Raw genomic sequence first — 111,543 nt, 5'->3', positions numbered from 1 at the left:
TTTGGTATGAAAAGCCAGGGCTGACCTGCCTTCGCTTCGGCGACGGATATTTGATGATCGAGACCGGCGGACGCGCCGAAGTCACGCGGAAAGACATTTCTCAGAACCCGGTTGCGTTGCGCTTCAACGTCTCAGACGTGAAGGCTGCAGCCAGCCTGCTGGAGGCTCAAGGCGTGCCAGTCGAAGTCAAAATGCACGACTGGGGCACGACCGGCGCGTTCATCGATCCGGACGGCAACGTGTGCAGCCTGAAGAACGCCGACGATCCCTTCTTTACCGACGAGCAAGGGTAATGATGTGCAGCCTTCCCAAGATAAAGTGGCAGCCGTCAAACGTTCTCTCTCGGACGCGCAGGGTATCTGTGGAAGGTGAAGCAACTGCACAGGCGCGAAAATACGGCCACGTAGCTTCAGCAGCTCGGCGTGCTTGACGGGCACCGCAGAGCTGGGTGGCCACTTCGGCCCAAAGCGGTCCTTGCGTTTCCAGCGAGTTAGCATCCGCTTCGGACGTCAAACGGACACTCATCCTAACACTCGCAGCCCCTCTGCGGAGGTCGCTTCAACAGTCGCCCGGGAGACACGCGGCAAGCGGAAGCGTCAGTCGAACACGAGTTCCGCGGTCGCAGGGGGCTAGTCTCACCTCCCCTTTGTGGCGGTGCAAAATCTGTTCGACGATCGCGAGACCAAGACCGGTGCCTTGCCCGTTCCTAAGCTGGGAGAAGCGCCTAAATGCGGTCTCTTCTTGATCGAGCGGGATGCCGACTCCGTCGTCTTGCACTGTGATTATGGCTTCCCCCCGGATTGTTCCGTTCTCACCGCGATACGGGTCATTGTCGGGCCGCCGTGGTGAAGGGCGTTCTCCAGCAAGTTCCGCACCGCCTCACCGATCAGAACAGGGTCGCCGCTCACGGGAAGGGGCACGGGGGACGTTTCGAGTTCGAATTCGATGTCACGCGAAAGCGCCGCGGAGCCAAAGCTGCGGCAGGCCTCTTCCACGACCGTATTCAGGTCGAACGCCTCAATGGTGTCCCCGCCTTCGTAGCGAAGCCGCTCGAGGGAGAGGAGTTGGTCCGCCAGTCGGGCGGAGTTGCGCGCCGCCTCGATTAGATCCTGCTGGCGCGCCTCGCGTTCGGCTGGATCGCGCACGCCCGGCAGAGTCTCGGCCAGTGCGAGGAGGGCGGAAGCAGGATTGCGAAGCTGATGGGCCGCATCGGAAATGAAGGCTTGATGGGTTTCTATACTTCGACGCATCTGCAGCAGCAGCCTGTTGAGAGTCGTAACGATTCCCATGACTTCTTTAGGCACTGGGCGTTTGATGCGGGCGAGATCATCGGGCGAGCGTTTCTCGATCGCGGCCTGAAGATCGTTGAGAGGCCGGAGACCGATCTGGACACCGAACCAGATCAGCAGACTCAGCGCGACCATCAGAACGACGATGACGGCTGCCGCCCGTTGGGCCAACTGGCGAGCGAAGGCACGGCGATCGCTCGCGCGTTGCCAGACCGTGACGACGGTTTCTCCGGTCATGTTGCCAATCGTTCGACGTTCATGCATCCGCATGACGCGCACCAGTTCGCCGCGATATTCCGCCATATAGTAATAGGGCTTCTCCTGCGGCACGTCGGTTTCGGGGCGCGGCGGATAGGCGTAGCCGGTCACGTATATCCCGCCCGGTCCGGTCACGTGGTAAAAGACTTCGCCGCCGCCTGCGTCCGAAATGATATCCCGGGTGCTCGGCGAAAGCGCATCGCCCTCAGAGATCGCGACATCGCGCGAAATTGCCAGTGCCGCGGCGAGGAGACTACGATCAAAGAGCTCTTCCGAGGTTCGTTGTCCCACAGAGAAGCGCCACCACCCTAACAGGATCGAGACCAGCAAGAGCGGCGGGAGGATGACGAGGAACAGCCTCATCCGCAAGGACATGGCCTTGGGCTGCGAGATCATGAAGCTTCCACCTCGAGCATGTAGCCCAGGCCTCGAGCCGTCTTGATCTTGATTCCGTATGGCTCAAGTCGTTTGCGCAGTCGCGAGACATGCGGTTCGATCGCGCTTTCCTCGGCATCCGAGCCGGTGCCGTAGACATGCGTGATCAATGCCGATTTGGAGACGATCCGTCCGCGCCGTTCGAGGAGACATTCCAGCGTGGCGATCTCCTTGCGCGGAATTTCGAGCGGAGTTTCGTCATGCATCAACTGACGGCTGGTGCGGTCGAAGACGAGCGGACCGAACGTGTCGCGCTCCATGAATTCGAGGTTCTTGCGTCGTGCCATCGCCCGCAACCGGGCTTCCAGTTCATCCATCTCGAAGGGTTTGGTGAGGTAGTCATCCGCCCCTGCATCCAGCCCGGCAACCCGCTCGGCCGTTTCAGAGCGCGCGGTCAGCAGGATCACCGGCGCCCCGTCGCCGCGCCTGCGCAGCGCCCGCAACACCTCGATCCCGTCCATCCCCGGTAAATTCAGATCCAGAACGATCAGATCCGCGCCTTCCTGCGCGAGGAAACGGTCGGCCTCGAGCCCGTCATGCAGAAGGTCCACGGCATGGCCGCGATCCCGCAGGCGGAAGGCGATGGCGCGGGACAGAGCCTCGTTATCTTCGATGACGGCGATGCGCATGGTTACTTCTTTGTCATGTTGCGCAAGTTTCGCGCAAGGTTAGGACGACATGTTGCCGGTGTAGGAGGAGGGATTCGTCCCTTGAGGAGAATAACTACATACCGGCCGGCTTCGAGCCCGCCCGGTTCGAAAGGTCTAAGGGAGGACACTAATGACCATCAAGCAATTCGTATATTCTGCGGCGGCGCTCGCCTTCATGTCGGCACCGGCCCTCGCGGATGTCGACTTCAGCGGCAAGACCATCGAATGGGTCATTCCGTTCTCGGAGACGGGGGGCTCTGCGAAATGGGCCAACTTCTTTGCGCCGCTGCTGGCGCAGGAGCTGCCGGGCAAGCCTACCGTGATCGTGAAGTTCATGCCGGGCGCAGGCTCGACCAAGGGCGCGAACTGGTTCCAGGAGCAGCGCTACGAGGACGGCACGCTGCTGTTCGGTACCTCCGGCTCGACGCAGTTCCCCTATCTGCTGGGGGATCCTCGGGTGCGCTACGAGTATTCCGACTGGATCCCGGTCATGGCATCGGGCACGGGCGGCGTGGCTTATCTCAATCCCGAGGCCGGCAAGAAATTCGACGGGTCTGCGAATAACCTCAAGGATCTCAACTTCATCTACGGTTCGCAGGGTGCGACCCGTCTCGACCTCGTGCCGCTTCTCGCATGGCGGATGCTGGGCATGAACGTGGAGCCGGTCTTCGGCATCAAGGGGCGCGGCGACGGTCGCCTGATGTTCGAACGCGGCGAGGCGACGATCGACTACCAGACGACGACCGGCTATCTCGGCGGCTCGCTCTCGATGGTCGAGGATGGCAAGGCCGTTCCGATGATGACTTGGGGCGCGCTCGACGAGAATAACAACATCGTCCGCGATCCGACCTTCCCCGATCTGCCGACCTTCAAGGAAGTTTGCGAAGCCACCGATGGCTGCGAAACCTCCGGCGAAGCCTGGGATTCGTGGAAAGCGTTCTTCATCGCGGGCTTCCCGGTTCAGAAGATCGCGTTCCTGCCGCAGGGCACGCCCGATGACGTGGTCGAAGCCTATACCGAAGCCTTCGACGCCGTGCGCAACCGTCCGGACTTCAAGAAAATCGCGGCACAGCAGGTTGGTAAATACGACGTCTTCGTCGGCAAGGGCGCCGAGCAGGCGACCAAGGAAGGCACGACCGTATCTCCCGAAGCCAAAGCCTATGTGACCGACTGGCTTCAAGAAGCCTACGGCGTTTCGCTGAACTAAGCGAAACCCTCGAGCGGTCCCTTCCTGCGGGACGCGGACCGCTCACTTTCTCATAATCCTAAAATTCGAGGTGGGCGAGATGGATGTCTTCGCAACCGCCGTGCCTGCGCTTGGCGAGGCATGGGCTCTGATTCTGCAACCTGTTGTTCTGGGATACCTGGTGCTCGGGGTCGTCATGGGCTTGGCCGTGGGGGTCTTCCCCGGTCTCGGCGGCATCGCCGGCCTCTCACTCCTGCTGCCATTCATGTTCGGCATGGACCCGGTGCTGGGGCTGGCCCTGATGGTGGGCATGGTCGCGGTCGTGCCGACCTCGGACACCTTCGCCTCCGTACTGATGGGGATCCCCGGGTCCTCGGCGAGCCAGGCGACGGTTCTCGACGGCTTCCCGCTTGCCAAGAAAGGGCAGGCGGCGCGGGCGCTCTCGGCCGCCTTCACTTCGTCCCTCTTCGGCGGTCTCGTCGGTGCGCTGTTCCTGACCATGTTCATCATGGTCGCCCGGCCGCTGGTGCTGGCCTTCGGCCTGCCCGAGATGCTGATGATCTCGATCCTCGGCCTCTCGATGGTCGCTGTGCTCGCGGGGCGCGTTGCGCTCAAGGGCCTCGCCGCCGCGGGGCTTGGCATGCTGATCGGCACGATCGGCGAAGCCGACGCCGGCGGCAGCCTGCGCATGGCGACCTATGACATTCCCTATCTCACGGACGGGCTGCAGCTGGTGATCGTCGGTCTCGGCATCTTCGCCTTGCCCGAAATCGTCTCGCTGCTTCGTCAGGACAGCTCGATCGCCAAGGACGCGACGCTCGGCGCCGGCTGGAGCCAAGGCGTGCGCGACTGGGTCGCCAACAAATGGCTGTCCGTCCGCTGCTCGCTGATCGGCGTGATCGTCGGCGTGATCCCCGGGCTCGGCGGGTCGGTCGTCGACTGGATCGCCTACGGCCACGCCGTTCAGACCACAAAGGACAAGTCGAATTTCGGCAAGGGCGAAATCCGCGGCGTGATCGGGCCGGAGAGTTCGAACAACGCCAAGGAAGGCGGCGGCCTCGTCCCCACGCTGCTCTTCGGTATCCCGGGCTCGGGTTCGATGGCGATCTTCATCGGCGCGCTCGCCCTGCTGGGGTCTGGCGATATCGAGGTCGGTCCCAACATGCTGCGGGACAATCTCGATATCACCTATTCGATCGTCTGGCTGCTGGCGCTGGCAAATGTCGTGGGCACGGTGCTCTGCATCGCGGCCTCGGGCGGGATCGCGAAGCTGACCACGATCCGCTTCACCTATCTCGCGCCGTTCCTGTTCATGCTGATTTCCTTCGCGGCCTTCCAGTCAGGGCAGAATTTCGAGGACATCCTAGCCCTGTTCGCGATCGGCCTGATCGGGATCTTCCTGCGCCGGTTCGACTGGTCGCGCCCGGCGTTCCTGATCGGCTTCGTGCTGTCGAACCCTGTCGAAAAATTCTCCAACCAGGCCTTCCAGATCGCATCCTTCCGGTTCCGCAATTCCTTCTCGGCGGGCGTCGATTACCTGTTCTCGCCCATCGTGATCGTCTTGCTCATCGTGACGGTGGTGTCGGTCTTCCTCGGGCTGCGGCAGGCTAAGTCGATCATGGCCGAGGGTGATGTCCAGTCGGGCTCCAAACGCGCGCCGCTGATCTTCCTGCTGGTGGTCATGGGCTACGTGATTGCTGCGCTCGTCAACGCGAGCCTGATCCCGAACTACAACATGACCGACAAGATCGTGCCGCTCGTGGTTGGGGGCATCACGCTGACAGCGCTGGTGATCCTGCTGGTGCAGATGATCCTGCGCGCCGAGCGCGATGTGATCTTCGCGGACAAGGAAGTCTCGGGAGAGGACGCGGACGCGCCCTATGGCCTGTGGGGGACGCTCGCGTGGTTCGCGGGGCTGATCGCGGCGACTTACGTCGTCGGTTTCATCCTCGCACTGGCCGGGTTCCTCGTCACCTTCCTGCGCATCCGCGCCCAGGCCAGCTGGCCCAAGACGCTGATCCTCGCCGCCAGCGGCATCGCCCTGATGTGCGTCATGGCCGGCGCGCTGAACCGCGATTTCCCGCCCGGCCTGCTGCAGCACGCAGCCAATCTTCCTTGGCCCCTGAAATGATCCGACGGAGCGAATGAGATGGAACAGACAGCCATTCCCTATGTATTCATGCGTGGCGGCACCTCGCGAGGCCCCTATTTCAACCGCGCCGATCTGCCTGCCGATCGCGAGACTCTGGCCGAGGTTCTGATCGCGGTGCTCGGTTCGGGGCATGCGAACAATATCGACGGGCTCGGCGGGGGCGTCGCGGTGACGACCAAGGTCGCGATGCTCTCGCCCTCGGACGATGACTGGGCGGAGGTCGATTATTTCTTCGCGCAGGTCTCGGTCGAGGATCGGCTCGTCGACTTCAAACCGACCTGCGGCAACATCCTCTCGGGGGTGGGGCCGGCCGCGATCGAGCTGGGTCTCGTGCGCCCCACGGGAGACGAGACCGAGGTGAAGATCCGCGCGGTCAATACCGGGGCGAAAGTCCTCGCGCGCGTTCAGACGCCGGGCGGGGCGATGCGCTACGACGGCGACGCGGAAATTGCCGGCGTGCCCGGCACGGCCGCGCCGATCGCGCTCAATTTCATGGGGGTCGTCGGCTCCTCGACCGGGGCGTTTCTTCCGACCGGGCATCTGCACGATGAGTTCGACGGTATCGAGGTGACCTGCATGGATGTCGCGATGCCGATGGTGATCGCGCGGGCGCAGGACTTCGGCCTTACCGGCTATGAAAGCGCGGCAGAGCTCGACGCGAATACCGAGTTCTTCGCCCGCATGGAGGCCGTGCGCCTCAAGGCGGGCGCGGCGATGGGGATGGGCGACGTCTCGAAATCGGTGACGCCGAAATTCGGCCTGCTTGCGCCAGCCAAGGCGGGTGGAACCATCGCGACGCGCTATTTCATGCCGTGGAACACGCATCCGTCGATGGCGGTCACCGGCGCGCAATGTCTTGCCTCCTGCGCGCTCACGCCCGGCACTGTGGCCGACGGTCTGCTGGAGCGACCGACCACCAGCCCGGCGAGCGTGGTGCTGGAGCATGCGTCCGGCACGATCGAGGTCCTCGTCGACTTCGAAATGAACAACCACTTCACGCTGAACTCCGCAGGTTTGCTGCGCACCGCGCGCAAGTTGGCCGACGGCCGAGTCTATGTTCCCGCTTCGGTTTGGAAAGGACGCTGACATGCCGATGATGAATCTTCTGGTCGCCTTCAATGGATCGAGCGGGTCGGTCGCCGCCCTGCGCTATGCCGCCTCCATGGCGGCGCAGCGTGGCGCTCATGTGACGGCGATAATGGCCCATGCGGCGCACGAGGTGATCGACCGCCGCTCGCGCTGGATCCCGAAGGAGGCGCGTGCGCTTCTTGAAGCGGCCAATGGCGACATCCTGCGCGAGATCGAGGCGCGGTTCGAGGAAGAGCGCCGTGCCCTGGGGCTTGGCAGTGATCTCGAGTTGAAAGTCGTGGCTGGACGCGTGGACAATGTTCTGTCCGAAGCGGCGCGCTATTACGACATGCTGATCGTGGGCACGCAGGCTGACGATGGCGATGCCCATGTGGTCCTGCATCCCGATCGTATCGCGCTGATGTCGGGCCGTCCGGTGATCGTGGTTCCCGAGGGCTATGATGCGGGCGCAAAGCACAGCCATGCGGCGCTCGCATGGGATGGAGGGCGGGCCGCCGCGCGCGCGCTCTCCGACAGTCTGCGACTGCTCGAGGATGACGGACGGGTCAGCGTTCTGACCGTTGGGCCGCATGACGACCGCGCTATCAACGACCTTCTAACCCATCTCTCGCGGCACGGCGTGGCGGCCATTCACGAGGATTGGCCGACGCCGCGACCGGTGGCGGACACGCTCCTCGGCTGGTGCGGGCGCAATGATCCGTCGCTTCTCGTGCTCGGAGCCTTCGAGCATTCCAAGTTTCGCGAAGATTTCCTTGGAGGCGTGACCTCGGAAGTGCTTGCGCGCACGAAAATTCCCGTATTGTTGTCGCATTGAGGAGGCCATGACCCATTTCGAGAAGCTGAGCCGCGTCCGTCAGGACCTCGAGGACATTCGCAAGGAGATCGTCGCGAAGATCGCCCGCGACGAGGGCAAATCCCCCGATCACGTGCTCCTGCACGACCGGGTCAGTCGCGCGATCAAGGCGCTGTCCGGTCAAGGCTAACCATGGGATAGGCAATGAAGGTCCATATTCTCGACGACTGGTTCGACACGCTCCGCAGCTTGCCCTGTTTTCGCATGCTGGATGGGCACGAGGTGACGGTCTGGACGGATCACGAGCCCGATGAGGAGGCGCTTGCGCGCCGCCTCGCGGAGGCCGAATGCGTGGTTCTCTTTCGGGAACGCACGAAGATCACGCGCGGCTTGCTCGAGCGGCTTCCCAACCTGCGCCTGATTTCGCAGCGGGGCACGTGGCCGCATGTTGATGTGGAGGCCTGCACCGACCAAGGCGTTCTGCTGTGTTCGAATACGGGCGGGGATGGCGCGAACTATGCGGCAGCAGAGCTGACCTTCGCGTTGATGCTCGCCGCGATGCGCCAGCTTCCGCAGCAGATGGCCAGCGTCAAAGCCGGCAACTGGCAGATGGGCGTGGGGCGCAGCCTGCGCGGACGGGTGCTGGGCCTTTACGGATACGGGCGTTTGGGGCGGGTCGTCGCGGAGTATGCCCGGGTCTTCGGGATGCAGGTCGTCTGGTGGGCCTCCGAGGCGGGGCGCGCGCGTGTCTTGGCCGACGGGGAGACCGTTGCCGAGAGCCGTGCCGCCTTCTTCGCGCAAAGCGACATCGTCTCCCTGCATCTGCGATTGACGCCAGAGACCCGCGGGATCGTCACCGCCGAGGATCTCGCGCAGATGTCCCCGCGCTCGGTGCTGGTGAACACGTCTCGCGCAGGGCTGATTGCGCCGGGTGCCTTGCTGGCGGCGCTTGAGGCCGGACATCCCGGGCAGGCGGCGGTGGATGTCTTCGACCGCGAGCCAGAGACCGACGCGACAGATCCGCTGCTCGCGCATCCGAACCTCATCGCCACGCCCCATACCGGCTACGTGACCGAGGACGAGTTCGACAAGCAGTTCTCCGACATCTTCGCGCAGGTGAATGCCTATGCGGAGGGCAGCCCGATCCACATGGTCAACCCGTCCGCCTTCGGGTGAGGATCCTCGCCACCACGGGCGCGCCGACGATCACGAGCACGATGCGCGTCAGGTGATGGGTGATGACGAAGCCGAGATCCGCCCCGGTCACGATCGCGAGGACCGTCATCTCCGCCTGACCGCCGGGCGCGAAGGCCAGAAAGGCTGGCACCCGCTCGCCCAGACCCAACACGGTCACAAGACCGGAAAACCCCGCGGCCAGCACGGCCAGCACGAGCACGTAGGCGATGCCTGCCGACACGATGCGGGTGAGTTCCTTCCAGGTCACGCCGAGGAAATGAACGCCGATCCCGCAGCCAATGAAGAATTGGGCCGCGAGGATTGCCTCGGCAGGCGGGCGGAAATGGATGATCCCGGAGAGCGACAGGGTCGCCGTGACGATCATCGGGCCGAGAATCGAGGCGCCGAACAGCCCGAGCCTCTCGCCGCCTTTCCAGCCGAGCACCGCGGCGACGGCCATGATCGCCAGCTCATACCACGGCAGATCCGCGACCGGCGCGCCGATCGGGTTGCTGAGTTCGGCGCCGTAGAAATGGCTCAGGAAAAACGGCGCCACGGTCACGATGATCAGAACCCGTGTCGCGTGCACCAACGAAAGCGCGCGGGGATTGCCGCCCGCTTCCGTGCCGAAGATCACCATGTCCTGAAGCCCGCCTGGCATTGCGGCGTAATAGGCGGTGGGCGCATCGAAGCCCCAGAACTTCCGGAAGAAGGGCACGCCGATCAGCGCGATCACCGCGATGAAGACAGGGACGAGAGAGACCGAGAGCGCCATGCGCGGCAATTGCGCGATAACCTCGGGCGTGATTGAGGCGCCGACCGCCACGCCGAGGATCGTGCGCGCGCCGACAGAGATCTGGCCGAAGCCCTGAAGCGGTAAATGCGCGAGCGCGCCGGCGAGGCAAAATGCCATCGGGCCGAAGAGGAAGGGAAGCGGCAGATCCAGCGCCCAGAAGAGCGCGGTGCCACAGGCTGCAAGGAGAAATGTAAGGCCGCGCCGCCGCATGGCACCCGCGAAAATATGTTTGCGCAAACTGGCCTCCTGTTCGTCTTGACGTAATTTGTATACGAATGTATCCAACTGGACACAAGATGAGCGCGGAGGGCGAAATGGCAAATGAGGACGGCAGCACACCGCAGGGAAACGCTGCTTACGACCGCCTGCTGACCGAATTGCGCGAAGGGCGGCTCAACCCGGGCGACCGCTTGCGGGAAACCGAATTGGCGGAGCGCTTGGGCATGTCGCGAACCCCTGTCCGGGAAGCGATCCGTAAGCTCGAAGCGGATAACATCGTCAGTCACATTGCGCGGCAGGGCGCCTGCATTCGGCGGCTCGACTATGCCGAAGTCATGGAGCTCTACGAGATGCGCGCGGTGCTCGAAGGCACAGCGGCACGGCTTGCGGCCCGGGCGGCTTCGGATATCGAGATCGACGAACTCTACGAGATGAACCGGCAGCTGGGCGAGATCGGCAATGTCCCTGAGGCATTCACGCTTAACCGGCAGTTCCACGCCGCCTTGCTCGACGCAGCGAAGAACCGGTTCCTCACCCGCTCGATCCGCTCGCTGCAAAAGGCGCTGATGATCCTCGGACCCACGACGCTGACCGAGCCGGACCGGGCTGTGAAGGCGGTAGAAGAACATTTCGCCGTGCTCGAGGCCGTCAAGGCGCGCGACGGCGCGCTCGCCGAGAGCGCGATGCGCGCACATATCGAGGCGGCCCAGAGAGTACGCGTGCGCGCCCTGCGCTCCGAGCCCGGCCAGACCCCCAGCTATGACGGAGATCTGCTGTGACCCTTGCTTCACCCCAACCCGACATTGCCGTCATCGGCGGCGGTAACGCGGCCCTCTGTGCCGCGATCACCGCGGCAGAGGCCGGGGCGCGCGTGTTGATTCTCGAAGCCGCGCCGAAACCCTATCGGGGCGGAAATTCTCGCCATACGCGCAACTTCCGCTGCATGCATCGCGGGCCGCTTGGTCCGCTCACCGACAGCTATACCGAGGAAGAATACCTTGCCGATTTGATGAAGGTCACCGGCGGCAAGACCGATGAAGGTCTGGCGCGGCTCGCCATTCGAAGCTCCGAGGAATGCCTGCCCTGGATGGAGGCGCATGGCGTTCGCTTTCAGCCCTCGCTGTCGGGCACGCTTTCGCTGGCGCGGACAAACGCATTCTTCCTCGGTGGCGGCAAGGGCCTCGTGAATGCCTATTACCGCACCGCGGAAGCGCTCGGGGTTCAGGTCGAATACGAAGCGGCTGTCACCCATCTGGAGATCCACGACGATCGCGTGACGCATATCGACTATACGCAGAATGGTGAGACGCGGCGCATCAGCCCGAAATCGGTCGTGGTCGCGTCGGGCGGTTTTCAGGCCGATACCGATTGGCTTGCCCGCGCCTGGGGGCCGGCCGCGAAGAACTTTCTGATCCGGGGCACGCCCTACAATCGCGGCGTCGTGCTCGCGGACCTTCTCGAGCAGAAGGTCGAACAGGTCGGCGATCCGACGCAATGCCACGCGGTCGCGATTGACGGGCGCGCGCCGAAATTCGATGGCGGGATCGTCACGCGGCTCGATTGCGTGCCGTTCTCGATCGTCGTGAACAAGAATGGCGAGCGGTTTTACGACGAGGGGGAGGACGTATGGCCGAAGCGCTATGCGATCTGGGGCCGTCTCGTCGCGGCGCAGCCCGATCAGGTGGGCTATGTCATCATCGACGCGAAGTCGCTCGAACTGTTCATGCCTTCGGTCTTTCCGCCGATCAAGGCCGATACGCTCGAAGATCTGGCGACCAAGATGGGACTGCCGCCTGCAGTCTTGGCCGAGACCGTGGCCGAGTTCAACGCAGCCTGCGGCGACACATCCGGATTTCACCCGACAGAACTGGATGGGGTGTCCACCACCGGAATCACCCCGCCGAAGACCAACTGGGCGCGTCCGATCACCGAGCCGCCCTTTTACGGATACTCGCTGCGCACAGGGGTGACCTTCACCTATCTCGGGTTGAAGGTCGACGAGCGCGCACAATGCTCGATCGGAAACCGCCCCGTTTCGAACCTCTGGGCTGCCGGCGAAACCATGGCCGGTTCAATTCTCGGGCAGGGGTATCTCGCCGGTTTCGGCATGACGATCGGCACCGTTTTCGGACGTATTGCAGGCAAGGAGGCCGCCGCCCATGCAAACTGAGTTTCTCGAAGAGGCGCGCCGTCAGGCCGAGATCTGCAACGCCTGCCGGTATTGCGAAGGATATTGCTCGGTCTTTCCAGCGCTCCATGCCGAGCGCGCCTTCAGCGACGGCGATCTGACGCAGCTCGCCAATCTCTGTCACAATTGCCGCGGGTGCTATTACGCCTGCCAATACACGGCACCGCACGAGTTTGCCCTCAACCTGCCGCAGGCGCTGGCGAATGTTCGGCAGGATAGCTGGGAAGAATTCGCGTTTCCCCGCGCGGCGGGTCAGGCCTTCCAGAAAAGCGGGCTGCGCATCGCGCTCGCGACGGTGCTGGGCTTTGCGCTCCTGATCTGGGCCATGCTCTCGCTCGCAAGCGCAGGGGGCGAGGGTTTTTACGCGGTCCTGGCGCATAACACGATGGTCGCGATCTTCCTGCCAGCCTTCCTGTTCCCGCTGCTCAGCCTCGCGATCAGCCTGCGGCGGTATTGGCGCGCGGTCGGGGCCGGTCCGCTTCGCTTCTCCGATCTTCGGGGAGGCTTTGCCGCCGCCGCGAACATGCGCAACCTCAACGGCGGGCATGGAGATGGCTGCAATTTCGAGGACGAGGACCGTTTTTCCCAAGGCCGCCGGTTCGCGCATCAAGCCGTTATGTATGGCTTTCTTCTGTGTTTCGCCGCCACGAGTGTGGCGACGTTGATGCATTACCTGCTGGATCTGCGCGCGCCTTACCCGCTCTGGTCCCTGCCGAAGCTTCTCGGCCTGTCGGGTGGCTTGCTGCTGACCCTGGGTTGCATCGAGATGATCCGTCTGAAGCTGCGGGCGGATCCCGAACTCGGTGCCTCGGGCGCGACGAGCGGCGAATTCGGCTTTGTCGCTCTCTTGGGCTTTGTCGGTTTGAGCGGATTGGCGCTTTATGGGCTCGGTCAAACCCCGCTGATGCCGGCCATGTTGGCCTTGCATCTTGGGGCCGTGCTCGCATTCTTCCTGCTGACACCGTTTTCCAAGATGGCACACGGCTTCTATCGCCTCGCCGCGCTGACTGCCGATGCGCAAAAGAAAAGGGAGGTGGCTCGGTAAGAGGCAGTGGCCGGGCGCGCAAAGCTGTCGTCCGAACGAGAGATGGACCAATGCGCGCTGGTTGTTGAGGATCGCGGCTTCGGGCGCTTAGCAGGCATTGGGCCCGAGCGCAGCTAGTAACCGCTTTCCACTCAATTCGGAATTCGTCGCTCTGCGAGAATTTCTTTAAGCAGTTTATGAACCCGGGCGGCCGTGCGTGACGGAAGCGTTATCCAATTCTCAAAGACGGAATTTCCATAAACCGAAGCCTGAAGTGCCCGGGATGGCTTCGGTTTATAGGATCGAGCGTTATGCCGAGGTTGCCGCAGCGCCCTGCACGAGTACCGGCTCGAAATAGGTCTTCGAGCGCCCGCCGATCGTGATCGGGTCGATCATCGAGACGCATTTCTGGTAATGCGCGGTCTTTCGGTGATCTTCCAACGCATCATCGCTTTGAAAAATTTCATAGACGAAGAAGTTGTTCTCGTCCTCGGGGTCGTGCAGCAGGTCGAAGCGCAGGTTGCCCGGTTCTTCGCGCGTGCCGTCGCAGTTGATCTTGAAGGCTTCGAGGAAAGTCTCGCGCGTGCCCGGCTGCACCTTGATATTCACCAGTTGAATCAGCATTCAGAAGTCCTTTCTTGCAGGTCTCACGTGCCCGGGGCACGCCACATGGATTGGGTGACGCCCTCGGCCACCAGCGCGCGCTGCGCGGCATAGGCGCGTTGCCAGCGGTCGCTTGCCTCGTCGTAGAGGTCGCGCAGCGCGCGGTTCGGTTGGTATTCATCTTCGATGCAGGACCATGCCGCGCCTGCGTCCTTCAGCGAGCCGAACTGGCCGGACCCGGTCGCGGCCGCTGCCGCACAGCCAAGCGCGGTGGCTTCCTTCACCTTCGAAGTGGCGACCGGCAGGCCGGTAACATCCGCAAGGATTTGCGCCCAATGCTGGGATTTCGATGCGCCTCCGGCAAAGACGATGCGCGCGGGGCGCTCGCCGGTCAGGGCGAAGACCGCCTCGAGATTGCGATGCGCGACGATGGCGGCATTCTCCTGCAAGGCGCGAAAGATCGCGGCGGGCCCGGATTTCTCGGGATCGAGCGAAAGGTTGAGCAGCGACGGGGCCGCGTGGATCCATTCGTGGTAGCGCATCACGTCGGACAGGATCGGGATGATCCCATGCGCACCGGGCGGCACCTCCTTCGAGGCGGCTTCCAGCTCGGAATACCCCTTGCCCTGCCCGAAGGCGTCGCGGAACCAACGCATCGCTGCCCCGGTGAAGAAGCTGATCGCTTCGGCCTGATTGAGATGCGAGACCACATGCGGGTTGATCCGGAGTTTCATGCTCGGGTCGGTCAGGGTCAGCGGGACATTGACCACCTGCTGCCAGAACGTGCCGCCGAGCACCGCGCAATCGCCATTCCCGACAATCCCGAGCCCTAGTCCCCCGGTTTGGCAATCGCCGCCACCCGCCACGACCAGCGTACCAGGCGCGAGCCCGGTCTCCTCTGCCGCCGCGCCTGTTACCGTGCCCACGCATTCTCCGGTCACGACGCCGCGCGGGAAGATGTCGCTGCGCAGCCCCAGTTTCTCCATCGCGTCGCCAAGCACCTTGCGATCTGCGAGGCCGATCAGCCCGGTCGTCCCGGCATTTGACGGCTCGGAAGTGAGTTCTCCCGAAAGCCGATAGAGCACCCAATCCGACAGCATCGTCAGGGCCCGGGCCCGGTCGAGCACCTCGGGCATGTGCCGGCGCAGCCAGATCAGCCGGGGGAGGGCTCCAAGCGCGTAGGTTTGCCCCGAGCGCGCATAGATGTCTTCCTCCAGCCCCGGATAGTCCCGCTTGAGTTCGCGGACCTCGGCATCGGCGCGCGCATCGACATTCGCACAGGCCCAGATTTCCGCACCGCTCTCGTCATGCAGAACGAAGGCCTCGCGCATCGCCGTGGCGCTGACCGAGACGATATCCTTTGGATCGACACCGGACTTCGCGATCACCTCGCGGCAGCAGCGGGCCAGCGCTGCCCAGTTGCCTTCCGTGTCGAAATCCATCGAGCCAGGATAGCGCGGGTCGCTGGCGTGCCACCATTCCTGCCCGGCGGTCGCGATCTCGGCGCCGGTCTCGTCGAACAGGACGGCCCGCCCGCTGCCGGTGCCAGCGTCGAAGGCGAGAAAATAGCGCATGTCAGTCCTCCGCGGCGTCGAGGAGCGACAGCGCGGTCGCCTCATCGGTCACCAGAATGTCGAGAATTTGGCCGCGCAGCGCGGCGAGGATCGGGGTCACCTTGTTTGGGCCCCCGGCGGCGCCGATTACCTGCTCGCAGTCGCGGAGCTGGACCAGATCGACGCCGATCACGCGCTCATGCAGCGGCAGCTCCATGTCCTGCCCGGTCCGGTCGTAGAACCGACAGAGCACATCGCCACGTGCACCGCTGCGGCGCAGTGGCTCGATTTCGCCTGCGGTAATATAGCCTTGCGCAACCACGGTCGCCTGTTCCGAGATGCCGCCTATCCCGACCAGCTTGTAATCGGCCGCGATCGCCTGGTTGAGCAAGGACGAGATCGCAGGCTCTCGCAGCAGGGCGGCGGCCAGTTCCGGCGTCGAGACGACGAGCGGCGCGGGGATGATGTTCGGCGTGCGGTCCCAATGTGCCTCGCGCATCCCCTGCACATAGGTCTGCACGCCGCCCGTCAGCGAAAACAGCTCGATCCGGCGCTCCTGCACCACATGGCCGAGCACCCGGATGGCGTTCGACACGGTGGCGCCCCAGCCGACCGCAAGACTGTCGCCGGGCGCGAGTTTCTGCATGAGGTAATTCGCCGCCGCCTGTCCGATCCGCGCGTCGACATCTGATCCGGCGCTGTCGGGGATCACGCGGCAATCCTTGAGGCGGAATCGCTCCTGCAGACGGGTCTCGATGTCGAGGCAGCCTTGCTGGCGCGAATTTATCCGCACTTCGATCAGCCCGGAGGCGCGTCCGGCATCGAGCAACCGCGATACCTTGATGCGCGAGAGGTTGAGCTGATGCCCGACTTCGCTCTGCGTGAGCCCGTCATTGTAATAGAGCCAAGCGACCCGCGCGAGCAGGGCTTCGTCCGTTTCGTTCGGCGCTAGCTCTTCCATGACGATCGGTCCTCCGAAGTGGTGGGGCAATGTTCAAATAACTCGTTACAAAAACATATGAACAAGTCAATAACTCAAAAACGCCGCATCGCAGCATAAAAAATAAGCTAAAAATTGTTGACAGCGAGTATATCGGATGAACAGATGTCATCACGACAAACAGATGAACATTCGAGGAGACGGGATGTTGATCGAGGGAGGCGCTATGACATCTGTGCTCGCCGAGCTTGGCCGGGTTTCTAAAAGCTACGGCGGCGTGCCCGTGCTTAAGGGCGTGGATTTCGCGGTGCGTGCCGGGGAAATCCATGCGCTTCTGGGCGGCAATGGTGCGGGTAAGTCCACCTTGATGAAAATCCTCGCAGGTCTGGTCGCGCCGACGGCAGGGCGGGTCTCCATTGGTGGAGCGCCACTGCATCCCGCGACGCCCGCGCAGGCGCAGGCGATGGGGCTGTATCTGGTGCCGCAAGAGGCGCATATCTTCCCCAATCAAAGCGTTCTGGAGAATATCTGCATTGGCCTGCCGCGCCGGGCAGAGGCTTATCGCGCGCGCATTGGCGAGCTGATCGCGGATCTTGGCGTCGCGCTGTCGCCCGATGCCAAGGCCGCGACCCTCGAGATCGCAGACCGACAGATCGTGGAAATCCTGCGGGGCCTCGTGCGCGAGGCGAAGGTGCTGATCCTTGACGAGCCGACCTCGGCGCTTACTCCGCATGAGGTGGACACGCTCTTCGATCGAATGCGGGCGCTTCGCGCGACAGGTCACGGGCTCGTCTTCATTTCGCACAAGCTGCACGAGTTGCGCGCGGTCAGCGACCGGATCACGGTGCTGCGCGACGGCTATGTCGTGCACAGCGCGAAGATGGCCGAAAGCAACGATGCGGAGATTCTCGCCGCGATGAGTCCCGGTGTCGCGGCCCTGCGCGACCGCCGCGCCGACAGGACCCGCGCCGAGCGCAAGACGCTCGAAGTCGCGGGGCTACGGGGCGAAGGCTTTGTCGATATCTCTTTCGATGTGCATCACGGAGAAGTTCTCGGTCTGACCGGGGTCGTCGGGGCAGGGCGCACCGAACTGGCTGAAACCCTCGTCGGACTGCGGCCGCGTGCTGGCGGTAAGGTCGCACTCGAGGGCCGCGCTTTCGTCGCCCGGACACCGCGCGACGCGGTGCGTGAGAATGTCGTGCTGCTGTCCGAAGACCGGCAGCAATACGGGCTCTTTCTCGATGCGCCACTTTACTGGAATACCTCTTCGCTCGTGCATTATCTGCTGCCCTTCCTGCTGCGGCCTGGCACAGAGCGCGCGCGCTTCGAAGGTTATCGCAAGACGCTTGGGATCAAATGCGAGACGGCGGAGCAACCGGTGCGCAGCCTTTCGGGTGGAAACCAGCAAAAGGTTCTGCTGTCGAAATGCCTCGCCGCAATGCCGCGGGTTCTGATCCTCGACGAGCCGACGCGCGGCGTCGATGTGGGCGCGCGCAACGATATTTACGAACTGATCGAACAGCTGGCCGACGCAGGCACGGCGGTGTTGCTGATCTCTTCTGATTTCGACGAGGTCGTGCGCCTGTCGGACCGGATCGCGGTAATGGCGGGCGGGCACCTCGCCGGCGAGCTTCCGGGCGGAAGCAGCACCGACGAGATCGCCGAACTGGCCTTCGAATCCAAGGAGGCCGTCCATGCTTGAACGGATCGCCCGCGAACGTGTCGCGACCTTGTTCCTCGTCACGCTGATCGTGCTGTTGCTTGTCGGTGCGGCGGCGCCTGGGTTCCTCTCGGCGCGCACCGCTTCGATCATCTGGTCGAACGGCCTGGTGCTGATGCTCGTGGCGCTGGGGATTTTTCCAGTGATCCTGACGCGCAATATCGACGTCTCGGGCGGCTCGGTGCTCGGGCTCTCGGCGGTGACGCTGGGCCTGACGGTGAACGCAGGGGCGTCGCTCCCGGTGGCGATCGCGGCCGCGCTTGGCGCGGGCGTGGCAGCGGGCGCGCTCAATGGAGGGCTCGTGGCGCTGCTTGGCGTGCCCTCCATCGTGGCCACGCTTGGCACGCTTGGCCTGTTCCGCGGCGTGATGCTGATCGCCACCGGCGGCGAGTGGATCGAGGAGCTGCCGCAAGGCGTCAAGGACCTCTCCGGCAAAGGTTTCCTAGGGCTGTCGGCGGTGGGTGTCGTAGCGCTCGCGCTGATCGCGGCGGTCTGGTTGGTGCTGCGCACCCGGCGCGGACGCTGGATCTTCGCGGTAGGTGACAACCGCGAGGCAGCGCGCCATCTGGGCCTGCCGGTGCGCCGGATCGAGTTTCTCGCCTTTGTCTGGGCGGGCGCGATGTATGCCATCGCGGGTATCGCCTTTGCGGCGCAGATCGGCTTCGTGCCCAATCAGGCTGGCTCGGGGATGGAACTGCGCGCGATCGCGGCGCTCGTGCTGGGCGGGATCAGCCTGCTGGGCGGCGTCGGATCGGTTGCCGGGGTTGTGATCGGCGTGATCTTCTTCACCTCGATCAACACCGCGCTCGTCTTCCTCAAGATCCCGGCCTACTGGAACGACCTCATCGGCGGAGCGATGCTGCTCGCCGTGCTGCTGATCGACGGTCGACTGCGGATCGCGCTGGAAGCGCGCGACCGCGCGGCGCGTTACCGCCGAGGCGAAACGCCCCCACCCAAAACCCGTGATCTGGAGGAAGCGGCATGAAGCGTCTCGTGATGCGCTGGGAGGTCCTGTTGCTCGGGCTTCTGGTCCTTGAGCTCGTGGTGTTCGGCGCCATCAATCCGCGCTTCCTCAAGTTGAGTTCGCTGCTCTATGGCACCTCGGATTTCGTGCATGTCGGGATCGTCGCGGTGCCGCTGACGCTCGTCATCATCGCTGGCGGGATCGACGTGAGCTTCGCCTCCACCGTCGGGCTCTGTGCGATCACTTTCGGGATTGCCAATTTCTTCGGGATGCCGCTTCCGGTTTCGCTTGCGGTGGGCTTCGCGACGGGTGCGCTCGCGGGGCTGCTGAACGCGACGATCATCCGGCTCACGCGGCTGCAACCGCTCGTGGTGACGCTTGGCGCGCTCTATATGTTCTCGGGCGCGGCCACGGTGCTCTCCGGCGTCGTCGGCGCGAACGGCTATGACGGCATCGGCGGCTTCCCGGCGGCCTTCACCGGGCTTGGCTACCAGATGATCCTCGGCCTGCCGATGCCGCTTTTCGTGTTCCTCGCCTTCTCGCTGGTGATGCTGGTTCTGCTGCATGTCACGCGCTTCGGGCGTCTGGTGTTCCAGATCGGCCAGAACGAATCCGCCGCGCGCCACGCGGGCATGCCCGTCGCTCGGGTGCAGCTGCTGACCTATGTCATTACCGGGCTTGCCGCCGCGCTCGCGGGGCTGCTGCTGTCGGCCTATTTCGGCTCGGCGCGGGTCGATCTGGGCAAGGCAACGCTGCTGCCCGCGATCACCGCCGCCGTTCTCGGAGGCGCCTCGATCTATGGCGGTCAGGGCTCGGTCATCGGCACCATCATCGCCACTTTCATCATCGGTTACCTGCAGCAGGGCCTGCAGATGAGCGGTGTTCCCAGTCAGGTTTCCAGCGCGTTGTCCGGAGCGCTGCTGGTTGTCGTCGTCGCAATGCGCCACGGGGCGTCCTTGCTGCGCGAGTTCATTCCGGTGCGGCCGCGTCCGTCAGAATGACGCGTCCAGAGAGTTCAGAGGAGGAGAACTGAAATGCGTAAATCGACCAAATGGGTGATGGGCACCCTTGCGGTAGGGATGCTGATGGCCAATTCGGCCGCGGCCGAGGACATCGCCTTCATTCCGAAGCTTGTCGGGGTGGGCTACTTCACGTCGGGCGGCAAGGGCGCTGTCGACATGGGCAAGAAGCTTGGCGACAACGTCACTTATGACGGGCCGACCGAACCCAGCGTGTCAGGGCAGGTTCAGTTCGTGAACAACTTCGTCAATCAGGGCTACAAGGCGGTGATCCTCGCCTCGGTCTCGCCCGATGGCCTTTGCCCGGCGCTCAAGCAAGCGATGGCGCGCGACGTGCTGGTGATGACCTGGGACTCGGATGTGAACCCGGATTGCCGCTCCTACTACATCAACCAGGGCACGCCCGCGCAGTTGGGCGGCATGCTGGTGGACATGGCATCCGACGGGCTGAACGGCAAGGACAAGGCCAAGGTCGCCTTCTTCTATTCCTCGCCGACCGTGACCGACCAGAACGCCTGGGTCGCGGCCGCGAAGGAGAAGATCGCGAAGGAGCATCCCGGCTGGGAAATCGTGACCACGCAGTACGGCTATAACGACGCGCAGAAATCGCTTCAGACCGCAGAGGGCATCCTCAGCGCCTATCCCGATCTCGACGCGATCATCGCGCCCGATGCCAACGCGCTTCCCGCCGCAGCCCAAGCTGCCGAAAATCTGGACAAGGCTGGCAAAGTGACGATCGTGGGCTTCTCGACACCCAACGTGATGCGCCCCTATGTGAAGCGCGGAACGGTTGCGCGCTTCGGCCTGTGGGACGTGACCCAGCAGGGTGCGATCTCGGTGGCGGTCGCCGATCACGTGCTCAAGAACGGGCCGCTTCAGGTCGGTGACACGATGGATGTGCCCGGCATCGGCGAAGTGAAGGTCTCGCCCAACTCGGTGCAAGGCTACGATTATGAAGCCAAGGATAACGGCATCGTTTTGCTGCCCGAACGCACCGTGTTCACCAAGGATAATATCGACAACTTTGATTTCTGATCCCCAGTGATCGCACCTAGCGGGGGCGCGGCGACGCGCCCTCGCAAACACGTTGAAAAAGGAGCCTCCCATGCAATCGCGCTGGAACGACGCCGACGCCCATTCATTCGCTGAGGCTGCTGAAGCGGCAGGCCAACCCGCGGCACTGGGGCTGCGCGTCTATAGCTCGCGTCTGATCGGACAGAACCCTGAACTGGTGCTGCATGGCGGTGGTAATACATCGGTCAAGATTCCCGATGCGCCGGGCGGCGCGATCATTCATGTGAAGGGGTCGGGGTGGGACCTCGGCGATATCGAAGCGCCGGGCCTCCCGGCGATGCGATTGGAGCCGCTGCTGGAGACGCGGTCCATCCCGTATATGTCGGACGAAGAGATGGTGGCGTTCCTGCGCAGCCAGCTGCTCGACCCGACCGCGCCGAATCCTTCGGTAGAGGCGCTGCTGCACGCCTATATGCCGCAGGCATTCGTCGATCATTGCCATGCAACGGCGATCCTCGCGCTGGCCGATCAAGAGAACATGGAGACGGTGGTGCGCGATCTCTATGACGGTCGGGTCGGCTTCGTGCCCTACGTCATGCCCGGCTACGCGCTCAGCCATGCGTGCAAGGATGCGCTTGCTCGCGACCCGCATATGGAAGGCCTCTGGCTCGAGAAGCACGGGCTGTTCACCTTCGCCGAGACCGCGCGCGAGAGCTATGAGCTGACGATCGAGTTCGTTAGCGCCGCCGAAGCGTTTCTCGCGTCGCAAGGGATCACTGTGGAGGGTCCGCAGTCCAATGACGCGCCGGTCCCCGATGATCTGGTCTCTGCGCTGACCCGGGCCCTCGCCGCGCAGGGAGCGCTTGGCGCCGAGCCCGTGGTAGACTTCCGCACGACACCTGCGATCCGGCGCTATCTCTCGCGCGAGGATTTGTCGGAGCTGGCAATGCGTGGCACAGCGACCCCGGACCACGTGATACGTATCAAACCCTTCCCGCTGATCGTGGAGGTCGGGGACGATGTCGCGGCGATCGAGCGCAAGCTCGCGGGTTACGCCGATCGCTATCAGGCCTATTTCGAGCGCAACGCGCCCCATGCTTCCGAGCCGAAGACCATGCTCGATCCTGCGCCGCGCGCGGTGCTTGTGCCAGGCGAGGGGCTTTTTGCAGTCGGTGCGAACGAGAAAGCGGCGCGCATCGCAGGCGATCTGCTGGAGCAGACGGCGCGTATCGTGAACGCGGCGGAAGAGTTCGGGCGCTTCGCCCCGATTTCCGAGCGCGAGCTGTTCGACATGGAATACTGGTCCCTCGAACAGGCGAAGCTGAAGAAGTGAGGGAAAGCGTGAGCGCTTAGACAAACGGCATTATTGGATAGTGCGACAAGCTTCGGTTGAGTGCTTGCCATGGACTTCGTGGCGAGTATCGACCTGAGATGAGCACCGTCAATGCAGCGAATGTCTGCTCTCGCCCAAAAACGACCGAGCCCTTGGCGCGGGCAACAGAAGTGAGAGCCCTCACGTTCGGCTCGTGTCGTTGGGGGCTGCGGGCGTCATGCCCGATTGCTGCCGGGAAATTTGGGCGGGTGAGGTTCTGCGCTCTGCTTGATCGCCCGTCCCTTGCGGCCGCATCCATAGGGCGTGCCCTCAGGGCGTCGCTCTTTTCGTTAGAGGAGAAGTCTAATGAACGACCGAGTAACGTTGGATGGCCTGAGGCGCATGCTGCGCTCTTTCTACATGATCGAGTCCATCTTCCGATTTTCCTGCGCGCTGAGCGAGAGATGGCGGAGATGGAGGCCGAGCTTGCGGCTATAGAGCGGGCGAAAGCGATCCTTCGACTCGACGAGGATGAATGCCCTGATAGTCCGGGAACGTGATCCGCAAAGTGTTACCTTTGCGAATCTGATCCGGTCCGCAATTAGCTGGTTTAGCTATAAAAAAAGGAGAGTGGCTGGGGCGGTAGGATTCGAACCTACGGTGCGCGGTACCAAAAACCGGTGCCTTACCACTTGGCTACGCCCCAACTTGGGGGCTATCTAGCCAAGCTCGCGCGGGGCTTCAAGAGGAAAATCCGACAAATTTCGATTGCGCGTCATGCGCCGCTACGGCAAGCGAGGCGGCATGGAAAAATGCGATGTTGTGATACTCGGCGCGGGCGCTGCCGGGCTGATGGCCGGGATCGAGGCGGCGCGGCGCGGGCGGTCGGTGCGCGTGCTCGACCACGCACGGCGCCCGGGCGAGAAGATTCGAATCTCCGGCGGCGGGCGGTGCAACTTCACCAACCGGCTACTGACCCGGCAGAATGCGACCGAACGCTTCCTGTCGCGCAATCCCCGCTTCGCTCTCTCGGCGCTGTCGCGCTATACGCCTGCGGATTTCATCGCGCGGTTGGATGCGGCAGGGATCGCGTGGCACGAGAAACATCTCGGCCAGCTGTTCTGCGACGGGAAGGCTACGCAGATCATCGACCTGCTGCTGCGCGATCTGCGTGCGGCAGGGGGCGAGCTGTCGCTCGAGACCTCGATCGACCGGGTGGAGCGCGAGGGCGAAGGTTTCCTGGTGACGACCTCGCAAGGCCCGATCCGCGCGGCTTCGGTGATTGTGGCGACGGGCGGCAAGTCGATCCCGAAGATGGGGGCGTCGAGCCTCGGCTACGAGATCGCGCAGCGCTTCGGCCTCGAGATCGTCGAGACGCGCCCCGCTCTGGTGCCCCTGACCTTCGCCGAGCAGGATCTCGCGCGCACCGCGCCGCTGTCCGGCCTCGCGCGGCCCGTCGATCTGCGGCTCGGCAAGACGCATTTCGCCGAGGATCTGCTGTTCACCCATCGCGGGCTGTCCGGCCCTGCAATCCTGCAGATATCCAGCTATTGGCGCGAGGGCGACACGCTCAGGGTCGATCTCGCGCCAGGCGATGACATCGCGGGGGCGCTGGCTGAGCAGCGCGACGCGGCGGGCCGGCAGGCGCTGCACAATGCGCTTGCGCGGCATCTGCCGGAGAAGCTCGCGCAATTTGTGGTGGCGGAGGCAAAGCTCAAGGGGCGGCTGGCCGAGCAATCGAACAAGGATCTGGCCAAGCTCGACGATCAGATTCATCGCTGGCAGGTGCGGCCCGTGGGCTCGGAAGGTTATCGCACGGCGGAGGTCACGCTGGGCGGCGTGTCCACCGATGCGCTCGACGCGAAGACGATGGAAGCCAAGCAGGTGCCAGGGCTCTATTTCATCGGCGAGGTGGTCGATGTCACCGGCTGGCTCGGTGGCTACAACTTCCAGTGGGCCTGGGCGTCCGGCTGGGCGGCGGGGCAGGTGGCCTAAGCGGCCTCCCCTTCCTCTTGGGGGAAATATCCCGGGGGGCCGAAGGGCGGGGGCAGAGCCCCCTCCCCGGGCCGATCCCGGCGCGGCCGCTTCCTTACCGCCCGACCGCAACGTAATCCGCGAAGCCCGCCTTCCTGACGTCCTTCTCGGAGTAGATGTTGCGCAGGTCGGCCATGCGCGCGGTCTCCATCGTCGTCGCGATCTTCTGCAGATCGAGCGCGCGGAACTCGTTCCACTCGGTCAGGATCACCACGCAATCGGCCTTCTCGGCTGCCGCATAGGCGTCATCCATCCAGGACACGCCCGGCAGCAGCGCTTCGCCCTCGCGCTTGCCCTGCGGGTCGACCACACGGACCTTCGCGCCGCCGCCCACCAGTGCGGGCACGATGGTCAGGGCAGGGGCCTCGCGCATGTCGTCGGTGTTCGGCTTGAAGGTCACGCCATAGACCGCGATCGTCTTGCCATTGACCGAGCCGCCGCAGAGATCGACGACCTTCTCGATCATCCGCCGCTTGATGTCGTCATTCACCTTGATGACGGTTTCGACGATCTCCATCGGGCAGGAGTAGTCCTGACCGATCCGCGCGAGCGCCGCCGTGTCCTTCGGGAAACACGAACCGCCGTAGCCCGGGCCCGCATGCAGGAACTTGTTGCCGATCCGGCCGTCGAGCCCCATGCCGCGCGAGACCTGCTTGATATCCGCGCCGGTCTTCTCGCAGAGCCGCGCGATCTCGTTGATGAAGGTGATCTTCGTCGCGAGAAATGCGTTCGCCGCGTATTTGATCATCTCGGCGGTTTCCAGATCGGTGTAGAGGATCGGGAATTCGCGCAGGAAGAGCGGGCGGTAGATCTCACCCATCACAGCCTCGGCCTTCTCGGAGGTGGTGCCGACGACGACCCGGTCGGGCCGCATGAAATCGTCGATCGCCGCGCCCTCGCGCAGGAATTCGGGGTTGGAGGCCACGTCGAACTCGATGTCGGGACGGGTCTTGCGCACGACCTCCGCGACCTGACGGTTGGTGCCCACCGGCACGGTCGATTTCGTCACGATCACCGCATAGCCGGTCATCGCGTTGGCGATCTCCTCGGCGGCGGCCATCACATAGGTCAGGTCCGCATGGCCATCGCCGCGCCGCGTCGGCGTGCCCACCGCGATGAAGACCGCATCGGCGCCTGCAACGGCTTTCTTCAGGTCGGTGGTGAAGGAAAGACGCCCGCCTTCGACGTTCTTCACCATCAAATCGTCGAGGCCCGGCTCGTAGATCGGCACGCGGCCGCCCTCGAGCATTTCGATCTTCGCGGGGTTCTTGTCGACGCAAACGACCTCATGGCCGAAATCGGAGAAACACACCCCCGAAACCAGGCCAACATAGCCCGTGCCGATCATCGCGATTTTCATATTCTCGTCCTTGCCTGTGCTATGTCGATGCCTTGATTCCCGGGCGGCGAAGATGCAAGCCATTTCCCGGCAAGTTCTGGTAATTCTTCTCAGAATCCGCGCCGCTCAAGAAGCGCAGAATGGTGCCATGTGCCGCGTTAGACACGAATTGTGGGCATTTCATGCAATAAACGTGCCAAAGTGCAACAGTCTTCGCCTCTGCGTGAATGGGCCGTGTAATTCACTCTTTGCAATCCCGGGAAGCTGTGTAAGTCTCGCCGGGAAGCTGCCAGAAAACCCGGCGGCTCCCTACGGTAATGACGGAGATTACTATGAAAAAGATCGCTACCATCGCCCTGGCCCTCGGCCTCACCGGTTCGACCGCTTTCGCCGGTGGCTACACCGCTCCGGTCGTCGAGCCCGAGCCCGTCGTGGTTGAGCAGTCGTCGTCCTCGAACGCCGGCATCATCATCCCGGTTCTGCTGCTGATCGGCGTTGCTGTCGCAGCCTCGAACAACTAATTTCGGTTAACACCGAATTGGAAGAGGCCGGACGTTAGCGTTCCGGCCTCTTTCATTTCCGGAGATACGGGGTAGGGCCTGACGCTCCGGGGACAGGAAAAGCCCGCGCTTGGCGCGGGTTTTTCTTTTGCGGAAAGAGGAGGGATCCGCCCGAGCGGGGCACCGGATCGCGCGCCGCATGACAGATCCCGTCCTCTCGGGAAAAGCAAAACTGGACGTCGGGGCATCCGCCGGGTAAATCCGCTCTGGACTGCGTGAGAGGGAGCCCCGCATGAGCCAGAGATTCACCCGCCGTGAGAGTTTCGCCCTTGCCGCAGGCGCCGCCGCTCTGGCCGCGCCGCCCGTGTTGGCCGACGAGCCGGAGGTCACTCTGCGACTCCACCAGTTCCTGCCGCTGACCAGCTTCGTGCCCGCCCATATCCTCACACCGTGGATCAAGGCGGTCGAGGAGGCGACGCAGGGCCGGGTTCGCATCCAGCACTACCCCTCCATGCAGTTGGGCGGGAAACCGACCGATCTCGTCGATCAGGTCACCGATGGGGTGGTCGACATTGTCTGGACACTGCCGGGCTACACGCCGGGACGGTTCCCGCGCACCGAGGTGATGGAGCTGCCCTTCATGGTCGCCGAGGCCGAGGCGGCCTCCGCAGCGCTGTGGGAATTGGCGCAAGCGAAGATGATCGACACGGATTTTCGCGACTTCCATCTTCTGGGCACCTGGGTGCACGGGCCGGGCGTGATCCACGCGAACAAGGCGGTGCGGAACATTCCCGATTTCGAGGGGCTGAAACTGCGCGGGCCTTCGCGGGTGACGACGAAGCTGCTGGAGCATTTCGGCGCGACGGCAGTCGGGATGCCGGTGCCTTCTGTGCCCGAGGCGCTTTCCCGCGGGACGATCGATGGGGCGCTTTTGCCTTGGGAGGTGTCCGCCTCGCTGCATATCGGCGAGCTGGTCCACCATCACACGCAATTCGCCGGGCCGTCGATCTACACCGCGAGCTTCATCCTCGCGATGAACAAGGAGCGCTACGCCGCGCTCGATCCCGAACTGCAAGCCGCGATCGACAGCGTCTCCGGCGCCGACTTCTCGGCGCAGGCGGGCCGTTTGCAGCAGGCCGAGGATATCCCCTCGCGTCAGGCCGCGATGGATCTGGGCAACGAGATCATCACGATCCCGGCCGAGGATACACCTATGTGGAGAGACGCCTCGCAGCCCGTGATCGACGCATGGGTCGCCGAGATGAAAGAGAACGGCGTGCCGGGCGATGAGCTACTGGAAACCGCGCGCGCCCTGATCGAGAAACACCTGTTCTGAGCATGGCTCGCGGCGCGATCGAGAGGGCGGCGCAGGGGCTCGCGCTGCTCGGCGGGCTGGTGCTATTGGCGCTGGTCGTGATGACCTGTCTCTCCAGCCTCGGCGCGCTCGGCTTGAAGGGCGCGCAAGGCGGTTGGCTCCCCGGGGGCGTTGGGATAGGCCCGTTCAAGGCAGGTTTCGAGATCGTCGAACTGAGCCTGCCTGCCATCGTCTACGCTATGATCCCCTTGGTGCAACTGCGCCACGCCCATGCGCGGGTCGAGATCCTGCGTGGCCGTTCGGCGCGCTGGCTTGACCTGTTCTGGCAGTTGGTGGCGGCGGTGTTGTTCGCTGTGATCGCGTGGCGGATCGGATTGGGTATGGGGGCGAAGATGCGCTCGGGCACCACGACCTTCCTGCTGGGGCTGCCGCTCTGGTGGGGCTATGCGGCCTGCTTGCCCGGCGCATGGGGCTCAGCCGTGGTGGCCACGTGGAACGGCTGGCGGCTTGCGGCTGGCGGGGGATACCATGAGTGATTTCGCCCTCGCATTGACCTCTTTTCCACTATTGCTGCTGATGATCGCGCTGCGCGCGCCGATCGGGCTGGCCATGCTGATCTTGGGCGCAGGCGGGCTCTGGGCGCTGACCGGAAGCCCGCAGATCTGGCTCGCCAAGATGAAGAACGAGGGGTTTTCGACCTTCGCCCATTACGAGCTGTCTGTGATCCCGATGTTCCTGCTGATGGGGCAATTCGCGACCCAGGGGGGGATGAGTCGCGCGCTGTTTCGCGCCGCGGACGCGCTGATCGGGCACCGGCGGGGCGGGCTGGCGATGTCAGCGATCGCAGCCTGCGCGGGCTTTGGTGCGATCTGCGGCTCCTCGCTCGCGACGGCGGCGACGATGGGGCGTGTGGCACTGCCCGAGATGCGGGCGGCGGGCTATTCGAGCGCGCTCGCCACCGCGACGCTCGCGGCGGGCGGCACGCTCGGCATCCTGATCCCGCCCTCGATCGTACTGGTGATCTTCGCGATCCTCACCGAGCAGAACATCGCGACGCTCTTCGCCGCCGCCGTGCTGCCGGGGTTGCTGGCCGTTCTGGGCTACGTGATCGCGACGCGCGCCTACCTGATCCGGCATCCTGACGCCGCCGGCGCTCCGCGCGCTGCGCTCAATTGGGCCCAACGTGTGCGGGCGCTGATTGGAATCTGGCCAGTGATCGCGATCTTCGCGCTCGTCGTGGGTGGCATCTATGGCGGCATCGTCTCGCCCACCGAAGGTGCGGCCATCGGCGCGGCGCTGACTGGGATCGCCGCCTGGGCCTCGGGGGGCTTGCGCGGAGGCGGGCTGGTGCGCGCCCTTTTGGAGACCGCGCAGACGACCGGGATGGTGTTCTTCATCATCCTTGGCGCGGCGGTCTATAACGGGTTCCTCGGCTTCGCGCGCTTCCCGCAGGAACTCGCGCAGATGATCACCGGCGCGGGGGTGTCTCCGTGGGCTGTGCTGATCGCGATGCTGGTTCTTTATCTCGTCCTCGGTTGCTTCATGGACAGCCTCTCGATGATCCTGCTGACTGTGCCGACCTTCTGGCCGATCGTCGCGGGGCTCGATTTCGGCCTCGACCCGCAGGCACTCGCGATCTGGTTCGGGGTGCTGGTGCTGATCGTGGTCGAGGTCGGGCTGATCACGCCGCCCGTGGGCATGAACCTCTTCGTCATTTCCGCCATCGAAGGGCAGGGGCCGGGCCGCGCGAGCTGGGGCGCGGTCAGCTGGTTCGTCTGCGCCGATCTGATCCGGATCGCGCTGATCGTAGCGATCCCGGCGCTAGCGCTTCTGCCGCTCTGATACGGGAGAACAAAAGAGCGGTGATTTCTGCGCGCTTCTGTGCGAGCATAACCCGGAGGAGGACCGCCCATGACCGAGATTACCAGCGATTTCAAAGGGCAGACCGTGATCTGCACCTTCGAGATGACGCCCGCCACAGCCGACGAATTGATGGAGAAGCTGCAAGCCGCCTATGCCGAGGTGATCTCGAAAGCGCCCGGTTTCATCGGCGCGGGGCTGCATATGAACGACGCGCGCACGCGGATCGCGACCTATTCCAAATGGCACGAGCGCGGCGACTATCAGGCGATGCTGCGCAGCCCCGAGATGATCGAGCGCAACCGGGTCATCTACACGCTCTGCCGCAATTTCGAGCCGGTGATGTACGAAGTTTCCGCCGATTTCTGACTGGCGCGCAGGGGGCGCTGCGCTGCCGAAATAGGCGCGCGAAGAGGGAACTTCAGAACGCGCCTCGCGTTGATGTGAAAAGACATATCGGAGTGAAATCATGGAAAGCGTTCTGCAAGCAATCGGCACGGTCGGCCTGATCCTTCTCGTGCTCGCAGGTCTTCTGGCGGGCTGGATCGCGAGCGTCGTCTCGGGCGGACGTCACAAAGCCGCCTATCTGGCGATCGGCGTCGTCGGCGCCCTCATCACCCCGTTCATCGTGGCCCTTCTGGGCGGAGCGGTGCTTGCGGCGGGCGGCCTGCTTGCGATAATCGCCATCGCGCTTGTCGGGGCGGTGATCGTGCTGATCATCGGCAAGATGATCCTCGACTGACGCATGCGGCGCGGGTCAGGGCAAGGGCCCGCCCCGCGCCATCCACCATCCCAGCTTCAGGTAGGCGAAGCCTTCGCGGGCGCGGGCCTTCGCGCTTGCGCGGTGCGTGGGGCAATCCGCGCGTGCCCGCAGCCCCATCCGGCGCGCGATCATCACCGCGCGCGGTGCGTGGTAGGGATCGGTGACGATGGTTACCTCGTCGCCATCCAGATGCGCCTGCGCGAAGCCGATATTCTCGTAAGTGCTGGTCGAGCGATCTTCGAGAAGGATCGCCTCAGAATCCACACCTTCCGCGCGCAATATCCGGGCCATCACTTCCGCCTCGCTCGGTGGATACCGCCCGACACCCCCGCAGCAGATCACCCGCTCCGCCGCGCCCGCGTGCCATAGCGTAGCCGCGTGCCGCGTGCGCCGTAGCAAGGTGGGGGACGGGGCGCCCTCCGCCCAGACCGCCGCGCCGAGGATCAAAATCGCTCTCATTTCGTTGAGCTAAAGATCCGCACGTCCGGCGACAAGGCCGGGAGTTATGTTAAGATCACGAAAAAGGGAGGTTATCATGCGTTTCATGTTTCTTGCCGCGCTGCTTGTTGCCGCGCCTGTTCTGACCGCGCCCGCTTTCGCCGAGCCGGTGAATATTCGCCCGGACGTTATGTCCGTGACCGTGGAGACTGCCAAGGGGCCGGTCGAGATCAAGCGGATTCAGGATAACGAGAACAAGCTGGAAGGCGAGTGGGCAAAGACCTCGCGCCCCTGTCCGAATTTCTGCATCCAGCCGATGATCCCGGCGCCGGGTGTGACCCCGGTGGGTGAACTGGAGATGATGGAGTTTCTCAAGGATCCCAACGTGGTGGTCGTCGACGGACGTGTGACCCGCGATTTTGAGGGCGGTGCGATCCCGGGCGCGATCAACATTCCCTACATGGAAGCACCCGACCGTCTGGGCGAGCTTGGCTGCCAGCCGGATTTCGAGGGCTTCATCTGCGATGGTCCGGACGTGAAATCGGTCGCGCTTTACTGCAACGGTCCGTGGTGCGGCCAGTCGCCGACAGCCGCGCGCCGGATGATCGAAGCCGGTTTCCCGGCGGAAAAGATCTATTACTACCGCGGCGGGATGCAGCAATGGCGGCTGCTGGGCTTGACGGTCAGCGGCGGCTGACCCTCATCCTCCGGATTCTGCGCAAGGGTAGGCTTCGCCATCGGGAAGCCGACAAAGCGCGTTGAAGAAGCCGCTGGAAAGTCGATCATAGCTGAGCATTCTGTGGTCCCGGTCGCGGGACTCGAGATAATCGCTGCACGACGCGAGGTAGTATAGCTCGCGTCGTTCGTCTTTCGCGTACCATTGGGTGAACGCGGCGCTGGCCGCACTAATGAGATCGCCCGAGCGGCCCATTTCGGCCTCGAACGCGGTCGCGATATCGGCCTGCATTGGCCAGGTCGCCAGCGCGTTCCAGGTGTCGGGCATCCCGGCTTTGCGCAAATCCCAGGCGACAGCGAGACTGTAGGTGGTGGCATCGGCCTCCATCGCGAAGATCGCGCGGGCGTTTTCCTTCATCGACAGGTTCGGCTCGGGGCAGGAGCCGTGGAATTTCTGCTCCAGATGGCGCAATTCGTGAATCAGAACTGCCTTTTGCAAGGCGGGTGCCATATCGGTGGCGATCACGAGCCGGGAGGAGCGCGGCTCGAAATATCCCCGCGCATCGTGCAGCGTGTCGGCAACACACAGCTCTCTAGCGTCTCGAAAGAGCGCAACATGAAGGCTCGGCCAGCGGTCGAGAGCGGGACGCAGCTGATCGACGATGGTTGCGACCTCGGGGGGATCGTCGAATGGCGGTGCGGCGCAGGTTAGGGTCTGGGCCTGCGCGGGCAGGGCGAGCGCACCGAGCCAGAGGCTCAGCAAGAGGCGCCGGACAAGCCTCACCGCCCCTTCCGCCGCTTCACACCCCCGCGCTGGCCCGGGCGACCCGCAGTAGACCGGCCCGTCGCCTTGACCGCGGCCTCGCTTGCTGCTTCCACTGCGGACTGTCGTGCGAGCGGGTCGTCGTGGACGGCGAGGTCCACCGCTTCGAGACGTTTCACCTCGTCGCGCAGGCGGGCGGCTTCCTCGAATTCCAGATCTTCGGCGGCCTTGCGCATCTTCGCGCGCATGTCGTCCAGATGAGCCTGAAGGTTGGCCCCCGGCTTCACCGCATCGACCTTGGCGGTCACGCGCGACATGTCGGTGTCGCCCTGATAGAGGCCCGCCAGAACGTCATCGACATTCTTCTTGATCGTCTCGGGCGTGATGCCGTGTTCCTCGTTATAGGCGATCTGCTTGGCGCGGCGGCGGTCGGTCTCGTCCATCGCGCGCTGCATCGAGCCGGTGATCCTGTCGGCATACATGATGACCCGCCCCTCGGAGTTCCGCGCGGCGCGGCCGATGGTCTGGATCAGCGAGGTTTCCGAGCGCAGGAAGCCCTCCTTGTCGGCATCGAGGATCGCGACCAGCCCGCATTCGGGAATGTCCAGACCCTCGCGCAGCAGGTTGATCCCGATCAGCACGTCGAACGCGCCCAGGCGAAGGTCGCGCAAGATCTCGATCCGCTCGATCGTGTCGATGTCGGAGTGCATGTAGCGCACGCGAACGCCCTGCTCGTGCAGGTATTCGGTCAGATCCTCGGCCATGCGTTTGGTCAGCGTGGTGACCAGCGTGCGATAGCCGCGCGCCGCGACGGTGCGGATTTCATCGAGCACGTCGTCTACCTGCGTCTCGACCGGGCGGATCTCCACGACCGGGTCGAGGAGGCCCGTGGGGCGAATGACCTGTTCGGTGAAGACGCCGCCTGTCTGTTCCAGCTCCCATGCGGCGGGCGTCGCCGAGACGAAAACCGACTGCGGGCGCATCGCATCCCATTCCTCGAACTTGAGGGGGCGGTTATCCATGCAAGACGGCAGGCGGAAGCCGTGTTCTGCCAGCGTGAACTTGCGCCGATAGTCCCCGCGATACATGCCGCCGATCTGGGGCACGGTGACGTGGCTCTCGTCGGCGAAGACGATCGCGTTGTCGGGGATGAATTCGAACAGGGTGGGCGGCGGCTCACCGGGTGCGCGACCCGTGAGATAGCGCGAATAGTTCTCGATCCCGTTGCAGACGCCGGTCGCCTCCAGCATCTCCAGGTCGAAATTCGTGCGCTGTTCGAGGCGCTGCGCCTCCAGCAGCTTGCCTTCCTCTTCCAGCTGCTTCAGCCGGAGCGCCAGCTCCTTGCGGATGCCCTTGGCCGCTTGCTGCAGGGTCGGGCGTGGTGTGACGTAGTGGCTGTTCGCGTAGATGCGGATCTGGTCGAAACTGTCGGTCTTCGCGCCCGTTAGCGGGTCGAACTCCGTGATCGCCTCCAGCTCTTCGCCGAAGAAGGAGAACCGCCAGGCGCGGTCCTCCAAGTGGGCGGGCCACAGATCGACCGTGTCGCCCTTCACCCGGAACGCGCCGCGCTGGAAGGCCGCGTCGAGGCGTTTGTACTGTTGCGCCACCAGCTCGTTGATGAACTTGCGCTGCTCGATCAGGTCGCCGGTCTTGAGATCCTGCGTCATCGCCGAATAGGTCTCGACTGAGCCGATGCCGTAGATGCACGAGACCGAGGCCACGATGATCACGTCGTCACGTTCCAGAAGCGCCCGGGTGGCCGAGTGGCGCATCCGGTCGATCTGCTCGTTGATCTGTGATTCCTTCTCGATATAGGTGTCCGAGCGCGGCACGTAGGCTTCGGGCTGGTAGTAGTCGTAATATGAGACGAAATATTCCACCGAGTTTTCGGGGAAGAAGCTCTTGAACTCGCCGTAGAGCTGCGCGGCCAGGGTCTTGTTGGGCGCGAGGATGATCGCGGGGCGCTGAGTCTCCTCGATCACCTTTGCCATGGTGAAGGTCTTGCCGGTCCCGGTCGCCCCGAGCAGCACCTGATCGCGCTCCATCGCCTCGACCCCGGAAGACAGCTCTGCAATCGCGGTGGGCTGGTCGCCGGCCGGAGCGTACTGAGTGTGCATCACGAACCGCTTGCCGCCTTCCAGCTTGGGGCGGGTAAGCACATCGGGGCGTTCGGTGGGCAGATTGGTATTGTTGTGGGGCATCGGGCAGACCTTTTGCTTGCTCCCCAGATTTGTCCTCTTTTCGTTCGCATTCAAGGGTTTGCGAGGGAGGTTGAGAAAAGCTTAATGCGCGCTGTCGGATTGTCCATATTTAACAGAGGCTTGTGGCGGAGTTCGGCCTGGGGTCGCGACGGTCCGGCGGAGCGTCTTTTGCCTCTTGGGGCGTGTCCGACCGCCGAGCGGCGCGTCACCCTGAGCTTGCCCTCCGGTCGGTCCGCAGGTCCGCCACCTTCTTTGTGCAAAGCCGATGCCCGGGCAACAGCGGCGGGCGGTCTTCCTTCCTTCCCGCTGCACCCTGCATAATCGCCGCGCATCCGTTGCCATTGCGCTCCGGGGCTTGCGATTTGTTGCAGATGCACTAAGAAAAGCCAGAGGTATCGCAGAGGAGTTTGCCCATGCGCGCGCGCATCTACCAACCCGCCCGCAACGCCATGCAATCGGGCAACGCGAAGACGCGGTTCTGGTATCTCGACTACGTCGCTGCCGACGCTCGCGAAATCGACCCGCTGATGGGCTGGACCAGCTCGAACGACACGCAGGCGCAGGTACGGCTGCGCTTCGAGACACGCGAAGCGGCGGAAGCCTATGCCAAGGAAAAGGGCATCGATTACGTCGTGACCGAGCCGCATAAGCGCGCCCCGAATGTGCGCGCTCGCGGCTACGGCGAGAACTTCGCCACCGACCGCCGCGCGAACTGGACGCATTGAGGGGCCAGGTCATCACCAACGAATGACGAGAACGGCGTTGCGGTGGCAGCGCCGTTTTGCGTTTCAGGGGCCACCCGGCCACCGCCTCTACTGGTAATGAAGCGCATCGATCGGGTCGAGCCGCGCCGCGCGTCGCGCCGGGAAGTAGCCGAAGACCATTCCCACTACCGCCGAGAAGCCGAAGGCGAGAAGAATGATATCCGGGCGTGGCGAGAAGGGGATCGCCATGATCCGCGACGCGACATAGGCGAGGCCGAGGCCGAAGAGGATGCCGATGATCCCGCCCAGAACCGAGAGCACCACCGCCTCGACCAGAAACTGCATCAGCACCTGATGCGCCTGCGCGCCGACCGAGAGGCGGATGCCGATCTCGCGGGTACGCTCGGTCACCGAGACGAGCATGATGTTCATGATGCCGATGCCGCCCACCAGCAGGCTGACCGCCGCGACGGAGGAGAGCAGGCCGGTGAGCACCGAGTTGACCGAATTGAGCATCGAACTCAGCTCGGCCATGTCGAAGACCGAGAAATCGTCCTCTTCGCCGATGGCGATGCGACGCCGCTCGCGCATCAGGGTCTCAATGTCGGAGGTCGCCCGGGCCGTCGACACGTTCGGCGCGACCTGAACCGAGATCGTGGAAACGTCCTGACTGCCCATCAGCCGTCTTTGCACCGTTCGGATGGGCATGATGACGAGATCGTCCTGATCCTGCCCGAACGAGCCTGCGCCTTTCGCCTTCAGCAAGCCGATCACCTCGCAGGAAATCGACTTGATGCGGACCTTATCGCCGGTCGGATCGGTCGCGCCGAACAGGGTCGTCCGCACGGTCTCGCCGATGATGCAAAGATTGGCGCCGCTGCGATCCTCGGCCGGGGTGAAGCTGCGCCCGAGTGCGAGAGACCAGCCACCGATATCGAGATAGGCGGAGGTCGTCCCGGTGATCGAAGTCATGCGGTTGTTATTGCCGAACACGGCCGTGGCCGCGGTCGAGACGACCGGCGCGACGGCGGAGAGGCTGCTCAGGTCTTTCAGCGCCTCGGCGTCCGACAGCTTGAAGGGCGGGGCGGCCTCGCGCGATCCGGGCCCCATCATCCGCGCACCGGATCGCAGGACGAGAACATTGGTGCCGAGCGCGGCGACATTCGCCGAGACCTGTTCCGAGGAACCTTGCCCGACGGTCATCATCGCGATGACGGCCGCCACCCCGATCACGACGCCCAGCACGGTGAGAAAGGAGCGAAGCGCGTTTCGGGTGATCGCGGTGAGTGCGAGCCGGATGGTTTCCCAGAGCATCACAGGGCCCCCTCGCGCATCTTCTCGTCGCGCACGACCCGGCCGTCGGTGAAGACGACGAGGCGCGAAGCGTAGGCGGCCATATCCTCCTCATGCGTGACCATGACGATGGTCAGGCCGGACTCGCGGTTGAGATCCTGCATCAGGTCCATGATCTCGACGCTGCGTTTGGTGTCGAGATTGCCCGTGGGCTCGTCGGCGAGCATAACCATCGGTTCTCCCGCAAGCGCCCGCGCGATCGCGACCCGTTGCTGCTGACCGCCCGAGAGCTGCGACGGCGTGTGATCCTCGCGCCCCTCAAGCCCGACCCGTGCCAGAGCCAGCTGGGCGCGCGCCACGCGTTCGGCCTTCCGCATCCCTTTATAGATCAGCGGAAGTTCGACGTTCTCCAGCGCGGTGGTGCGGGGCAGAAGGTTGTAGCCCTGAAAGACGAAGCCGAGGTAATGCCTGCGCAGCAGGGCCCGTTGATCGCGGTTCAGGGTCGCGACCTCGACGCCGTTGAACAGGTAATTCCCCGCAGTCGGCCGGTCGAGACAGCCGATGATGTTCATCGCGGTCGATTTTCCCGACCCCGAGGGCCCCATGATCGCAAGGAATTCCCCCGGTTCGACGCGAAGGTCGACGCCATCGAGGGCGCGCACGAGGGTTTCGTCATGGCCATAGTGGCGCTCGATCCCGCGTAACTCGAGGAGTGGCTCACTCATCGCGACGTATCCCGCTGATCGGTGATGACCTGATCGCCGACGGCCAGATCGCCCGCGGTGACGATCGTGAACTTGCCATTCGTCGCGCCCGGCGTGACCGCCACTTCGACGGGGGTGCCATCGCGAAGGACCCAGACGGATTTCCCGCTCGCGGTACCGCTCTCCGAACCCGGTCGGCTCGGTATCACGAGGCCGATGAGCCCGCTCGCGCCATTGCCTGCGTCTTCGACCTCTTGCGGGGGCGCATAGCGCAGCGCCGCATTCGGGATCAGGAGCGCGTCCTTGGCCTCGTCCACGGTGATCGTCGCCGTCGCGGTCATGCCGGGGCGCAACAGCAGGTCGGCATTGTCGACCGCCAGCACACCCTTGTAGGTCACGACATCGTCGGTTGTCTCGGGGGCGTAGCGCACCTGCGTGATCGTCGCCGGGAAAGAGCGACCGGAATAGGCGTCGACGGTGAATGTCGCGTCATTGCCGACCGCGACCTGACCGATATCCGCCTCGTCGATATCGACGAGTAACTGCATGCGGCGTAGGTCTTCGGCGAGCGTGAACAAGGTGGGCGCGGATAGCGAGGCGGCCACGATCTGACCGGCCGAGACATTGCGGTCCAGAACGACGCCGTTGATCGGGGACCGGATGACCGATTTCTCCAGATCGTCCTTCTCCAAAGCAAGGTTCGCCTCGGCCAAAGTCAGCGACGCTTTCGCGGCCTGAACGGCCGCCACCGCGCGATCGCGCTGCGCGATATAGGTGACGAAGGTGCTATGGGTCGAGACGCCACGCCGGTCCAGTTCCGCCTGTGTCTCATAGAGTGCCGTCGCTTCCTTCTGGGTGGCTTCGGCCTGTGCGAGCTGCGCCTTGGCGGCCGCGAGCGCGGCCTCGGCATTGGCGACCTGCGCCTTGAATTTCGTATCGTCGAGCCGCGCGAGCACCTCACCCACCGTGACCTCGTCGTTATAGTCGACGTCGATGCTTGCCAGCGTACCCGACAGCTCCGAGGAGACCTCGACTTCCGTCGTGGGCTGCACCGTGCCGGTCGCGGTGACCGTGACGGTCAAATCGCCGCGCGTGACGGCTTGCGTGATGTAGCTCGTGCCGGTGCTGTCGCGGGACGGCGCCAACCAGACCCAAGCGCCGACCGCGATCACGAGGGCCCCCGCGCCGAGGGCCCAGAGCCGCCAAGGTCGGCGGCTTTTCGCGCTGGACAATACGTGTTCGATCTCGTCGCGGCTCTGACTCGGCATGATGAATCCGTTCCGGTTTCTCGTCCCGCAGGGAGGGCAGGTGTGATACGTCGCAAAGGATGAACCCCGTCGCCCGCTATGGCTTTGCTCTAGAACAAGAAGGGAAGAAGAAACGCGCGTGGGGTCGGCGAGTTGATCAATTCGCGATCTGTCGTCGGCCGCTGCGGGCAATGCTTGCACATCACCGCATCAAAGGACCGTGCGCGTGAGGGTCTTGATCGCCATCTGCGAATATCCGTCCTCCTCCACGGTGCTCAGCTCCAGATCGAAGCGGCTGCGGCTTCCGTCGGGGGCGAGGACCGTGAGATCGTCTGTATCGGCCGCGGTTTCCATCTGGTGGCGCGCATATTTCGCGCCGCGCAGGTTCGGCGGAAGCTTCGCGTTGATGAACCCCGCGATCTCGTCCGCGCCGGTCAGCACGCCGAAGGGAGAGGCGGTCGACCAGACCCCGTCGGGATGAAACAGCTTTGCAGCCGCTGCACCGTCGCGCCGGTCCACGCAATCCAGAAAGCGCATCAGCAGCGAACGCTTGGAATGTCTGGCGGCGTAATGGGTGTGGAGCAGATGGTGCGCGGTCGGGGAGTTCGGCGCGCCCAGTTCCGAGGCATAGAGCGCCTGCACATCCGCATTCTCATAGGAACGGCGGCGCGGTGCCTTTGCATCGACGCTGTAGATCGCCTTGGCCCGTTTTTGCAGAATTTGCGGGTCCATGGATTTCGGCTCGCCGCCGCCGCCGAGGCAGCCACCGACGCAGGCCATGACCTCGATCGCGACATAGTCCTCGCGCCACGTCTCATCCTCCAGCATGCGCTGGGCGGACGCGATCCCGTTGCACACGGCCACCGTGCCGACGCCGGGAATGGTCGCGGTCTTCACGCCCTCGCGCACACCGCGCAGTGCCTCCCATTCCAGCGGCAGATCGTGCTCGACCCCTTTGAAATGCGCAGCCGTGCGGACCATCGCCTCCATGACGCCGCCCGAGGCGCCGAATATCTGGGCGGCCCCGGTGCTCTCGCCCAGCGGGCTGTCGAATTGCCCGTCCTCGGAGAGCGCCCCGAACGGGATCCCGCGCGACCGGATCATCCGCGCCAGCTCTCGGGTGGTGAGCACATGATCCACGTCGCCCGAGACGCCGGGCCGCTGAGCCTCGTCCTTCTTGGCGGTGCAGGGCATCACGCTCACCACGTAGGGTTCGGCCTTGCCGTCTGCGAAATCAGGGCCCAGAGACCGCGCGAAGCGACCCCGTTTGGCGATCGCGCCATGCATCTGCTGTGGCGATTTGGTCGTGCTCAGATGCGGCAGAAGATCGGGCCGGTTCAACTCGACCCAGTTCACCCAGCCCGGACAGCAGGAGGTGAACAGCGGCAGCTCCGTGCCCGCCTCGAGGCGCGACAGCAATTCAGTGCCTTCCTCCATGATCGTGAGATCGGCAGCGAAATTCGTGTCGAACACATAATCGAACCCCAAGAGCCGCAGCGCATTGATCAGGCGCCCTGTGCTGACAGTTCCCGACTCCAGACCGAATTCCTCGCTGATGGCGATGCGGGTCGCCGGGGCGACCTGAACCACGGAGACCCGCCGATGGGCATCGAGCGTGCGCAGCACCTCGTGCCAATGCGGGGCCTCGATCAGCGCGCCAACCGGGCAGACAAGTGTGCACTGGCCGCAGGAAATGCAGTTGGTCTGCGACAGCGGCACGTCGAAGACGGTGACGGGGCGCCGGTCGAAGCCCCGATTGGCGAAGCCGATCACGTTCTGGTTCTGCACGCTGTCGCCGCAGACCTCCGCGCAAAGCCCGCATTCGATACACTTCGACAAGTCCCGCCAGATGCTGGGGGAGGTGTGATCGCAGGAGAGTTCTTCCGACGCGGTGACGGCCCCGGCCGGCGTCTTCGGCCAACGCTCTTCCCACTGGTTCTCATGGACGAGACGCTGGAGCTGGCACGCCCCGTTCACTTCGCAGCGCATGCAGTCGTTCGGATGCCGCGCGAGCAGCCATTCCGCATCGGCTTTCCGAAAGGCAGTCAGCGCTTCGCTGTCCGTCGTCACCACGTCCCCATCCTTCGCCAGAGTGCGACAGGCCGGTTGCGGGTTCTGCGTGCCCTCGATCTCCACGAGGCACATGCGGCACACGGCATGGGCGGGCAGGCCGGGATAATGGCACAAGGTCGGGATGTGGATGCCGGCTGTCTTCGCCGCCTCCAGCAAGCTGGTGCCGTCCTCGACGTCGATATGTCGCCCATTGATCGTCAGCGTGATCATGCGAAGAAACCTCCCTATCCGAAAAGTATAACAGAGGCTCCCGTCGTCGCAGAAGGTCCACCTTCGGACTGCCTCGCAGCCCGGTCGGCGAGGCGGATTCCCGGTTTTCGGCTCGGTCGTGCTACACTGACGCTTGATAGTGTTCGAAAGGACGGCGTGAATGGCCCGAGCCACCCGGACATCGCAACCAGCCCCGCTCTGGGGCATCGGCGCATATTGGCGCGGCGCGTACCCGCCGTGGATCGCGCTTATAGTCGTGCTGATCGGCGGGCGGTTCGCCGTGGCTCGGCTTTGGCAGGTCGTGTCGCCGCCGGTGCCAATGCCACTCTTCTCAATGCTCATCCTCGCGGACATCGCGCTGGCGGTATGGCAGGTGGTGGGGGCGTGGCGCAGCGTCTCACATTGGGTCGATGCGCGGGCACGGGGCGATGTGCTGTTCGCCGCGCGTGTGGCGATCGGGGCCGTCGCGGTGGTGAGCGCGACGCATGCGCTCGACCAATCGGCACGGCAAACAATGGCCTTGGCGCCGATCGCTCATGCCGGGCCGATGCCGCTGGAGGTGCGAAACGGCATCGCCTATCTCACCGGCGATATCAGCTACGATCTTCTGGCTCGGTTCGAGGCGACCCCGACGCAGGGCGTCTCGGCGATCGATCTCGACAGCGCCGGTGGGCACGTCTTTGCCGCCCGCGCGCTGGCGCAGCGCGTGATGAGGCGGGGGCTGAAGACGCGGGTGACGAAGCGATGCTACTCGGCCTGCACGCTGATTTTCATGGCAGGCGCGCATCGCGATCTTGGCCCCGAAGGGAAGCTGGGTTTTCACGGCTACAGCCTGGAAGCTTACCCGTTGCCGATCGACATCGGAAAAGAGGAGGAGATCGACCGCGCTTTCCTGCGCGAGCGTGGCGTGACGGCGCGCTTCGCCGCGCGGGTCTTCGCGACACCGCATACCGATATCTGGCGGCCTGACCGCCACGCGCTGACCGCCGCCGGGGTGCTGCGCGACTAGGGCTGCGCGACTGGGGCTGAGCGACCGCTGCTTGAAGCCAGCCCATTCGTCCATGCAGCCGCACGATGTCTGGTGACTTCGTCCTTGAACTCGCGCTGGCCCCACGCCGGGAATCCCGGTAATTTTCCGCAATGCGAGCCGTCCTTTCCGCCCTGATCCTCTGTGCCCTCGCGGGGACGCCGAACGCGCAGCCGGCGCGGGCGATGATCGGTCCGCCCGCGCCCGATCTGCGCTGCACCGCGGACGGGCGGCGATGTATCGGACTGACGGATTATTTCGCCGACACCTGCAGGCTCATTCAAAGCGCGGCCGACGAGGCTGGGCTCGATCCGGGCTACTTCGCGCGGCTTTTGTGGCGCGAAAGCCGGTTCGATCCGGCGGCGATCAGCCCGGCGGGCGCGCAGGGTATCGCGCAATTCATGCCGGGCACGGCGCGGCTGCGCGCGCTTGCCGACCCGTTCAACCCGGCGGAAGCGATCGAGGCCTCGGCGCGTTACCTCGGCGAGATGGCCAGACGCTTCGGCAATCCCGGCCTCGCAGCGATCGGCTATAACGGCGGCGAGGATCGCGCGGCGGGCTTCATTGCGAAGACCGGCGGCCTCGCGGGAGAAACCCGGGCCTATGTCCGCGCGATCACCGGCCACTCGGCAGAAGACTGGCGCGACACGCCGCCAGATAGGGTGGATTACAGGCTCGATGGCGATACGCCTTTCCTCGTCGCCTGCACCACATTGGCGGAGGGTCAGGCGATCCGCGACTTCCGCGATCCGGCCCCGCCCTGGGGCGTCATCGTGGCCGCCGGGCGCACCCAGAGATCGGCCGAGACTTTCGGGAAAAAGGCTGCCGCGCGCCACTCCGGGGTTATCGGCGACGCCAAGCTGCGCTTCGTACGTGCGGTCATGCCGGGCTTCGGACGACGCGCGCAATACACCGCGCAGGTCCCGGCGGGTTCGCGCAAGGAGGCGCTGGCGACCTGCGAGAAAATCCGCGGTGGGGGCGGCTTCTGCAAAGTCATTCGCAACTGATGCGTTTTCGCGCTGGAGGCCGGCGCGCGCCATGCCTAATCTGCCGCCGACACGAATGAGGACGCCCAATGCAAGACACGATCGAAATCGCGCGCGAGACCCCGCTGGGGGGCGATCTCGCAGAGCTTCACGCCCGCCACGCGGCGGCGATGCACGCCGATACGCCGCCGGAGTCGATCCACATGCTGCCGCCCGATGCGCTCGCCGCTCCCGGCATCTCGTTTTTCGTTATGCGGCAGGCGGGACGCCCGGTCGGCATGGGGGCGCTGAAGCGCATCGCGCCCGATGAGGGCGAGATCAAGTCGATGCACATCCTTTCCGAAATGCGCGGGCAGGGGCTGGCGCAGCGGATGCTCGAGCAGTTGGTCGAAGCCGCCCGCGCCGAGGGCATGGCGCGCCTCTATCTCGAGACCGGATCGCAGGACTCCTTCGCCCCGGCGCGCCAGCTTTACCTGCGCGCGGGCTTTACGGAATGCGGGCCCTATGTCGGCTACCAGCCCGATCCGAATTCCGTCTTCCTGATGCGCGCGATCTGAACTTGCGCCGCGCGCCCCGATCGCGCATTTAGGGGCCACGCGGTCCCTTAGCTCAACTGGATAGAGCAGCTGACTTCTAATCAGCAGGTTGAGGGTTCGAGTCCTTCAGGGATCGCCAGCACTAAAATTTTGCCAAGCAATTCATGCTGTTGATTGGCATAAAGTTGGACATTTTGATTCAAGTTGGACACTTAAGCCCCCTTCACCACGCGCTTGAGGTCTGCCGACTTGTCGTAATGCTCGGCCTCGGCTGCTGTCTCGTGGCCCAGAATAGCCATCCGCTGATCTTTCGTCGCCCCATTTTCGCGGAATATTGCTGCCCGCAGCTTGCGCAGCCCGTGGGCGCTCTTGCGCGGTTCCATGCCTGCCTCAGTGCAGGCTTTCGAGAACCACTGCTACACGGTCTTGTGCGAGCGCGGCTGTCCGCGTGCGGTCACGATGAAAGACAGGTGCGCGGGCGCGGCGCTCAGGCACTGCTCCAGATAACCGGTCCATTCGAACCACACGGGCGCCACATTCGATGTCCACGGCACAGTCGCCATGCTGCGCGACTTCGACCTGGTGTAGACCAGCCCTCCATCCTTGATATTGCCCCGCGTCATGGCGCGGGCGTCGACCACGGCGGCGCAGGAGCGATACAGCAGCTCCATGAGGCGCTGCGGCGTGTCGTGTGGCCAGTGACCTGCCCCCCGCGGGATCCCTCAACGTAGTGTAGAGTCTGCGCCAACTCTGAAGGAGCAGACGAATGCGAAAAAGCCGTTTCACCGAGGCGCAGATTATTGGGATGATCAAGGAGCAGGAGGCAGGCATGCCGACAGCTGATGTGTGCCGCAGGCATGGCCTCAGCCCGGCGACCTTTTACAAGTTCAAGGCCAAGTATGGTGGCATGGAGCTCTCCGAGGCAGCCAGGCTGAAGGCGCTCGAAGACGAAAACGCCAAGCTCAAACGTCTGTTGGCCGACACCATGCTCGACAACGTGGTTCTGAAGGATCTGCTGGGAAAGAACTGACGACATTGACCAGGCGGCGAGAGGCGGCGCTCAGGGCGATGCGGGATCATGACATCTCGCAGCGTCGGGCCTGCCAGCTTGTCGGTGTCGACCCCAAGACGGTCCGGCGCACACGCCCGCCGGACTGCCCCGAGATCCGCGAGGAGATGAAGGAGATCGCCGGGAAGCGGCGCCGGTTTGGCTATCGCCGGATCGGCATCCTGCTTGAGCGCAAGGGCATGACCATGAACCACAAGAAGCTGTATCGGCTCTATCGCGAGGAAGGGCTATCGGTGAAGCGACGGCGTGGACGCAAGCGGGCTCGCGGGTCACGCACGCCGATGCCTGCGGCGGCGCATCCCAATGCGCGCTGGTCGCTCGACTTCCTGGCGGACAGCTTCGGCGCCTCGCGCAAGTTCCGTATTTTGGCCGTGATCGACGATTGTTGCAGAGAGAACCTGTGCCTGGTCGCCGATACCAGTATATCGGGCAAGCGTGTTGCCCGTGAACTCGATGCGCTGGTGCGGATCTACGGAAAGCCTGCTTGCATTGTCAGCGACAACGGGACGGAGTTCACCAGCCGGGCCATCCTGAGATGGGCCGACCAGAACGCCATTCCCTGGCACTACATCGACCCCGGCAAGCCGCAGCAGAACGCGTTCATCGAGTCCTTCAACGGAAGCCTGCGCGACGAATTATTAAACGAGGAGATCTTCGACACACTGGACGATGCCCGGCGCAAGTTGGCGCTCTGGCGCTACGACTACAACGCCGTCAGACCGCACTCGTCTCTGGGAAACCAGACGCCGCTCGAAGCGCGCCGGACGCTTGAGCAATTTGAGGGCTCCGCGCCCGGCGCGCTTGCCCACAACAACCGATCCGACTACCAATCTCAAACCTGCAGACTCTCGTTATGAACGAGGGCCCCAAGGGGGGCAGGTCGGGTGGAGGAAAAATCCCGTGGCAGGTCACAATAGCCGAAAATATCGAAGTCTCGCTTGTAGCGTCTCGCGACTATTTCTCTGGTTTCGTCATCATAATATCGGCTGAAATGCTCGTGATCCGTCGCGTTAAGGTGCGGTAAATGCAGATCAAGGCCAATCTTCTCTGAAGCGGCTTGAAAGTCCTTCGCCAAGCGTTCAAAGCGTCCTACAAAAGACACAATGACCTCTCCATTGTCATCGGTGATGTAATCCGCCTGTGCTTTCGCAGAGCAAGTATGCACGAAGTCGCGAAAGCTGACGTCTGTCTTTCGGCGCTTCAAGCTGAAATGATAGAGCGAAACCATCCAGTCAAAGGGGTTCCTGACTATCGCGAAAGAGAAATACCGCTCAAAGCCTCTCCCCAAAACATCGGCATAATCTTGAGCCGACGCATGGACCTGCGTGTCAATCCCGTTGAGCCTGTATGGGATGTGTAGGCTGTTCAAGGTTTTGTTGAGTCGCCTAGACGCAATGCTGCGAAGGTCGCGATGTGGCTTTAGTGACCTCACAATACTCGATCCACCAGTCTTCGGGATATGAACAAAGACCAGCTTATGTTTTCGGATCAACATTCCGCATTCCTGTTGCTGTATTGGGCCGTTAAATTTTTGCCTGATAGCATCGGTGCAAAGTTGCGTCTAGGCGGTGATTGCGGCTGAACTCGTCGCGCAGGTGGTTATGGCTGGTCGGCTTGGATGATGACAGGGCCACCGTGATCGGCGGCATATTGGGCCGCATCTGCCATGGCTTGTGCGCGCGATTGGTGCCACATCTCATGGTCCCGGTCGTCTGGCTGGGTCAGCCATTGCCCCTCACGCGTTCCGATTCCCATCAATACCTCGATTATCAGTGGGTCTTTCTCTGCCATATCTCTCTCCTTTCGAGTTGGACATTCACCGTCCAACCCATTGATTCATTATGCGCGGTCCAGTTGGACATTCTGCGCGCAGCGCGTTGATTTCGTGCGGAAAATGGCTGTCCTTCAGGGATCGCCAAGAAACTTTCTTCCCTCCACGCAGGTCTCCGCCTGCGACTTCTTCGCGCGTATTGTCCGAAAACAAGGAAACGCTCTCTGAGTCGCGGCAAGCTCTTCCTACGCCCCGATGTCGACGACATGCGGCGGAGCTACCATGGAGGTTCAAATGCGTTTCTTTCTTCTTGTCCTGCCGGCGGCGCTGAGCGTCGCTGCGTGCAACCCGACGCCCGGTCCCTATGCGACCGGGCCCTATAACGGCCCGGCCCCCGGTACGCGCACCACCTACAATTACGAGAGTGTGGAATACGGCCGCATCGTCGCGATGCAGCCGGTCACGATGCGCCGGACCAGTGACGGCGACCAGATCGTCGGCGCGGTCACGGGCGGTCTCGTCGGTGCCGTGATTGGCCATCAGCTCGGCTCAGGGAAAGGCAAGGACGTGATGACCGGCGTCGGCGCGATCGCGGGCACGATCGTCGGCAGCAACATCGCCAGCCAGGGCGGCACCTACACCTCCTATGCGTGGACCGTGCGGCTCGACAATGGCGGCTCGATCACCGTGATCCAGATGTCGAACCAGTTCCGCGTCGGCGACAGGGTGAGCGTCGTGCGCAGCGGCAACCAGGTCTACCTGCGATAGCATCGTTCGGCGCAGGGCCGGGTGAGGGCGCGCGATTGCGATGCGGTCTCACTCGGGCCTGATCCGGAGGGCGCGCAAGGCGTTGAGGATGACGGCGACGTCGATCACCTCCTGCAAAATCGCCCCCTCGACCGGGGTCAGGTAGCCGTAGGCGGCCGCGATCATACCGAGCACGGAGAGCCCGATCCCGGCGGCGACGCTCTCGAAGGCGATCCGCCGCGAGGAAGCGGCGATTTCGATGCCCGCGCGGAGTTGATCGATCCGGTCGACGAGAAGCACCACATCCGCCGCTTCGGCCGAGGCGGCGGCCCCGCGTGCGCCCATGGCGACGCCGACATCTGCCGCGGCGAGGGCGGGCGCGTCGTTCACGCCGTCGCCCACCATCATGACCGGCCCGTTCTTGCGCTCGGAGAGCACGAGGAGAACTTTCTGGTCCGGTGTGAGGCCCGCGCGCAACCCGTCGAGGCCGAGGCCCTCGGTCACACGCTCGGCGACGTCCGTCCGGTCGCCGGTCGCGAGCAGGATGCGGGCGATCCCCTCTTGACGCAGCCCGTCGAGCATCGCGCCCGCACCTTCGCGCAGCGGATCGGCCATTACCAGATGCCCGGCCATCCGGCCATCCACTGCGACGGCGACGAGAACCGCCCCGGCGGCCATCGCTGGGTGATCGCCCGGTTTGCGCCCGACCCGCGCCGCTACGAAATCGTCACCGCCGACGAAGACCTTGCGCCCCTCGACATGGCCGACGACTCCCTCGCCGGCGATTTCAGCCACATCCGAGGGGACGGGCAGGGTGAAGCCGCGCTCTTTTGCCTCAGCGACGATCGCCTGTGCTACGGGGTGTTTCGACGCCTGATCGAGCGCTGCGGCGAGGCGCAGGATCTCGTCCTCCTCCATCCCGTCATGGCTGTCGATGGACACGATCTGCGGGCGGCCGTCGGTCAGAGTCCCGGTCTTGTCGAGGATCAGCGTGCGTATACGCGCCATCGTCTCAAGCGGGCCCGCACCCTTGATGAGCACGCCGTAATGCGCCGCGCGCGAGAGGCCCGCGACCAGCGCGACCGGTACGGCGAGGATGAGCGGGCAGGGCGTCGCGACCACCAGAACGGCGACGGCCCGGATCGGGTCTCCGGTGAACCACCACGCGGCGAAGGCGATGGCGACGGTGACCACGAGAAAGCCCAGAGACCAGCGATCCGCCAGCCGCGACATCGGCGCCTTCGAGGCCTGCGCTTCCTCGACCAGCCGGACGATCCCGGCATAGGTGCTGTCCTTCGCGGGCCGCACCGCGATAAGGTCGAAGGCTTCGCCCGCGTTGGTCGAGCCGCTCATGATGTCGCCCCCGTGCGCAAGACGCACTGGCAAGGACTCTCCGGTCAGCGCCGATGTGTCCAGAAAAGCCGTCTCGGACGCCAAGGTCCCGTCCACGGGCACCACGTTGCCCTGATGGATCAGCAGGCGGTCCCCGGGGGCGATCTCGTCGAGGGAGATATCTTCCAGCTCGCCGTCGCGGTGACGCGTCGCGGTCCGAGGGACGCGGGAAAGCAGGTCGTGCATCTCCCGCCGGGCGCGGCCTTCGGCGAAGCTTTCGAGGAACGTGCCGCCGGAATACATCACCGCCACGACCGCGGCCGCGAGTGTTTCGTCAAAGACAAGCGCGGCGGTCATCGAGAGCGCGGCCACGATATCCAGACCGACTTCGCCGCGCCTCAGGCTGCGCGAGATTTCGTAAACCAGCGCGGCGAGGGTGGGCACAACGCCGACGACCCAGCTCGCTTTTGCCATGGCCTCGGCGCCCGCGAACCAGAAGGCGAGCCCCACGATCAGGGCCGCTGCGGCGAGCGCGAGAAGAGCGAGCTTGAAACGGTCGGTTCCGCGCTGTTCCATCCGGTCTGCGTTCCTTCTGCACGGTTCACGGTCGATCGCGCGTCAGTCCGCAGAGGATCGCGCCGATACCGTGATAGCGCATCCCGGCGATCGGTCCAGCCTTCAATGGGGTTTCGCCAGGCGATCCGGTCAGCGCAAGGGCGCGCGGCTGCGATCCGGGGTGAAGACGAGTGCGACCACAGCGATCAAGCCCGCCACGAGCATGTAGAGCGCGGGGGCGGTGACGAGGCCCGTCGCGGCGATGAGGCTCGTGGCGATCATCGGGGTGAGACCTCCGAAGATGCCGAGGCCGATGTTGAAGGCCACGGAATAGCCCGAGAGCCGGTCCCGCTCGGGGAACATCTCCGCGAACAGGGCGGGCCCCGATCCCAGCGGTACGGCCAGGAGCAGGAAGCTCACCGCATGCGCCACCACCACGGGCAGAATCGCGCCGCCTGACGCGAGCATCCATTCGTGCAAGGGCCACGCGGCCAGCGCCAACGACCCGATCGCCAGAGCGATCCAGACCCTGCGCGGCAGCCACCGGTCGCCCACGATCGCCGCCAGTGGCATCGCGGGGATCACGAGGACCGTCATCGCGGTGTTGATCAGAAGCGCCGTGTCTCGCGCCATCAAGCCCTGGCCGGACAGCCATTCCGGAAGATAGACAAAGGCGATGTAGTAGCAGGTGCCGTAACTGGCCGCGAAGGCCACAGCCAGAAGCGTCTCTTTACGGTTCGTCGTGAAGGCTTCGAGAAGGGGAGACGTCTCGTCGCGCCCCTCCTGATGCTGCCGGAAATGCTCGGACATGTGCAGGTTGCGGCGGATCAGGATCGCCACCGTCCCGAGGAGTGCGCCCCCAAGGAAGGGCAGGCGCCACGCCCAATCGGCGAGCGTCTGCGCGTCGAACAGGTTCGTCACCAGCGCCGCCGCCCCGACCCCGAGAAGTGATCCCGACATGGAGCCGATATTGGCCCAGCTCCCCGTCAGGCCGCGTTTCTTCAGGGGCGCGGTTTCGACAAGATAAGTCGCCGAGGACGAGAACTCCCCACCGACCGACAGGCCCTGCAGCAGCCGCACCAGAACCAGAAGTGCCGGCGCCAGCACGCCGACCTGCGCATAGGTCGGTAATATGCCCAGAAACAGCGTCGGCATCGCCATCATCACGACCGAGATCTGCATCGTTCGGGCGCGCCCGTAGCGGTCGCCGAACCACCCGAACACCGCCGCGCCTAGCGGACGCATCAGGAACCCGGCCGCGAAAATCCCGTAGGTTGCAATCAGGCCCGCGGTCGGGTCGTTCGAGGGGAAGAAGACCGGGGCGATGACGCCCGCCAGATAGCCATAGAGCGCGAAGTCATACCATTCGACCACGTTGCCGATGAAGCCCGCCATGATCCGGTGCCGAAGCTCTGCCGGTTTGGATGCGCTGTCGTCCCGCGTCATTGCCGAGCCTCGTGATTTTGCCGCCCTCTTTGGGCTATACGTAGCCCTTACTCCGGCCCGGACGCAAATCGGCGGGCCAGACCGTCAGGTCGCAGGCATCTCGATGCCGGTCGCTCTCACCACATTTCCGATACGGCGGCCAGATCGAGGTCCAAGGTCGCGACCAGACCCTCTGGCGTGAATTCGCGCGAGAAGCTACCTCCGAGCGAGGTTGATACGGTGAGCCGGCACAGGGACGTGCCAAACCCCTTGCTTTCTACTTGGCCCGACCCCGCTTCGGTGATGCCGGGTTCTTTCCACGTGAGCCCGAAGCGCCCGTCTTCTATCTCGGCGTTTATCTCGAGGCCGTGGCCGTCCCGCGAAAGGCCACCGTACTTCACCGAGTTCGTCGCGAGTTCGAACAGAACGAGCGTCAGTGGCGTGATCGCGGCGGGTCGCACCTGAATATCGGGAAGCGAGGTATGGACCGTCGCCCCTTCGCTGAAAGGTTTCAGGATGGTGCTCACGAGATAGGAGAGCGGCATGCCTTCCGCTTCGTCGCCGGATGGGTCGTTCACCGTCATCGAGTTGAGCGACGCGATGGCGTGGAGACGGCAGCGCATTTCGGAACTGAGCTGCTCGACGCTTTCCGCCTGTCGCGCGGCCACGGCAATCAGGGAGGCCGCGACGGCGAAGGCGTTCCCGACCCTGTGGCGCATCTCTGACAGGAGCAGCCGCTGCTGCTCTGCCAGTTGGTGCTGCAAGGTGATGTCGCGCGCGATCTTAGATGCGCCGACGACATGTCCCTCGGCATCGCGCACGGGCGAGACGGTCAGCGACACCGGGACAGGGCTTCCGTCTTTGCGTTGACGGACCGTTTCGTAATTCGCGATCCGCTCGCCGCGCCGCAGGCGGGCGATGAAGTCGACCTCCTCGTCCATCCGGTCGCCGGGAAAGATGATCGTGATCGGCCGGCCAATGGCTTCTTCCGCAGTGTAGCCAAACAGGTTCTCCGCGCCGCGGTTCCAGCTCAGGATGATGCTGTTGAGGTCCTTGGTGACGATCGCATCTTCCGAGCTTTCAACGATAGCAGCCAAATGCTGTTGGATGCTCTCTGGTGAGTCCATGACAGGTCTGGTCTCCATGCTTTTCCGGCAACAGATACTAAAAGATGCATATGAAGTATACCCTTTAGCCCGGCGGCGTAAGGCTGCCCGAGGGCATTGTCCGGCCATGCGTTGTCGACGAGACGGCGTGACGCCGCATGCCGCATGGCAGCAAGGACGCGGCGCACGGATCAAGTCTCGCGCTGAGGGCGTCGAACTACACTGGTCGCCGCTGGCTCACGGGCGTTGCAGCACGAAGTCCGGACAGATGCCGCAGGTCGCGATTGCCGCTTGCGCGTCCTCGCCGCCGAAGAACCCGTATCCCGCGATCAGGGCAGAGCGAACACCGGCGGCCTGTGCGCCGAGAATGTCGGTGTGCAGGCTGTCGCCGACCATCAGCACGCGCGCGGGGTCGACCGGGCCGAGACGCGCGAAGGCGAGATCGTAGATATTGGTGAAGGGCTTGCCGAAGAACTCCGGCGCGATGCCCGTCGCATCGGCGAGCCGGTGGGCAAAGTGCCCCGGTTCCTGCGTGAAACCGATCTCGCGCGGGGCGACGATGTCGGGATTGCCGACCCAGACCGGGCGCGGGTTGTCGCGCAGAGAGGCTTCGAGCAGGGCGTGCCGCTCCTCGGTCCATTCCGCCGCGCCGATCAGCAGGAAGCCCTCGACCGCGTCGTAGGCGGCACGGTCTTCGGCGAGCCATGTGACATCGAACGCGTCCAACTCGCCGATCCCGGCCGCGCGGCTCGCCATCAGACCCCAGGCGCGAGGAGAGGCGGTGCGCAGGGCGGAGACGAGGGCGGCACGGCTGGTGACGACGTCCTCGGGTGCGAAGCTGTAGCCGAGCCTTGTGTATTTTTGCATCAGGGTGTCGTGCGGGAAGCCCGCCGCATTCGACACGACCATTACCCGCTTGCCCGCCGCTTGCAGCGCCGCGACGCGCTCGGGCGTGCCCTCGATGGCGGTCTCGCCGATATTGAGAACGCCGAACGCATCGAGCAGAAAGACGTCGAACAGATCGGCAAGCTCCGAGAGGTCGCGGGCCATCCGGCTCGTCTTGGCCAGCCCGGGGGAGGGCAGTCTGTGGCGCGCGCGCTCATAGGCCACAAGCGCTTCCTGCGCTGTCATTGTCATCAGAAGGTCGTCCCTAAGCACTTTCGTCGATGGCCATGCGCTTATCACCACTGCGGTCGCGATCACCAGCCGGTTCGGGCGCGCCTGTGACCTTGCCGTCACTTCGCGAGCAGCACGTCCACGCCGTTCTTTCGCAGCGCCTCTTCCAGATCGGCGGGCGGTGCGCGGTCCACCACCACCGAGGCCAGCGCCCCGAGCGTCGCGGCGCGCGTGAAACCATGAATGCCGAATTTCGAGCCGAGGATCAGCAGCATCCCCGCCTGCGCCTGCGCGAGCATCGCGCGTTTGACCGCAGCGAAGCCCGGAATGGACTCGGACACGCCCTCGAGCGAAAGCGCCGTGGCGCCGATCACCGCCCGGTCGACGTGATGGCGTGACAGGAAGTCGAGCGTTTCTTCGCCCACGACCGCCGACTCCGTGGGCAGGTAATTCCCCGGCGCGAGGATCACGTCCGCCCCCTCGCTACCACCGAGAAGCATGGCGATGGGCAGGGAATTGGTGATCACACGACAGGGCGTTCCTGCCATGGCAAGAAATCTGGCCATCTGCTGCGTGGTCGAGCCGGAGTCGATCATCAGCGTCTCGCCAGCGACGACCTGCGCGGCGGCCATGCGGCCGATCCGCTCGCGCTCCTGAAACTGGTGGCGTTCGCGTTCGTCCAGCGTGGGATAGTGGCCAGGATGGGGCCGCGACGCGCCGCCATGCGCGCGGTCGATCAGCCCCTTTTCTTCGAGCGCATCGAAATCTCGCCGGATCGTCTCTGTCGAGACCCCGAACCGCGCCGCGAGTTCCGAGATGCGCAAGTGCGGGCGCAGCTTCAACTCGAACAGGATCTGTTCCCGCCGGTCGCGTTTGCGGAGCCGCGTTCCCTCTTGTTTCGCGCTCGCGTCCATTGCCTCTCCCGAAAGGTGATCCTTTCACCGCGTTCCTAAAAATTGATGTGGGCTATGCCTCGTAATTTCAAGAAAAATGTTGCTAATGCCACATTTTGATGCAGTTTAACCTGAAAAGGACCGCGCGCCGTCGGAGGTAACCCGGGCGGAGCGCGGGATTTGGGAGAGCGCATGATCTATTTCCTGATCGATCTGGCGGGCGCCGTGGCGCTGCTTCTCTGGGCGGTTCGGCTGATCCGCACCGGGGTCGAGCGCGCTTTCATGGCGTCGCTGCGACAGTTCCTGCGCCGCACGGCCGGGACGCGGATCAGCGCGATGGCGGCGGGGACGGGGGCAGCGATGCTGCTGCAAAGTTCGACCGCCGTCGCGATCCTGACTGCAGGTTTTGCCGCGAGCGGAACATTGGCGGCGATCTCTGGCGTGGCGCTCGTGCTGGGCGCCGATCTGGGCTCGTCGATCGTGGCCCAGATCCTGCTCTCGCCGATCCATGTGCTGGTGCCCGCGCTGCTGGTGATCGGGGTGACGCTGTTTCTCAAATCGAAAGCCCGGCGGCCGCGGCAGGCGGGGCGTATCTTGGTGGGGCTGGCGCTGGTGCTGCTCTCGCTCGGTCTGATCGGCGAGGCGACGGCTCCACTGCGCGAAAGCGCGCTCGTCAATGCGGTGCTGACGCGGTTGGGCAGCGATCTGGTCTCGGCCTTCGTCCTCGGGGCGCTGCTGACCTGGGCGATGCATTCCTCGATTGCGGCGGTGCTGATGTTCGTGACCTTCGCCGGGCAGGGCCTGCTGCCGGGGCCGGGCGCTGCGGCGATGGTGCTCGGCGCCAATCTCGGCGGGGCGATCATCCCGGTGATGCTGACCCTCTCGGCCGATCCGATCCCGCGCCGGATCATGGTGTCGAATTTCGTCCTGCGCGGGGGCGGGGCCATGCTTGTGCTGCTCGGCCTGATTTTCTATCCGCAAGCGCTCGACTTCTTGGGTGGCACGATGGCGCGGCGGGTGATCAATCTGCACCTCGTCTTCAACCTCGGCGTCGCAATCCTCTCGCTTCCGCTGATCCCGTCGGTGCTGCGCCTTGCCGGAGCGGTCGTGGCGGACCGCAAGGAGATGTCGCCCACTCGGATCAGCGCCCTCGATCAAAAGGGGCTCGGCGATCCGGGGCATGCGCTCGGCAATGCGGCACGCGAGCTGTTGCGCATGGGCGAGTCGGTCTTCGAGATGCTGCAACCCGCCTTGGGGCTCTTCGTGCATTGGGATCCGGAAATCGCCGCCCGCATCAAGCGCACCGAGAACGAAGTCGACCGGATGCATTACGAGATCAAGCTCTATGTCGCGCGGCTCAACGAGACACGGCTGAGCACCGAGCAATCCCGGCGCGCGATGGAGATCGCGATGGTCGCGAACCATCTCGAGGATGCGGGCGACCAGATCTCGACCAATCTCGTGGATCTCGCGCAGCGTATCCACGAACGCGGCCTGACCTTCTCCGAAGAGGGGCTGCGTGAGCTGACCGATTTCCACGACCGAGTCGCGTCGAATGCGCGGGTTGCGCTGAACGTCCTGATGTCGGGCGAGATCGACGACGCGCGACAGCTCGTGGAGGAAAAAGACCGCACCCGCGCCGCCGAGGCCGAATTGCAGGCCGCACACCTCGCCCGGCTGCGTGCGAATAACAGCGCCTCCATCGAGACCACGAATATCCATCAGGAAACCGTGCGCGCGCTGAAGCAGATCAACACGGACATGACCTATGTCGCCTACCCGATCCTCGAACAGGCGGGCGATCTGCGGGCGACGCGGCTGACCGGGTGAGCCTAGCGCAGCCTGGAGACCCGTCGCGCCTTGCGGAGGGTCGATTGCCGGAACAAGTCCTGGACCCTCTTGCCCGAGGACTTGCAGGAGTGAGAGGGTTCCGCAAATTGCGGGAGGAAATAGATGAGCGTGTTTGACGACAGGGTTTGCGAACTGGGCGAAGGGCCGTTCTGGCATCCCGAGCGTAGCCAGTTCTTCTGGTTCGACATCCTGAACCGCAGGCTGCTGACGCGCGATGCCAACGGTCCGAGCGAATGGCAGTTCGAGGGCATGGCCTCGGCCGCGGGCTGGGTGGACCGCGAGCGGATGATCCTCGCGACCGAGATCGGGCTGTCTCTGTTCAACATTGCCGAGGGGACGCTCGAGCCGCTCATCGAGGTGGAAGGCGACGATCCCGGCACCCGCTCGAATGACGGGCGCGCGGATCGGCAGGGCGGCTTCTGGTTCGGCACGATGGGCAAAAAGGCCGAGCGACGGCGCGGTGCGATCTACCGCTATTACCGCGGCGAGCTACGTCGTCTGGTCACGGAGATTTCGATCCCCAACGCGATTTGCTTCACGCCGGATGGGCGGACTGCCTATTTCGCAGATACGCCCAGCCACAAGGTCTGGCGTCAGCCGCTGGATGCGGATGGCTGGCCCGAGGGGGAGCGGAGACCTTTTCTCGACCTCTCGGCCGAGGGCCTCTATCCCGACGGCGCGGTGGTCGATGCCGAGGGTGGCCTCTGGTGCGCGCTGTGGAGTTCCGGGCGCGTGGCCCGCTTCGATGCGGAAGGTCGTATGACCCACCATCTCGATCTGCCCGGGAAGAACAGCACCTGTCCGGCCTTCGGCGGCGCGGATATGCGCGACCTGCTGGTTACGAGCGCGCTGGAGGGCATGACCGACCCGGATGCGGCGCAAGGGCTGACCTATCTTCTGCGCGCGCCGTTCGTGGGCATTCCCGAGCCGTGCGTGATCTTGTGAGCGGCCCGGCAGGTCGCGTAGTTGGCCTGCGGAGGCCGGGCATGGCGATTCAGCCGGTCGCCGGAGGGCTGTGGCGCCGCGACTCGGGGTCGCTGGGGATGAACAATCCGGCCCTCACGGACGCTGCCTGAGAGAGAAACCGTCACAAAAAACGCCTGCCACCTGTCATTTTCTCGGGGAAATTTACACGAGGGGTGGCCCAAAACGCTCGTGCCTCGCGACCTTGCGATTTTGTCGTGATCGATAGCGGTGCGCGAAAGCGTCTTGCAGGTCGTCATTTTCGGGGCGTCCGTGCGCCGCGCCTCGTGATCCCGAAGTCCGCGAAAACGTCCGGATATCACGGCCTTTCACGCAGTCGCGACTGTTACATAGCTGTCAAGAAGCCCCGTCATTAGTCCCCCCAGCGGACGGGACGAGTTTCGTTACCGCGTTCACAGTATCCGAATTCTGACAGCGAGGACTGTTCAATGTTCATCACCCGCCTCACCCTCTCCGCCGCGATCGCCGGTGCGACGCTGGCTTCGGCCGCCGCCGTGCAGGCCGCCGATATCTCCGGCGCCGGCGCGACCTTCCCCTACCCGATCTACTCGGACTGGGCGAAAACCTACAAAGAGAAGACCGGTACCGGTCTCAACTACCAGGCCATCGGCTCGGGCGGTGGCATCAAGCAGATCGAGTCCCGCACCGTGACCTTCGGCGCGTCCGACAAGCCGCTGGGCGGCGATGAGCTGGAGAAGAACACGCTGGTTCAGTTCCCGACCGTCATGGGCGGCATCGTTCCGGTCGTGAACGTCGAAGGCATCAAGCCGGGCGAGCTGGTTCTCGACGGCGAGACGCTGGCGAAAATCTACGAAGGCAAGATCACCAAGTGGAACGATCCGGCCATCGCGAAGCTCAATGACGGCGTGAAGCTCCCCGACGCGGCGATCGCCGTTGTCCACCGTTCGGACGGTTCGGGCACCACCTTCAACTACACCTATTATCTCGCCTCGGTCGACGAGACCTGGAAGAACGATATCGGCGTCTCGACCTCGGTCGAATGGCCGGTGGGTCTTGGCGCCAAGGGTAACCAGGGCGTGGCCGCGAATGTCGATCAGACGAAGAACTCGATCGGCTATGTCGAATATGCCTACGCGCTGCAGAACAACATGACCTACACGGACATGATCAACAAAGCAGGCAAGAAAGTCGCGCCGAAGTCCGAAGCCTTCGCCGCTGCCGCCGCCAATGCCGACTGGTCGAGCCAGCCGGGCTTCGGCGTGATCCTCGCCAACCAGCCGGGCGACAAGACCTGGCCGATGACCGCGGCGACCTTCATCCTGATGCACAAGGATGCCAAGGACGGCGCAGCGTCGAAAGAGGCGCTGAAGTTCTTCGACTGGGCCTACGCCAACGGCGACGACGCCGCGGCGAAGCTGGACTACATCCCGATGCCCGACAATGTCGTGGCCCAGATCAAGAAGGAATGGGGCCAGATCAAGGGCAAGGATGGCAACCCCGTCTGGGCCATGAACAACTGATCCTTCCTTCATAAACACCTTCGGGGGAGGGCCGTGACTGCGGCCCTCCCTTTCTGCGATTTTGAGTGGAGTGCGCGATGACGGCGACAAGCGATTACGAGAGAGGCGTGAATAGCGCGCGCCCGGTAGCCCAGTCCGACCGGATTTTCGGAACCTTGACGCTGGCCGCCGCGGTGGTGGTGCTGCTGGTCCTTCTGGGCGTGTTCGTCTCGCTCGTCATGGGGGCGTGGCCGGCACTCAAGGAATACGGGCTGCCGTTCCTGTGGACCGAGAAATGGAACCCGGTGACCGAAAAGTTCGGCGCGCTGGCACCGCTCTACGGCACGGTCGTCACCTCGATCATCGCGATGGTCATAGCGGTGCCGGTGGGCCTTGGCATCGCGATCTTCCTGACGGAGACCTGCCCGCGCATGTTGCGTCGCCCGTTGGGGATCGCGATCGAGCTGCTCGCGGGCATCCCCTCTATCATTTACGGCATCTGGGGCCTCTTCGTCTTCGCGCCCTTCATGCAGAGCTATATCCAGCCCTTCCTGATCGACACGCTGGGCAATGTCCCGGTGATCGGTGGCCTCTTCGCGGGCCCGCCCTACGGGATCGGGATGCTGACGGCGGGGCTGATCCTCGCGATGATGATCCTGCCCTTCATCGCCTCGCTCGCGCGCGACATCTTCCAGACGGTGCCGCCGATGCTGCGTGAAAGCGCCTATGGCATGGGCATGACCCGTTGGGAGGTGAACCGCCACATCGTGATCCCGCATGTGCGCACCGCGCTGGTGGGCGGTATCATGCTGTCGCTCGGCCGCGCGCTGGGCGAGACGATGGCCGTGACCTTCGTGATCGGCAACGCGCATCGCATCTCGGGCTCGATCCTCGCGCCGGGCACGACAATCTCGGCGGCTATCGCCAACGAATTCACCGAGGCCACGACGCCGATCTACACCTCGTCGCTTATCGCGCTGGGCCTCGTTCTGTTCATCCTCACCTTCATCGTGCTCGCCGCTGCCCAGTGGATGCTAAAGCGCATGAAGCAAAAGTCGGGAGCGTAACGCATGGCTTCGATGACCCGCAGAAAGACCGTCAACGCGGTGATGATGACGCTGTCCACGGGGGCGGCGGCGCTCGGCCTCTTCGTGCTGGCCGTGATCCTGCTCTACCTGCTCTACAAGGGGGCGAGCGCGCTGAACCTAGCCGTCTTCACGCAAGACACGCCCTCGCCGATGGAGCCGGGCGGCTTGCGCAACGCGATCCTCGGCTCGGTGATCATGTCGGTGATCGCGGTGGCGATCGGGACGCCGATTGGCATCCTCGCCGGGACCTACATGGCGGAATACGGGCGCTATGCGAAGCTGTCCAAAGTGATCCGTTTCGTGAACGACATCCTGCTGTCGGCGCCGTCGATCATCGTCGGCCTCTTCGTCTATCAGGTGCTCGTCGTCAGCCTTGGGCATTTCTCCGCGCTTGCGGGCTCGGTCGCGCTGGCGATCCTCGTGATCCCGATCGTCGTGCGCACCACAGAGGACATGCTGCGCCTCGTGCCCGATCAGCTGCGCGAAGCGGGGCTTGCGATGGGCTGGCCGCGCTGGATCGTGATCCGCACGGTCGCTTACAAGGCGGCGATGGCGGGGATCGTGACCGGCGTGCTGCTGGCCATCGCCCGGATTTCGGGCGAGACTGCGCCGCTTCTGTTCACGGCGCTCAGCAACAATTTCTTCAGCCTCGATCTGACGCAGCCGATGGCCTCGCTACCGATCACCATCTTTCAATTCGCGCTCTCGCCCTACGATAACTGGCAGGCCCTTGCCTGGGCAGGCGCGCTTCTCATCACCGTCGCGGTGCTGGCGCTGTCGATTGTCGCCCGCCTCGTTACCTCCAAGAAGGAGAAACACTGATGGATACCCTCACCCGAGAACGCTCGCCGATGACCTTCGACGGGGTCGATCCCGCGCCGAAACCGCGCATCTCGATCAAGAATCTCGATTTCTTCTACGGTGATTTCAAAGCCCTGAAATCGATCAATCTGGACCTGCCCGAGAACCGCGTAACCGCCTTCATCGGCCCGTCGGGTTGCGGCAAGTCCACGCTCCTGCGCGTGCTCAACCGGATGTATGACCTCTATCCGAAGCAGACCGCGACGGGGGAAGTGCTGCTCGATGGCGAGAATATCCTTGGTAAGAAGGTCGATCTGAACCGGCTGCGCGCGAAGGTGGGCATGGTGTTCCAGAAACCCACGCCCTTCCCGATGACGATCCACGAGAATATCGCTTTCGGTCTCCGCCTCGCGAATTACGCGAAATCCGAGATCGACGACCGGGTGCAGGCGGCGCTGAAAGGCGCGGCGCTCTGGGACGAGGTGAAGGACAAGCTGCAAAGCTCGGGCCAGTCGCTCTCGGGTGGTCAGCAGCAGCGCCTGTGCGTCGCGCGTACCATCGCGGTGGAACCGGAGGTGATCCTGCTCGACGAACCGGCTTCCGCGCTCGACCCGATCTCGACCGGCAAGCTGGAGGAGACGATCCACCAGCTCAAGGAGCAGTTCACCATCGCCATCGTCACCCACAACATGCAGCAGGCGAGCCGCGTCAGCGACCGCACCGCCTTCATGTATCTGGGCGAGCTGATCGAAGAGGGCGAGACCGCTCAGATTTTCACCCGCCCGCGGGTCGAGCGCACGTCGGATTACATCACTGGCCGTTTCGGCTGAGCGCACGGATGCCTTGTTCTTGCAGGGACGCGGGCGTAGAACGCGGCCAGAATCCAGCGGAGTGGTGACATGGCTTTGAACAGACGGCGTCTTCTGCAACTCGGCGCGGCTTCGGTGGCGCTGGCGGCCAGCCCGCGCGGCGCGATGGCGGCGTTCGATCCCAAGCCCACGGGCTGGCGCAACTTCGAGCTGGTCACCAAAGTCAGCCTGCCCGGCGGCGGCGAGACGGCGCAGCTCTGGGTGCCGGTACCCTCCGTGCATGGCGACGGCTGGATGAAGCCCGGCGCGGTGAACTGGGAGAGCGATGCGGACGAGGTGCAGATCGTGAACGCGCCCGATAGCGGCACTCCGATGGTGCACGCGGTCTGGGGCGCTTCCCAGGGCCCGCGCAAGCTGACCGTGACCGCACAGGCCCAGACGCAGGACTTCGTGGTCGATCTGAGCAAGCCGGGCGATGTCGAGCCGCTGGACGAGGTCGAGCGTGCGCGTTTCACCGCCGCGACCAAGCTGCTGCCGACCGACGGGATCGTGAAGCAGACCGCCGACTCGATCACCCGTGGAAAGACCGGCGATCTGGAGAAAGCCCGCGCGATCTACGAATGGATCGTCGAGAACACCGTGCGCAACCCGAAGACGCCGGGCTGCGGCTTGGGCGATATCGCCTTCATGCTGACCTCGGGCGATCTGTCGGGCAAATGCGCCGACCTCAACGCGCTCTTCGTGGGTCTGGCGCGCGCCGCCGGGCTCCCTGCGCGCGATGTCTATGGCATCCGCGTCGCGCCCTCGCGTTTCGGCTACAAGAGCCTCGGTCTGAAATCCGACGACGCCACCGGCGCGCAGCATTGCCGCTCGGAGGTTTGGCTGAGCGGCTTCGGCTGGGTGCCTGCCGATGCCGCCGATGTGCGCAAGGTGATGCTGCAGGAAGGCGAGGGGCATCTGGGCCTCAAAGACCCCAAAGTGGTCGATGTGCGTGCGAAGCTCTTCGGCGCGTGGGAAGGCAACTGGGTCGCCTATAACTACGCGCATGACGTGGATCTGCCGGGTTCGGACGGGCCGGAGCTGCCCTATCTTATGTATCCGCAGGCCGAGATCGACGGCAAACGCCGCGACTATCTCGACGCCAAGGACTTCACCTACCAGATCACCGCGCGCGAATTGTCCGCTTGAGGCGGTCTCTGCCGTATCGGTGACAATCGCGCGCTTTCCCTTGGCGCCTTGCGGCGCTAAGGGCGGTTGCAGGAGGTGCGCCAGATGCGTGTTTTCATAAACGGGTTCGGACGGATCGGTCGCTCGGTGCTGCGCGCCTGGGCGGAGGCGCCTGCGAGCTGGCCGGGGCTGGAGATCGTGGGCGTGAACGATATCGAAGCGCCCGAGATGCTGGCTTACCTCTTCGAATATGACAGCGTCTTCGGCCCGTGGCGCGGGAGTGTCACGCTGGAAGAGGGCGCGCTGGTGATCAACGGCACCCGGATCGCGCTGCACCGCGCGGATGATATCTCCACGCTCGATCTGTCGGATGTCGATCTGGTGATGGAATGCACCGGTCGGGCCGACAGCCCGCAGATTGCGGGGCAGGGGATCGCGGGCGGCGCGTCTCGCGTGCTGATCTCGGGACCTGCGAAAGCGGCGGAGATCACGGTGGTTCTGGGCGCGAATGACGCGGCGCTGAACGGGCAGAAGATCGTCTCCAATGCAAGCTGCACGACGAATGCGCTGGCGCCGCTCGCGCGGCTGATCGATGCGGAATTCGGGATCGTCACCGGCTCGATGACGACGGTGCATTGCTATACCGGCTCGCAGCCCACGGTCGACAAGCCGCGCGGCCCGATGGAACGCTCGCGCGCGGCGGCGCTCTCGATGGTGCCGACGACGACCTCTGCGGGCAAGCTGATGGAAGAGGTGCTGCCCGATCTCGCCGGTCGCCTGATCGCGCAGGCGGTGCGGGTGCCCACGGCCTCCGTCTCGGCGGTCGATCTGGCGGTGACGGTGAAAAATCCCGCCACGGTCGAACAGGTCAACGCGATGCTGCGGGACGCAGGCGGGGTGATCGGCACGACCGGGAAGCCGCTCGTCTCCACCGATCTGCGCGCGCGCCCCGAGAGCGTCGTCATGGCGCTGCCCGAGACGCGGGCGACCGCGCACGGGCTGATCCGGGTCTTCGGCTGGTATGACAATGAGTGGGGCTTCTCCAACCGGATGCTGGATATGGCACTACGGATGGGCTGACATGAAAAAGCCCCGCCGGAAGGGCGGGGCTTTCGAATGTCTCGTGAGCGTGCCGATTACTGGCGGTTGCCCATGAATTGCAGCAGGAACATGAACAGGTTCAGGAAGTCCAGGTAGAGCTGCAGCGCGCCGATGATGGCGGCCTTGCCCATGAACTCCGAGTCGCTGGCAGCGAGCTGCAGGTAGGTGTTCTTGATGTTCTGCGTGTCGTAAGCCGTGAGGCCCGCGAAGATCAGAACGCCGATCACCGAGATCGCGAAGGCCATCGCCGAGGAGGCGAGGAAGATGTTCACGATCGAGGCGACGATCAGGCCGATCAGACCCATCATCAGGAACGAGCCCATCGCGGAAAGGTTACGCTTCGTGGTGTAGCCGTAAAGCGAGAGACCCGCGAAGGAGATCGCCGTCACGAGGAAGGTCTGCGCGATCGAGATGCCGGTATAGGCGGCGAAGATGAAGCTGATCGACAGGCCCATCAGTGCGGCATAGACGAAGAACACGATCTGCGCCGTGCTGGTCGACATCTTGTTGATCATCGCGCCGAAGGCGAAGACGATCGCCAGCGGGGCCAGCATCACAACCCATTTGAGGCCCGAACCGAAGATCGCGGCAACGAGCGCCGGGTTCGTACCCACACCAAACGCTACGGCCCCGGTCACCAGCATCGCCAGCGACATAAGCCCGTAGACCTTGTTCATATGTGCGCGAAGACCCTCGTCAATCGCAGCCTGACGCGTGCCCGCGCGAGGGGTCCGCATCGTTTCGAAATCAGCCATCAGCACCTCCAACTATGTCGTCCGGTCGTCCCTCGGACCGGTTTCCCGACCGATATTGGCAGAGCAGCCCCGGAATTCAAGATTTGGGGCTGCCGGAAAATGCGTCGTTTCACATGGTTTTCACAGGTTGTGCCTCAGCGACCCGCGCGCCAGTGGTCGGGGGCGTCCCAAATCCGGCGCCGGACTTCGAACGAGGCTTCGGACTCGGTCAGCCCGATATCCTCGAGAAGCCTTGCATCGAGCCGCGCCAACGCCCGGCGCGAGCGGTAATGGGTGACAATCGCGGCGAACGTGGCAAGGACGCTCCGCCGGGCGGGGCGGTCAGGGGCGCAACAGGCGGCGTTGCGCTGGGTCAGGAAGGTCATCATCTTATCCTCCGAGGGTGCTCGTTTCTGCCCGGAAGGATGACGCAAGTTTTTTAATGATGAAAACGAATGATTGTGCTATTAAGTATCACGAAACGTGATGGATAGGCCGACATGGCACAAAACCTCGATATCGCAGCGCTGCGTGCGCTTCTGACCGTTTCGGAAACCGGCTCGGTGACGCAGGCGGCGCGGCTTCTGAACCTGACCCAATCGGCGGTCTCGATGCAGATCCGCCGCTTAGAGGAGGCGCTCGACAAGGTGCTCTTCGATCGGTCGAACCGGAGGATGGCGCTGACCCGTGCGGGGCGCTCTCTTCTGGACCATGCGCGCCGGATCTGCGCCGAGAATGACGCGGCTCTGGCGCGGCTGCGCGCGGCGGATGCCGAGGTGACCGTGCGCTTCGGCCTGCCGCATGATCTGGTCAGCCCGCAGATGCCGCATCTGTTGCGCGCGCTCTCAGAGCAATGGCCGATGGTCCGGCTGCAACTCGCCTCGCGCCGCTCGCAGACCCTGCGGCGAATGCTGGATGCGGGCGAGCTGGACATGATCCTGACAACGGAGGAGACGCCCGGTCCGGAGGCCGAGGTGCTCTCTGCCGATCAACTGGTTTGGATCGGCGCGCAGCTCGGGCGCGCCTTTTGCGCGCGCCCTCTGATGCTGTCGATCGAGGAAGGATGCGCGTTCTACGGCGCGGCCTTGGCGGCGCTCGAGGCGGTCGGGATCGAGTCCAAACCGGCTTTCGACGGGCAATCAGACGAAATGGCGAGCGCGGCGGTGGCCGCCGATATGGGCGTCGCGGTGCGGCTGTCGCGTGACATCCCGCCGGGCTGCGTGGCGCTGGGACCGGAAAGCGGTCTGCCGCCGCTCGGTCGCTCGCGGATTTGCTTCTACGACACGGGCCGGCTGACCGGCGATCCGGTCGAGGGGCTGCGTGCGCTGATCCGGGAGGCCTATGCCTGAGCGTCGATCTCGATGACCAGCTTGCCCGTGGAGCGGCGCGCGCGCAGATCTTCCAGCGCGTCCGGGATCTGCTCCATCGGATAGGTCGCGCCGATATGGGGGCTGAGGCCGCCCTGCGCGAACCAGTCGAAGAGCCGCGCCATCGACCCGGTCAGAACCTGCGGGTCGAGCTTGAGATAGCCACCCCAGTAAAGCCCGTGGATCGCGATATTCTTCACCAACGCGTGGTTGAGGGGCAACTTCGGCTGGCTGCCGCTGGCGAACCCGATCATCAGATAGCGCCCGCCGGGTTTCAGGGCGCGGAAGGCGGCTTCGCCTGCGGGGCCGCCGATTGCGTCGTAAACCACGTCGCAACCGCCAAGGGCCTTGATCGCGCTTTTCAGATCGTCGCTCTCGCTATCGAGCGTCTCATCGGCCCCGGCGGCGCGCGCGATCTGCTGCTTCGCCTCGCCGCGCGCACAGGCAATCACCCGTGCGCCCAACTTCTTGCCGATCTCGACCGCCGTGAGGCCGACTCCACCGGCCGCGCCCAGAACCACCAGCGTCTCGCCCTCGGCGAGGCCAGCACGCGTCTCCAAGGCCACATGGCTGGTGCCATAGGCGATCTGGAAGGCCGCCGCCTGCGCGTAGCTCATCGCGTCCGGCATCGGCGTGCAGCGGCTTTCGGGGAAATTGCCCGCCTCGGCCAGCCCGCCTTGCCCTGAGAAGACCGCGACGCGGGTGCCCGTGGCGAGGGTGCAGCCCTCGCCTGCCGCGATGACCTTTCCCGCGAGCTCCATGCCGAGGGTGAAGGGCGGGGAGGGGGTGTCCTGATATTTCCCCTCGATCATCAGCAGGTCGGCAAAGTTCAGACCGCAGGCCCGGATGGCCACCTGCACCTCGCCCGGTGCCGGGGCGGGAAGGGGGATTTCGGTCAGCTCGGGGTTTTGCCCGGGGGCGGCTTGAACATAGGCGCGCATCGAATGCTCCGGCAAGTTGTGTCGCGGGGTTGGTTGGTCAGCAAAGCGGACCCTACGTCGCCCGTGATAGACCGCGCAGCCGATCAGGGCCAGCCCGCCTGCCAGAGCCCGGAGCGGGACGTCGCGGCAGGGTCGCCGCCGGGTATTGACCAGCGAATCAATCCTCCGTGAGAGGGCGGTTGGCATCATAGGCTTCCGTAACGGAACCCAACTCTTCGAGTTGCAAATCGCAAAACACGCGGAAGGCGAATAGGGGGGCACCTATCCTTTAGGTTAGGTGTGCTGCGGAAAGCTGCAATTTCCCTGTCTTTTTAGACAGGTTTGCGATTTTACCCGCGCAGGCCACACTCAGCGCACGGTAGTTTGTGGGTGAAATTGGCTTGAAGGGGAAAGAGTATGAAGCATCCGGTTGATGTCCATGTAGGCAAGCGGATCCGGCATCGCCGCTGGATGATTGGGATGACCCAACAACAGCTCGCGGACAAAGTTGGGATCAAATTCCAGCAGATCCAGAAATACGAAACCGGGATGAACCGGGTTTCGGCATCTCGACTCTGGGATATCGCGGATGCGCTCGAAGTTCCGATCTCCTTCTTCTTCGAAGGGCTCGCGGAAGATAGCGGGATGCAACCGGAAGTGGCGGGAGATATTCTGTCCGACAAGGAGGCGCTCGCGCTCGTGCGCTCCTATTACTCGATCCCAGAGGCGCAGCGCCGCCGGCTGTTCGAACTGGCCAAGGTGCTCTCCGACGCGGCCTGAGCGCCACGCGGACGCCTTTAGGCGCAACTGGCGACCGAATGTGGGGCGGTCGGCAGCTTGACCCGGAGAAGGGGGGCGGTTACCGCTCCCCTTATCTCATTTCTGGGGGTCGGTTGCGGTGACGGCGCGGCCCGGGGAGGACACCGATGCTTGATCTCGACACCGATACCCGCGCGGAGCTTTCGGCCTTGGCCGCTGAGCTTGCCGATTGCGCGCGGCGTGAGACCTTGGCGCAGTTCCGTCCCGTGGGCGGGATCGGCGCGGATAACAAGCTCGAAGATGGGTTCGATCCGGTGACCGAGGCCGACCGTGCCGCCGAGGCCGCGATGCGTGCCCTGATTGCGGAGCGTCGCCCGCAAGACGGCATCTACGGCGAAGAGCATGGCGTCACCCGCGGGCAAAGCGGACTGACCTGGGTACTCGACCCGATCGACGGCACCCGCGGCTACCTGTCGGGAACGCCGACCTGGGGCGTGCTGATCGCCTTGTGCGCCGAGGAACCGGACGGCCCCGGCGCGCCGCTCATGGGCGTGATCGACCAACCTTATATCGGCGAACGTTTTACCGGCGGCTTCGGACGCGCGACGCTCGACGGTCCGCATGGCGCGCGCCAGCTTGGCGTGCGGACCGGGCGCGGGCTCGACAACGCGACGCTTTTCACCACCTTCCCCGAAGTCGGCACGGCGGAAGAGGGCGCGGCCTTCGCTCGGCTGTCGAAGCAGGTGCGGCTGACGCGTTACGGCATGGATTGCTACGCCTATGCGCTGCTTGCCGCCGGCCAGATCGATCTGGTGGTCGAGGCCGGCCTGCAGCCCTATGACGTGGCGGCTCCGATCGCGGTGATCGAAGCGGCGGGAGGCCTTGTCACCAACTGGCAGGGTGGTCCGGCCCATCGCGGCGGGCAGGTGCTCGCCGCCGCCTCGCCGGAGATTCATGCCGCCGCGCTCGAAGCGCTGAACGGCTAATCTCTTCCTCTTTTTGAAAAGATCCCGCCGGATGAGGCGAGATCAGCGGCCTTTCAGTGGAAGGACGCCCCGCGGAACGCCCGAAGCGCAAGCGGAGGGCAGAAAAGAGCGGGGGCCGCGCCCCCTCGTGCTTCAATCCTTGCGCTTGCGGAACAGTTTCTCGCGCCCGATCCGATCGAGAAGATCGCGCGTCGCCTCGGTGCCGAAATGCTGGCGGTGGGCGAGGTCGGGCAAGCGCTCGGATATCTCGCGGCCCAATTCTTCGGGTAGAAGTGACAGCGTCGCCTCGGACACCATCAGGCTCTCGACCGGAACGCCTTCGGCATAGATGATCTCATGCCGGTCGAAGACCAGCGCGAAGTAATCGACGAACCCGCCCTCGCGCTGCCAGACATTCTCGCCATCGACGAGATGCTTCGCCTGCACGAGGATTTCCGACGTGTCGCCCAACTTCTGCGCGCCGCGGCGATAGAGGAACACGCGGTGATGGGGCGAGATCACCAGGTCGCCTTCATTGCCCAGTACGCCCGCCGAAATCACGACCGGCGCGAAAGACCCCAGCGCGCGCATCGTCGCCTTCGCCACCAGCTTCACCGGCTGCGGGCCATTGTCGCGGGTCAGCACCCGCGCGCCGGGGGTGAGTTGCTCGATCGGCATCTGCGCGCCGCCGGCCAGCGTGATCATCGTGCCGGTGGTGAAGGCCACGCAGACGAGGTCCGACAGCCGCACCTCGCCGGGATCGTCGCGCGCCTCCAGTAACGTGTAGTCGAAGCGCGCTGCCATCGGTGAGAGCGGCAACGCGTAATGCGCGCCCGTGGCCACGTGGCAGATCATCAGGATGTCGACCGTGTCGCCCTCGGGCGTGATCAGCAGGTGCCGCGCGATCAGCTCGAGCGCATCCCCCGGCGCGCCGATCTCGGAGCCTTCAGCAACGGTCGGCGAGGCGCCTTGCTGGGCCAGCACGAGGCGGCGCGGTTTGGCGGCGCGATGGAGCTGATAAATGTCGCCGGGTTCGCAATCTTCGGCAAGGCCGAGCGCGTCGCCCTGATTGGCCCCGGAGGTGACCCAGATATCCTCTGCCTCGAAGACGTGAACGATCTGGCTCGGGTTTGACACGCGCTCTCCCTCGCCCTGTCGGGCCGTCTGAAACTGCTGTATCGCATCGGCTTACCGCGGGCCGCTCGTGATGGTCAAGCGGCCACAGCGCGCTTGTCCTCCCATTCGGGCAAGCTACTGTGCGAGGCGTAGCTGGCAGGGCCGCGCGCGATGTTTCGCGCGATGGGCTCGCCGGATCACGCCGGAGAATGAAAGCAAAGGAGAGGGCGCGATGGATCTTGGTATCAGGGGCCGCAAGGCGATCGTATGTGCGGGCTCGAAAGGGCTAGGACGGGGCTGCGCGATGGCGCTCGCGCAGGCAGGTGTCGACATCGTGCTGAATGCGCGCGGCGCCGACACGCTGGCCGCGACGGCGAACGAGATCATGGCCGCCACCGGGGTCACCGTGACGCCCGTGGCCGCCGACATCACCACGCCCGAGGGACGCGCGGCGGTGCTGGGCGAAGCGGGCGAGGTCGACATTCTGGTAACCAATGCGGGCGGGCCGCCTCCGGGCAACTGGCGCGACTGGTCGCGCGACGATTTCATCGCGGCGCTCGATGCGAACATGCTGGCCCCGATCGCGATGATGCAGGCGGTGCTGCCGGCCATGATCGAGCAGCGCTGGGGGCGGGTGGTCAATATCACCTCGCAATCCGTGCGCGCGCCGATCGCGCAGCTCGGCCTGTCGAACTCTGCACGTTCCGGCCTGACCGGCTTCGTCGCCGGCACTTCGCGGCAGGTCGCGGAATATGGCGTGAACATTAACAACCTGTTGCCGGGCCTGCATGCGACCGACCGCGCGGTGTCGCTCGATACGGCGGCGGCGAAGGCGAAGGGCATCTCGGTCGAGGAAGCCAAAGCGCAGCGCGAGGCATCGATCCCGGTGCGTCGCTACGGCACGCCCGAGGAGTTCGGTGCGACCTGTGCCTTCATGTGTTCGGTTCACGCCGGGTTCATGGTCGGGCAGAACGTGATGCTCGACGGCGGGCTGAACAACATCTCGATCTGAGCCGGGTCTGCCGGACGACCTACCGGGCTTGCTTGGGGGGCGGGGGGCTGTTATCTCCCGCCCTGCATTGCCTGACACTTTCAGTCGAGATTTCGCTGCATGAGCGCACAATTACCCCCTCCGCGCCTCGAAGTTCGCGCGCTTGGCCGCGTGTTCGACGGGTTGGCCGTGGTCGACGACGTGTCCTTTGCGATCCCAGCGGGGCAGGTGACCTGTCTGTTGGGCCCCTCGGGTTGCGGCAAATCGACGACGCTCCGGCTGATCGCGGGAGTCGATACGCAGGATGCGGGCGAGATCTACGTCGACGGAGCCGCGATCAGCGACGGCTCCGTTCACGTCCCGCCCGAGCAACGCGCGATCGGGCTGATGTTTCAGGACTTTGCGCTGTTTCCGCATCTGACGGTTGCCGAAAATATCGCCTTCGGCCTCAAGGGCGATGCGGCGGCAAAGCGCGCCCGCGTGACGGAATTGCTCGAGAAGGTCCGCCTGCTGCGCCATCGCGACAGCTATCCGCACGGGCTTTCGGGCGGCGAGCAGCAGCGCGTGGCGCTGGCACGTGCGCTTGCACCCCGACCGCGTATCCTCCTGATGGACGAGCCTTTCTCGGGACTGGACGAGCGTCTGCGCGACGATATCCGCGACGAGACTCTGGCGCTTCTGAAAGAGGAAAACACAGCCGTTCTGCTGGTCACGCATGAGCCGCATGAGGCGATGCGGATGGCCGACGAGATCCTGCTGATGCGCGGCGGGAAGATCGTGCAGCGCGGCGCGCCCTATAACCTCTATAACGCGCCTGTGGACCGGGCGGCGGCGGCGTTCTTCTCGGATGTGAATGTGCTCAAGGGCCGTGTGAAGGACGCGCTGACCGTGACGCCGTTCGGCGATTTCCTGACGCCGGGCCATGCGGACGGGACCGAGATCGACATCGTGATCCGCCCGCAGCATCTAAAGATCGATTTCGACCGGGCAGGGCGCGGCCCGTCCCCGACGCCGCAGGACGGCACGCCCGCGCGTGGGGTGGTCGAACGCGCACGCTTCTTGGGCCGCGAGAGCCTCGTCGAGTTCCGGATGGATTTCGACGGCACGATCCTGCGCGCCAGCGTCCCGAACGTATTCCTGCCGAAGCCCGGCACGCCGATGTGGCTGATGATCCGTCGCGATCGCTGCTTTGTCTTCCCGGCGAAAGGGGCCGACGCCTAACCGCTCAGCGGTCCTGTCGGCCTGCGCGTCCGCCGCGGCGCTTGCGCAGTTGCGGCGCTCGCTCGGGCAGTTCCGCCATCACTTCGCGGCGCGCCTCGGGCGTCATCCGCGACCACGCGCCGATTTCTTCCATCGTGCGGTAGCAGCCGATGCAGATCCGCGCCTCGGGGTGAATCTGGCAGAGCTTGACGCAGGGGCTCTCGATCTCGGCGCGTTTCCAGATTTCGTCGGTGTTTTGCGGATCGTTCATGCCGTCCCCAGATAGCGCAGCCGATCCAGCGCGCCTTGCAGAATGAAGCTTGCCGCGACGTGGTCGATCGCCTCTGCGCGTTTGGCGCGCGACATATCGGCCTCCAGCATCGCGCGTTCGGCGGCGACCGTGCTCAGCCGCTCGTCCCAGTAGCTGATCGGCAGATCGGTGAGGCGGCTGAGGTTGCGAGCGAAGGCGCGGGTCGATTGGCAGCGCGCTCCTTCGGTCCCGTCCATGTTCTTCGGCAGGCCGAGGATCAGCCCCTTCAAATCACGCTCCGCCACGATCTTGAGAAGCGCCTCGGCATCTAGGCCGAACTTCCTGCGCTTGATCGTCGATAGCGGCGTCGCGACCGAGCGCAGCCCGTCGGACACCGCGACGCCGATGGTCTTGGTGCCCAGATCGAGCCCTGCGACGCCGCCCATGCGCGGGATCGCATCGGCGAATTCTTCGATCGTCTCGCAGATCATTGCGCCACACCTGCCGATTTCGCCGCCGCCTCGACCTGAGCCAGCGCATCCGGTTTGTCGGCCAACGCCTTCTGCGCCTCGCCCCAGGCTTCCTTGGCGCGGTCGGTTTGGCCCAACGTGGCGAGGGACGAGATCACCCGCGCCCATTCCTGCGGCGTGCCACCCTCGGTGGTCAGGCGGTCAAAGAGACCATCGACCATGCCCTGGATCATCTGCTGGCGCTCCTCGGGCGTCATCGAGGCCGCGTCCTTCATCTGCTGCGCGCTCGGACCGGGCAGGGCGGGGGCCGCTTGCGGGGCGCTTTGCCCCGCCTGCGCGCCACCCATGTCCTGCAGCGCCTGACCGGCAGGCGCCTGATGCGCCGCGTCGATCTTCGCCATGTCGTCCGGGCGCGAGCCGAATTTGCCCTTCGCTTCGCCATAGACCGCATCTGCGCGGTCGACCTCACCGATCATGCGCAGCGACGAAATCAGGCGTGCCCAGTCATCTGCGCTGCCGCCTTCCTGCGCCAGCCGGTCGTTCAGGCGCTCCACCATCGAGCGGATCATCTGCTGACGCGCCTCGGGCGACATGTCCGCCGCCGCCGCGACATCTGCCTGCGACGGGCCGGGTGCGCCGCGCGGTCTCGGCGGGGTGTAATCCTTCTCGCCCGCGAGCCATGCCAGTTCCTCGATGTTCTGCTGCACCAGCGGCACCCACGGATCGCTGCTTTCCGAGTTGCGCAGCAGGTTGTCCCAGAGGCGGAACGCCCGGTCGCCACGCCCGTTCTGCGCCATCATCAGGCCAACGTAATAGAGCGCGAGCCCGTTATTCTGGTCCATCTTCAGCGCGGTCGCGAATACTTTCTCCGCCTCGGGCGTGATCAGCCCGCCAGCGGCCACGGCCATCATCTCACCCAGCTCGGCGTAATCCTGAGCGGTGGCGGCATCGCCCTTTGTCGCGACGAGCCGCTGCTGCGCTTTCCATGCGGCGTCGAAATTGCCCAGCGCCGCCTCGTTGCGTGCAAGCAGTTCGAGGCCCTTCGGATCGTCCGGCTTCTTCGCCACCGCTTCGCGCAGCTTCTTCATCAGTTCGAGGAATTTCGGGTCCGGATTGGCCGGGGGGGTCGCACGGGCCTTCTGCATCTTCTCGGCGTCGGCCTGCGAGGGGCGGCTGTCATAGAGCTTGTCGGCATCCGCGAAACGCTGCGCGATCGGCTGGTCCTGATAGCCCTCCGCGCCCATCCGGGTATAGAGCCAGAACGCCGCGCCGAAGATCACGACGCCACCGATCACCAGCGCGATGGTCGGCCCTTTCGGTGCCCGGCCCAGATCGGAGCCGGCCTGCGCCTTGCGGTCCGCCTCGAGCATCCGGCGCGAAATTTCCAGCTTTGCCCGGTCGGCTTCCTCGCGCGATGTGACTCCACGCTCGACGTCGCGTTCCAGATCGCGCAGCTGGTCGCGATAGACCTGCACGTCATACGAGGCCGCCGGTGCCATCTCGTCTTCCCCACGTCCGCGCAACAGGGCAAGCGCAAACAGAAGCGCAATGACCGCAACGAGCGCGGCGGCGATAATCCAGAACAGCATGGCGTCTCCTCATCCTTCGCCTCCCATTTAGGCGAGATGACGCCGCGCCGAAAGGGTCTAGCGCGTGAATGGAACCCGATGTCGCAGGCCCATGTCGCTTTTTTCCCTGCGATGCCGCAACAGGGGGGCTTTCGCCCGCCGCCCCGGTCCATCACAAAGGCGAAAGAGTCGAGACTGCTCGGAGGCGCGCTCATGAAACGCTATTCGATGTTTGCCGTTGCGCGTGAGGCGATGCGCTTCCATCGCGGTTGGGAGCGGGCCTGGCGCTCGCCCGAGCCGAAGAAACGCTACAAGGTCATTGTCGTGGGGGCAGGGGGGCATGGCCTCGCCACCGCCTATTACCTTGGCAAGGTGCATGGGATCACCGATGTCGCGGTGATCGAGAAGGGCTGGCTGGGCGGCGGCAATACCGGCCGCAACACCACGATCATCCGCTCGAACTACCTGCAGGATCCGTCGGCGGCGATCTACGAGAAAGCCCGTGCGCTTTACGAGGATCTGAGCCAGGATCTGAACTACAACGTGATGTTCTCGCCGCGCGGTCTTTTGATGCTGGGCCAGACCGAGCACGAGGTGCGCGGCTACAAGCGCACGGTGCACGCCAACCGCCTGCAGGGCATCGACACCGAATGGATCGGACCGGAGCAGGTCAAGGAGCTGGTGCCGATCATCAATATCGACGGGCCGCGTTACCCGGTGTTGGGCGCTCTGCTGCAAAAGCGCGGCGGCACGGCGCGGCACGACGCGGTGGCCTGGGGCTATGCGCGGGCGTGCTCGGACATGGGCATGGACATCATCCAGAAATGCGAAGTGACCGGTGTGCGCACCGAAGGCGGCAAGGTGCAGGGCATCTCGACCACCAAGGGCGAGATCGACTGCGAACAGCTCGCCATCATCGTCGCGGGGCATTCCTCGGTCCTGGCCGAAATGGCGGGCTTTCGTCTGCCGATCGAGAGCGTCGCGCTGCAGGCTTGGGTCTCAGAGCCGATCAAACCCTGCATGGATGTTGTCGTGATGGCCAACACGGTGCACGGCTACATGTCGCAATCCGACAAGGGCGAGATGGTGATCGGCGGCGGCACGGACGGGTTCAACAACTACACCCAACGCGGCTCGTGGCACCATGTCGAGGAAACCACCCGCGCGCTGGTCGAGACCTTTCCGATCATCTCGCGCCTGAAAATGCTGCGCCAATGGGGCGGCATCGTGGACATGACCGGCGACCGCTCGCCCATCCTGTCGAAAACGCCGGTGGAGGGCATCTTCGTCAATTGCGGCTGGGGCACAGGCGGGTTCAAGGCGATCCCGGGCTCGGGCTATGGCATGGCCGAACTGATCGCGCGCGGCCACTCGCCGCTGACCGACCAATTCGGCCTCGACCGCTTCAAGGAAGGTCGCTTCATCGATGAAAGCGTCGCCGCAGGGGTGGCGCACTGATGAAGACGACCTCCCTTTCGACCTGCTTCAAATCCCTCCCGGCGCTCTCCAGTAAAGAGGTGCATCCGACATGCTGACCCTCACCTGTCCCTGCTGCGGCGTCACCGCCGAGGAAACCGAATTCGCCCCGGGCGGAGAGGCGCATCTAAAGCGCTTCGGGCCGGGCTCGTCGGATGACGAGTTCGAGGGATACCTGTTCGCCCGCAAGAACCCGAAAGGCGTCCATTTCGAGCGCTGGCGCCATGCCTATGGCTGCGGCAAGTGGTTCCTGGCTGCACGCGACACGGGCACGCTCGAGGTATTTGCGACCTACAAGGCGCAGACCACCGAGCCCCCCGCCGATGTGATCGCGAAGATCAAAGCGAAACGCCCCGACTGGGAGGGCCATAAATGAGCACGCGTCTTTCCAAGGGTGGTCGTCTGATCGACCGCGCGAAACCGCTCGCCTTCACCTTCAACGGCAAGCCGATGCGCGGCTTTGCGGGCGATACGCTGGCCTCGGCGCTCTTGGGCGGCGGTCAGGTCATGGTGGGCCGGTCGTTCAAATATCACCGCCCGCGCGGCATCGTGGCCTCGGGCGCGGAAGAGCCGAACGCGCTCGTCGGTCTGGGCCGCAACGCGCGGTTCGAGCCCGATCAGCGCACCACCACGACCGAGCTGTTCGAGGGGGCCGAGACCACCAGCCAGAACCACTGGCCGTCGCTCGATTTCGACATCGGCGAGATCAACAACACCTTCTACAAATTCCTGCCCGCGGGCTTCTACTACAAGACCTTCATGGCCCCGCGCGCAGCGTGGAAGCACCTGTTCGAACCCATCATCCGCAAATCGGCGGGCTTGGGCGGCGTGCCGAAAGAGGCCGACCCGGATCGCTACGAGCAGGTCTACGCCCATTGCGACGTGCTCGTCGTGGGCGGCGGTGTGGCGGGTCTTGCCGCGGCGCTCAAGGAAGGCCGCGCCGGTAAACGCGTCTGGCTGATCGAGCAGACCCCCAACTGGGGCGGGCGCACGCCCGTCGATGGCGGTCAAATCGACGGTCACGACGCGCAGACCTGGATCGACAGCGCGCTGGTCGAACTGTCCTCGATGGAGAATGTCACGATGCGCACCCGCCTGATGGCGGCGGGCCTGCACGATCATGGCTATGTCATCGGCTACGAGAACCTCGCCGACACCACCCCCGGCGATGGCCGTCCGCGCCACCGTCTCTGGCGCATCCGTGCGGGTCACACGATCACTGCGACCGGCGCGATCGAACGCCCGCTTGCTTTCGCGGGCAACGACGTGCCCGGCGTGATGCTGGCCTCGGCGGTGCGCGATTACATCGTGAACTGGGCGGTCTCGCCCGGCGATCGCACGGTGATCGTGACCAACAACGACGACGCCTATCGCACGGCGCTCGCGATCCTCGATGCGGGGCTGACGGTCTCGGCCGTCGTCGACGCGCGCGAGGAAACCCATGGCGCGCTGCCCGAAGCCGTGAAAGCGCGCGGTGTGCGTGTGCTTGAAGGCCGCGGCATCGCGAAAGTGCTCGGTCGCAAACGCGTCTCCGGCGTCGAGATCTGCGCACAGGCCGGCGAGGGCGGGGCGGTCGAGACGATCGACTGCGATTGCGTCGCGATGTCGGGCGGCTGGTCGCCGGTCGTGCACCTGTGGTCGCATTGCGGCGGCAAGCTGACCTGGGACGATGCGCGTGCGATGTTCCGCCCCGATCCGAACCGTCCGCCGACCGGCGCGGATGGGACCGGCATGGCGACGGTCGTGGGGGCCGCCAATGGCGATCTGACGCTCTCCGAGGCGATGGGCGGTCTGGGCATCGGCGCGGCTTCCGAGGAGGAAGCGCCGCTCGCCCCCGTCTGGATGATGCCCGCGGGCGCGCCCGATGCGCTGCGCTTCAAGAGCTTCCTCGACTACCAGAACGACGTGAAGGTCTCCGATGTGCAGCTGGCCGCCCGCGAGGGCTACGAGTCGGTCGAACATACCAAGCGCTACACCACGCTCGGTATGGCGACCGATCAGGGAAAGCTGAGCAATATCAACGGGCTCGCTATTCTCTCGGATGCGCTTGGCCAACCGATCCCGGCCACTGGCACGACCACCTTCCGCCCGCCCTACACGCCGATTTCGCTCGGCGCCGTGACGGCGGAAGCCAAGGGCGAGCTGTTCCAGCCCCTGCGCCGCACCCCGATCCAGTCCTGGCACGAAGCCAAGGGCGCGCATTGGGAGCCGGTCGGCCATTGGCGTCGCCCCTATTGCTACCCGAAGTCGGGCGAGAGCCACCGCGACGCGGTCAATCGCGAGATCACCAATACCCGCAAGAATGTGGGCATGCTCGACGCCTCGACGCTGGGCAAGATCGTAGTGAAAGGGCCGGATGCGGGGAAATTCCTCGACATGCTCTACACCAACATGATGTCGACGCTGAAAGTCGGCAAATGCCGCTACGGGTTGATGTGCAACGAGAACGGCTTCCTGATGGATGACGGGGTCGTGGCGCGCCTGTCCGAAGATACGTGGCTGTGCCACACCACCTCGGGCGGGGCGGATCACATCCATGGCTGGATGGAAGACTGGCTGCAATGCGAGTGGTGGGACTGGAAGGTCTACACCGCCAACCTGACCGAGCAATATGCCCAGATCGCCGTCGTCGGCCCGAAGTCGCGCGAACTGCTGGAGCGACTGGGTGGCATGGATGTCAGCAAGGAGACGCTGCCCTTCATGCAATGGGCGGACGGCACGCTGGGCGGTTTCGACGCGCGCATCTTCCGCATCTCCTTCTCGGGCGAGCTGAGCTACGAGATCGCGGTTCCCGCGTCGCAGGGCCTCGCGCTGTGGGAGAAGCTGATGACCGAGGGCGAAGCGCTTGGCGTGATGCCCTACGGCACCGAGGCGCTGCACGTGATGCGCGCCGAGAAGGGCTTCATCATGATCGGCGACGAGACCGACGGCACCGTGATCCCGCAGGATCTGGGCCTCAACTGGGCGATCTCGAAGAAGAAGACCGACTATCTGGGCAAGCGCGCGCAGGAGCGGTCCCACATGACCGACCCGAACCGCTGGAAGCTCGTCGGCCTCGAGACGCTCGACGGATCGGTCATCCCCGATGGCAGCCACGCGCCCGCCGACGGGTTCAACGCCAACGGTCAGCGCAACACGCAAGGCCGCGTCACCTCGACCTATTACTCGCCGACGATCGGCAAGGGTATCGCGATGGGGCTGGTGCTGAACGGGCCCGACCGGATGGGCGAGGTGATCGAGTTCACCGGTGAGGGCGAGGACATGGTCAAGGCGCGGATCGTCGATCCGGTCTTCTACGACAAAGACGGGGAGAAGCAGAATGTCTGAGGCCGTCAGCGCCCTTTCCGGGCAGAGCCACGAAGGTTTCGTCACCGTGTCCGAGGCCGGACTGGTGGGCATGATCTCCATCCGCTGCGATCTGGGCGCGAAGGCGCTGGCCAAGGCGCTCAAGGCCGAGGGGCTGCCCGTCCCGGGTCCGCGCCGGATCGAGACCGTCGACGGGCGCTCCATCGCGTGGATGAGCCCGGATGAGCTGTTGCTGATCTGCGCCCATGACGAGGCGCCCGCGCTTACCGACCGGCTGGCCGAGGCGCTTGCCGCAGAGCATGCGCTGGTCGTCAACGTCTCTGACGCCCGCGCGATGTTCACCATCCGCGGCGAGAAGGCCGACCAAGTGGTGATGAAGCTCTCCCCCGCCGATGTCGCGACTCTACCCAAAGGCGAAATCCGCCGCTCCCGTGCGGCACAAGTGGCGACGGCGTTCTGGCGATCGGGGGAAGACGAGATCTCGCTGGTCTCCTTCCGCTCCGTCGCGGGCTACGTGATGGGTCTTCTGGAGGTCTCCTCGCGCCCCGGGTCGGAATTGTTCTGAGGTGCGGGGACTGGCGCCCGCCGGCCCTCAGTCCAGGCTATTCAGTGTTCGGGGGCGTGTCGTTTGAAACGACGAATTCTCACTCCGCCTCACGCCCCAGGGGAATATCAAGCAATTGGAAAGCCGAAATAATTACTAAACCTCGGTCCGTCTATGCTGCCGCTGCGGTGCAGGCGGGATGCCGATTGCCGCGCAGTGCGAGACGCCCGGCTTTCCCTCCCCTCTGAGGCTAGAGCCGGGCGTTTTTCGCTTCCAATGAACCTAAATATCCCGTGCGGGCGCGGGGCAGTCCCCTCGAACTCCACGGTCGGTCCGAAAATGAAACCGCGCGCCGGGGCGGGGCCTTGGCGCGCGGTTCGGTCTCGATCAGGATCGGTTTACTCCAGCTCGATCAGCAAATCCTTCGCGTCGATCTGGGCACCCGGCGAAACGTGGATCGCTTTCACGGTGGCGTCGCGCTCGGAGTGGATGCCGGTTTCCATCTTCATCGCCTCGATGGTCAGGAGCATATCGCCCGGCTTCACCTTCTGGCCGACATTGACCGCGATCGAGGCGATCGAACCCGGCATAGGCGCACCGATATGATCCGGGTTGCCCGCCTCGGCCTTCGGTTTCGCCGCGGTCGTCGCCTTCACCGCGCGGTTCGGAACGCGCACGGCGCGGGGCTGGCCGTTGAGCTCGAAATAGACTTTCACCTCGCCCAGCTCGTCGGTGTCGCCGGTGGTGAGATAGCGGATCTCCAGCGTTTTGCCGGGGTCGATCTCGGCGGAAATCTCGTCCTGCGGCTCCATCCCGTAGAAGAAGACCGGGGTCGGCAGGGTGCGCACCGGGCCATAGGCTTCGTGGCGACTTGCGTAATCGGTGAAGACCTTGGGATACATCAGGTAACCCGCCAGATCCTCGTTATCGATCTCGCGCCCGTCGAGCTGTTCGGAGGCCTCCTTGCGGGCGGCTTCCAGATCCACCGGGGGCAGGTTTTTACCGGGACGCTCGGTCGAAGGCGTTTCGCCCTTGAGCACCTTCGCCACGATCCCCTCGGGCCAGCCGCCGGGCGGTTGGCCGAGATTGCCGCGCATCATGTCGATGACCGAATCCGGGAAGGAGACGTCCTTGGCCGGATCGAGCACGTCTTCCTTGGACAGGCCCTGCGCGACCATCATCAGCGCCATGTCGCCTACGACTTTCGAGGACGGCGTGACCTTTACGATATCGCCGAAGATCTGGTTGGCATCGGCATAGGCCTGCGCCACCTCGTGCCAACGCTCTTCCAGCCCCAGCGAGCGCGCCTGCGCCTTGAGGTTGGTGAACTGGCCGCCGGGCATTTCGTGCAGGTAGACCTCGGAGGCGGGAGCCTCGAGACCGCTCTCGAAGGCCGCGTATTGGTGGCGCACGGCCTCCCAGTAGTTCGAGATCATCCGGATCGCGTGAATATCGAGGCCGGTATCGCGCTCGGTATGGGCCAGCGCCTCCACGATGGAGCCGAGGCAGGGCTGCGAAGTGCCGCCCGAGAACGCGTCCATCGCCGCGTCCACCGCATCGACGCCCGCATCGGCGGCAGCAAGGATCGTCGCGCCTGCGATGCCGGAGGTGTCATGGGTGTGGAAGTGGATCGGGATATCGACCTCTTCCTTGAGCGCCGAGATCAGCTGACGCGCGGCGGCCGGTTTCAGAAGACCTGCCATGTCCTTGAGGCCGAGGATATGGGCGCCCGCCGCTTCCAGCTCTTTCGCCATGCCGATAAAGTATTTCAGGTCATATTTCGCGCGGTCGGGATCGAGGATGTCGCCCGTGTAGCAGATCGTGCCTTCGCAGATCTTGCCGCTCTCGATCACCGCATCCATCGCGACGCGCATGTTCTCGACCCAGTTCAGCGAGTCGAAGACGCGGAACACGTCGACGCCGCTTTCCGCCGCCTGCTTGACGAAGAACTGCACCACGTTGTCAGGGTAGTTCGTGTAGCCCACGCCGTTCGAGGCGCGCAGAAGCATCTGGGTCAGGATGTTGGGCATCTCTTCGCGGATGTCGCGCAGGCGCTGCCACGGGCATTCCTGCAAGAAGCGGTAGGCCACATCGAATGTCGCGCCGCCCCAGCATTCGACCGAGAACAGATCGCTCAGGTTCGAGGCATAGGCGGGGGCTGCCTTGATCATGTCGATCGAGCGCATCCGGGTTGCCAGCAGCGACTGGTGGCCGTCGCGCATCGTGGTGTCGGTCAGCAGCAGCTTCTTCTGCGCCTTCATCCAGTCGGCGACCGCCTTCGCGCCCTCTTTCTCGAGCAGGTTGCGGCTGCCGGGCTTCACCTCGTCTTTCAACGCGGGCAGGCGCGGCGGTCTCGCCTCGGCATGCGGCTTGTTGCGGCCCGCGGTCTCGGGGTGACCGTTCACCGTGATGTCCGCGATATAGGTCAGGATCTTGGTGCCCCGGTCGCGGCGTTGCTTGAAGTCGAACAGCTCCGGCGTCGTGTCGATGAACTTCGTCGTGTAGCTCATGTCGAGGAAGGTCGGGTGCTTGAGCAGGTTGATGACGAAGTCGATATTCGTGCTCACGCCGCGGATACGGAATTCGCGCAGGGCGCGGTCCATCCGGCGGATCGCCTGATCGGGATCCTGCGCCCAGGCGGTGACCTTCACCAGCAGCGAGTCATAATAGCGGGTGATGACGCCGCCCGCATAGGCTGTGCCGCCATCGAGGCGGATGCCGTTGCCGGTGGCCGAACGATAGGCGGTCAGTCGGCCGTAATCGGGGATGAAGTTGTTCTGCGGGTCTTCGGTGGTCACGCGGCATTGCAGCGCGTGGCCCGACAGTTCGATCTCGTCCTGCGACTTGGCGCGGGTCGCCTCTGCGAGTGTCGCGCCTTCCGCAATCTTGATCTGGGCCTGCACGATGTCGATGCCGGTGACTTCCTCGGTCACGGTATGCTCGACCTGAACGCGCGGGTTCACCTCGATGAAGTAGAAATTGTCGGTGTCCATATCCATCAGGAATTCGACCGTGCCGGCACATTCATAGCCGACCGCCTGACCGATCTTCAGCGCGAGCTGGCAGACCTCTTCGCGCTGTGCGTCCGACAGGTAGGGGGCAGGGGCGCGCTCGACGACCTTCTGGTTGCGGCGCTGCACGGTGCAGTCGCGCTCATAGAGGTGATAGAGATTGCCATGCGTGTCGCCCAGAAGCTGCACTTCGACGTGGCGCGCGCGGGTGATCATCTTCTCGAGATAGCCCTCGCCATTTCCGAAGGCGGCTTCGGCTTCGCGCCGGCCTTCGCGGACCTTCTCGACCAGTTCCTCCTCGCCGAGGATCGGGCGCATGCCGCGCCCGCCGCCGCCCCAGCTGGCTTTCAGCATCAGCGGGTAGCCGATCTCGGCGGCCTCTTTCTTGATCGCGTCGAAATCCTCGCCCAGCACTTCGGTCGCGGGAATGACCGGCACGCCGGCCTTGATCGCGACGCGCCGGGCCGAGGCCTTGTCGCCGAGCGCGCGCATCGTTTCGGCTCTCGGGCCGATGAAGGTGATGCCGGCGGCATCGCAGGCTTCGACGAAATCGGGGTTCTCCGACAGCAGGCCATAGCCCGGGTGGATCGCGTCGGCGCCGCTTTCCTTGGCGACGCGGATGATTTCTTCGATCGAGAGATAGGCGCCGACGGGCGAGAGGCCTTCGCCAATGCGATAGGCTTCATCGGCCTTGAAGCGGTGCAGGCCCAACTTGTCCTCTTCGGCGTAGACGGCGACCGTCTTCTTGCCCAGCTCGTTGGCGGCGCGCATCACCCGGATGGCGATCTCGCCACGGTTGGCCACGAGGATCTTGTTGAACATAGCGTTCTCCCTGTTGTCGAAAGTGGCCGCTACGGTACAGTTGCCGCGCCGCAGCGCAAGGGCCTACCTGCAAACTTGGGCAAATTTACTGACCAATGTGCGAGAGTTTGCAAAGTCGATCCGCACCGATGCGCGCCTGTCCCGGTCCGGTCCGGGATTGACTAGACTGACGCTCTGGGCAAGGTGGGGCGCATGATCGATCTGCGCCCGGTTGGATATATCATCGGAATGCTGACATCCGTGCTGGGGCTGACGATGCTTATCCCGGCGGCGGTGGATTTGGGTCATGGTGCAGCGCATTGGCTGGTTTTCGTCGAAAGCGCGGTGCTGACGACGACGGCAGGCGCGCTGCTGGCGCTGGCCTCCCGCGACGGGCTGGCGCGGACGCTCTCGATCCATCAAAGCTTTCTGCTGACCTCGCTCGTCTGGCTGACGCTGCCGTTCTTCGGGGCGCTACCTTTCATGCTGGGTGTGCCACATCTGTCTCTGGTCGATGCCTATTTCGAGGCGATGTCAGGGCTGACCACGACCGGCACCACCGCGATTCCGCAACTCGATACGCTGCCGCCGGGGGTGAACCTGTGGCGCGGACTGCTGCAATGGCTGGGCGGTCTGGGGATCATCATCGTCGCGATGATCTTCCTTCCGGTGATGAAGGTCGGCGGGATGCAGTTCTTCCGCTCGGAAGGGTTTGACACGCTTGGGAAAATCCTGCCGCGCGCAATGGATATCTCGACCGCGCTGATCCGCATCTATGTCGGGCTGACGATTGCCTGCGCGCTGACCTATATCGGTCTCGGCATGAAGGGGTTCGACGCGATCATGCACGCCCTTACGACGATGAGCACGGGCGGCTTCTCGAATTACGACGCCAGCTTCGCCGTTTATAAGGGCGCACCCGAATACGCGGCCTCCGTCTTCATGGCGCTGGCCGCGATGCCGTTCATCCGCTTCGTTCAGGTGATGCGCGGCGATACGATGCCACTGTGGCGCGACCCGCAGGTGCGCGCCTTCCTGCGCTGGATGGGCTACGCGATCGCGATCATCGTGCTCTACCGCATGATCCGCCACGAGGCCTCTTTCTGGCCGACGCTGCGGGAGGTGACGTTCAACGTGGTCTCGACCTTCACCGGCACCGGCTATGCCTCTGAGGACGTGACCCAATGGGGCCATCTGGCCTTCACGATCCTGCTGATTTCCGGACTGATCGGGGGCTGCACGGCCTCCACCGCCTGTTCCGTCAAGGTGTTCCGCTACCTGATCCTGCTGGAGGCGATCAAGGCGCAGATCCAGCGGCTCTACTCGCCCCACCGCCTGCTGAAGGTGCAATATGGCGGGCGCCCGGTCGAGGATAGCGTGGTCAACTCGGTGATGGCGTTCTTTTCGCTCTTCATCCTGATCTTCGGGATGCTGATCATCGCGCTGACCTTCACCGGGCTCGGAACCGAGACGGCGATGACCGCCGCCTGGACCTCGATCGCCAATATCGGCCCCGCATGGGGGCCCGAGATCACCGCGAACGGCTCGGTCGCGGATTTCCCCGACAGCGCGAAGTGGCTGATGAGCGCGGCGATGTGTCTCGGGCGGCTCGAATTGATGAGCGTGCTCGTGCTGCTGCTGCCGCGCTTCTGGCGGGGCTGATCACTTCCAGCAGGAAATCTGCACCACCATCCCGTCTGCCATCTGCTGCAGGTCTTCCGGCGCGCGGTTGGCCGAGATGCCCGCCTCTTTCGGCGTGAAACCCTTATCCGACAGGCCCGGCGCCATTGCCTTGCTTTGCAGCGCGACGCTCAGATTGTCGGGCAGCACCCGGTTCGCGTCGTCACTCGCGGGCAGCAACATCCCCACGACCGCGCCCGTCCCGTCGAGCACCGGCCCGCCCACGTCGCCCGCGCGGGTCTGCGCCTCGATCCGGGCCTGATTGTCTTGTCCTTCCAGCCCCTTGAGCGCCGAGAGCGTACCGAAATTCAGCACCGGCGCGGAGAGCGCTTCGGGGTAGGAGAAGCCCGCCACCGCGACCTTCGCCCCGGCCAGCGGCGCGTCGGGATTGAATTTCGCGACTTCCCTCGGGGCGAGCGTGTCGTGCGGCGTCAGAACCGCGTAACCCTTGGCGCCGCCGTCGAAGCTGAGCGAGGCGGCATGGTCTTCGATCGTGATCCGGCCGCACTGGTCGAGCCCCTCGGCGGCGGTCAGCACATGGCCGTCCGCATCGATGAAGAAGCCCGAGCGCGAGAAGACCGGTGCGCGTTTCTCGATCCCAGCCATCAGGGCGGCCCGCGTTACCGACATCGGCTGACCGAGCGTCGCGTCGAGCGTCTTGGAGCCGATCGGCGTGAAGCTTCTCTTCATCGCGTCGAGCACGCGATTCATTCGCTTGTCGTCCCCGGCGGGCCAAACCAGCGTGAAGCCCTTGATCTGCCCGTTCGAGAGCTCCGCATGGGTGTAGGAATGGACCGCCGTATTCTCGCCCTCGATGGTGAAGCTGTTGCCGCGGATGTTGCGCTCGCCGCCCGTCGGCACGATTTCGAGCGTCTGCATCGCGTCATAGAGCCCGCGCAGCCGCGCCGTGTCGCCGGGCTGAGAGATCAGCAGTACCTGCACGCCGCTGTCGTCCTTGGGTGCGTAATTGACGAACGGCGCGTTGTAGCGGGCGAATTTCACCAGCCCCATCGGCAGCTCGATCCGGATCCCGGCTTCCTGCTCGGTGACGGTCTGTAGCCCCAGCGCCGCGCGCTCGGAGGCGACCTTGTCGAGAAGTGCGGCCTGCTGGGTCGAGGACAGGACGCCTGTTGGCTGGTAGCCATTCTTCGACTGCCAGTCGGCGATGGAGCCGCGCGTGCCACGGCCGAAAATCCCGTCGATCGCGCCCTGATAGCTGCCTTCCCATTCCAGCGCGGTCTGGATGTCGCGCTTGGTCTGCGGATCGAGGGCGGCTTCGAGACGGCGCGACTCCGCCAGCGTCTCCACAGGCTCGGGCGCGGGCGTAGCCTCTTGCGGGGCTGGGGTGACGTCCCGCAGGGCCGGTGCGTCAGACGCCGCGGTGGTGTCGGAGTTCAGCGCTTCGGGCGCGGTGGTGGTATCTTGCGCAGACGTATCGGGTGTGCTCGCCATCGCATCGGGTGGCGTGGTCTGATCGCTCGATTGCGCCGTCTCATCCGGACCGTCCAGCGGCTCCACGTCGATCGGCGCAGGCATCGGCGCGCCGCGCACGTCGCTTTGCGTGTCGGCTTGCGGGGCGGGCTGGGTCGCCTGCGGGGCTGTGTTCAATGTCGCGCCCACCGGCCAGAATTGCTGGCGGAAGTTGTTGCCATCGGCCACGAAACTGTCGCGCGGGATCAGACCCTCGCGGCGCAGAACCCGGCGCCGCGCATTCGCCTCCGCTTCGTCGGCAAAGGGGCCAAGCGCGATCGCATACCAGCCGGAATCGAGCCGGAACCCGGTCGTGTCGGGGAACATGCCCGCCCAGTCGCGGGCGCGCGCTTCGGCTTGGGCAAGCGAGCTTTTCGCCTCGATCTGTACCCAGGCCTCGGCCCAGGCCGTGCCGGTCCAGACCATGCCGGTCAGGCTGGCCCCGACGACGATCGAAACTGTCCGTGAAATTGCCCGCATTGCCACTCCCCGATGATATAAGCTTTTCCCTCGAACTTAGCGCAACTCGAGCCGAGGTCACCCCCCAAACGCCCCCGTTCGGGTCACGAAATCCGCCGGTGTGGGGCAGGGGCCGCAGCTTTGCGCGCCGCATGTCGCGGATCGCCTGCCCGAACTCTTGCAGGGCGTTGACGCCCCCGCGCCCCTTGCCTAGAGAGAAGGCGCTTCAACGGAAGGTGCGAAATATGGCAAACCCGGACGCCCCGAAATCCTTTCAGGAAATCATCCTGCGCCTGATGAGCTATTGGGCCTCGAAAGGCTGCGCGGTGATGCAGCCCTATGACATGGAAGTGGGGGCAGGCACCTTCCACCCGGCGACGACGCTGCGCGCGCTCGGCTCCAAGCCGTGGGCGGCCGCCTATGTCCAGCCCTCGCGCCGTCCGACCGATGGCCGCTATGGCGAGAACCCGAACCGCCTGCAGCACTACTATCAGTATCAGGTGCTCATCAAGCCGAGCCCGCCGGACCTGCAGGAGCTCTATCTCGGCTCGCTCCGCGCGATCGGGATCGACACCGAACTGCACGATATCCGCTTCGTGGAAGACGACTGGGAAAGCCCGACGCTCGGTGCGTGGGGGCTTGGCTGGGAAGTCTGGTGCGACGGGATGGAAGTCAGCCAGTTCACCTATTTCCAGCAGGTCGGCGGCCATGACTGCAAGCCGGTCTCGGGCGAGCTGACCTACGGGCTCGAGCGTCTGGCGATGTATGTGCTGGGCATCGATCACGTCATGGACATGCCCTATAACGACCCGTCCGCGCCGATGGCGCTGAAATACGGCGACGTGTTCCGCCAGACAGAGCAGGAATATTCGCGCTGGAATTTCGACGTGGCCGATACCGAGACGCTGCTGCGCCATTTCGAGGATGCCGAGGCCGAATGCGAACGCATCCTCGCCTCGCCTGAAACCGACGATGCGGGCCGCAAGATCATCATGGCGCACCCGGCCTATGACCAGTGCATCAAGGCGTCCCACCTCTTTAACCTGCTCGACGCGCGCGGCGTGATCTCGGTCACCGAACGTCAGGCCTATATCGGCCGCGTCCGTGCGCTGGCGAAGGCCTGCGCCGACGCTTTCGTGCAGACCGAAGCAGGCGGGGCCTCCCAAACCGAAACCGGCGAGGCCGTCGCGTGAATGGTAAACTCATCGGAGGCGGCATCGTGGTGATCGCGCTCGTCTTCGGCGCGGTGGTCTATTATTCGCAGGAATACGGTTATTACGATGAGATCGCGCCGGGCTCCGATGCGGCGAAAGTCTCGCTGATGGAGCTGGACGGCACGACGCAGGATCCGCTGGACGCCGAAGGCTACAAAGGGATCGACGCGGACAGCTCGCCCCTGCGCTACCGCGCCTGCTTCGACACCGATCTGTCGATCGCAACGGCGACCGAGACCTATGAGGTCTATGACCGACCGACCCCGCTGATCGGCCCGAAGTGGTTCGACTGCTACGATGCGAAAACCATCGGCACCGACCTCGAGGCAGGCCGCGCGGTGGCCTTCCTGTCGCAACACAACATCCACCCCGGCGTCGACCGGGTCGTGGCTCTTTATCCCGATGGCCGGGCCTATGTCTGGCACCAACTGAACGACGAAGCGGAGAAATGACATGCCCGATCTTCTGATTGAACTGTTCTCCGAAGAAATCCCTGCGCGGATGCAGCCCAAGGCCCGCGAGGATCTGAAGAAACTGATCACCGATGGCGTCGTCGAGGCGGGTCTGACCTATGCCTCCGCCGGCGCTTTCTCGACCCCGCGCCGCCTGACGCTGACCGTCGAGGGGCTGACTGCCAACTCGCCGACCCTGCGCGAAGAGCGCAAGGGCCCGCGCACCGACGCGCCGGAGAAGGCGATCGAGGGCTTCCTGCGCTCGACCGGGCTGACGATGGATCAGCTCGAGGCGCGCGACGACAAGAAGGGGCAGGTCTATTTCGCGGTGATCGAAAAGCCCGGCCGTCCCGCGACCGAGATCGTGGCCGAGGTGCTGGAGAAGACGATCCGCAACTTCCCCTGGCCGAAATCGATGCGCTGGGGCGAGGGCAACCTGCGCTGGGTCCGCCCGTTGCATTCGATCCTCGCGATCCTGACCGACGAGGCCGGCGCGACCGTCGTGCCGCTTGACGTGGACGGCATCAAGGCCGGCGACACGACGCGCGGTCACCGCTTCATGGCGCCCGATGTGCTTCAGGTCTCGGGCTACGAGAGCTACGCCAAGCAATTGAAAGCCGCCAAGGTCATGCTCGACCCCAATGAGCGTGCCGAGGCGATCGACCACGACGCCGCGCAAATGGCCTTCGCCAAGGGCTGGGAAGTGGTGCCGGACAAGGGCCTTCTGGCCGAGGTCTCGGGCCTCGTCGAATGGCCTGTCACCCTGATGGGCGAGATCGACGGCGAATTCCTCGACCTGCCGCCCGAGGTGCTGCAGACCTCGATGAAAGAGCATCAGAAATTCTTCTCGGTGAAGAACCCCAAGACCGGTCGGATCGAGGGCTTCGTGACCGTCGCCAACCGCGAGACCGCCGATCACGGCGCGACGATCCTCGCGGGCAACCAGAAGGTGCTCTCGGCGCGTCTGTCGGACGCCAAGTTCTTCTGGGAAAACGACCTGCGCACCGTTCAGGCGCACGGGCTCGAAGGGATGGGCGCGGGGCTCGACGCCGTGACCTTCCACAACAAGCTCGGGAGCCAAGGCGACCGTACCCGCCGGATCGAAAACCTCGCGCGCGAAATCGCGCCCTTGGTCGGCGCGAAGCCCGACCTCGCCGCCGAGGCCGCCCGCGTCGCCAAATCCGATCTGCGCTCGGAAATGGTCTACGAATTCCCGGAGCTGCAGGGCGTGATGGGCCGCTACTACGCTCAAAAGGCGGGGCTGTCGGACGCCGTTGCCGATGCCTGTCGCAACCATTACGCGCCGCTTGGCCCGTCCGACGACGTGCCCTCCGAGCCCGTCTCGGTCGCCGTGGCGCTCGCCGACAAGATCGACACGCTGACCGGCTTCTGGGCGATCGACGAGAAGCCGACCGGCTCGAAGGATCCCTTCGCGCTGCGTCGCGCCGCGCTGGGGGTGATCCGGTTGGTGCTGAGCAACGGGCTTCGCATTAAGCTCAATACTTCCCCGTCGCCATTCTCTATTGCTGCTGACCAGATTGGCGAGCGCGATGGACGGTTCGCCGACACGAACGAATTGCTCTCGTTTATCCACGATCGTCTCAAGGTCCACCTGCGCGATGCGGGCATCCGCCACGACGTGATCGACGCCGTGCTCGCCATGCCGGGCTCTGACGATCTTACCCTCGTCGTGAAGCGCGCCGAGGCGCTGTCGGACTTTTTCAAGACCGACGACGGCGAGAACCTGATCCAGGGCTTCAAGCGCGCGAACAACATCCTCACGCAGGCCGAGGAAAAGGACGGGGTGGAATACAGCTTCGGCGCCGATCCGAAATTCGCGGAAACCGACGAGGAAAAAGCCCTCTTCGCCGCGCTCGACGCCGCCGAAGCCAAGATCGCCCCCGCAATGCAGGCAGAGGATTTCGCCGCTGCGATGTCCGCCATGGCCGATTTGCGCGCGCCGATCGACGCCTTCTTCGAGGCGGTGCAGATCAACGCCGACAATCCGATCCTGCGGCGCAACCGTCTCAACCTGCTTTCGCGCATCCGGCAGATCTGTCTCGATGTGGCCGACCTCACCAAGATCGAAGGCTGATCCTTCCTCTTGATGTAAATATCCCCGCCGGAGGCGCCCGCACGGCGCCTCCTGTCGCAAGGCCGAAACAGGGTGGTCCTGTGACGCCGCGTCCTCTGTCCGAATGTCACACTTGCGAGAGGCGGGAATCAGCCTATCCTGCGTCGAGAGAGAAGGCGCGCTGCGATGCAGAAACCCGTTGAAAACGCTGATTTTGTGACCCTTGCGCCGTCGGCGTCGGTCGATAAGGCACGCCACGGCTGGCGCGCGAAATGCCTTCAGCGGCTGATCCGGCTCGATCTTCCCGTCCCGAAAACCGTCGCGCTGCCCGCCGAGACGGTGCGCGCGATCGCGTCGGGGCAGGTTTTCGACATGACCGCGATCGCGGAGTGCTTCGGGCCGGAGATGCTGGTCTCGGTCCGACCGAGCCCCGAAAATCCCGAATGGGGCGGGCCGGGCACGGTGCTCAATGTCGGCATGAATGACGACATGCATGCGGTGCTGTCGAATACGCACGGCTCCGAGGCCGCCGACGCGCTCTATCTTCGCTTCGTGCAGCTCTACTCGATCCATGTCGCGCGGCTCGACCCGGACATGTTCCAGCAGGAGCCGGGGTCGGGCGCATTGGAAGCGGCGCTGGACGCCTATGAGGAAGAAACCGACGAGCGGTTTCCGCAATCGGGCGCGCGGCAACTGGCCGAGGTGCTGCGCTCCATGGCGCGGGCCTGGGAAGGCACGACGGCGCGGCTCCTGCGGCAGGCCAAGGGCGCGCCGCCCGACGCCGTGCTGGGCCTTCTGGTGCAAGAGATGGCGCTGGGGATCGGGCCGGGCCTGTCGGGCTCGGGCACGATGCAATTCGTCGACAGCGTGACCGGCGCGCCGCAGATCACCGGGCGGTTCCGCGGCCAGAGCCAGGGCCGCACCAGCGCGGTGGAGACGCTCTATCTCACGCGCGACCCGCGCGGCGCCTCGCTGGAAGAGGCAGATAGCGGCGTGTTCGACACGCTGAAGGATTACGGCGCGCGCTGCCGGGTGAAGCTGCGCGAGGAGATGCAGATCGAGTTCACCATCGAGAGCGGCAAGGTCCATGTGATCGACGCGGTCCGGGTGCCGCGCTCGTCGCGCGCCGCTGTTCGCATCGCGGTGGCCTTGGCCAATGACGACGTGATCTCGCGCGAGGATGCGCTGCTGCGCGTCGAGCCGCGCGCCATCACCGAGCTTCTGCACTATCAGGTCGATCCGCGCGCGCCGCGTGACGTGCTCGCGCGCGGGATCGCGGCCTCTCCGGGGGCGGCGACCGGCAAGATCGTGTTCTCTGCGGCGGCTGCGCAGGCCTCTGCTGCGCGCGACGAGCCCTGTATCCTCGTGCGCCGCGAAACCTCACCCGAGGATATTCGCGGGATGCATGCGGCCGTCGCCGTGCTGACCGAGCGCGGCGGGATGACCTCGCACGCGGCGGTGATCGCGCGCGGCCTCGGCCTGCCCTGCATCGTCGGCGCAGAGATCGAGATCAACAGCCGCGAGCGCCAGTTCCGCGGCCCCAAGGGACGGTTGTTCCGCGAGGGCGACACGATCACGCTCGACGGAACCAATGGCGAGGTGCTGGTGGGTGCGGCGGAGATGCTGGCGCCGGCGCTCGACGACGGGTTCCGCACACTTCTCAGTTGGGCCGATCTGGTGCGCGACATCGGTATCCGCGCCAATGCCGACACGCCCGAGGATGCGCGCACCGCGCTGATGTTCGAGGCCGACGGGATCGGGCTGTGCCGGACCGAGCATATGTTCTTCGACGAAGACCGCCTGACGGTGATGCGCGAGATGATCTTCGCCGACGGGCCGGAGGATCGCCGCGCCGCTCTCGAACGGCTGCTACCGATGCAGCGGGCCGATTTCGGGGCGCTGTTCGAGTTGATGAAGGGCGAGCCGGTCTGTATCCGCCTCTTCGACCCGCCTCTGCACGAATTCCTGCCGCATGACCGCGAGGGAATGCGCGAACTGGCCGAGGCGTTGGATCGCCCGCTGTCGGAGGTCACGCGCCGGGTGGAGGCATTGTCCGAGTTCAACCCGATGCTGGGGATGCGCGGCGTGCGTCTGGGCGTGACCGTGCCCGAGATTTACGACATGCAGGCTCGCGCCATCTTCGAGGCGACCGTGGAGGCGCTCCGCCGGGGCGCCGAGGTGGTGCCGGAGATCATGATTCCGCTCGTTTCCGCCTCGCGCGAGGTGGAGATCGTGAAGACTCGCATCGACGCCGTGGCGGCCGCCGTGCGCACCGAGACCAAGGCAGACTTCACCTACCGCCTCGGCGTGATGGTGGAGACGCCCCGGGCGGCGCTCCGCGCTGGCGAAATCGCCGAGCACGCGGCATTCCTGTCCTTCGGGACCAATGACCTCACACAGATGACCTACGGCCTCTCACGCGACGACGCGGGGCGCTTCATGTCGACCTACGTCAACCAGCAGGTCTACGCGGAAGACCCGTTCCACATTCTCGACGTCGAAGGGGTGGGGGAGTTGCTGCTGATCGGGGCCGCGCGCGGACGCTCGGCCCGGCCCGATGTCACGATCTCGGTCTGCGGAGAGCATGGCGGAAACCCCGAATCAATCGCCTTCTGCCGGGCCGCGGGATTCGATTATGTCTCCTGTTCGCCCTTCCGGGTGCCGGTCGCCCGTCTCGCCGCTGCCCATTTCGCGCTCTTGGCGCCGCGCGGACGATCCTTTCCGTAAAGGTAATGTCACAGAGGCGGAATTTCGGCGGTTTTTCTCAAATACCATTGGCAAATCGGCGCTCATCGCGGTATGCGACTGACGAGGGACATAGCACGCAAATCACCGTGCATTTTGGCAAGAATCCGCCGTGGCTCCGCAGGGGGCTGCGCATATTTGCGTGAAAACCTAGACATGGGTAGCTCGCTCGGGTAAGCGATGCGCCGTCGCGGCTCAATGGGGGGTGCGCGGCGATTGTTCTTATCGGAAGAAAACCATGTCACTGCTGAAAAGCTGGACGGGGGGTGCTGTCATCCTCCTCGCCCTCGCCGGAGGCTTGCGTGCCGAAGTCACGGTAAGCCAGTCGAACGACCCCACTGAGGTCGCCGAACAAGGACTGATGTCGGTCCTGTGGACGGAGCGCTCCGCGATGAGCGCGATCGACAAACGACGGGTCACCGCGCTCACGATGGCGCCGGCCCGGTCCAAGAAGCATGCTACTCTGCCGGATGTCCTTTCTGCCAAATGGCTGTCCGAGCAACCCGCTGCGAAGGGCGACAAACAATTCGAATGTCTCTCGCAGGCGCTTTACTTCGAGGCGCGTGGAGAAAGCGTGAAGGGCCAGCAGGCCGTCGCCGAGGTCATCCTGAACCGTGTCGACGATCCGCGCTTCCCCGGCTCGATTTGCGGCGTCGTCCATCAGGGCAACTCGCGCGCGTGCCAGTTCAGCTGGTACTGCGACGGTCGCGCCGATACGGTCCACAACAAGGGGGCCTTCGCCGAGGTCGCGAAAGTCGCCCGGGCGATGATCGACGGCGCGCCGCGCTCGCTGACCGAAGGGGCGACGTACTTCCATACCCGCGCGGTACGCCCGAGCTGGTCGCGCCGCTTTGCGAAGACCGCGTCGATCGGCCATCACATCTTCTACGCCAACCCGGTGCGCACCGCCTCGAACTGAGGCCGCGTCTTCGGAGGCCCGAGTCGCGGGCAGGCGATGAAACGACGGTTGAGGGTGGGCTTCGGTCCGCCCTTTTCCTATGCTCGACTTGCTCGACATGACTGAAAAATTCCCGAGGCGCGCATGAGTTCCGACATTTCCCTCGCCTTCTCGCATCCCGAAGCGCGGGCGGCCGCATCTGCGCCCACCGATCCCCGGGATCGCATCTCGCTGCGCGACCATGTGGTGGAGGCCGATATCGGCGCCTTCCAGCAGGAGCGCGGCCATACGCAACGTCTGCAATTCAATGTCGTGGTGGAGGTGCGGCCGACGCCGGAGCCGCTCGAGGACGATGTGGACCGCATCCTGTCCTACGACCGTATCACCGAGGCGATCGCGGCGGAGCTGGCCGAAGAGCGGGTGAACCTGCTGGAGACGCTCGCCGCCGGCGTGGCAGAGCGCATCCTCGCCAGCCCGCAGGCGATGCGCGTCTTCGTGCGGATCGAGAAGCTCGACCGCGGCCCCGGCGCGCTCGGCGTCGAGATCGTGCGCTCCCGCGCGTCTGTCCCGGTGAAAAGCATCGACGCGAGCGGGGTGGAGGAAAGCCTGCACCCGATCGTCGCCTATCTCTCGAACGCGGCCATCGACTCGCCGGACCTGTCGGCGCGGCTCGACGTGCTGCAGGAGGCGGGCCACCCGGTCATCCTCGCGGTGGGGCTCCCTGACGGAGAGGTTCCCGAAAGCGGGCAGGGACCAACGCAGCGCCGCATCGACCTTCTCGCGATCGAGCAGAACGCCTGGCGTCTTGCTGCGCGCGATCCGCGCTGCGTCGTGGTGGCGACGCGCACCGAGATCGACTGGGCGATGCGCCACGGCCAGATGGTCGTCTGGGCGCCCTCCAAGATCGTGCTGGACGCAACCGACGGTCCGAAAAGCCCCGCCCGCGACGCGATGGCGCTGGCGCTCTGGCTGGCCGAGCAGATGGCCGCGACCCGGCTGGAACTTCACGGGACTGTTTCAGCCCCGGCAGGAAGCCGCGTGCCGGTGGAGACGCGCCCGCTCTGAACGTCTTGAACTCTCGCGCGCAATCGGGTGAATGGAGCGCATGGAGAAGCTCTACTATCGCCCGATCGCCCGAACCGACTCCGCCCGTCCCGACACGGCACTGACCCTCGCGGGGGGGTGGTGCTGGTTCGACGAGGTGGAGCTTCTGCGCCGCGACGGCGAGCCCGAGATTATTCCCGCGGCCCATCTGCCCGAAGAGGTGAGGGAGCGGCTGTGCAATCCGCGCACCTCGGTCGCCGGGATCACGCTCGATGCGCCGCGGATCATGGGCATCCTGAACGTCACGCCTGACAGCTTCTCCGATGGCGGGCGCTTCGACGTCGAGGACGCCGCGATCGAACGCGCCTTCGACTTGCGCAAGTCGGGCGCGGACATTCTCGATATCGGCGGCGAGTCGACACGTCCCGGCGCGACCGAGGTGGAGGAGGACGAAGAGATCGCCCGCACCGCACCCGTGATCGCCGCGCTGCGCGATGCAGATTTCGACGCGCCGATATCCATCGACACCCGCAAATCGTTGGTTGCCGATCAGGCGCTGGAGGCCGGGGCCGCGATGCTTAACGACGTCTCCGCGATGGAATTCGATCCGGCGATGGTCGAGGTCGCGCAGGCCTCCGGCGCGCCGATCTGCCTGATGCACGCGCAGGGCCTGCCCGAGACGATGCAGGACGATCCGCGCTACACGGATGTGCTGCTCGACGTCTACGACTATCTCGAGGACCGCATCGCGCTGGCCGAGGATTACGGCATCGCACGCGAGGCGATCATCGCCGATCCCGGCATCGGCTTCGGCAAGACCGCGCAGCACAACCTTGCCCTGATCCGTGGACTCAGCCTGTTTCACGGGCTGGGCTGCCCTGTCCTGCTCGGCGTATCGCGCAAACGCTTCATCGGGGCCGTGGGCGGCGCGGAAGAGGCCGATCAGCGCGCCCCCGGTACGCTGGCGGTGACACTCGCCGGGCTCGATCAAGGCATCCAGATTCACCGCGTCCACGATGTGGCCGAGATCGCCCAAGGCATCCGTCTCTGGGACGCGATCAAGAGAGGATTCGAGGAATGAGCAGGAAGCTTTTCGGTACCGATGGTGTGCGCGGCGAGGCCAATTCCGGACACATGACCGCAGAGATGGCGCTGAAACTGGGCGCTGCGGCGGGCCGCTATTTCCGGCAGGACGACTCACGCGGCCACCGCGTCGTGATCGGCAAGGACACGCGGCTCTCGGGCTACATGTTCGAGAACGCACTGACCGCGGGCCTGACCTCGACGGGGATGAACGTGCTGCTGCTCGGCCCGGTGCCGACGCCCGCCGTGGGCTACCTGACCCGCTCGATGCGCGCGGATATGGGGATCATGATCTCCGCCAGCCACAACCCGGCCAAGGATAACGGGATCAAGTTCTTCGGCCCCGACGGGTTCAAGCTCAGCGACGAGGCCGAGACCGAGATCGAGGCGATGCTCGACACCGAGATCCGGCTCGCGCGCCCCCAGAATATCGGTCGCGCCAAGCGGATCGACGATGGTCTTGGGCGCTATGTCGAATATGCCAAGACCACCTTCCCGAAACTGCGCAAACCCGACCTCAAAGTGGTCGTCGATTGCGCCAACGGGGCGGCCTATCGTGCGGCGCCGGACGTGCTTTGGGAATTGGGTTGCGAGGTGATCCCCGTGGGCGTCTCGCCCGACGGGCGCAACATCAATGACGGATGCGGCTCGACCCATGTCAGCACCTGCGCCGAGGCCGTGGTGGCGCATGGCGCCGATCTCGGGATCTCGCTCGACGGCGATGCCGACCGGGTAATGATCATCGACGAAACCGGCCATGTCGCGGATGGCGATCAGATCATGGCGCTCTTCGCGAAACGCTGGGCGCAGTCGGGGCAGCTTTCGGGCGGCGCGCTGGTGGCGACCGTCATGTCCAATCTCGGGCTGGAGCGCTTCCTAGAGGCCGAGGGGCTGCGGCTCGAGCGCACCAAGGTCGGCGACCGCTACGTGGTCGAGCGGATGCGTGAGGGCGGCTTCAACCTGGGCGGCGAGCAGTCGGGCCATATCGTGATGACCGACTACGCCACGACAGGCGACGGGCTGATGGCAGGGCTGCAATTCCTCGCCGCGATGGTCGAGACAGGTCAGCGCGCCTCCGACCTTGTGCGGCAATTCGAGACCGTGCCGCAAATGTTGAAAAACGTAAGGTATCAGGCGGGGCAGGAGCCTTTGCGCGCCGATAATGTTGCAAAAGCGATATTGGATGCGGAGACCCGCCTGAACGGTCAGGGCCGGTTGCTGATCCGGAAGTCGGGGACCGAACCGCTGATCCGCGTGATGGCGGAATGCGAGGACGAAACGCTTCTGGAAGCGACGGTCGACAGCATCGTCGCCGCCGTCGAGGCCGAAACCGCCTAAGGGGGTGCTACCCCCGGCCTGCGACTGCCGCGCGGGGATATATTGGAAGAACGAATTAGGGGGCGTCGTGCCCCTATTTGCCTACGGGCCGAAGAGGTCCAGCCCCAGCCAGATCAGGGCAACCGCTTCGAACATGGTCCAGAGCACGCCTGCCCACCGCCAGAATGTCGGACCCGCCTCCGCGCGCCAGACCGAACGGATGAGCCCGACCAGCACCGCGATCCGGTAGATCCCGGCGGCCACGGCGAAGCTTCCGAAGAACCCGCCAAGATGGCCCGGCGAGATCAGTGCGGTGAACAATGCCAGGATCACGATCAGCGGCACCACCACCAGCGCGGGTCCGTAATTGCCAGCCCAGAACGTATCTCCCGGCGCGAGCCGTCCGGCGAAGAGATCGCCGAACCATTTCGGGGTGAAGAATTTTGCGCGCTCCTCGAAGATCGCTTCGAGTTCGTCGTGGTCGGGTCCGGCCATCTGCTTCCCTTTCAATTCGCGGAACTGTGACAAGAACGCCGTGGCCCCGCAAGGCGGCGCGCTGCCGCGGTCGCGCCTGAAGTGACCAAAACGTGACTGAACTTCAAGGCTTTCCGCCGCCTTGGGGCAGTGGAGGGACGAAATTTATGGAGGCGCGTCATGGACCAATCGTCCTTATTTCCCACATCCGATTTCTGGCCGCTCGCAGTCGGCTTCCTGTCCCTCTCGATCAACTATTTCGTTCAGGGCGGCGCGGCCGTCGCCAACGGGCCGAGCTGGTCGGGTGACCCGCTGGCGCAGGAACGAACCCTGGGCCTCTGGGGCATCTTCCTCGGTGGCTTCGGGCAGCTTCTGACCGGCATCTATCTGATGATCGGCCTGACCTGGTTCCCGGTCTTCTCCAACGCGGCCCCGCTTTACATGGCGGCCGTCGCGTTCTCGCTCTACGGCATCCACTGGTTCGTCATCGGCCTGCGACGCTACACCCATTCCGATCCCGGGCCGGAGGCGTGGATGGCGATTCCGCTGTTCGGGCTGAGCGCGATGGGCACCATCTCGTTCTGGGGCAATGGCGACATCCCGGCCGCGATTCTCTTCATCGGCCTGATGCTGATCTATCTCGCCGAGCTGGGCGCCCGCTGGACCAATAGCGAGGCGGCGGAGAAAACCGGCGGCGTGTTCCAGCTCCTGACCGGCGCGTGGCTCTTCTACCTCGCCTGGGGCGTGACGATGAACATGGCCAATGGCGCGAGCTACTGGGTGTAACCCGACCAAAAAAGAACCCCCGGCACTTAGGCCGGGGGTTCGACTTCGTGGAAGCCGTGCAGATCAGTTGCGCGACTTGTCGACCATCTTGCCCTTGGAGATCCAGGGCATCATGGCGCGAAGCTTCTCGCCGACTTGCTCGATCTCGTGCTCGTCGTTGATGCGACGGGTCGCCTTGAAGAAGGGCTGGCCGACCGCGTTTTCCTGCATGAAGTCACGCACGAACTTGCCGGTCTGGATGTCGGTCAGGACGTCCTTCATGCGCTTCTTGGTTTCCTCGTAGGGGAGGATGCGCGGACCCGAGACATACTCGCCGTATTCGGCGGTGTTCGAGATCGAGTAGTTCATGTTCGCGATGCCGCCTTCATAGATCAGGTCGACGATCAGCTTCACTTCGTGGAGGCACTCGAAATAGGCCATTTCCGGCTCGTATCCGGCTTCCACGAGGGTCTCGAAGCCCATGCGGATCAGCTCGACGAGGCCGCCGCAGAGAACCGCTTGCTCGCCGAACAGGTCGGTTTCGCATTCCTGACGGAAGTTGGTCTCGATGATGCCCGAGCGGCCGCCACCGATGGCCGAGCAGTAGCTCAGCGCGATGTCCTGCGCCTTGCCGGTCGCGTCGTTTTCGACCGCGAAGAGGCAGGGCACGCCGCCGCCCTTGGTGTATTCGCCGCGCACGGTGTGACCCGGGCCTTTCGGCGCCATCATGATCACGTCGATGCCGGGCTTCGGCTCGATCAGGCCGAAATGAACGTTCAGGCCGTGGGCGAACGCGATCGCCGAGCCTTCTTTCAGGTTGTCATGGACATACTTCTTGTAGGTCTCGGCCTGAAGTTCGTCGGGCATGGTGAACATGATCACATCGCACCAGGCAGCCGCTTCGGCGATGCCCATAACCTGCAGGCCTTCGGCTTCGGCTTTCGCTTTCGAGGGCGAGCCGTCACGCAGCGCAACGGCCACGTTCTTCGCGCCCGAGTCGCGCAGGTTCAGCGCGTGTGCGTGGCCCTGCGAGCCGTAGCCGAGAATGGCGACTTTCTTGTCCTTGATCAGGTTCACATCGCAATCGCGATCATAATAGACGCGCATGGCGTTCCTCCTTTTTGTCTGAGTGTGAGAATAGGAGGTTCTTCGCGAATATGCGTTCAGAAGTTGAGAATATTCGCTAAGGCGAGTAAAATTCATTCGCACTATTAGACAATATCGGAAAATTCATGCAGATTGACGATACGGACCGCCGGATATTGCGTCAGATGATGGCGGAGCCGGGGCTTCCTTCTGCCGAACTGGCCGAACGCGCCGGCGTGACGCCCGCGACCTGTTGGCGTCGGATCGAGAAGCTTCGCGAAGGGGGCGTGATCCGTGGCGAAGAGGCGCTGATCGACTGGCACGCTCTCGGCTGGGCGGTCGAGGTGTCTCTGCGCTTCACCTTGGACAAAACCAATCCGCGCGCCTTCGACGAATTCATCGCCGCCGCGCGCGAGGTTCCCGAAGTCATTGAAATCCAGAGCTTCCTCGGTTCCACCGATATGCGCCTGCAGGTGATCGCCCGCGACATGGCGCATTATCAGGAGATTTACCGCAATCGCATCCTGACCCTGCCGCATATCTCCGAACTCGACGCGCTGATGCTCATCGCGACGATCAAGTCCAGCGCGGAGCTGCCGATATGAGCCTCGATCTCGACGATCTGGACCGCCAGTTGCTGCGCGCGCTGAGTCGCGATTCCACGCAAAGTGCGGGCGCTCTGGGCCGCAAGCTTGGCCTCTCGCAGCCCGCGACATGGCGGCGAATCCGTCGCATGCAGGAGGCGGGAGTCATCGCCGGCCGACGCGTGATCGTCGATCCCGAGGCGCTTGGCTTCGGGGTGACGGTGTTTCTGGGCGTGAAACTCGCGGCGAAGGGCCGCGTCAGCCTCGAGGATTTCGAGCGCGCGGTCACCGCGATCCCAGAGGTGCAGCTCGTGCAACACGTCCTCGGGCTTTTTGATTACCGGCTACGCGTCACCGCCCGTGATCTGCCTGACTTTGAGCGGGTCCTGCGGCGTCGTATCATGACCTTGCCCGGGGTCGGTCAGGTGGAGGCGAATGTGCTCCTCAGCGAGGAACGCCGCCCCGGCCCGTTGGGCTGATTCATGTTTGCTGAAAAAACGGGCGAACTGCGCGCCAAATAAGCACGGCCGTCGTTCCGCTTCGATCAAAGCAAGATCTGCGCGTGCAGGGCATGGACCGCCCCGTTGCCGCGGTCTTGGATCGAAGCGGAGGGACCGATGTTCGACGCGAAGCTTCAGACCAAACCTGCCGTCCGGATGCAGCGTTCGCGCGGCGCGGCGCGGGCCGGCTTTTCCGGCGCGCGGCTGACCGGATTGCACCAAAGCGGGTCTGCCAAGGCCATTCTGCCGCGCGTTCCCGGTTCGCCGGAGGTGGTTTTCCTGAATACTTCCGGTGGTTTGACCTCTGGCGATACGCTGTCCTACCAAACCGAACTGGACGCGGGCGCAATGCTCGTCGCGACGACACAAGCCGCCGAGCGTGCCTATCGCGCCGACGATGGGCCTGCGCAGGTTGAGGTGCGGCACAGTGTCGGCTCCGGCTGCCATCTGGATTGGCTGCCGCAGGAGACGATCCTCTTCGACCGCGCGAAGCTGGCCCGCGACACGACGATCTCGCTGGCCTCCAATGCGTCCTGCCTGATGCTCGAGGCAGTGGTGCTGGGCCGGGCCGCGATGGGCGAGCAGGTGCGGGACTTACAGTTTTTCGACATGCGCCGGATCGAACGCGCCGGAAAGCCAGTGTTTTTCGAGCCTTTCTTGTTGAATTCCGACATTTTGGCAAAGGGGCCCCGAAGCACCGTTCTGGGAGAGGCCCGTGCTTTTGCGACGCTCGTTCTGTGCCGGCAAGGCGCGGAAGACGCGGTGGAGCCCCTGCGCGCGGTGCTCGATGAGCCGGGCGTCGAGGGAGCGGCTTCGGGCTTCGACGGCAAATGCGTCATTCGTCTGCTCGCGCAGGACGGCTGGCCGATGCGGCGACAAATTATACGACTTTTCAATGCGTTGCGACGCGACCAAGCGGCGCCGCGCGTGTGGCAGATCTAAGGAAATACGATGAACCTGACACCGAGGGAAAAGGACAAGCTGCTGATCAGCGTTGCCGCGATGGTCGCGCGCAACCGGCTGGAACGCGGCGTGAAGCTCAATCACCCGGAAGCCATTGCAATCATTTCGGATTTCGTCGTCGAGGGGGCCCGCGAGGGCCGCTCCGTCGCCGATCTGATGGAGGCGGGGGCAGGGGTGATCTCGGCCGATCAATGCATGGAGGGCATCCCCGAGATGATCCATTCCATTCAGGTCGAAGCGACCTTCCCGGACGGGACGAAGCTCGTCACCGTCCATCATCCGATCCGCTGAGATAAGTTCAGCTTATACAGACCGATCCGAAATAAGTTTTGCTAATGAAAGGCCGTCCGATGAAATTTGTAGCTGCACTCGCCGTCCTCGCCCCCACCGCCGCACTGGCCCATCCCGGCCACGGCGCCGGAAGCACATGGTTTTTCCACGACGGTCCGCTGATCGGGCTGCTTGCGCTCGCAGTGGTCGCCTATGTCGGACCGGAATTGGCGCGCGCGCTGCGCCGCAACAAGGAGTGAGCCGATGATCCCCGGAGAAATCCTGCCCGCTTTGGGCGAGATCACGCTGAATGAGGGCTGCGAGGCGATCACGCTGATGGTCGCCAATACCGGCGACCGCCCGGTGCAGGTCGGCTCGCATTACCATTTCGCGGAAACCAATCCGGGGTTGGAGTTCGACCGGGACGCCGCACGCGGTTACCGGCTGGACATCGCGGCCGGAACGGCGGTGCGGTTCGAGCCGGGCCAGAGCCGCGAAGTGCGGCTGGTGCCCTATCGCGGGTCGCGCGAAGTCTATGGATTCAATCAGAAAGTTATGGGGGCGCTCTGATGCCGGCTTCGATCTCGCGTAGCACCTATGCCGATATGTTCGGCCCCACCACCGGCGACCGGGTGCGGCTCGCCGACACCGATCTGATCATCGAGGTCGAGCGCGACCTGACCACCTATGGCGAGGAGGTCAAGTTCGGCGGCGGCAAGGTGATCCGCGACGGCATGGGGCAGAGCCAGGTCTCCCGCGCGGGCGGCGCGGTCGATACGGTGATCACCAATGCGCTGATCGTGGATCATTCGGGGATCTACAAAGCGGATGTCGGCCTGAAGGATGGGCAGATCGCGGCGATCGGCAAGGCTGGGAATCCGGATACCCAGCCGAATGTCGACATCATCATCGGGCCGGGCACGGAAGTCATTGCCGGGGAAGGGAAAATCCTGACCGCGGGCGGGTTCGACGCTCATATTCACTTCATCTGCCCGCAGCAGATCGAGGATGCGCTGGCCTCCGGCATCACGACGATGCTGGGCGGTGGCACGGGGCCTGCGCATGGCACTCTGGCCACGACCTGCACGCCGGGGCCGTGGCATATCGCGCGGATGTTGCAGGCCTTCGATGCGCTGCCGGTCAACCTCGCGCTGTCAGGCAAAGGTAATGCCTCGCGCCCCGAGGCGCTGGTCGAGATGGTCGAGGGCGGTGCTGCTGCGCTGAAGCTGCACGAGGATTGGGGCACGACGCCGGGCGCGATTGACTGCTGCCTGTCGGTGGCCGACGACATGGACGTGCAGGTGATGATCCACACCGACACGCTCAACGAGAGCGGCTTCGTCGAGAATACGCTGGCCGCGATCAAGGGCCGGACGATCCACGCCTTCCACACCGAAGGGGCAGGGGGCGGTCATGCGCCGGACATCCTGAAGGTGGTGAGCGCGCCGAACGTGATCCCGTCGTCGACGAACCCGACGCGGCCCTATACGGGCAACACGATCGAAGAGCATCTCGATATGCTGATGGTGTGCCACCACCTTGATAACAAGGTGCCCGAGGATGTGGCCTTCGCGGAAAGCCGTATCCGGAAAGAGACGATCGCGGCCGAAGACATCCTTCATGACATGGGCGCGATGTCGATCATCAGCTCGGACAGTCAGGCGATGGGGCGCGTCGGCGAGGTGATCATTCGTTGCTGGCAGACGGCGGACAAGATGCGCAAACAGCGCGGGCGTCTGCCGGAAGAGCAGGGCGACAATGACAACGTGCGGGTGAAGCGGTTCATCGCGAAATACACGATCAACCCGGCGATTACCCACGGTATGAGCCAGCATATCGGCTCGGTCGAGGTCGGCAAGCGCGCCGATCTGGTGCTGTGGAACCCGGCCTTCTTCGGCGCGAAGCCCGACATGGTGCTGATTGGCGGCTCGATCGCCTCGGCGCAGATGGGCGACCCGAACGGCTCGATCCCGGCGCAACCTTTCTACACGCGCAACATGTTCGGGGCGCTTGGCGGGGCGCGGTACGCAAGCTCGGTCACTTTCATCAGTCAGGCGGCGCAAGCCAACGGGCTGGCTGCGAGCCTTGGGCTCCAGAAACAGACGCTGGCCGTCGAGGGCACGCGCGGCATCGGCAAGGCGCAGATGATCCACAACGCTGCGACGCCCGAGATCGACGTCCATCCCGAGACTTACGAAGTGCGTGCGGATGGCGAATTGCTGACCTGCGAACCGGCGGAGGTTCTGCCGCTGGCGCAGCGGTATTTCCTGTTCTGAGGATGGGGTCAGCGGCTGGATACGAGGCGCAGCCCGGCGTCGGCAGGCGCTTCCGCGACGAGTTCCGGGAGCAGGCAACTCGCCGGTTCGTGCGGCGACGTTTGCAACCTGCGGGTGACCTTCTCGCGCTGAAAGGCCGTATCGTTGCGGATTTCGGGGGGCAGGAGGCGCGGTTCGAACACTTTGCGGCGGCTGGTGACGATCTCGACCTTCGTCCAGCGGCCGAGGCACGGCATGTCGGACCGGGTGAGGTAAGCTTCCCGCAGTTCGGCCTCGCGGCGTCGCAATCGCGCGATCTGGGCGCGGATCTGGGCCAGCTCGTCCGCGGGGGCGCGTGGGTCGAAGCAATGATGGAACATCGAAATCTCCTTCGCTGCGAGCATGCTGCGGCGGGAGGTTTGAGAAATCGTTAAAGGGTGCAAGACAATGAGCGATTATCCCAAGGCTGAAAAAGTGGCGCCCAAGGGTGCGTGGCAGGCGGCGGTGGACCATGTGGCGCTGGATTACGAGGGGCGTTTCCTGCGCCGCAAGCGGCTGGTCGCAGGCTCGGGCGCGGGGTTCCTGGTGGACCTGCCGGAGGTGACGAACCTCACGGGCGGCGAGGCCTTCGTGCTCGAAGACGGGCGGTTCATCGAGGTGCGCCCGGCGCTGGAGCCGGTGCTGGTCGTGACGGGCGATCTGACGCGGCTGGCCTGGCATATCGGCAACCGTCACACGCCGTGCCAGATCGAGGCGGACCGGCTGGTGATCCGCGCCGATCACGTGCTGGAGGCGATGTTGAAGCAGTTGGGGGCCGAGGTCGCGTCCGCGGTCGAGACCTTCCAGCCCGAGGGGGGCGCCTATGGGATGGGGCGCACGATGGGGCATGAACACGGGCATTCGCATGGCCATGGGCATTCCCATTCGCATGACCACGACCATTCGCACGGCCACGACCATCATCACGACCATGCCTGATCCGACCGCGCCCCTGTCGCTGATGCAATGGCTCTCCCCGGCCTTTCCGACCGGGGCGTTCGCCTATTCTCACGGGCTTGAGCAGGCAGTGGCCGCGTGCGAGATCGGGGATGCGGCGGCGTTCGCGATTTGGCTGGGCGATGTGCTGGAGCATGGCGCGGGCTGGTCGGATGCGGTGCTGCTGGCCTGCGGGTTGCGCGGCGGCGATCTCGACGAGCTGGATGCGCTGGGACGTGCGATGGCGGGCTCGGCCGAGCGGCTGCGCGAGACGGCGGAGCAGGGCGCCGCCTTCACGCTGGCGCAGGCGGGGTTGCGGGGCGTCAAACTGCCGCCGCGAGTGCTGCCGGTCGCCGTGGCCGAGGCGGCGCGCGATCTGGACCTTCCCGCGGAGCAGGTGATTTCACTTTTCCAACATTCTTTCGCGTCGAACCTGGTCTCCGCAGCAGTCAGACTTGTCCCTTTGGGACAAATCGCCGGGCAGACGGTCTTGAGCGACCTGCACGGAAAAATTGCCGAGATCGCGGCACGCGCGGCGCAGGCGGAACTGACTGACCTGAGCTTCAGCGCCTTTCGCGCCGAGGTTTCGGCCATGAAACACGAGACGCTCGATGTGCGTCTCTTCAAGACTTGAGGGGAAGATATGGGCAACGGACCTTTGCGCGTGGGAATTGGCGGACCGGTGGGCGTGGGCAAGACCACGCTGACCGAGCAACTGGCGCGGGCCTTGGCCGCGCGCGTGTCGATGGCGGTGGTGACGAACGATATTTATACGCGCGAGGATGCGGAGGCACTGATGCGCGCGCAGGTGCTGCCGGGCGAGCGTATTCGCGGCGTCGAGACGGGCGGCTGCCCGCATACGGCGATCCGCGAGGATGCGTCGATCAACCTCGCGGCCATCGCCGATCTGACCGCGAAGCTCCCCGATCTGGAACTGGTGCTGATCGAGAGCGGCGGCGACAATCTGGCCGCGACCTTCTCGCCGGAACTGGCCGATCTGACGATCTACGTGATCGACACGGCGGCGGGGCAGGATATCCCGCGCAAACGCGGACCGGGGCTGACCAAGTCCGATCTTCTGGTGGTGAACAAGGTGGACCTCGCGCCGCATGTGGGCGTCGATCTGGCGCAGCTCGAGGCGGATACGCAAAGCGCGCGCGGGTCGAAGCCTTATGTCATGGCGCGGCTGCGCCAAGGCGCGGGCATCGACGAGGTCGTCGCGTTTCTCGAGCGTGAGGGCGGATTGGCGTTGAAGCCGATTCCAGCCTGACCGCGAAACATTCGCCCATCTATTGGGCGAAAAGTCAGAATTTGTGCGAAAACTTCGGCAGACCCGCCCAACCGGCGGGTTTTTTGCTGCGCGGTGCCGGAATTTTTTGCCGCGCTGCAGCGTGAGGGTTTGGATGTCGGAGGCGCCTTGATGTGTGGCGCGGGGTCGATGGGATGTCCCGAGACCGGTGGCAATAGTGGAGGTTCGGCACCCGCAGAATGAGCCCTTGAAGGGCCGCGCGGGGCTGACGTGAACGAGGGAAATGAAATGATCAATCGGCGTAAACTGATGATGTCCGCGGCGCTGGCCGGGGCCATCTCGATGAGCGGGGGCCTCGCCTTCGCGCAGGAAGACGACAAGATCAAGGTGGGCGTCCTGCACTCGCTATCGGGCACGATGGCGATCTCGGAAACCACGCTCAAGGACACGGTCCTGATGCTGGTCGAGGAGCAGAACAAGAAAGGCGGCATCAACGGCAAGATGCTCGAGGCGGTCGTGGTCGACCCGGCCTCGGACTGGCCACTGTTCGCGGAAAAAGCGCGCGAGCTGATCACCGTGGACAAGGTCGACGTGATCTTCGGCTGCTGGACGTCCGTGTCGCGGAAATCGGTGCTGCCGGTCCTTGAGGAACTCAACGGCCTGCTGTTCTACCCGGTGCAATACGAGGGTGAGGAAAGCTCGCGCAACGTGTTCTATACCGGCGCTGCCCCGAACCAGCAGGCGATCCCGGCGGTCGATTACTTCCTCGAAGAGCTTGGCGTCGAGAAATTCGCGCTGCTGGGCACGGACTATGTCTATCCGCGCACCACGAACAACATTCTCGAAGCCTACCTGCAGGACAAGGGCATCGCGAAGGAAGATATCTTCGTGAACTACACCCCCTTCGGTCAGTCGGACTGGTCGAAGATCGTCTCCGACGTGAAGGCGCTCGGCGCGGACGGCAAGAAGGTCGGCGTGATCTCGACGATCAACGGCGACGCGAATATCGGCTTCTACAAGGAACTCGCAGCCTCCGGCATCACCGCCGAGGATATCCCCGTCGTGGCCTTCTCGGTCGGCGAAGAGGAGCTGTCCGGTCTCGGCGACGCCGATCTCAAGAACCTTGTCGGTCAGCTGGCCGCCTGGAACTACTTCGAGAGCGCCGATACGCCCGAGAACGCGGCCTTCATCAAGCAGTGGCACGAATTCACCGGCGACGACAGCCGCGTGACCAACGACCCGATGGAAGCCACCTATATCGGCTTCAACATGTGGGTGCAGGCGGTCGAGCAGGCCGGCTCCACTGACGTCGACAAGGTCATCGCTGCGATGCCGGGACAGGAGTTCCCGAACCTCACCGGTTCCACCGCGAAGATGCTGCCGAACCACCACCTGACCAAGCCGGTACTGATCGGCGAAATTCAGGAAGACGGTCAGTTCGACATCATCAGCCAGACCGATCCGGTGCCGGGCGACGCGTGGACCGACTTCCTGCCGGAATCGGCGGTGCTCAAGTCTGATTGGCCGGGGCTCGATTGCGGCATGTACAACACCGAGACCGAAACCTGCGTTCAGAAGAAATCGAACTACTGACCGTGTCTTGGCCGGGAGGGCTGCGCCTCTTCCGGCCGTTTCATCCTAAGGGGACGGGATGCGCAAGTTTTTGATCGCGCTCGGGATTGTTCTGGCACTGGCCGTGCCCGGGCTGGCGCAGGACGCGGGCAGCGCGCCGCAGGCGGAGGCCACGCAAAGCGAGACGTTCGGGCTGCGCGCCGTTCTTCAGGACTATGCCAAGCAGGTCGCCAAGCCGTCGCGCCGCACCATCGGCCCGGTGATCGAGGCAATCGCGGCTTCGGGCGAGGGGGCCTCGCGCTTCCTGCAGGCCTGGGCCGACAAGCGCGTCGGGCTGCGCGAAAGCGACGGCGCCTTCTTCATCGTGAAGAAAACCGGCAGCGAATACCAACTGAGCGATCCGGTCACCGGAGAGCCTGCGGGCACCGCGCCGAAATCCGATATCGACGAGGTGAAGCCCAATTCCGGCGTGCGCGCCGAGATCGGCGTGGCGCTGGTGCGGTTCCTGCTCAGCGATCCCGATCCGAAGAAACGCCGCGAGGCGCTGACCGCGATCGACCGTAACGGCGAGGCGTCGCATCTGGAGCCCCTGCGCGCCTCGATCCCCGACGAGCCCGATCCCGCGATCAAGGCGGAGAAGCAGCGTCTGGAGCGTTTGCTGACGATCCGCTTCGGCAAGGATGCCGGGGAGCGCGTCGCCGCGATCGACAGTTTCGGGGCCGATCTGGGGCTGGATTTCCGTGCCACGCTGAACCCTCTGGTGGCGACGACCCGCAAGGTCTTTGAAGGCGCGCCCGAGGGCAATGTCGCCAAGACGCTCAAGCCAGGCCGCGATATTTCCGAAGACCAAGCCTATGCGATGCTGGTCTCGGCCGACATGGCGCCGGCGCGGATTTCGGCCTCCGAGATGCAGCAGGCTCTGGCCGCGCATGTGAAGGATGGTCAGGTGGGCGGACTGCCGCTTGCCGCGATGGCCGATCCGGCCAAGCGTGAAGAAGCCTATGCGACGCTGGCCGCCGCCGGAGAGGTGCCGCAGCGCCTGACCGATGCCGAGGCCGAGGCACTGGTCGCCGATCACCAATTCGCCGATATCTATGCCGAGCCTGACCCGGAAGTGACCGCCGCCGCCGAGGCCGCGCTGACCCGCGTGAGCCGCACGGTGGCTGGGATGCAGACGGTCGATCTCGGTCTCGATGCGCTATCGCTCGCCTCGATCTATTTCCTCGCCGCCATCGGGCTTGCGATCACCTTCGGGGTGATGGGCGTGATCAACATGGCGCATGGCGAGTTCATCACGATGGGGGCCTATACCGGCTATGTCGTGCAGCTCTTCGTGCCCGACTATACGCTATCGATCCTGATCGCGCTGCCGCTGGCCTTCGCCATCACCTTCGGCGCGGGCGTCGCGATGGAGCGGCTGGTGATCCGTTATCTTTACAAACGCCCGCTGGAGACGCTGCTGGCCACCTTCGGCATCTCCATCGCGCTGCAGCAGCTGTTCAAGAATATCTTCGGGACGCAGGCCCGTCCTCTGACTTCGCCGCCGTGGCTGGAGGGGGCGTGGACACTCAACGATGTCGTCTCGATCAGCTATATCCGGATCGCGATCTTCGTGCTCGCGCTGGTGTTCCTCGCCCTCTATCTCTGGGTGATGCGCAAGACGCGCCTCGGGCTGGAGGTTCGCGCGGTCACGCAGAACCCCTCGATGGCGGCTTCGATGGGGATAAACCCGGACCGGATCAACATGCTGGCTTTCGGGTTTGGGTCAGGTATTGCCGGGATCGCGGGCGTGGCCATCGGGCTTTTCGCGAAAGTCACCTCCGAGATGGGGCAGGACTATATCGTTCAGAGCTTCATGACGGTCGTGGTCGGCGGCGTCGGCTCGATCTTCGGCACGCTCGCGGGCGCGACCCTGATAGGCGTGCTGCAGAAGGGCATCGAATGGCTGAACCCGTCGAATACGCTCGCGGCCCAGACCTACATGATCCTCTTCATCATCATCTTCATCCAGTTCCGCCCGCGCGGCATCATCGCGCTCAAGGGCCGGGCCGCGGGGGATTGAGCATGAGACAGACCGCTTTCCCTTCCTCTTGGTCCAAATATCCCGCGGGGGCGCGGGGGTGCGAACCCCCCGCCGCAACATCGGAGGTTCGCGCATGAAATCCGGATTTCTCGCCAAGAACCCGTCCGTATTGTGGTTCCTGCTGATCCTTGCGGTCTTCACGCTGGGGGTCACTTTGCTCTCCCATGCCTACGGGCCGGGCGCGATCTCGACCTCGATGGTCAAGACGCTGGGCAAGACGCTCTGCCTGTGCCTGATCGCCATCGCGATGGATCTGGTCTGGGGTTATACGGGCATTCTGTCGCTCGGCCATTTCGCCTTCTTCGGGCTGGGCGGCTACATGATCGGCATGTGGCTCATGTATGAGCGCACCCGCGACATCGTCCTGAAATCGGCGGGCGAGTTCCCGATGACACCGCAGGAGGTGAATGACGCAATCGGCACGCAGATCTTCGGCGTGGTGGGCGGGTCCGATCTACCCGCGATCTGGACCTTCGCGGGCAACCTGCCGATGCAGCTTTTGTTCGTGGTGCTGGTGCCGGGGCTCTTGGCGCTGATCTTCGGCTGGCTCGCGTTTCGCTCACGTGTGACGGGCGTGTATCTGTCGATCCTGACGCAGGCGATGACGCTTGCGCTGTCGCTTTACCTCTTCCAGAACGAGAGCGGGCTGCGCGGCAATAACGGGCTTTCGGGGTTGCAGAACATTCCCGGCGTGAGCGTGGGGCAGGATCATCTGTCGATCTGGTTCCTCTGGGCGTCGGCGATTGCGCTCGCGCTTGGCTATATCGCGGCGTCGCTGATCGTCTCGGGCAAGTTCGGCTCGGTCATTCGCGGCATTCGCGACGACGAGGCGCGGGTGCGCTTTCTTGGTTATTCGGTCGAAGGCTACAAGCTGTTCGTCTTCACCCTGACGGCGGTGATCGCGGCCGTCGCGGGCGCGCTCTATTACCCGCAGGCGGGGATCATCAATCCGGGCGAGATGGCGCCCATCGCCTCGATCTACCTCGCGGTCTGGGTCGCTATCGGCGGGCGCGGGCGGCTTTATGGTGCGGTAATGGGGGCGGCCTTCGTCTCCATCGTCTCGAGCTGGTTCACTGGCGGCCGCGTCCCTGATCTGCCGCTGGGCTTCTACACGATCGACTGGGTCGATTGGTGGCAGGTGCTGTTGGGGCTCGCCTTCGTGCTGGTGACCTTGTTCGCACCGAAAGGGCTGTCGGGGCTGATCGATCTCTTCGAAGGCATCCGCCGCCCGAACCGCCATGGCGCGCCGCTTGGCCCCGACAAGGGCTCGTTCCGGGAAGAGGAGGCGCAGGAATGAATGTCGCGGTCAAACCGGGGGCGGGAGCGCAGACCCTGCTGGAGGTCTCGGGCATCTCCGTTAGCTTCGACGGGTTCAAGGCGATCAACAACCTGAGCTTCAATATCGGCCCGACTGAGCTGCGCGCAGTGATCGGGCCGAACGGGGCAGGCAAGACGACATTCATGGATATCGTGACCGGCAAGACGCGGCCCGACGAGGGCTCGGTGCTGTGGGGCGAAAGTTCGACCAACCTGCTGCGGCTCAATGAGGCGAAGATCGCGCGGATCGGGATCGGGCGGAAGTTTCAGAAGCCCACCGTCTTCGAGGATCAGACCGTCACCGAGAACCTGATGATGGCGCTGAAAGCCAATCGCAGCCCTTTCGCGGTGCTGGGTTGGAAGGCGGGGGCTGCCGATCGTGCACGCGTCGAAGAGATCGCGGCGCAGGTGGGCCTTGCCGATCAGCTGCCGCGCAAATCGGGCGAGCTGAGCCACGGGCAGAAGCAATGGTTGGAGATCGGGATGCTCTTGGCGCAGGAGCCGAAGCTGTTGCTGGTCGACGAGCCCGCCGCCGGGATGACCTTGGCCGAGCGCGAGCAGACGACCGCGCTTCTGGTCGATCTGGCGCGCGATCATGCCGTGGTCGTGGTCGAGCATGACATGGAATTCGTGCGCCGTCTGAACTGCAAGGTGACGGTGCTGCATGAGGGGTCGGTTCTGGCGGAAGGCTCGCTCGACCATGTGACCGCCGACAAACGCGTGATCGAGGTGTATCTTGGCCGCTGATCTGACAAAACCCGCGATGCTGAAGACCGAGGGGCTGACGCTTCACTACGGCGGCAGCCAGATCCTGCACGGGATCGACATGGTGGCGCGTGCGGGTGAGGTGACCTGCATCATGGGCACCAACGGGGTTGGGAAGACCTCGCTGCTGAAGGCGATCTCCGGGACGCATCTGCGCTCGGGCGGGTCTGTTACGCTGGATGGCGCGGAGATGGGGCGCGTGCCGCCACAGGCGATGGCGAAGGCGGGTCTGGGTTACGTGCCGCAGGGCCGGATGATCTTCCCGCTGTTGACGGTGCGCGAGAATATGGAGACGGCTTTCGCCTGTCTGCCGAAATCCGAGCATGTCATCCCGGATGAGATTTACGAGCTGTTCCCGATCCTGAAGGACTTCCTCAATCGCCGGGGCGGGGATCTCTCGGGCGGACAGCAACAGCAGCTCGCCATTGCCCGCGCGATGCTGATGAAG

Annotated in this window: 107 protein-coding genes and 2 tRNA genes (2 of these 109 running past the window's edge); 72 read left to right on the top strand and 37 right to left on the bottom strand. The window is 64.6% G+C overall.

Annotation, left to right across the window (positions count from 1 at the left end; all coding sequences use genetic code 11):
• Window positions 1–293, top strand: the 3' portion of a protein-coding gene (locus BMG03_RS15405; RefSeq protein ID WP_240497832.1) for a VOC family protein. Its footprint begins 136 nt before the window's first position; only the last 293 of its 429 coding nucleotides appear in the window; its start codon lies off the left edge, out of view; its stop codon occupies window positions 291–293.
• 265 nt (window positions 294–558) lie between these two features.
• On the opposite strand, the gene BMG03_RS21055 is transcribed toward BMG03_RS15405, so the two are convergent.
• The 3 genes from BMG03_RS21055 to BMG03_RS15395 are packed head-to-tail and all read right to left on the bottom strand — an operon-like array spanning window position 559 to window position 2,611.
• Window positions 559–777 (bottom strand): sensor histidine kinase, encoded by a 219-nt coding sequence (locus BMG03_RS21055; protein WP_244270961.1) that lies wholly within the window; start codon window positions 775–777, stop codon window positions 559–561.
• A 5-nt stretch (window positions 778–782) separates the two neighbouring features.
• A complete protein-coding gene (locus BMG03_RS15400; protein WP_244270960.1) occupies window positions 783–1,943 on the bottom strand; it encodes a sensor histidine kinase in 1,161 nt (386 codons plus the stop codon).
• Window positions 1,940–2,611 (bottom strand): response regulator transcription factor, encoded by a 672-nt coding sequence (locus BMG03_RS15395; RefSeq protein WP_075774265.1) that lies wholly within the window; start codon window positions 2,609–2,611, stop codon window positions 1,940–1,942. The genes BMG03_RS15400 and BMG03_RS15395 overlap by 4 nt, the downstream gene beginning before the upstream one ends.
• 151 nt (window positions 2,612–2,762) lie before the next feature.
• Here BMG03_RS15395 and BMG03_RS15390 point away from each other — a divergent pair, with 151 nt between their 5' ends.
• From BMG03_RS15390 to BMG03_RS15370, 6 genes are all read left to right on the top strand, one after another.
• Complete coding sequence (locus tag BMG03_RS15390; protein ID WP_075774266.1) at window positions 2,763–3,839, top strand: type 2 periplasmic-binding domain-containing protein; 1,077 nt, start codon at window positions 2,763–2,765, stop codon at window positions 3,837–3,839.
• Window positions 3,840–3,918: 79 nt separating this feature from the next.
• Window positions 3,919–5,949 carry a tripartite tricarboxylate transporter permease gene (locus BMG03_RS15385; protein ID WP_075774267.1) on the top strand — a complete coding sequence of 677 codons (2,031 nt, stop codon included), beginning with the start codon at window positions 3,919–3,921 and terminating at the stop codon, window positions 5,947–5,949.
• 18 nt (window positions 5,950–5,967) lie between these two features.
• Window positions 5,968–7,056 carry a 4-oxalomesaconate tautomerase gene (locus BMG03_RS15380; protein WP_075774268.1) on the top strand — a complete coding sequence of 363 codons (1,089 nt, stop codon included), beginning with the start codon at window positions 5,968–5,970 and terminating at the stop codon, window positions 7,054–7,056.
• Between the two features lies 1 nt (window position 7,057).
• Window positions 7,058–7,873, top strand: a complete 816-nt coding sequence (locus tag BMG03_RS15375; RefSeq protein ID WP_075774269.1) for a universal stress protein — start codon at window positions 7,058–7,060, stop codon at window positions 7,871–7,873.
• 7 nt (window positions 7,874–7,880) lie between these two features.
• Entirely contained in the window at window positions 7,881–8,042 is a 162-nt protein-coding gene (locus tag BMG03_RS20895) for a hypothetical protein (RefSeq protein ID WP_167733399.1), read from the top strand.
• A 14-nt stretch (window positions 8,043–8,056) separates the two neighbouring features.
• The gene (locus BMG03_RS15370; protein WP_075774270.1) at window positions 8,057–9,028 is read left to right on the top strand and encodes a D-2-hydroxyacid dehydrogenase family protein; all 972 of its coding nucleotides are present in this window, start codon (window positions 8,057–8,059) and stop codon (window positions 9,026–9,028) included.
• On the opposite strand, the gene BMG03_RS15365 is transcribed toward BMG03_RS15370, so the two are convergent.
• Window positions 9,006–10,034: an AbrB family transcriptional regulator gene (locus BMG03_RS15365; protein WP_075774350.1), complete on the bottom strand. Its 1,029-nt coding sequence runs from the start codon at window positions 10,032–10,034 to the stop codon at window positions 9,006–9,008. The genes BMG03_RS15370 and BMG03_RS15365 overlap by 23 nt on opposite strands.
• 104 nt (window positions 10,035–10,138) lie before the next feature.
• Here BMG03_RS15365 and BMG03_RS15360 point away from each other — a divergent pair, with 104 nt between their 5' ends.
• Genes BMG03_RS15360 through tcuB form a run of 3 tightly spaced genes read left to right on the top strand, consistent with a single transcriptional unit; the run spans window position 10,139 to window position 13,276 of the window.
• Window positions 10,139–10,822, top strand: a complete 684-nt coding sequence (locus BMG03_RS15360) for a GntR family transcriptional regulator (RefSeq protein WP_075774271.1) — start codon at window positions 10,139–10,141, stop codon at window positions 10,820–10,822.
• A complete protein-coding gene (gene tcuA, locus BMG03_RS15355; protein ID WP_075774272.1) occupies window positions 10,819–12,213 on the top strand; it encodes an FAD-dependent tricarballylate dehydrogenase TcuA in 1,395 nt (464 codons plus the stop codon). The genes BMG03_RS15360 and tcuA overlap by 4 nt, the downstream gene beginning before the upstream one ends.
• Window positions 12,203–13,276: a tricarballylate utilization 4Fe-4S protein TcuB gene (gene tcuB, locus BMG03_RS15350; protein WP_075774273.1), complete on the top strand. Its 1,074-nt coding sequence runs from the start codon at window positions 12,203–12,205 to the stop codon at window positions 13,274–13,276. Before tcuA ends, tcuB begins: the two co-directional genes overlap by 11 nt.
• 288 nt (window positions 13,277–13,564) lie before the next feature.
• On the opposite strand, the gene BMG03_RS15345 is transcribed toward tcuB, so the two are convergent.
• From BMG03_RS15345 to BMG03_RS15335, 3 genes are read right to left on the bottom strand one after another with little or no spacing between them, the layout of a single operon-like run.
• Window positions 13,565–13,879, bottom strand: coding sequence for an antibiotic biosynthesis monooxygenase (locus tag BMG03_RS15345; RefSeq protein WP_075774274.1), 315 nt, complete (start codon window positions 13,877–13,879; stop codon window positions 13,565–13,567).
• Window positions 13,880–13,902: 23 nt separating this feature from the next.
• Window positions 13,903–15,432, bottom strand: a complete 1,530-nt coding sequence (gene lsrK / locus BMG03_RS15340; protein WP_075774275.1) for an autoinducer-2 kinase — start codon at window positions 15,430–15,432, stop codon at window positions 13,903–13,905.
• A gap of 1 nt (window position 15,433) precedes the next feature.
• Window positions 15,434–16,372, bottom strand: coding sequence for a sugar-binding transcriptional regulator (locus BMG03_RS15335; protein ID WP_075774276.1), 939 nt, complete (start codon window positions 16,370–16,372; stop codon window positions 15,434–15,436).
• A 205-nt stretch (window positions 16,373–16,577) separates the two neighbouring features.
• Between BMG03_RS15335 and lsrA the strand changes: the two genes are divergently transcribed.
• From lsrA to BMG03_RS15310, 5 genes are all read left to right on the top strand, one after another.
• Window positions 16,578–18,053, top strand: a complete 1,476-nt coding sequence (gene lsrA / locus BMG03_RS15330) for an autoinducer 2 ABC transporter ATP-binding protein LsrA (protein ID WP_075774351.1) — start codon at window positions 16,578–16,580, stop codon at window positions 18,051–18,053.
• A complete protein-coding gene (locus BMG03_RS15325; protein WP_075774277.1) occupies window positions 18,046–19,056 on the top strand; it encodes an ABC transporter permease subunit in 1,011 nt (336 codons plus the stop codon). Before lsrA ends, BMG03_RS15325 begins: the two co-directional genes overlap by 8 nt.
• On the top strand, window positions 19,053–20,036 hold the full coding sequence (locus tag BMG03_RS15320; protein ID WP_075774278.1) for an ABC transporter permease subunit: 984 nt from the start codon (window positions 19,053–19,055) through the stop codon (window positions 20,034–20,036). Before BMG03_RS15325 ends, BMG03_RS15320 begins: the two co-directional genes overlap by 4 nt.
• Before the next feature lie 33 nt (window positions 20,037–20,069).
• Window positions 20,070–21,089, top strand: a complete 1,020-nt coding sequence (gene lsrB / locus BMG03_RS15315; RefSeq protein WP_075774279.1) for an autoinducer 2 ABC transporter substrate-binding protein LsrB — start codon at window positions 20,070–20,072, stop codon at window positions 21,087–21,089.
• Between the two features lie 70 nt (window positions 21,090–21,159).
• Complete coding sequence (locus tag BMG03_RS15310) at window positions 21,160–22,401, top strand: class II aldolase/adducin family protein (RefSeq protein ID WP_075774280.1); 1,242 nt, start codon at window positions 21,160–21,162, stop codon at window positions 22,399–22,401.
• A 610-nt stretch (window positions 22,402–23,011) separates the two neighbouring features.
• On the opposite strand, the gene BMG03_RS15305 is transcribed toward BMG03_RS15310, so the two are convergent.
• A tRNA-Gln gene (locus tag BMG03_RS15305) sits at window positions 23,012–23,086 on the bottom strand.
• A 98-nt stretch (window positions 23,087–23,184) separates the two neighbouring features.
• Between BMG03_RS15305 and BMG03_RS15300 the strand changes: the two genes are divergently transcribed.
• Window positions 23,185–24,375, top strand: coding sequence for a BaiN/RdsA family NAD(P)/FAD-dependent oxidoreductase (locus BMG03_RS15300; RefSeq protein WP_075774352.1), 1,191 nt, complete (start codon window positions 23,185–23,187; stop codon window positions 24,373–24,375).
• A gap of 94 nt (window positions 24,376–24,469) precedes the next feature.
• On the opposite strand, the gene BMG03_RS15295 is transcribed toward BMG03_RS15300, so the two are convergent.
• A complete protein-coding gene (locus tag BMG03_RS15295) occupies window positions 24,470–25,774 on the bottom strand; it encodes a UDP-glucose dehydrogenase family protein (RefSeq protein WP_075774281.1) in 1,305 nt (434 codons plus the stop codon).
• A gap of 311 nt (window positions 25,775–26,085) precedes the next feature.
• On the opposite strand from BMG03_RS15295, the gene BMG03_RS15290 reads away from it, so the two are divergent.
• From BMG03_RS15290 to BMG03_RS15265, 6 genes are all read left to right on the top strand, one after another.
• A complete protein-coding gene (locus BMG03_RS15290) occupies window positions 26,086–26,274 on the top strand; it encodes a hypothetical protein (protein WP_206184199.1) in 189 nt (62 codons plus the stop codon).
• 271 nt (window positions 26,275–26,545) lie between these two features.
• The gene (locus tag BMG03_RS15285) at window positions 26,546–27,589 is read left to right on the top strand and encodes a TRAP transporter substrate-binding protein (protein WP_075774282.1); all 1,044 of its coding nucleotides are present in this window, start codon (window positions 26,546–26,548) and stop codon (window positions 27,587–27,589) included.
• A 2-nt stretch (window positions 27,590–27,591) separates the two neighbouring features.
• The gene (locus tag BMG03_RS15280; protein ID WP_075774283.1) at window positions 27,592–28,104 is read left to right on the top strand and encodes a TRAP transporter small permease; all 513 of its coding nucleotides are present in this window, start codon (window positions 27,592–27,594) and stop codon (window positions 28,102–28,104) included.
• Complete coding sequence (locus tag BMG03_RS15275) at window positions 28,097–29,410, top strand: TRAP transporter large permease (protein WP_075774284.1); 1,314 nt, start codon at window positions 28,097–28,099, stop codon at window positions 29,408–29,410. Before BMG03_RS15280 ends, BMG03_RS15275 begins: the two co-directional genes overlap by 8 nt.
• A gap of 69 nt (window positions 29,411–29,479) precedes the next feature.
• On the top strand, window positions 29,480–29,797 hold the full coding sequence (locus BMG03_RS15270; protein WP_075774285.1) for an antibiotic biosynthesis monooxygenase family protein: 318 nt from the start codon (window positions 29,480–29,482) through the stop codon (window positions 29,795–29,797).
• Window positions 29,798–29,897: 100 nt separating this feature from the next.
• Window positions 29,898–30,170 carry a hypothetical protein gene (locus BMG03_RS15265; RefSeq protein ID WP_075774286.1) on the top strand — a complete coding sequence of 91 codons (273 nt, stop codon included), beginning with the start codon at window positions 29,898–29,900 and terminating at the stop codon, window positions 30,168–30,170.
• A gap of 15 nt (window positions 30,171–30,185) precedes the next feature.
• Here the strand turns inward: BMG03_RS15265 and BMG03_RS15260 are convergent, their stop codons facing one another.
• On the bottom strand, window positions 30,186–30,650 hold the full coding sequence (locus tag BMG03_RS15260; RefSeq protein ID WP_075774287.1) for a YdcF family protein: 465 nt from the start codon (window positions 30,648–30,650) through the stop codon (window positions 30,186–30,188).
• A 76-nt stretch (window positions 30,651–30,726) separates the two neighbouring features.
• Here BMG03_RS15260 and BMG03_RS15255 point away from each other — a divergent pair, with 76 nt between their 5' ends.
• Window positions 30,727–31,326 (top strand): rhodanese-like domain-containing protein, encoded by a 600-nt coding sequence (locus BMG03_RS15255; RefSeq protein ID WP_075774288.1) that lies wholly within the window; start codon window positions 30,727–30,729, stop codon window positions 31,324–31,326.
• 3 nt (window positions 31,327–31,329) lie between these two features.
• Here BMG03_RS15255 and BMG03_RS15250 read toward each other — a convergent pair whose 3' ends face one another.
• Together BMG03_RS15250 and uvrB are read right to left on the bottom strand one after the other, a co-directional pair.
• Window positions 31,330–32,088: a DUF6782 family putative metallopeptidase gene (locus BMG03_RS15250; RefSeq protein WP_143597877.1), complete on the bottom strand. Its 759-nt coding sequence runs from the start codon at window positions 32,086–32,088 to the stop codon at window positions 31,330–31,332.
• Window positions 32,085–34,268: an excinuclease ABC subunit UvrB gene (uvrB, locus tag BMG03_RS15245; protein ID WP_075774290.1), complete on the bottom strand. Its 2,184-nt coding sequence runs from the start codon at window positions 34,266–34,268 to the stop codon at window positions 32,085–32,087. The genes BMG03_RS15250 and uvrB overlap by 4 nt, the downstream gene beginning before the upstream one ends.
• A 413-nt stretch (window positions 34,269–34,681) precedes the next feature.
• Between uvrB and BMG03_RS15240 the strand changes: the two genes are divergently transcribed.
• A complete protein-coding gene (locus tag BMG03_RS15240; protein ID WP_075774291.1) occupies window positions 34,682–34,993 on the top strand; it encodes an ETC complex I subunit in 312 nt (103 codons plus the stop codon).
• An 87-nt stretch (window positions 34,994–35,080) separates the two neighbouring features.
• Here the strand turns inward: BMG03_RS15240 and BMG03_RS15235 are convergent, their stop codons facing one another.
• From BMG03_RS15235 to BMG03_RS15220, 4 genes are all read right to left on the bottom strand, one after another.
• A complete protein-coding gene (locus BMG03_RS15235) occupies window positions 35,081–36,286 on the bottom strand; it encodes an ABC transporter permease (RefSeq protein WP_075774292.1) in 1,206 nt (401 codons plus the stop codon).
• The gene (locus BMG03_RS15230) at window positions 36,286–36,990 is read right to left on the bottom strand and encodes an ABC transporter ATP-binding protein (RefSeq protein ID WP_075774293.1); all 705 of its coding nucleotides are present in this window, start codon (window positions 36,988–36,990) and stop codon (window positions 36,286–36,288) included. Before BMG03_RS15230 ends, BMG03_RS15235 begins: the two co-directional genes overlap by 1 nt.
• Window positions 36,987–38,237 (bottom strand): efflux RND transporter periplasmic adaptor subunit, encoded by a 1,251-nt coding sequence (locus BMG03_RS15225; protein ID WP_075774294.1) that lies wholly within the window; start codon window positions 38,235–38,237, stop codon window positions 36,987–36,989. The genes BMG03_RS15230 and BMG03_RS15225 overlap by 4 nt, the downstream gene beginning before the upstream one ends.
• Window positions 38,238–38,426: 189 nt before the next feature.
• Window positions 38,427–40,499, bottom strand: coding sequence for a [FeFe] hydrogenase, group A (locus tag BMG03_RS15220; RefSeq protein WP_075774295.1), 2,073 nt, complete (start codon window positions 40,497–40,499; stop codon window positions 38,427–38,429).
• A 160-nt stretch (window positions 40,500–40,659) separates the two neighbouring features.
• Here BMG03_RS15220 and BMG03_RS15215 point away from each other — a divergent pair, with 160 nt between their 5' ends.
• The 4 genes from BMG03_RS15215 to BMG03_RS15200 all read left to right on the top strand — a co-directional run bounded on the left by BMG03_RS15215 (window position 40,660) and on the right by BMG03_RS15200 (window position 43,187).
• On the top strand, window positions 40,660–41,508 hold the full coding sequence (locus tag BMG03_RS15215) for a hypothetical protein (protein ID WP_075774296.1): 849 nt from the start codon (window positions 40,660–40,662) through the stop codon (window positions 41,506–41,508).
• 203 nt (window positions 41,509–41,711) lie between these two features.
• Window positions 41,712–42,533: a lytic transglycosylase domain-containing protein gene (locus BMG03_RS15210; protein WP_099049385.1), complete on the top strand. Its 822-nt coding sequence runs from the start codon at window positions 41,712–41,714 to the stop codon at window positions 42,531–42,533.
• A 68-nt stretch (window positions 42,534–42,601) separates the two neighbouring features.
• Window positions 42,602–43,069 carry a GNAT family N-acetyltransferase gene (locus tag BMG03_RS15205; RefSeq protein ID WP_075774298.1) on the top strand — a complete coding sequence of 156 codons (468 nt, stop codon included), beginning with the start codon at window positions 42,602–42,604 and terminating at the stop codon, window positions 43,067–43,069.
• Window positions 43,070–43,110: 41 nt separating this feature from the next.
• Window positions 43,111–43,187, top strand: a tRNA-Arg gene (locus BMG03_RS15200).
• A gap of 73 nt (window positions 43,188–43,260) precedes the next feature.
• Here BMG03_RS15200 and BMG03_RS20800 read toward each other — a convergent pair.
• Complete coding sequence (locus BMG03_RS20800; protein ID WP_157771601.1) at window positions 43,261–43,431, bottom strand: hypothetical protein; 171 nt, start codon at window positions 43,429–43,431, stop codon at window positions 43,261–43,263.
• A gap of 33 nt (window positions 43,432–43,464) precedes the next feature.
• A complete protein-coding gene (locus tag BMG03_RS15195) occupies window positions 43,465–43,719 on the bottom strand; it encodes a hypothetical protein (protein WP_075774299.1) in 255 nt (84 codons plus the stop codon).
• A 95-nt stretch (window positions 43,720–43,814) separates the two neighbouring features.
• On the opposite strand from BMG03_RS15195, the gene BMG03_RS15190 reads away from it, so the two are divergent.
• Window positions 43,815–44,974, top strand: a protein-coding gene (locus tag BMG03_RS15190; protein ID WP_244270937.1) for an IS3 family transposase whose coding sequence is annotated in 2 segments (ribosomal slippage) — window positions 43,815–44,064 and window positions 44,064–44,974 — 1,161 coding nt in all. Because the reading frame shifts where the segments join, the coding sequence is not laid out codon by codon here.
• Here BMG03_RS15190 and BMG03_RS15185 read toward each other — a convergent pair.
• Window positions 44,950–45,612 carry a sulfotransferase family 2 domain-containing protein gene (locus BMG03_RS15185; RefSeq protein WP_075776989.1) on the bottom strand — a complete coding sequence of 221 codons (663 nt, stop codon included), beginning with the start codon at window positions 45,610–45,612 and terminating at the stop codon, window positions 44,950–44,952. The two genes, BMG03_RS15190 and BMG03_RS15185, sit on opposite strands and share 25 nt — an antisense overlap.
• 104 nt (window positions 45,613–45,716) lie before the next feature.
• On the bottom strand, window positions 45,717–45,908 hold the full coding sequence (locus BMG03_RS15180; protein WP_075776988.1) for a hypothetical protein: 192 nt from the start codon (window positions 45,906–45,908) through the stop codon (window positions 45,717–45,719).
• 274 nt (window positions 45,909–46,182) lie between these two features.
• On the opposite strand from BMG03_RS15180, the gene BMG03_RS15175 reads away from it, so the two are divergent.
• Window positions 46,183–46,656, top strand: a complete 474-nt coding sequence (locus tag BMG03_RS15175) for an outer membrane lipoprotein (RefSeq protein ID WP_075776987.1) — start codon at window positions 46,183–46,185, stop codon at window positions 46,654–46,656.
• 48 nt (window positions 46,657–46,704) lie between these two features.
• On the opposite strand, the gene BMG03_RS15170 is transcribed toward BMG03_RS15175, so the two are convergent.
• The 5 genes from BMG03_RS15170 to BMG03_RS15150 all read right to left on the bottom strand — a co-directional run bounded on the left by BMG03_RS15170 (window position 46,705) and on the right by BMG03_RS15150 (window position 53,083).
• Entirely contained in the window at window positions 46,705–48,543 is a 1,839-nt protein-coding gene (locus BMG03_RS15170) for a heavy metal translocating P-type ATPase (protein WP_075776986.1), read from the bottom strand.
• A gap of 129 nt (window positions 48,544–48,672) precedes the next feature.
• Window positions 48,673–49,968: an MFS transporter gene (locus tag BMG03_RS15165; RefSeq protein WP_075776985.1), complete on the bottom strand. Its 1,296-nt coding sequence runs from the start codon at window positions 49,966–49,968 to the stop codon at window positions 48,673–48,675.
• Window positions 49,969–50,084: 116 nt separating this feature from the next.
• Entirely contained in the window at window positions 50,085–51,044 is a 960-nt protein-coding gene (locus BMG03_RS15160) for a PAS domain S-box protein (RefSeq protein WP_167733398.1), read from the bottom strand.
• Between the two features lie 246 nt (window positions 51,045–51,290).
• Window positions 51,291–52,190, bottom strand: coding sequence for an HAD-IIA family hydrolase (locus tag BMG03_RS15155; RefSeq protein ID WP_244270959.1), 900 nt, complete (start codon window positions 52,188–52,190; stop codon window positions 51,291–51,293).
• Window positions 52,191–52,288: 98 nt separating this feature from the next.
• Window positions 52,289–53,083, bottom strand: coding sequence for a DeoR/GlpR family DNA-binding transcription regulator (locus BMG03_RS15150; RefSeq protein ID WP_075776983.1), 795 nt, complete (start codon window positions 53,081–53,083; stop codon window positions 52,289–52,291).
• Between the two features lie 171 nt (window positions 53,084–53,254).
• Between BMG03_RS15150 and BMG03_RS15145 the strand changes: the two genes are divergently transcribed.
• The 8 genes from BMG03_RS15145 (at window position 53,255) to BMG03_RS15110 (ending at window position 62,302) form a co-directional block, all read left to right on the top strand.
• Entirely contained in the window at window positions 53,255–54,892 is a 1,638-nt protein-coding gene (locus BMG03_RS15145) for a Na/Pi cotransporter family protein (RefSeq protein WP_075776982.1), read from the top strand.
• A gap of 123 nt (window positions 54,893–55,015) precedes the next feature.
• Entirely contained in the window at window positions 55,016–55,858 is an 843-nt protein-coding gene (locus tag BMG03_RS15140; RefSeq protein WP_075776981.1) for an SMP-30/gluconolactonase/LRE family protein, read from the top strand.
• Between the two features lie 467 nt (window positions 55,859–56,325).
• On the top strand, window positions 56,326–57,378 hold the full coding sequence (pstS, locus tag BMG03_RS15135; protein WP_075776980.1) for a phosphate ABC transporter substrate-binding protein PstS: 1,053 nt from the start codon (window positions 56,326–56,328) through the stop codon (window positions 57,376–57,378).
• 77 nt (window positions 57,379–57,455) lie between these two features.
• Complete coding sequence (pstC, locus tag BMG03_RS15130; RefSeq protein ID WP_075776979.1) at window positions 57,456–58,424, top strand: phosphate ABC transporter permease subunit PstC; 969 nt, start codon at window positions 57,456–57,458, stop codon at window positions 58,422–58,424.
• A gap of 3 nt (window positions 58,425–58,427) precedes the next feature.
• Window positions 58,428–59,267: a phosphate ABC transporter permease PstA gene (gene pstA / locus BMG03_RS15125; RefSeq protein ID WP_075776978.1), complete on the top strand. Its 840-nt coding sequence runs from the start codon at window positions 58,428–58,430 to the stop codon at window positions 59,265–59,267.
• Between the two features lie 29 nt (window positions 59,268–59,296).
• Window positions 59,297–60,076 (top strand): phosphate ABC transporter ATP-binding protein PstB, encoded by a 780-nt coding sequence (gene pstB, locus BMG03_RS15120; protein ID WP_075776999.1) that lies wholly within the window; start codon window positions 59,297–59,299, stop codon window positions 60,074–60,076.
• Between the two features lie 69 nt (window positions 60,077–60,145).
• Window positions 60,146–61,243, top strand: a complete 1,098-nt coding sequence (locus tag BMG03_RS15115; protein ID WP_075776977.1) for a transglutaminase family protein — start codon at window positions 60,146–60,148, stop codon at window positions 61,241–61,243.
• Between the two features lie 84 nt (window positions 61,244–61,327).
• Window positions 61,328–62,302, top strand: a complete 975-nt coding sequence (locus tag BMG03_RS15110; RefSeq protein ID WP_075776976.1) for a type I glyceraldehyde-3-phosphate dehydrogenase — start codon at window positions 61,328–61,330, stop codon at window positions 62,300–62,302.
• Between the two features lie 56 nt (window positions 62,303–62,358).
• On the opposite strand, the gene BMG03_RS15105 is transcribed toward BMG03_RS15110, so the two are convergent.
• Together BMG03_RS15105 and BMG03_RS15100 are read right to left on the bottom strand one after the other, a co-directional pair.
• Window positions 62,359–63,078 carry a Bax inhibitor-1/YccA family protein gene (locus tag BMG03_RS15105; protein ID WP_075776975.1) on the bottom strand — a complete coding sequence of 240 codons (720 nt, stop codon included), beginning with the start codon at window positions 63,076–63,078 and terminating at the stop codon, window positions 62,359–62,361.
• Window positions 63,079–63,212: 134 nt separating this feature from the next.
• The gene (locus tag BMG03_RS15100; RefSeq protein WP_244270958.1) at window positions 63,213–63,446 is read right to left on the bottom strand and encodes a DUF1127 domain-containing protein; all 234 of its coding nucleotides are present in this window, start codon (window positions 63,444–63,446) and stop codon (window positions 63,213–63,215) included.
• 111 nt (window positions 63,447–63,557) lie between these two features.
• Between BMG03_RS15100 and BMG03_RS15095 the strand changes: the two genes are divergently transcribed.
• A complete protein-coding gene (locus tag BMG03_RS15095) occupies window positions 63,558–64,406 on the top strand; it encodes a LysR family transcriptional regulator (protein WP_075776973.1) in 849 nt (282 codons plus the stop codon).
• On the opposite strand, the gene BMG03_RS15090 is transcribed toward BMG03_RS15095, so the two are convergent.
• Window positions 64,397–65,365, bottom strand: a complete 969-nt coding sequence (locus tag BMG03_RS15090) for an NADPH:quinone oxidoreductase family protein (protein WP_075776972.1) — start codon at window positions 65,363–65,365, stop codon at window positions 64,397–64,399. The genes BMG03_RS15095 and BMG03_RS15090 overlap by 10 nt on opposite strands.
• Before the next feature lie 396 nt (window positions 65,366–65,761).
• Here BMG03_RS15090 and BMG03_RS15085 point away from each other — a divergent pair, with 396 nt between their 5' ends.
• Window positions 65,762–66,124, top strand: a complete 363-nt coding sequence (locus tag BMG03_RS15085; protein ID WP_075776971.1) for a helix-turn-helix domain-containing protein — start codon at window positions 65,762–65,764, stop codon at window positions 66,122–66,124.
• Between the two features lie 146 nt (window positions 66,125–66,270).
• Entirely contained in the window at window positions 66,271–67,089 is an 819-nt protein-coding gene (locus BMG03_RS15080) for an inositol monophosphatase family protein (protein ID WP_075776970.1), read from the top strand.
• A gap of 132 nt (window positions 67,090–67,221) precedes the next feature.
• On the opposite strand, the gene BMG03_RS15075 is transcribed toward BMG03_RS15080, so the two are convergent.
• Window positions 67,222–68,205: a Hint domain-containing protein gene (locus BMG03_RS15075; protein ID WP_075776969.1), complete on the bottom strand. Its 984-nt coding sequence runs from the start codon at window positions 68,203–68,205 to the stop codon at window positions 67,222–67,224.
• Between the two features lie 211 nt (window positions 68,206–68,416).
• Between BMG03_RS15075 and BMG03_RS15070 the strand changes: the two genes are divergently transcribed.
• Together BMG03_RS15070 and BMG03_RS15065 are read left to right on the top strand one after the other, a co-directional pair.
• Entirely contained in the window at window positions 68,417–69,196 is a 780-nt protein-coding gene (locus BMG03_RS15070) for an SDR family oxidoreductase (RefSeq protein ID WP_075776968.1), read from the top strand.
• A 99-nt stretch (window positions 69,197–69,295) separates the two neighbouring features.
• Complete coding sequence (locus BMG03_RS15065; protein ID WP_075776967.1) at window positions 69,296–70,396, top strand: ABC transporter ATP-binding protein; 1,101 nt, start codon at window positions 69,296–69,298, stop codon at window positions 70,394–70,396.
• Between the two features lie 4 nt (window positions 70,397–70,400).
• Here BMG03_RS15065 and BMG03_RS15060 read toward each other — a convergent pair whose 3' ends face one another.
• The 3 genes from BMG03_RS15060 to ccmI are packed head-to-tail and all read right to left on the bottom strand — an operon-like array spanning window position 70,401 to window position 72,684.
• Complete coding sequence (locus BMG03_RS15060) at window positions 70,401–70,646, bottom strand: DUF1289 domain-containing protein (RefSeq protein WP_075776966.1); 246 nt, start codon at window positions 70,644–70,646, stop codon at window positions 70,401–70,403.
• Window positions 70,643–71,116: a Holliday junction resolvase RuvX gene (ruvX, locus tag BMG03_RS15055; RefSeq protein WP_075776965.1), complete on the bottom strand. Its 474-nt coding sequence runs from the start codon at window positions 71,114–71,116 to the stop codon at window positions 70,643–70,645. The genes BMG03_RS15060 and ruvX overlap by 4 nt, the downstream gene beginning before the upstream one ends.
• Window positions 71,113–72,684, bottom strand: a complete 1,572-nt coding sequence (ccmI, locus tag BMG03_RS15050) for a c-type cytochrome biogenesis protein CcmI (protein WP_075776964.1) — start codon at window positions 72,682–72,684, stop codon at window positions 71,113–71,115. Before ccmI ends, ruvX begins: the two co-directional genes overlap by 4 nt.
• A 192-nt stretch (window positions 72,685–72,876) precedes the next feature.
• Between ccmI and BMG03_RS15045 the strand changes: the two genes are divergently transcribed.
• The 4 genes from BMG03_RS15045 (at window position 72,877) to BMG03_RS15030 (ending at window position 78,010) form a co-directional block, all read left to right on the top strand.
• Window positions 72,877–74,121, top strand: a complete 1,245-nt coding sequence (locus BMG03_RS15045; protein ID WP_075776998.1) for a sarcosine oxidase subunit beta family protein — start codon at window positions 72,877–72,879, stop codon at window positions 74,119–74,121.
• 70 nt (window positions 74,122–74,191) lie between these two features.
• Window positions 74,192–74,515, top strand: a complete 324-nt coding sequence (locus BMG03_RS15040) for a sarcosine oxidase subunit delta (protein WP_075776963.1) — start codon at window positions 74,192–74,194, stop codon at window positions 74,513–74,515.
• Window positions 74,512–77,466 (top strand): sarcosine oxidase subunit alpha family protein, encoded by a 2,955-nt coding sequence (locus tag BMG03_RS15035; RefSeq protein ID WP_075776962.1) that lies wholly within the window; start codon window positions 74,512–74,514, stop codon window positions 77,464–77,466. Before BMG03_RS15040 ends, BMG03_RS15035 begins: the two co-directional genes overlap by 4 nt.
• Window positions 77,459–78,010 carry a sarcosine oxidase subunit gamma gene (locus BMG03_RS15030; RefSeq protein ID WP_075776961.1) on the top strand — a complete coding sequence of 184 codons (552 nt, stop codon included), beginning with the start codon at window positions 77,459–77,461 and terminating at the stop codon, window positions 78,008–78,010. The genes BMG03_RS15035 and BMG03_RS15030 overlap by 8 nt, the downstream gene beginning before the upstream one ends.
• A 377-nt stretch (window positions 78,011–78,387) precedes the next feature.
• Here BMG03_RS15030 and pyc read toward each other — a convergent pair whose 3' ends face one another.
• Entirely contained in the window at window positions 78,388–81,822 is a 3,435-nt protein-coding gene (gene pyc, locus BMG03_RS15025) for a pyruvate carboxylase (RefSeq protein ID WP_075776960.1), read from the bottom strand.
• A 192-nt stretch (window positions 81,823–82,014) separates the two neighbouring features.
• Here pyc and BMG03_RS15020 point away from each other — a divergent pair, with 192 nt between their 5' ends.
• Entirely contained in the window at window positions 82,015–83,463 is a 1,449-nt protein-coding gene (locus tag BMG03_RS15020) for a TrkH family potassium uptake protein (RefSeq protein WP_075776959.1), read from the top strand.
• Here the strand turns inward: BMG03_RS15020 and BMG03_RS15015 are convergent, their stop codons facing one another.
• On the bottom strand, window positions 83,464–85,431 hold the full coding sequence (locus tag BMG03_RS15015) for a trypsin-like peptidase domain-containing protein (protein ID WP_077701286.1): 1,968 nt from the start codon (window positions 85,429–85,431) through the stop codon (window positions 83,464–83,466).
• Window positions 85,432–85,655: 224 nt separating this feature from the next.
• Here BMG03_RS15015 and BMG03_RS15010 point away from each other — a divergent pair, with 224 nt between their 5' ends.
• From BMG03_RS15010 to glmM, 8 genes are all read left to right on the top strand, one after another.
• Complete coding sequence (locus BMG03_RS15010; RefSeq protein WP_075776958.1) at window positions 85,656–86,603, top strand: glycine--tRNA ligase subunit alpha; 948 nt, start codon at window positions 85,656–85,658, stop codon at window positions 86,601–86,603.
• Complete coding sequence (locus tag BMG03_RS15005; protein ID WP_075776957.1) at window positions 86,600–87,076, top strand: DUF6446 family protein; 477 nt, start codon at window positions 86,600–86,602, stop codon at window positions 87,074–87,076. Before BMG03_RS15010 ends, BMG03_RS15005 begins: the two co-directional genes overlap by 4 nt.
• A 1-nt stretch (window position 87,077) precedes the next feature.
• Window positions 87,078–89,171, top strand: a complete 2,094-nt coding sequence (gene glyS / locus BMG03_RS15000) for a glycine--tRNA ligase subunit beta (RefSeq protein WP_075776956.1) — start codon at window positions 87,078–87,080, stop codon at window positions 89,169–89,171.
• A 165-nt stretch (window positions 89,172–89,336) separates the two neighbouring features.
• Window positions 89,337–91,877: a putative PEP-binding protein gene (locus tag BMG03_RS14995; protein ID WP_075776955.1), complete on the top strand. Its 2,541-nt coding sequence runs from the start codon at window positions 89,337–89,339 to the stop codon at window positions 91,875–91,877.
• Window positions 91,878–92,133: 256 nt separating this feature from the next.
• Window positions 92,134–92,814 carry a cell wall hydrolase gene (locus BMG03_RS14990; RefSeq protein ID WP_075776954.1) on the top strand — a complete coding sequence of 227 codons (681 nt, stop codon included), beginning with the start codon at window positions 92,134–92,136 and terminating at the stop codon, window positions 92,812–92,814.
• Window positions 92,815–92,937: 123 nt separating this feature from the next.
• Window positions 92,938–93,858, top strand: a complete 921-nt coding sequence (locus BMG03_RS14985) for a dihydroneopterin aldolase (protein WP_075776953.1) — start codon at window positions 92,938–92,940, stop codon at window positions 93,856–93,858.
• 40 nt (window positions 93,859–93,898) lie between these two features.
• A complete protein-coding gene (gene folP, locus BMG03_RS14980; protein WP_075776952.1) occupies window positions 93,899–94,918 on the top strand; it encodes a dihydropteroate synthase in 1,020 nt (339 codons plus the stop codon).
• Window positions 94,915–96,258 carry a phosphoglucosamine mutase gene (gene glmM, locus BMG03_RS14975; protein ID WP_075776951.1) on the top strand — a complete coding sequence of 448 codons (1,344 nt, stop codon included), beginning with the start codon at window positions 94,915–94,917 and terminating at the stop codon, window positions 96,256–96,258. The genes folP and glmM overlap by 4 nt, the downstream gene beginning before the upstream one ends.
• Window positions 96,259–96,339: 81 nt before the next feature.
• Here the strand turns inward: glmM and BMG03_RS14970 are convergent, their stop codons facing one another.
• Entirely contained in the window at window positions 96,340–96,732 is a 393-nt protein-coding gene (locus BMG03_RS14970; protein ID WP_075776950.1) for a hypothetical protein, read from the bottom strand.
• A gap of 159 nt (window positions 96,733–96,891) precedes the next feature.
• Here BMG03_RS14970 and BMG03_RS14965 point away from each other — a divergent pair, with 159 nt between their 5' ends.
• Window positions 96,892–97,497 carry a hypothetical protein gene (locus BMG03_RS14965; RefSeq protein ID WP_075776949.1) on the top strand — a complete coding sequence of 202 codons (606 nt, stop codon included), beginning with the start codon at window positions 96,892–96,894 and terminating at the stop codon, window positions 97,495–97,497.
• A 63-nt stretch (window positions 97,498–97,560) separates the two neighbouring features.
• Here the strand turns inward: BMG03_RS14965 and ilvC are convergent, their stop codons facing one another.
• Window positions 97,561–98,679 carry a ketol-acid reductoisomerase gene (gene ilvC, locus BMG03_RS14960; RefSeq protein ID WP_279627821.1) on the bottom strand — a complete coding sequence of 373 codons (1,119 nt, stop codon included), beginning with the start codon at window positions 98,677–98,679 and terminating at the stop codon, window positions 97,561–97,563.
• Window positions 98,680–98,708: 29 nt separating this feature from the next.
• Here ilvC and BMG03_RS14955 point away from each other — a divergent pair, with 29 nt between their 5' ends.
• The 7 genes from BMG03_RS14955 to ureC all read left to right on the top strand — a co-directional run bounded on the left by BMG03_RS14955 (window position 98,709) and on the right by ureC (window position 103,155).
• The gene (locus tag BMG03_RS14955; protein WP_075776948.1) at window positions 98,709–99,167 is read left to right on the top strand and encodes an Lrp/AsnC family transcriptional regulator; all 459 of its coding nucleotides are present in this window, start codon (window positions 98,709–98,711) and stop codon (window positions 99,165–99,167) included.
• A complete protein-coding gene (locus BMG03_RS14950; RefSeq protein ID WP_075776947.1) occupies window positions 99,164–99,625 on the top strand; it encodes an Lrp/AsnC family transcriptional regulator in 462 nt (153 codons plus the stop codon). Before BMG03_RS14955 ends, BMG03_RS14950 begins: the two co-directional genes overlap by 4 nt.
• Before the next feature lie 138 nt (window positions 99,626–99,763).
• Window positions 99,764–100,588 carry an urease accessory protein UreD gene (locus tag BMG03_RS14945; protein WP_075776946.1) on the top strand — a complete coding sequence of 275 codons (825 nt, stop codon included), beginning with the start codon at window positions 99,764–99,766 and terminating at the stop codon, window positions 100,586–100,588.
• A 9-nt stretch (window positions 100,589–100,597) separates the two neighbouring features.
• The gene (locus tag BMG03_RS14940) at window positions 100,598–100,900 is read left to right on the top strand and encodes an urease subunit gamma (protein WP_075776945.1); all 303 of its coding nucleotides are present in this window, start codon (window positions 100,598–100,600) and stop codon (window positions 100,898–100,900) included.
• A gap of 59 nt (window positions 100,901–100,959) precedes the next feature.
• A complete protein-coding gene (locus tag BMG03_RS14935) occupies window positions 100,960–101,139 on the top strand; it encodes a hypothetical protein (protein WP_075776944.1) in 180 nt (59 codons plus the stop codon).
• Window positions 101,140–101,143: 4 nt separating this feature from the next.
• The gene (locus tag BMG03_RS14930) at window positions 101,144–101,449 is read left to right on the top strand and encodes an urease subunit beta (RefSeq protein WP_075776943.1); all 306 of its coding nucleotides are present in this window, start codon (window positions 101,144–101,146) and stop codon (window positions 101,447–101,449) included.
• On the top strand, window positions 101,449–103,155 hold the full coding sequence (ureC, locus tag BMG03_RS14925; protein WP_075776942.1) for an urease subunit alpha: 1,707 nt from the start codon (window positions 101,449–101,451) through the stop codon (window positions 103,153–103,155). Before BMG03_RS14930 ends, ureC begins: the two co-directional genes overlap by 1 nt.
• A gap of 8 nt (window positions 103,156–103,163) precedes the next feature.
• Here the strand turns inward: ureC and BMG03_RS14920 are convergent, their stop codons facing one another.
• On the bottom strand, window positions 103,164–103,514 hold the full coding sequence (locus BMG03_RS14920) for a hypothetical protein (protein WP_075776941.1): 351 nt from the start codon (window positions 103,512–103,514) through the stop codon (window positions 103,164–103,166).
• 67 nt (window positions 103,515–103,581) lie between these two features.
• Between BMG03_RS14920 and BMG03_RS14915 the strand changes: the two genes are divergently transcribed.
• The 8 genes from BMG03_RS14915 to urtE all read left to right on the top strand — a co-directional run.
• Window positions 103,582–104,112, top strand: a complete 531-nt coding sequence (locus BMG03_RS14915) for an urease accessory protein UreE (RefSeq protein ID WP_075776940.1) — start codon at window positions 103,582–103,584, stop codon at window positions 104,110–104,112.
• Window positions 104,105–104,743 (top strand): urease accessory protein UreF, encoded by a 639-nt coding sequence (locus BMG03_RS14910; protein ID WP_075776939.1) that lies wholly within the window; start codon window positions 104,105–104,107, stop codon window positions 104,741–104,743. Before BMG03_RS14915 ends, BMG03_RS14910 begins: the two co-directional genes overlap by 8 nt.
• A 9-nt stretch (window positions 104,744–104,752) precedes the next feature.
• Window positions 104,753–105,379, top strand: a complete 627-nt coding sequence (gene ureG / locus BMG03_RS14905; protein WP_075776938.1) for an urease accessory protein UreG — start codon at window positions 104,753–104,755, stop codon at window positions 105,377–105,379.
• Between the two features lie 267 nt (window positions 105,380–105,646).
• Window positions 105,647–106,951 (top strand): urea ABC transporter substrate-binding protein, encoded by a 1,305-nt coding sequence (urtA, locus tag BMG03_RS14900; RefSeq protein ID WP_075776937.1) that lies wholly within the window; start codon window positions 105,647–105,649, stop codon window positions 106,949–106,951.
• A gap of 58 nt (window positions 106,952–107,009) precedes the next feature.
• On the top strand, window positions 107,010–108,992 hold the full coding sequence (gene urtB, locus BMG03_RS14895) for an urea ABC transporter permease subunit UrtB (RefSeq protein ID WP_075776936.1): 1,983 nt from the start codon (window positions 107,010–107,012) through the stop codon (window positions 108,990–108,992).
• Between the two features lie 94 nt (window positions 108,993–109,086).
• Window positions 109,087–110,310, top strand: coding sequence for an urea ABC transporter permease subunit UrtC (urtC, locus tag BMG03_RS14890; RefSeq protein ID WP_075776935.1), 1,224 nt, complete (start codon window positions 109,087–109,089; stop codon window positions 110,308–110,310).
• Window positions 110,307–111,077 carry an urea ABC transporter ATP-binding protein UrtD gene (urtD, locus tag BMG03_RS14885; RefSeq protein ID WP_075776934.1) on the top strand — a complete coding sequence of 257 codons (771 nt, stop codon included), beginning with the start codon at window positions 110,307–110,309 and terminating at the stop codon, window positions 111,075–111,077. The genes urtC and urtD overlap by 4 nt, the downstream gene beginning before the upstream one ends.
• A 16-nt stretch (window positions 111,078–111,093) precedes the next feature.
• On the top strand, window positions 111,094–111,543 hold the 5' portion of the coding sequence (gene urtE / locus BMG03_RS14880; protein WP_075776995.1) for an urea ABC transporter ATP-binding subunit UrtE. The gene runs 246 nt beyond the window's last position; the window shows 450 of its 696 coding nt (coding positions 1–450); its start codon is at window positions 111,094–111,096; the stop codon falls past the right edge of the window.

Origin of the sequence: Thioclava nitratireducens (assembly GCF_001940525.2) — a bacterium.
Lineage (GTDB): Bacteria > Pseudomonadota > Alphaproteobacteria > Rhodobacterales > Rhodobacteraceae > Thioclava > Thioclava nitratireducens.
Note: the sequence above shows the minus strand (reverse complement) of the source record. Positions and strands in the feature narration are given on the sequence as shown.

Excerpts from the sequence above, each read along its gene's own strand:
- BMG03_RS15400 (WP_244270960.1), bottom strand. The coding sequence starts at position 1,943 with ATGATCTCGCAGCCCAAGGCCATGTCCTTGCGGATGAGGCTGTTCCTC.
- BMG03_RS15395 (WP_075774265.1), bottom strand. The coding sequence starts at position 2,611 with ATGCGCATCGCCGTCATCGAAGATAACGAGGCTCTGTCCCGCGCCATC.
- BMG03_RS15390 (WP_075774266.1), top strand. The coding sequence starts at position 2,763 with ATGACCATCAAGCAATTCGTATATTCTGCGGCGGCGCTCGCCTTCATG.
- BMG03_RS15385 (WP_075774267.1), top strand. The coding sequence starts at position 3,919 with ATGGATGTCTTCGCAACCGCCGTGCCTGCGCTTGGCGAGGCATGGGCT.
- BMG03_RS15380 (WP_075774268.1), top strand. The coding sequence starts at position 5,968 with ATGGAACAGACAGCCATTCCCTATGTATTCATGCGTGGCGGCACCTCG.
- BMG03_RS15375 (WP_075774269.1), top strand. The coding sequence starts at position 7,058 with ATGCCGATGATGAATCTTCTGGTCGCCTTCAATGGATCGAGCGGGTCG.
- BMG03_RS20895 (WP_167733399.1), top strand. The coding sequence starts at position 7,881 with ATGACCCATTTCGAGAAGCTGAGCCGCGTCCGTCAGGACCTCGAGGAC.
- BMG03_RS15370 (WP_075774270.1), top strand. The coding sequence starts at position 8,057 with ATGAAGGTCCATATTCTCGACGACTGGTTCGACACGCTCCGCAGCTTG.
- BMG03_RS15365 (WP_075774350.1), bottom strand. The coding sequence starts at position 10,034 with ATGCGGCGGCGCGGCCTTACATTTCTCCTTGCAGCCTGTGGCACCGCG.
- BMG03_RS15360 (WP_075774271.1), top strand. The coding sequence starts at position 10,139 with ATGGCAAATGAGGACGGCAGCACACCGCAGGGAAACGCTGCTTACGAC.
- tcuB (WP_075774273.1), top strand. The coding sequence starts at position 12,203 with ATGCAAACTGAGTTTCTCGAAGAGGCGCGCCGTCAGGCCGAGATCTGC.
- BMG03_RS15345 (WP_075774274.1), bottom strand. The coding sequence starts at position 13,879 with ATGCTGATTCAACTGGTGAATATCAAGGTGCAGCCGGGCACGCGCGAG.
- lsrK (WP_075774275.1), bottom strand. The coding sequence starts at position 15,432 with ATGCGCTATTTTCTCGCCTTCGACGCTGGCACCGGCAGCGGGCGGGCC.
- BMG03_RS15335 (WP_075774276.1), bottom strand. The coding sequence starts at position 16,372 with ATGGAAGAGCTAGCGCCGAACGAAACGGACGAAGCCCTGCTCGCGCGG.
- lsrA (WP_075774351.1), top strand. The coding sequence starts at position 16,578 with ATGACATCTGTGCTCGCCGAGCTTGGCCGGGTTTCTAAAAGCTACGGC.
- BMG03_RS15325 (WP_075774277.1), top strand. The coding sequence starts at position 18,046 with ATGCTTGAACGGATCGCCCGCGAACGTGTCGCGACCTTGTTCCTCGTC.
- BMG03_RS15320 (WP_075774278.1), top strand. The coding sequence starts at position 19,053 with ATGAAGCGTCTCGTGATGCGCTGGGAGGTCCTGTTGCTCGGGCTTCTG.
- lsrB (WP_075774279.1), top strand. The coding sequence starts at position 20,070 with ATGCGTAAATCGACCAAATGGGTGATGGGCACCCTTGCGGTAGGGATG.
- BMG03_RS15310 (WP_075774280.1), top strand. The coding sequence starts at position 21,160 with ATGCAATCGCGCTGGAACGACGCCGACGCCCATTCATTCGCTGAGGCT.
- BMG03_RS15300 (WP_075774352.1), top strand. The coding sequence starts at position 23,185 with ATGGAAAAATGCGATGTTGTGATACTCGGCGCGGGCGCTGCCGGGCTG.
- BMG03_RS15295 (WP_075774281.1), bottom strand. The coding sequence starts at position 25,774 with ATGAAAATCGCGATGATCGGCACGGGCTATGTTGGCCTGGTTTCGGGG.
- BMG03_RS15290 (WP_206184199.1), top strand. The coding sequence starts at position 26,086 with ATGAAAAAGATCGCTACCATCGCCCTGGCCCTCGGCCTCACCGGTTCG.
- BMG03_RS15285 (WP_075774282.1), top strand. The coding sequence starts at position 26,546 with ATGAGCCAGAGATTCACCCGCCGTGAGAGTTTCGCCCTTGCCGCAGGC.
- BMG03_RS15280 (WP_075774283.1), top strand. The coding sequence starts at position 27,592 with ATGGCTCGCGGCGCGATCGAGAGGGCGGCGCAGGGGCTCGCGCTGCTC.
- BMG03_RS15275 (WP_075774284.1), top strand. The coding sequence starts at position 28,097 with ATGAGTGATTTCGCCCTCGCATTGACCTCTTTTCCACTATTGCTGCTG.
- BMG03_RS15270 (WP_075774285.1), top strand. The coding sequence starts at position 29,480 with ATGACCGAGATTACCAGCGATTTCAAAGGGCAGACCGTGATCTGCACC.
- BMG03_RS15265 (WP_075774286.1), top strand. The coding sequence starts at position 29,898 with ATGGAAAGCGTTCTGCAAGCAATCGGCACGGTCGGCCTGATCCTTCTC.
- BMG03_RS15260 (WP_075774287.1), bottom strand. The coding sequence starts at position 30,650 with ATGAGAGCGATTTTGATCCTCGGCGCGGCGGTCTGGGCGGAGGGCGCC.
- BMG03_RS15255 (WP_075774288.1), top strand. The coding sequence starts at position 30,727 with ATGCGTTTCATGTTTCTTGCCGCGCTGCTTGTTGCCGCGCCTGTTCTG.
- uvrB (WP_075774290.1), bottom strand. The coding sequence starts at position 34,268 with ATGCCCCACAACAATACCAATCTGCCCACCGAACGCCCCGATGTGCTT.
- BMG03_RS15240 (WP_075774291.1), top strand. The coding sequence starts at position 34,682 with ATGCGCGCGCGCATCTACCAACCCGCCCGCAACGCCATGCAATCGGGC.
- BMG03_RS15235 (WP_075774292.1), bottom strand. The coding sequence starts at position 36,286 with ATGCTCTGGGAAACCATCCGGCTCGCACTCACCGCGATCACCCGAAAC.
- BMG03_RS15230 (WP_075774293.1), bottom strand. The coding sequence starts at position 36,990 with ATGAGTGAGCCACTCCTCGAGTTACGCGGGATCGAGCGCCACTATGGC.
- BMG03_RS15225 (WP_075774294.1), bottom strand. The coding sequence starts at position 38,237 with ATGCCGAGTCAGAGCCGCGACGAGATCGAACACGTATTGTCCAGCGCG.
- BMG03_RS15220 (WP_075774295.1), bottom strand. The coding sequence starts at position 40,499 with ATGATCACGCTGACGATCAATGGGCGACATATCGACGTCGAGGACGGC.
- BMG03_RS15215 (WP_075774296.1), top strand. The coding sequence starts at position 40,660 with ATGGCCCGAGCCACCCGGACATCGCAACCAGCCCCGCTCTGGGGCATC.
- BMG03_RS15210 (WP_099049385.1), top strand. The coding sequence starts at position 41,712 with ATGATCGGTCCGCCCGCGCCCGATCTGCGCTGCACCGCGGACGGGCGG.
- BMG03_RS15205 (WP_075774298.1), top strand. The coding sequence starts at position 42,602 with ATGCAAGACACGATCGAAATCGCGCGCGAGACCCCGCTGGGGGGCGAT.
- BMG03_RS20800 (WP_157771601.1), bottom strand. The coding sequence starts at position 43,431 with ATGGAACCGCGCAAGAGCGCCCACGGGCTGCGCAAGCTGCGGGCAGCA.
- BMG03_RS15195 (WP_075774299.1), bottom strand. The coding sequence starts at position 43,719 with ATGGAGCTGCTGTATCGCTCCTGCGCCGCCGTGGTCGACGCCCGCGCC.
- BMG03_RS15185 (WP_075776989.1), bottom strand. The coding sequence starts at position 45,612 with ATGTTGATCCGAAAACATAAGCTGGTCTTTGTTCATATCCCGAAGACT.
- BMG03_RS15180 (WP_075776988.1), bottom strand. The coding sequence starts at position 45,908 with ATGGCAGAGAAAGACCCACTGATAATCGAGGTATTGATGGGAATCGGA.
- BMG03_RS15175 (WP_075776987.1), top strand. The coding sequence starts at position 46,183 with ATGCGTTTCTTTCTTCTTGTCCTGCCGGCGGCGCTGAGCGTCGCTGCG.
- BMG03_RS15170 (WP_075776986.1), bottom strand. The coding sequence starts at position 48,543 with ATGGAACAGCGCGGAACCGACCGTTTCAAGCTCGCTCTTCTCGCGCTC.
- BMG03_RS15165 (WP_075776985.1), bottom strand. The coding sequence starts at position 49,968 with ATGACGCGGGACGACAGCGCATCCAAACCGGCAGAGCTTCGGCACCGG.
- BMG03_RS15155 (WP_244270959.1), bottom strand. The coding sequence starts at position 52,190 with ATGACAATGACAGCGCAGGAAGCGCTTGTGGCCTATGAGCGCGCGCGC.
- BMG03_RS15150 (WP_075776983.1), bottom strand. The coding sequence starts at position 53,083 with ATGGACGCGAGCGCGAAACAAGAGGGAACGCGGCTCCGCAAACGCGAC.
- BMG03_RS15145 (WP_075776982.1), top strand. The coding sequence starts at position 53,255 with ATGATCTATTTCCTGATCGATCTGGCGGGCGCCGTGGCGCTGCTTCTC.
- BMG03_RS15140 (WP_075776981.1), top strand. The coding sequence starts at position 55,016 with ATGAGCGTGTTTGACGACAGGGTTTGCGAACTGGGCGAAGGGCCGTTC.
- pstS (WP_075776980.1), top strand. The coding sequence starts at position 56,326 with ATGTTCATCACCCGCCTCACCCTCTCCGCCGCGATCGCCGGTGCGACG.
- pstC (WP_075776979.1), top strand. The coding sequence starts at position 57,456 with ATGACGGCGACAAGCGATTACGAGAGAGGCGTGAATAGCGCGCGCCCG.
- pstA (WP_075776978.1), top strand. The coding sequence starts at position 58,428 with ATGGCTTCGATGACCCGCAGAAAGACCGTCAACGCGGTGATGATGACG.
- pstB (WP_075776999.1), top strand. The coding sequence starts at position 59,297 with ATGACCTTCGACGGGGTCGATCCCGCGCCGAAACCGCGCATCTCGATC.
- BMG03_RS15115 (WP_075776977.1), top strand. The coding sequence starts at position 60,146 with ATGGCTTTGAACAGACGGCGTCTTCTGCAACTCGGCGCGGCTTCGGTG.
- BMG03_RS15110 (WP_075776976.1), top strand. The coding sequence starts at position 61,328 with ATGCGTGTTTTCATAAACGGGTTCGGACGGATCGGTCGCTCGGTGCTG.
- BMG03_RS15105 (WP_075776975.1), bottom strand. The coding sequence starts at position 63,078 with ATGGCTGATTTCGAAACGATGCGGACCCCTCGCGCGGGCACGCGTCAG.
- BMG03_RS15100 (WP_244270958.1), bottom strand. The coding sequence starts at position 63,446 with ATGATGACCTTCCTGACCCAGCGCAACGCCGCCTGTTGCGCCCCTGAC.
- BMG03_RS15095 (WP_075776973.1), top strand. The coding sequence starts at position 63,558 with ATGGCACAAAACCTCGATATCGCAGCGCTGCGTGCGCTTCTGACCGTT.
- BMG03_RS15090 (WP_075776972.1), bottom strand. The coding sequence starts at position 65,365 with ATGCGCGCCTATGTTCAAGCCGCCCCCGGGCAAAACCCCGAGCTGACC.
- BMG03_RS15085 (WP_075776971.1), top strand. The coding sequence starts at position 65,762 with ATGAAGCATCCGGTTGATGTCCATGTAGGCAAGCGGATCCGGCATCGC.
- BMG03_RS15080 (WP_075776970.1), top strand. The coding sequence starts at position 66,271 with ATGCTTGATCTCGACACCGATACCCGCGCGGAGCTTTCGGCCTTGGCC.
- BMG03_RS15070 (WP_075776968.1), top strand. The coding sequence starts at position 68,417 with ATGGATCTTGGTATCAGGGGCCGCAAGGCGATCGTATGTGCGGGCTCG.
- BMG03_RS15065 (WP_075776967.1), top strand. The coding sequence starts at position 69,296 with ATGAGCGCACAATTACCCCCTCCGCGCCTCGAAGTTCGCGCGCTTGGC.
- BMG03_RS15060 (WP_075776966.1), bottom strand. The coding sequence starts at position 70,646 with ATGAACGATCCGCAAAACACCGACGAAATCTGGAAACGCGCCGAGATC.
- ruvX (WP_075776965.1), bottom strand. The coding sequence starts at position 71,116 with ATGATCTGCGAGACGATCGAAGAATTCGCCGATGCGATCCCGCGCATG.
- ccmI (WP_075776964.1), bottom strand. The coding sequence starts at position 72,684 with ATGCTGTTCTGGATTATCGCCGCCGCGCTCGTTGCGGTCATTGCGCTT.
- BMG03_RS15045 (WP_075776998.1), top strand. The coding sequence starts at position 72,877 with ATGAAACGCTATTCGATGTTTGCCGTTGCGCGTGAGGCGATGCGCTTC.
- BMG03_RS15040 (WP_075776963.1), top strand. The coding sequence starts at position 74,192 with ATGCTGACCCTCACCTGTCCCTGCTGCGGCGTCACCGCCGAGGAAACC.
- BMG03_RS15035 (WP_075776962.1), top strand. The coding sequence starts at position 74,512 with ATGAGCACGCGTCTTTCCAAGGGTGGTCGTCTGATCGACCGCGCGAAA.
- BMG03_RS15030 (WP_075776961.1), top strand. The coding sequence starts at position 77,459 with ATGTCTGAGGCCGTCAGCGCCCTTTCCGGGCAGAGCCACGAAGGTTTC.
- pyc (WP_075776960.1), bottom strand. The coding sequence starts at position 81,822 with ATGTTCAACAAGATCCTCGTGGCCAACCGTGGCGAGATCGCCATCCGG.
- BMG03_RS15020 (WP_075776959.1), top strand. The coding sequence starts at position 82,015 with ATGATCGATCTGCGCCCGGTTGGATATATCATCGGAATGCTGACATCC.
- BMG03_RS15015 (WP_077701286.1), bottom strand. The coding sequence starts at position 85,431 with ATGCGGGCAATTTCACGGACAGTTTCGATCGTCGTCGGGGCCAGCCTG.
- BMG03_RS15010 (WP_075776958.1), top strand. The coding sequence starts at position 85,656 with ATGGCAAACCCGGACGCCCCGAAATCCTTTCAGGAAATCATCCTGCGC.
- glyS (WP_075776956.1), top strand. The coding sequence starts at position 87,078 with ATGCCCGATCTTCTGATTGAACTGTTCTCCGAAGAAATCCCTGCGCGG.
- BMG03_RS14995 (WP_075776955.1), top strand. The coding sequence starts at position 89,337 with ATGCAGAAACCCGTTGAAAACGCTGATTTTGTGACCCTTGCGCCGTCG.
- BMG03_RS14990 (WP_075776954.1), top strand. The coding sequence starts at position 92,134 with ATGTCACTGCTGAAAAGCTGGACGGGGGGTGCTGTCATCCTCCTCGCC.
- BMG03_RS14985 (WP_075776953.1), top strand. The coding sequence starts at position 92,938 with ATGAGTTCCGACATTTCCCTCGCCTTCTCGCATCCCGAAGCGCGGGCG.
- folP (WP_075776952.1), top strand. The coding sequence starts at position 93,899 with ATGGAGAAGCTCTACTATCGCCCGATCGCCCGAACCGACTCCGCCCGT.
- glmM (WP_075776951.1), top strand. The coding sequence starts at position 94,915 with ATGAGCAGGAAGCTTTTCGGTACCGATGGTGTGCGCGGCGAGGCCAAT.
- BMG03_RS14970 (WP_075776950.1), bottom strand. The coding sequence starts at position 96,732 with ATGGCCGGACCCGACCACGACGAACTCGAAGCGATCTTCGAGGAGCGC.
- BMG03_RS14965 (WP_075776949.1), top strand. The coding sequence starts at position 96,892 with ATGGACCAATCGTCCTTATTTCCCACATCCGATTTCTGGCCGCTCGCA.
- ilvC (WP_279627821.1), bottom strand. The coding sequence starts at position 98,679 with ATGAATTTTACTCGCCTTAGCGAATATTCTCAACTTCTGAACGCATAT.
- BMG03_RS14955 (WP_075776948.1), top strand. The coding sequence starts at position 98,709 with ATGCAGATTGACGATACGGACCGCCGGATATTGCGTCAGATGATGGCG.
- BMG03_RS14950 (WP_075776947.1), top strand. The coding sequence starts at position 99,164 with ATGAGCCTCGATCTCGACGATCTGGACCGCCAGTTGCTGCGCGCGCTG.
- BMG03_RS14945 (WP_075776946.1), top strand. The coding sequence starts at position 99,764 with ATGTTCGACGCGAAGCTTCAGACCAAACCTGCCGTCCGGATGCAGCGT.
- BMG03_RS14940 (WP_075776945.1), top strand. The coding sequence starts at position 100,598 with ATGAACCTGACACCGAGGGAAAAGGACAAGCTGCTGATCAGCGTTGCC.
- BMG03_RS14935 (WP_075776944.1), top strand. The coding sequence starts at position 100,960 with ATGAAATTTGTAGCTGCACTCGCCGTCCTCGCCCCCACCGCCGCACTG.
- BMG03_RS14930 (WP_075776943.1), top strand. The coding sequence starts at position 101,144 with ATGATCCCCGGAGAAATCCTGCCCGCTTTGGGCGAGATCACGCTGAAT.
- ureC (WP_075776942.1), top strand. The coding sequence starts at position 101,449 with ATGCCGGCTTCGATCTCGCGTAGCACCTATGCCGATATGTTCGGCCCC.
- BMG03_RS14920 (WP_075776941.1), bottom strand. The coding sequence starts at position 103,514 with ATGTTCCATCATTGCTTCGACCCACGCGCCCCCGCGGACGAGCTGGCC.
- BMG03_RS14915 (WP_075776940.1), top strand. The coding sequence starts at position 103,582 with ATGAGCGATTATCCCAAGGCTGAAAAAGTGGCGCCCAAGGGTGCGTGG.
- BMG03_RS14910 (WP_075776939.1), top strand. The coding sequence starts at position 104,105 with ATGCCTGATCCGACCGCGCCCCTGTCGCTGATGCAATGGCTCTCCCCG.
- ureG (WP_075776938.1), top strand. The coding sequence starts at position 104,753 with ATGGGCAACGGACCTTTGCGCGTGGGAATTGGCGGACCGGTGGGCGTG.
- urtA (WP_075776937.1), top strand. The coding sequence starts at position 105,647 with ATGATCAATCGGCGTAAACTGATGATGTCCGCGGCGCTGGCCGGGGCC.
- urtB (WP_075776936.1), top strand. The coding sequence starts at position 107,010 with ATGCGCAAGTTTTTGATCGCGCTCGGGATTGTTCTGGCACTGGCCGTG.
- urtC (WP_075776935.1), top strand. The coding sequence starts at position 109,087 with ATGAAATCCGGATTTCTCGCCAAGAACCCGTCCGTATTGTGGTTCCTG.
- urtD (WP_075776934.1), top strand. The coding sequence starts at position 110,307 with ATGAATGTCGCGGTCAAACCGGGGGCGGGAGCGCAGACCCTGCTGGAG.